The following is a 109,691-nucleotide window of genomic DNA, read 5'->3' as shown; positions in this document are numbered from 1 at the left end:
GCGGTCGCGTGCTCCAGGAAGTACGACTCCAGGCGCTTTTTGAACGACAAGGCCACGATCGACGCCTCGTGGGCGGGGTCGTGCAGCTCCACCGCGGTGTTCACGAACGGGCAGCCGTGGAAGGGGCCGGTGCCGGCCTGCTCCTCCAGCCGGGCGAACACGTGCAGGATGCGCTCGCGCGGGGGCATGTCCGCCGCCGGGTCGGGGAAGTAGGACGCGACCGTCGCCGGGCCGTAGGTGCGCAGGCTCTCGGCGATCACTTCGTCCTTGGTGGTGAACAGCTGGTACATCGACCGCTTCGACACGCCCGCGGCCTTGCACAGGCGCTCGACGCCGACCGCGGCCGAGCCCTCGGCGTAGAACAGCTCGGCCGCGGCCCTGAGCAGCCGTTCGCGGGGCGGGGCGATGGAGGTCACACGAACCAGTCTACCCAATTGGAAACCGATCGGTCTACCGTAGGGGCACACGCGGAAACCGATCGGTTTCCGGGAGCGAGCGAAGGGTGCATGCGATGAACGAGGTCGTGCTGGTCACCGGCGGCAACCGGGGCCTGGGCAAGGCGTTTGTCGAGGAGGCGCTGGCGCGGGGCGCGCGCAAGGTCTACGCGGCGGCGCGCGACCCCAGGTCGGTGAGCACGCCCGGCGCCGTGCCGCTGGCCCTCGACGTGACGGATCCGGAGTCGGTACGCCGGGCCGCCGCCGAGGCGCCTGACGTCACCGTGCTCATCAACAACGCCGGCATCACCACCGACAGCAGCCTGCTGCACGGCGACCTCGACGACATCCGCCGCGAGTTCGAGACGAACTTCTTCGGCACGATAAACGTCACCCGCGCGTTCGCCCCGGTGCTCGCGGCCAACGGCGGCGGCCACGTGCTCGACGTGCACTCGGTGCTGAGCTGGATCTCGCAGGGCACCTCGTACAGCTCCACCAAGGCGGCCGTGTGGCAGGCCACAAACGCGTTCCGGATCGAGCTGGCGGCGCAGGGCACCAAGGTGACGGGGCTGCACGTCGGGTACATCGACACCGACATGACCCGGGGCATCGACGCGCCCAAGACCAGCCCGCAGGACGTGGCCCGGCAGGCGCTGGACGGCATCGAGGCGGGCGCGTTCGAGGTGCTCGCCGACGAGCTCACCCGCACCGTGAAGCGCGGGCTGTCCGCCGACCCGGCCGCGCTGTACCCGCAACTGGTCTAATGGGGCGATGAGCACCTACCGGGCCGACGGCGAGTTCAAGCGGGACGCGCGGTACATCTCCGACCGCATCACCGCCGACGGGCGGGACGGCTGGCCGGTCGAGCCGGGGCGGTACCGGCTGATCGTGAGCCGTGCCTGCCCGTGGGCCAGCCGGGCGATCATCGTGCGCCGGCTGCTGGGGCTCGAGGACGTGCTGTCCATGGGCGTGTGCGGGCCGACGCACGACGCGCGCAGCTGGACGTTCGACCTCGACCCCGGCGGCCGGGACCCGGTGCTGGGCATCGAGCGCATCCAGGACGCGTACCTCAAGCGCTTCCCCGGCTACGAGCGCGGCATCACCGTGCCCGCGATCGTCGACGTCCCCTCCGGCGAGGTCGTCACCAACGACTACGCGCCGCTGACGCTGGACCTGTCGACGCAGTGGCGGGCCCACCACCGCGAGGGCGCGCCCGAGCTCTACCCCGAGGCGCTGCGCGGCGAGATCGACGAGGTCATGCAGCTCGTCTTCAAGGACGTCAACAACGGGGTGTACCGGGCGGGCTTCGCCGGTTCCCAGGAGGCCTACGAGGCCGCCTACGCGCGCCTCTTCGCCCGCCTCGACTGGCTCTCGGCGCGGCTGGAGCGGCAGCGGTACCTCGTCGGCGACACCATCACCGAGGCCGACGTGCGGCTGTTCACCACGCTGGTCCGCTTCGACCCCGTGTACCACGGCCACTTCAAGTGCAACCGGCAGAAGCTCACCGAGCTGCCGGTCCTGTGGGCCTACGCGCGGGACCTGTTCCAGACCCCGGGCTTCGGCGACACGGTGAACTTCGAGCACATCAAGCGCCACTACTACGTGGTCCACCGCGACATCAACCCGTCCGGCGTCGTCCCGCTCGGCCCGGACCTGTCCGGCTGGTCCCAGCCGCACGGCCGCGAGGCGCTCGGCGGGCGCCCGTTCGGGGCCGGAACGCCGCCCACGGCCCCCGCCGACCGGTAGCTTCGGCGGATGGAACACGTCACGGTCGTGACCGGCGGCAGCCGGGGCATCGGCGCGGCGACCTGCCTGCGCCTGGCCCGCGACGGGCACCGCATCGCCGTCGGGTACCGCAGCAACGCCCGCGCGGCCGAGCAGGTCGTCGCGGGCGTGCGGGCCGCGGGCGCCGACGCGGTCGCGGTGCGCGGCGACACCTCGGCCGAGGACGACGTGCTGGCCCTGTTCGACGCGGCCGCGCAGCATCTCGGCCCGGTCACCGGCCTGGTGAACAACGCCGGCATCGCCTCGACCCTGGGCCCCGTGGCCGACCTCGACACCGGCGAGCTGCGCCGCGTCATGGACGTCAACGTCATCGGCGCGTTCCTGTGCGCCCGCCAGGCCGCCCGCGTGATGACCGCGGGCGGCGCGATCGTGAACGTCTCCTCGACCGCGGCGACGCTCGGCAGCCCCGGCAACTACGTGCACTACGCGGCGAGCAAGGCCGCCGTCGACGCGCTGACCCTGGGCCTGGCCAAGGAGCTGGCGGCGGCCGGCGTCCGGGTCAACGGCGTCGCGCCCGGCTTCGTGCACACCGAGATCCACGAGCAGACCGGCGACCCGAACCGGGCCGCGAACGTCGTCGCGCGCATCCCGGCCGGGCGGCTCGGCACCCCGGAGGAGATCGCCGAGGCGATCGCCTGGCTGCTGAGCCCGGCCGCCTCCTACGCCACCGGCACCACGCTGCGCGTCGCCGGCGGCCTGTAGGCGCGCAGGTCCGGGCCGGTCAGCCGGCCGTCGCGCCTCACCCGCCGGCCAGCGCCCGGCGGCCCAGGTCCACCGCCTGGGCCCGCAGCTTCGGCAGGTCCGGGCCGGTCAGCTGGCCGTCGCGCCTCACCCGCCGGCCAGCGCCCGGCGGCCCAGGTCCACCGCCTGGGCCTGCAGCTTCGGCAGGTCCAGGGCGGTCAGCCGGCCGTCGCGCTTCACCACGCGGCCGTCCACTAGCACCGTGTGCACGTCGGCCGGGCCGATGGCCGTGACCACCGCGCCCGCGACGGCCTCGCCCGGCAGGTGCGACAGGCCAGACAGCAGCACGATGTCCGCGCGCCGGCCCGGGGTCAGGGCGCCGGTGACGGAGCCCAGGCCGATCGCGGCGGCGCTGTCCTCGGTCGCGGCGGCCAGGACCGTGCCCGCGGGGGCCATGGTGGCGGACTCGGCCCGGTGCCGGCGCAGCGTCTCCCGCATCGGCTCGAACAGGTCCGGCGGCGCGTTCACGGCCACGTCGGTGCCGAGGCCGCAGCGCCCGCCCGCGGCGGCGAAGCGGGTGTACGGCGAGGCGCCGTGCCCCATCGTCGCCTCCACCACGGGCGTGACCGTGACGCCCGTGCCGGTTGCGGCCAGCCGCGCGGCGTCGTCCGCGGTCATGGCGTTGACGTGCACGAACTGCAGGTGCGGGCCGAGCCGTCCGGCAGCGTCCAGCCGGGCGATCGGGCCGTCCGGCCCGCCGGCGAGGTGCATGGACGCGAGCAGGCCGAGCTCGCGGGCGAGGCCCAGCTCGGCGACGGCGTCGTCCCAGCGGCCGTACTGCGGGCCGAGCAGCGCGAGCGCGCCGGTGACCAGGCCGGTCAGCCCGGCCATGCGCGCGGCGTAGGCGGTGTCGGCGGCCGCGACCACGGCCCGGATGCCCGCGGTCGCGTAGGCGTCGAGGACGCCGTCCACATGCGACGGTGACCGGGTCACGTTGCACCAGTCGAGCACGGTGGTGATCCCGGCGTCGAGCGCCTCGGCCGCGCCGAGCAGCGTGGCCAGGTGGGCGTCCTCGGGCGAGTACGCGCCCAGGGCCCGGTCCAGGATCGCGCCGAAGTACTCCGGCAGGGTCAGGTCGGCCCCGGCGCCCCGCAGCGGCGCCTGCCACAGGTGCCGGTGCCCGTCGACGAAGCCGGGTGCCACCACCAGCCCCTCGGCGTCGATGACCTCGGCCGCGGCCGAGCCGGCGGCCCCGACGGCGGCGATGACCCCGCCGGCGACGAGCACGTCGGCGGGCGCCCCGGACAGCAGCCGCCCGCCGCGAATGAGCAGATCCACGTGTACCCCCTAAAAGCTTTTTCGAAAGCTAACTCAAAAGCTTTTGGAGACGCAAGTCGGCCCGGCGACCGTCACATGTACAGGTCGACGCCCTTGCCGTCGGTGACGTTCGCGGCCACCCGGACGTTGTGCTTGGTGCCCATGAGCTGGCTCAAGGTGTCGGCCTGGGCGTTGACCCGGGCCTTGCGGGCCGCCGGGTCGATCGGGCTGCCCGCGGCGGGCAGGCTGAACGTGATCGAGTCGCCGATGCGCATGCGCTGTCCTCCGTGACGTGAACGACGGCTGGTCCCCCTGCCATCGGCACGGGGACCAGCGCTCGTGAGACTTTCAGCGGGCGAGTCGCAGCTGGGCGCCGAGCGCGACAAGCGCGGCCACGATGATCGCGCCGCCGTACCACAGCACCGTCGTGAGCAGGCCCAGCGGCGCCACGAGCTGGCCGGCGACGATCGCCGGGACGCCGAAGCTGAGGTACGCCACGAGGAACACGGCCGCGAAGAGCGCGGCGCGCTGGTGCGCCTCGGCGAGCGGGCCGACCGCGCGCAGCGCCCCCGAGAACGTGGCGCCGAAGCCCGCCCCGCCGATCAGGCCGCCCACCCACAGCAGGGGCAGCGTGCTGGTCGCGATGCCGAGCAGCACGATCGCGGTGCCGGCCAGCACGGCGACGGTGCCGTTGCGCACGACCGCGCGGGCCGGGTGGCGGCTGAGCAGGAACGCGGCCGTCGCGGCGGTGGCCGGCGGGATGAACGCGGTGACGCCGTTGAGCAGGCCGCTGCTGTGGTGGAAGACGTCGCGCAGGATGCTCGGGGACAGGCCCATGAACAGGCCCGCGAGCATCCAGGAGGCCAGGTGGGCGGGGGCGGCGGCCAGGAAGTCCGGGCGAGCGGCCCGCGGCACCGAAACCTGGGGCTTCAGGGCGGCCAGGGCACCCGGGCGGCGGCCGACGGTCTCGGCCGACAGCACCGCGGTCAGGGTGCCCACCGCCATGATGACGGTGAGGCTGGTGAAGACGATGAGGTTCGCCTGGTGGGTGAACTGGACGGCGGCGCCGGTGAGCAGCGCGCCGAGGCCCAGGCCGCCGGCCGGGGCGACGGCGCCGAGGATGCCGCCGAGGCGCTTGTGCCGCTCGGGGGCGAGCTCGACCAGGGCCGCGGTGAACGCGCTGCTGGCCGCGCCGGTCGCGACGCCCTGCACGACGCGGGCGGCGATCACCCAGCCGATGTTCGGGGCGAACACGAACATGATCATCGCGCCGAGCTCGACGGCGAGGGCGCCGATGAGCACCGGGCGGCGGCCGATGTGGTCGGACAGCGAGCCGACCACGACGAGCGAGGCGAGCAGGCCGAACGCGTAGGCGGCGAAGGCCACGGTCAGCACCCACGGGGCGAAGCCCCACTCGCGCTCGAACAGCACGAGCAGCGGGGTGGGGGCGCCGGCGGCGAGGTACAGGGACGCGAAGGCCAGGGCCGCGCCGGCGAAGGCCACGCCCGGCGGCAGCGTGCGGCGCCGGACGGGAGCGACCGGGCGGTCGAGTGTTGCGGTAGACATCACGCGACTCCTAAAGCAAAGGTCTTTGCGTTACGCTGAACGTACGCGCTTCCGGCGCGTTAAAGCCAAGAATTTTGCTTTAGTAAGGAGGGTCACACCATGTCCGCGCCTGTACGCCGTACCGGTGGACGCAGCGCCGCCGTGCTCTCCGCGATCCGCTACGCCGTGGAGGACCTCGTCCGCGAGCGCGGCGCCGAGAAGGTGACGATCCCGCTGGTCGCCGAGCGCGCCGGGGTCAACCCGACAAGCGTGTACCGCCGCTGGGGCGACGCCGCCGCGCTGCTCAACGACATCGCGACCCACCGGCTCGACCCGCAGCGCGAACTGCCCCGCACCGGCGACCTGCGGGCCGACCTCGTCGCCTGGGCGCGCGAGATCGTCGAGCACTACCGCAAGCCGCTCAACGCCGCCCTGCTGCGCGGGGGCAGCGCGTCGGCCGGCGAGCAGGAGACCGACTGCCTGCGCAACCGGCGCGCCGAGGCCCTCGTCATCGTCGGCGCGCCCGCGACCCCGACCGCCGACGAGATCGTCGACGGGATCATCGGCCCCATCGTGTACCGCGCGATCTTCCTCCCCTGGACGCTGGACGACGATCTGCCGGTCCGCCTGGTCGACAAACTCCTGCCGGCATAGCGTTGGGCGCATGAGTCGCCCACAGCTGATCCCCGGCCCCGACCACCCCATCACCGTGACCCCGTCGGACGTGCGGGTCGTGGTCCGCTCCGGCGAGCACGTCGTCGCGGACACCACCAACGCGCTGGCCCTGCAGGAGTCCACGTACCCGGTCGCGTACTACGTGCCGCTGGAGGACGTCGACCAGAAGCTGCTGCAGCGCACCGACCACAGCACGTACTGCCCGTTCAAGGGCGACGCCTCCTACTACTCGGTCGTCACGCCCGAGGGCACCGTGGAGAACGCGGTCTGGAGCTACGAGACGCCGTACGAGGCCGTGGCCCCGATCGCGAAGCGTGTCGCCTTCTACACCGACCGTCTCGAGGTGACTGTGGTGTCGGTTACCTGACATGAACGCCGCGGCCCTCCGCGCACGTCTAACCTCCGGGCACAGCGCTTCGGACATTGCGGGCAATACCTTTCGAGGGTTTTGCAGTCCGGCTCCCGATCGGTACCGTTCGCGAACGGGGAGGGCACAGACATGTTGAGTCGTCGCAAGATGCTGGCCGCGGGCGCGGGAGTGGCCGCGGCCGCCGCGCTGGCCGCGTGCAATGACGGGAACACCGGCAAGGCCGCCTGGACCGGCAACGGCTCGCCCGGCGCCGACGGGGGCGGCGGTGGCGGCGGGGGCACGCCCGCGACGGTCACCATCACGCCGGCGGCCGACACCAAGGACGTGTCGCCGACGAGCCAGGTGACCGTGGCCATCGACAACGGCACGCTCAACACGGTCACCGTGGCGGCCGGCGGCAAGAACCTCGACGGCAAGCTGTCCGAGGACAAGAAGAGCTGGACGTCGAGCGGGACCCTGACGTACGGGCAGACGTACACGGTCACGGTCGCCGGCGCCGGCGCGGACGGCAAGGACGTCAGCCGGAGCAGCTCGTTCACGACGCTGCAGCCGAAGTCGGTCGCGAGCGTCACGTTCCAGGCCAACCCGATGCTCGCGCTGAAGAACGGCGGCACCTACGGCGTCGGGCAGCCGGTCATCGTGTTCTTCAACAAGGCCGTCAAGAACCAGGACGCGGCCGAGCAGGCGATGAAGGTGACCACCTCGCCGTCGGTCGAGGGCAAATGGCACTGGGTCACCAACCAGAGCGCGCACTGGCGCCCGGAGAAGTACTGGGCCAAGGGCACCACGGTCAAGGTGAGCGTGAACGTCCTCGGGGTCGACCTGGGCAACGGCGTGTACGGCGGCGGCAACGCCACCGCGAACTTCTCCATCGGCCCGTCGCGCATCGCGATCGCGGACTCCAACACGAAGCAGATGGAGTGCTACATCGACGGCCAGATGGTCAAGAAGATCCCGGTCAGCATGGGCAAGGGCGGCACGACCACCGGCTCCAAGGGCGAGACCATCGACTTCTTCACCCGCTCCGGCGTGCACGTGCTGATGACCAAGGAGCCGGTCGTCACGATGAGCTCCGCCAGCTACGGCATCACGGACAAGAACAACCCGAACTACTACGAGGAGAAGATCAAGCTGGCCTGCCGGATCTCGCTCTCCGGCGAGTACGTGCACCTGGCCGACTGGAACATCCCCTCGCAGGGCAAGGCGAACACGTCGCACGGCTGCATCAACGTGGCGCCGGCCAACGCGCAGTGGTTCTACGACACGTTCGACACCGGCGACGTGGTCGAGGTACGCAACACGCCCAAGAACCTGCCGGTCACCGACGGCCTCGGCGACTGGACCATCCCCTGGGCTCAGTGGTGATCTAGCACCTCGGTCAGCGTCCGCGCGAAGGCCTTCGGCCGGAACACGTGGGCGCTGTGCCCGCCCTCGAACTCGACCGGCTCCGTGCCGAGGAGCCGGGCCAGGGCCTCCACCGGGGCCGCGTGCAGACGGCCGCGGCTGCTGCGGCCCATCGCCGGGACGACCGTGTCCCGGGTGAGCGGCTCGAGGTACAACCGGAACCGCCTTGCCGCGGGCGCGTCGTAGGTCAGGAAGAACTCGAGGTTCCGGGCCCGGTCCGGGCCCGGGCGCGGGAGGACGGCGTCGCGCTCGCGGTCGGCGGGGTCGAAGCCGGTGAACGCGAGGAACCGCTGCAGGCCGCCCGCCTCGATCTGGCGTTGCTCCGCCACGAACGGCTCCGGGTCGTCGAGCAGCTGCGGCAACGGCGGCTCGTACGCGACGAGCGTGCGCACCAGCGCCGGGTACCGGGCCGCGAGGTCGAGCCCGATCAGCGCGCCGATGCTGATCCCGAGGACATCCACCTGGGCGTGTCTGGCCGAGCGCGCCTTGTGCGCGAGCATCAGGGCCAGATCGTCGGTGTGCGACTCGATCGTCACCGGGCCGTCCCCGGCCGGGCTCCGGGAAAGGCCCCGGCGGTCGTACGTCAGGATCGTTCGGTCCTTCGCCAGTTCGCGCACGAGCGCCTCCGTGCCGTCCGCGTCCCCGTCGCCGGGCTGGACGATCACGAGCAGGCGCTCCCCGCTGCCGTGCAGTCGCGTGTACATGCCGCCGACGGTAAAGCATCATTTCTGATGCATCAAGTCTGTTGTATTCTGGCGGCCGTGAACGGACTCGAGTTACTGGTCCTGGGCCGCACGCTGATGAGGCTCGCGGGCAGCGCCATGCCGGCCCTGGGCGACGAGTCGCTGCCGGCGAGCGTGCGCTCGGTGCTGGTCGACGTGACGCAGCACCCGGACAGCTCGGTCGGCGAGATCGCGGCGCGGACGGGCTTCCCGCAGAGCCACGTGTCGGCGTCGGTCGCGCGCCTGCAGGAGCACGGCTCGGTGGTCACGTCCCCGGACCCGCGCGACCGCCGGCGCACGCTGGTGCGCCCCAACCCGGCCGCGCGGCCGCCGCTGCTGATCGTGAGCGCCGCGCCCGCCGACGACGTGCTGCTCGCGGCCCTCGACGATCCGCGGGCGCTGCCGGAGGTGCAGGCGGCACTGCGGACGTTGCATCGCCATCTCGTGCCGCCGGGTCGCGCGGTGAACGATCCGCATTTGCCGCAGTAACGGGTATTTTGCGGGCTAAATCATGATATGCCGGGAACGGTGAACGGGCCGCGTTGGTTCGTGTCCGGAAATATCCGCATTTAGCGCCTTTTTAGGTTTTTGGTTTTCAGGTTTTTCGGTGGAACAACCGGGGTTTGACGTGAGGCCGTACGCCGCGGCGGGTTTGCTGGCGGTTCCGGCGGCGGTCCTGACCGCCAGCGTGGCCGCCCACCCGGAGCCCCCGATCCCCCCGTCGTTCGAGACGTCGACCACGAGCCTGGGCGCCCACCCGGGCGACCTCGTGCGCGGCGCGACGTTCGAGACGGCGGCGCGGGACCTGGTCGGCTACGACCCGACGGCGGACATCATCGTGACCCAGGCGGAGGCGGGCACCGAGCTGACCGGCATCGACGCCCACACCGGCACGGTCCGCTGGCGCCGCCGGCTGGACTCCTCGGGCGACCTGGGCACGGTCCTGTGGTCGCAGAGCGATCTGGGCTCGGGCTCGGTGCTGGTGAACACGTACCACCGCGGCGCGAAGACGGCCGAGCTGACCGCCTTGTCGACGCGCACGGGCACGGTGCGCTGGCGGATGCCCCTGACCGCCCGGACGGAGGCCATGGCCGCGGGCCCGGCCCTGCTGGTGGGCGAGCCGGCGGAGAGCTCGTCCCCCATGCAGTGGGCCGATCCGCGCAATGCCCCCAAGTCGGATAAATCCGGAAAAAGCCGGACGCGTGCGCCCGCAACCCCGGAGGCATCCCCCACGGGCACATGGGGCCCGCACGCAACTCCCCAGAAGCCGAACAAGACGAGCGGCGCGGCGCACAAACTGCGCCCCGGCGCGAACGCCACCGCTGAGCCCCACGCCACCGGTCAGCCCATTGCCACCGCTCAGCCCATTGCCACCGCCCAGCCCCACGCCGCCGCTCAGCCCATTGCCGCCGCTCAGTCCATTGCCACCGCCCAGCCCCACGCCGCCGCTCGGCCCAACACCACCGCTCGGCCCAACACCACCGCTCGGCCGAATGCCACTCAGAATCCGGGGTCCGACAACCGCAACTCCGACCGCGACCCCGCCCGCGACCCGGACGCCCGCGACCGCAACTCCAACGCGCGCGGCTCGAACGGGGACGGCGCCGACCCGGGCCAGGATCCGTCCGGCGATCACGGCACCTGCCGCCCCCGCATCGGCCACACCGACGAGGACGCCGCGACGGTCGCCACCCGCGACGCCCCCGGGGCGGGCACGATCAACGCCGTCGCGGCCGGCGACGGCGGCCGCCTGTGGAGCGCCGACCTGCCCGAGGACTGCGACCTGCGCGCCTCGGCCGGCGACGGCCGCACGACGGCGCTGCGGCTGATCTGCACCGACGACGACCGGCTCGAGGACCGCCTCGAGATCCGCGACGCCCGCTCGGGCGCGCTGCGCTCGCGCACCACGCTCGACCCGAACGCCGACGACGGCGGCCTGGGCCTGCTGGTCCGCGACGGCGCCACGCTGGTGCGCGGGGCGCGGACGTTCCAGCTGTTCGGCCCGGACGGCAAGCGCCTCGTCCAGCGCGACGGGGACGGCTGCGCCGAGTTCTGCGACCTGGCCGTCGAGGGCGACGTGGCGATCGTCGCGCAGTCCGGCGGGAGCACCGACCGGGCCGACGGCGCGCTCGAGGCGTTCGCGCTCGCCGACGGGCGCGAGCGCTGGCGCACGGAGCGCACCGTGCGGGCACTGGTGCGCGAGGGCGGCCGCCTGTACGCGGTCGGCCCCGCCCCGCAGCCGGTGCCGTTCACGGCGGTGTCGGGCGTGGGCGAGCACGGGGTCTCCGAGCCGTACGCGACCACGCTGCCCGCCGCGGCCGTACCCCAGCGCGGGTCGGCCGTGCTGGTCGCCGACGGGGAGCGCCTGGCGTGGTACCGAATCCGGCCCGTCAAGCAGCCGACCGGCTACCTCGGCGGCGCCGTCGACCGGCCCGACCCGTGCGGTGTCCTGCCCGCCGCGGAGGTCGTCAGGCGCCTGGGCAGGCAGCGCACGACCGCCCACCGCGACGACGACGCCACGTGCACGTACACCACCGTGAAGGACCGCGACACCCTGCGCGTGCAGGTGCTGTGGGCGGGCACGGACGAGGCCTCGGCGATCCGCCGGTACGACGTGGTCAAGCACGACGACGTCGAGCGCTTCGGCACCGTGATCGTCTCGACCCAGGAGATCCAGGCGGCCACGTGACCATGTCGGCCCACAAGCCCACGCGACCCGTCGGGACGCGCAACCATGTCGGCCTGCAAGCCCACGCGACCCGCCGGGCGCGCGACCGTGCAGGCCCACAAGCCCATGCGAACCGCCGGGACGCGCGACCGTGCAAGCCCCCAAGCCCATGCGAACCGCCGGGACGCGCAACCATGGCGACCCGCAGCCCTGGGACCGTCACAACCCTGGGGACCGTCACAACCCCCGGGACGCGTAACCACAGGCCGGCGCAGGCAAAGCAGATGAAGGAGTCAAGGAACACGGAGGCGGAGAAAGAGCTCGGATCGCGCGTGGCACTTCGGCGGTGGGCCGGCCCTTCTCTAAACCTAATTCTACCCAAGCCGTCCAAATTGGATCTTGAGCAAATCACTCGCCGTCAACCGGCGCCACCCACCGTAGCCGAGGCTCAGAAGTCGTCGTCGATCAGGCCGTATGGGGGTTGGTCGGCGCGGCGGGAGTAGCGCACGATCACGTCCGCCGCCGCCGTTGGTGGTGGGGCGTTGTCCGCCACCACGATCTGGGCGCCCACGCCCCGGCCCGCCAGCCAGTCCTCGATGTGGCGGTAGATGCGCTCGATGGTCTGGCCGTCCTCCAGGTCGCCCAGCGCGCCCAGGTTCTTCTGCGGACTGTCCAGCAGGAGGAACCCGGGGTGGGACGAGCGGGACTCCCACGCGGTCTCGAACATCGCCAGCTGCCAGGCCAGCGCGATCAGCACGCGGCCGCCCGAGGACGCCGCGGGGTAGGGCTCGCCGCGCACGTACGGCGTCAGGTCCTCGGCAAGGTACGCGTCCGCCAGTTTCGGGTAGCGGAACTCGGCCAGGATCGCACGGTAGCGCTCGCTCACGCGCCGGACCACGGCCGAGCGGTCCGCGCGCCTCGACAGGGTGCCGCCGGCGCCGAGCTCGCCGCGGTCCGCCTCGAGCTGGTCCATCATCTGCAGGATGCCCGTGGCGCGGCGCTCCAGGCTCTGTACCAGCCGCAGGCCGTCCGCCGCGCGCTGTAAGACGTACGCGGCCTCCTCGCGGCGGCGGGCGATCGCGTCGCGCTCGGCGAGGAACGGGGTTACGGCGTGCGAGGTGGCCGCGTCGACCTCGGCGGCGGCTCGGGACTCGGCGTCCTGGGCCCGGGACGCGGCCGCGCGCAGCTGCGGGATCTCGCGTTCGAGGTCTTCGATGTGCCGGGTGAGCTCGGCGAGGCGGGTCTTGGCCGAGCGCAGTTCGCCGGAGACGTCGACCGGGCCGACCGGGAAGCGGCACGCGGGGCAGCGCTCGTCCGCGGTACCGATCGGGAAGCCGCAGGAGGCGCAGACGCCGGCGCCGGTCTCGAAGAGGCGGTCGGCCTCGGCGAGCATCGTCCACTTCGACACGTCGTCGGCGTAGGTGCCGCGCAGCGGGATCATGCGCTGCAGCTGGGTCTCGCGGTCGCGCAGCTCGTTGTGCGCGGCCAGCGCGGACCGGGCCGCGTCGCGGTGCCGTTCGCGCAGGTCGGCGGCGAAGGCCGTACCGGCGCGGGCTCTCGCGTCCAACGCGGCGAGGCTCTGGGCGCAGGTGGCGAGCTCGTCCTTGGCCTGCTGTTCGAGGGCTTCGAGGTCGAGGCGGCTGCCGATGTGCTGGTCCTCGACGAGCTGTTCGGCGGCCCGGTACGCGGTGCGGGCGGCGGCGAGCTCGGCCTCGACGGCCCGGATGCGCCGGCCGATCTCGACGGTGTGGTCGTCGTGGACGTCGAAGACCACGTCGACGACCTGGCGCAGCTTGAGGTGCTTCATCGGGACGCTCTCGAAGAGCAGGTCCTTGCCGTCGAGGCGCTCGTTGGGCAGGAAGCACAGCCACATGAGGTCGCGGAAGCTCAGCGAGTCGTCGATGTCGTGGGCCAGCCGGACGCCCTGGAGCTTGCAGTGCGACAGCAGCAGGCTGGAGAGGCTCTCGGGGTGCCCGGCCGGGCGGAGGGTGCGGCGCACGCGCGGGGCGGCGCCGGGCTCGTCGAGGCGGCCGGCGCGCACGTACGCGTACATGGACGGCTCGCCGACGGCGCGCTCGATGAGGTACGGCGAACCGGAGAGCTCGACCTCGAGGGTCGCGGACTTGACCTTCGGCGTGATCTCCGGGTGGCGCGGGTGGTCGTTGGCGCCGAGGCAGTAGTCGACGAACTCCAGGATCGTGGTCTTGCCGGTGCTGAACGCGCCGGCGAGCACCGACAGCGGCCGCGGGGCGTCGTCGGGGGCGCGGAAGTCGACGTCGTAGTCGCGGTCGTCGCCGTGCAGGCGCAGGCGCCTGATCCGGATGCCCTGGGTACGCAGACCGATCATGGCACGTCCTTGACTGGGACGGGTTGGAGCCAAAGTCGCAGGTTCTCTCGGAGCTTACGACCGCTCAGGCGCCGCAGGCGACGGATGACGATGCGTACCGCTGTGATGTATGACTGAGCATACATCGCCGTGAATCGCCGGGCCATGTTCGCTCCCTCTTCCGTGAGGCGGTACGTCACCCGTCCCGACGCCGCCACGTCCACGAGCCCCTGCGCGACGAGGGCGGCGAGGTCCCGGCCGAGGCTGAGCTGCGCGGTGACGTACCGCTGGGCCGGACTGGCGTAGGCGACGGTCCGGTCGTCGAACCCGGCCAGCCGCAGCGTGGTGCGGTCGGGGTCGTCGTCGCCGCGGGCGAGCAGCAGCGGCTGCCCGGCCAGGAACTCGTAGGCGCCGAGCCGCTCCGCGTCGAGCCCCTCCCCCGCGGCCTCGAGCACGAACAGCAGCCGCACGCGGCGGAAGGTGCTGAGCTCCTCGGGCGTCATACGAGCTCCCGCCAGCGTGTGACCCAGCCGGCCCGGCGCTGCTCGACGACCCGGTGCATGAGCCCGCACCGGTGCACGACGCCGGCCCGCAGCAGCTCGGGGAACCCGCCGGACGAGCGGATCTCGCGCATCACCGCGGCGTGCAGGCCGGGGAGCAGCGCGTTGCCCGGGTGTTCGGCGAGGCAGGCGTTGAAGCCGGCCTCCCAGATGCCGTGCACGAGCCCGTCGGCCTCGTCGAGCGCGTCGAGCTCCCCGGGGACGCGCTTGTCGAGGACCTCGCGGGCGAGCAGGTCGGCGTTGAAGAACTCGCGCTTGGCCGCGCCGACCTCGGTGTGCCCGGCGGCGCGGAGCTGGCGCACGAAGAGCGCCGCCTCCAGCGCCGCGTCGTCCTCGGGCCGAAGATCATGCAGCGGTACCCGTGGAGCCGGCGACGCCCCCGCCGGCGCCGCGTAGGGATCGTAGAAGTGCCGGCGCACGTGGGCACAGTCGGGCTTGATGAGCAGGTTGCGCAGCACGTTCTCGTGCCACAGCTCGATCTGGACCCCGGTCTCGCGCTGCCGGCGGGCGCGCCAGTTGTCCCACCACTGGGCGGTGGGCGCGTCCATGCTCGCGGGCACGCACAGCACCCACTGGGCGAGCCGGTACCCGTTGCGCGCCGCCGCCGCGACCGCGGAGTCGAACGACTCGCGGATCTGGCCCTGGTGCGAGCGGGTGACGATCGGCCAGAAGTACTTCGACTGCCAGATCACCACGAGCCCGGACAGCTCGCCGAGCAGGATGTCGATGCCCCAGTCGCCCGGGTTGGCGCTGATCGCCCGCGCGCCGGGGTAGATCGCCGCGAGCAGCATGGCGAGCATCTGCTCGAAGTCGTCCCGGGCGCCGGCGAGGTTGCCGGCGCGCAGCTGGTGCGCGGCAAAGTTGATCGGCGGCTCGCCGGAGGCAAGGCTGGGGGAAGCCGCGGTCGCAGTCATCCTCCCTCGCCCTCTGACCCCCGACAGGCTTGATCTTCTATGACCCAGATTGTCACGCGCGGCGATGCAACCGCTACCGTGGGCGTAGATTTCACCGAATGTGTGATCACAGTTTGTTCAGGTCGACATCGGCGTAGATGGCGGCGTGGTCGGAGCCGGCGTGGACCGCCTTCGTCATGGTCTCGTAGATCGGCCACAGCACGCCGTTGCGGCCGCCCCACACGCCCTTGCGCTGGATGCCGCCGCCGGTGGTGGCCGCCCACAGCGCCGGGGACAGCAGCACGTAGTCGAGCTTGTTGCGGGCGGTGCAGGAGCCGTAGGTGCCGGGCCGGCCGTTGTCCTCGAACGCGGGGTGCGCGGAGATGTCACGCAGGTCGGTGCCGTGCAGCAGCGGTTCGAGCGGTTCGCTGCCGGGGGTGTCGTTGAGGTCGCCGACGACCGCGACGTACGGGGTGGCCTGCTCGCGGTAGATCTCGGCGACCCGGGCGGCCTGGCGGCGGCGGGTGGCGTCGGAGGCGAGCTTCCCGCCGTAGCCCTTGCTCTTGAGGTGGTTGACCAGGACCACGAGGCGCTCGGCGCGGCCGGGCAGGGCGAAGTGGTACTCGGGGCAGTCCCGGCTGAACACCCGGCCCCGCTCGTCGGCGTCGTCGACGTGGGTGCGCTGCCCGGCGAGCGGGAAGTCCTGCGTGGACATGATCCCGACGTCGATGCCGCGCTCGTCGTTGCCGTCCATGACCTGGATGTGACGGTACAGACCGCGCAGCCCGCCCTCGGTGAACCGCTTGAGCGCGTGGCGGCTCTCGGCCTCGATCACGCCGAGGACGTCGGCGCGCACGTCGAGGATGACCCGTGCGGTGTTGAGCAGCGCCTGCTCGTCGCAGCGGTCGGTGGTCAGCTCGACCCAGCCGATCCAGTCGGCGCGCCCGCCGGCGACGACCTCGACCCGGCCGTCGCGGGCCCGGCGCAGCAGCCGCCCGCGGTTCTGCCGCAGCCGCGCGAACTTCGCGAGGTCGCCGTTGCGCAGCCCGAGCCGCGCGAGCTCGCGCAGGATCTCGTGCTTGACCTCGCCGGTGTAGACGGGCTCCTCGAGCAGCTCCGCGGCCCGCGCGTAGGCCTCCAGCACCGGCCGCCCGTCGGCCCAGGTGCGCTGGTCCAGCGCCTTGGCCCGGTTGAACAGGTTCTCGACGTTGTAGCTCGCGATGCGCATCGTCCACGAGAGTATGGGTAGATCGTCATCTGCGGATGACAGCGTCCCCCGGATGGCCGCCGAGTTCATCCTGGTGTTCGTCGTGCTTCCCGTGCTGTTCGCCTTCGTCAAGGTTCCCGGCGGCCCGATCCCGATCCTGCTGGTGCTCACGGTCGTGGTGGCGTTCTACTTCCGCCGCGCCCGCGACTTCGACCGGCGCGACCTGTGGCGCCCGGAGGCGCTGCGGCCGGAGCTGCCGCGCATCCTGCGGCTGTGGGCGCTCGCCGCGGTGCTGGCGGTCGCGGCCGTCTGGGCCTTCGACCGGGAGCACCTGTTCGACCTGCCGCGGCACAATCCGGGCTTGTGGGCGCTGATCGTGCTCGCCTACCCGGTGGTGTCGGTCTACCCGCAGGAGCTGGTCTTCCGGGCCTTCCTGCTGCATCGGTACCGGAGGCTGCTGCGCGGCGAGCACACGGCCGCGGCCGCGAGCGCGGTCTCGTTCGCCCTGGCCCACCTGCTCTTCGGCAACCCGGTGGCGGTCGTGCTGACCCTGTTCGGCGGCTGGCTCTTCGCGCGGCGCTACCAGCGCACCCGCTCCCTGCTCACCGTCTGCGTCGAGCACGCCGCCTACGGCCTGCTCATCTTCACAGTGGGCCTGGGCCGCTACTTCTACCACGGCACTGCTTATTAGCGAGCCGGCGCTCGCGGTGGGGGAGCTGCGCTCCACCCACGCCCCATCAAGACCTGCGCCGGCACGCTCTGGCATCGAACGTGTGCGCGAGGACGAGGTCGGCCGCAGGCCGGAACGCGGCACTACGTCGCGGCCGTGCAACGATCGTGGCGAACGGACGCGCGATGGACGTCATCATCGTGGGAGCGGGGATCGGCGGGCTCGTGCTCGCGGACTGGCACTCGGTGCGGGTCCTGGAGGCGCTCTCGACTGTGCGGCAGGACAAAAGTCCCGGCCCATCGGGGACGCATCGATCGCGACAACCGGGGGCCCGGGGGGCGATGATCGACGCATGGGCATGATGAAGAACCTGATGATCGGGATCCACAAGCGGACCGGCGACCGGTTCGCGGGGATGGACCTGCTCTACCTCACGACAGTCGGGGCCAAGAGCGGCAAGGAGCGCACCTCCCCCGTGGCCCGCTTCGCCGACGGGGACGACGCGTGGCTCGTGGTGGCCTCGAACAACGGCGCGGAGCGGCACCCGGCGTGGTACCACAATCTCAAGGCCCACCCGGACCGCGTGTGGATCGAGCACGGCGGCCGCAAGCGCGCCGCGCAGGTCGAGGAGCTGACCGGGGAGCGCCGGGAGGAGGCCCTGGGGCGGATCGTCGCCGCGCAGCCCCGTTTCGCCGGGTACCTGAAGAAGACGTCCCGCGCGCTGCCCGTGATCCGGCTCAGCTGAGCGGCCGGGCCGGGAGGCGGATCGGGAGGGCCGAGGCCATCGCCACCGGGTAGCCCGCGGCGCCGGCCAGCAGGGCGACCCGCACGCCGGCGCCGGCCAGCAGGGCGACCCGCACGCCGGCGCCGGCCAGCAGGGCGCCCAGGGCGGCGATGCCCAGGGCGCTGCCCACCTGGCGGGCCGCGTTGAACTGGCCCGTCGCCTACCCATAGGGCGCGATGCGATGCCTACGCGAGCAGGGCCCGCCGCAGGCGCGGGAGGGCGATGGCCAGGGCCAGGGCGCCGAACGCGAGCAGGTACGCCACCGACGGCAGCAGCGCCGGCCCGACGTGGCCGAGGGCGGGCTCGCGCAGGAGCTGGATCGCGTGGTACAGCGGCAGGGCCTCCACCAGCCACTGCAGCGGCCGCGGGTAGACGGTCACCGGGAAGAACGTGGTCGCGAACAGGAACATCGGCAGCATCACGAGCTGGATCAGCTGGAAGTCGCCCGGGTCGCGCAGGAACGTGGCCACGGCCAGCCCGGCGGCGGCGAAGGCGAAGCCGACCAGGGCCGCGCCGGGGACGGCCAGGAGGATCCAGGGCGAGCGGGCGTACCCGAGCACGGCCACGACGGCGAGGAACCCGCCGCTGGCCACGGCGCCGCGCAGCAGGGCCCAGGCGGTCTCGCCGAGGGCGATGTCGCGCACGGTCAGCGGGGTCGTGACCATGGTGTCGTAGGTGCGTTCGTGGCGGAGCTTGAAGTACAGGCCGAAGGAGGTCTCGTTCATCGCGCCGTTCATGGCCGCGGTGGCCAGCAGGGCGGGCGCGACGAACTGGGCGTAGCCGATGTCCGGGTCGACGCCGGGGACCGAGCCGACGAGGGCGCCGACGCCGACGCCGATCGACAGCAGGTACAGCAGCGGCTCGAGCACCTCGGCGGCGAGGACGGCCCAGGTGTGCCGGTAGATCATGAGGTTGCGCTCGACGAGCAGCAGGGCCCGGCTCATGCGAACAACCGCCTTCGGTAGGTGCGGCGGGCCACGAGGACCCCGGCGACGGTGAGCGCGCCGAGGTAGGCGGCGTGCAGGAGGGGCCGCTGGCCGCGGCACAGCTCGGTGCCGTGCCACAGCGGGGTGCAGTACACGACGTAGCGCAGCGCGGCCGGGATCTGCTCGGCCGGGAAGAAGACCCCGGAGAACATGTACATCGGCATGATCACGAAGCGGAACACGGTGGAGATGGGCTGCCCGGACTCGAGCGTGGCGACCCAGGCGGCCAGCGGCGCGGCGAAGGCCATCCCGGTGAGCAGCGCGGCCGGGGTCAGCCACAGCAGGGCGGTGCTGCGCAGCGCCGGGAAGCACAGCAGCACCAGCACGAAGCACAGCGCCGAGGTGGCGATCCGGAACGCCATGTAGAGCAGGTGCCCGGCGAGCACGTCGCCGGTGCCGAGGGGCCCGGCGGTGGCGTTGCGGTAGCTGCCGCCGGGGCGCACGGCCAGGAACACCGGGCGGCTCGCCTCGATGACCGCGGTCTGCATGGTGGCCGCGGCGAGCAGGCCGGGGGCGAAGAAGGCCAGGAACGCGACGCCGTGCAGGGTGTCCGGGGCGGTGTTGCGGTCCACGAGCCGGCCGAGGCCGGCGCCCATGGCCAGCAGGAACAGCAGCGGGTTGAGCACGGAGACGACGACGGTGGCCCGCCAGTTGCGGCGGTAGCGCAGCATCCAGTACGCGAACTCGCGCAGCGCCAGGACTCTCATTCGACGAGCGACCTTCCGGTGAGGCGCAGGAACACGTCCTCGAGGGTGGCCCGGCGCACGAGCGCGGCGATCGGCTCGGCGGCGAGCTTGGCCAGGACCGCCTCGCCGTCCTCGGTGTAGAGCAGCACCCGGTCGGGCAGCTCCTCGACCCGTTCGACGCGGTCGTCGGCCGGGATCGGCGTGCCGGGCGGCAGGCGCAGCTCGAGGACCTCGCGGGTGACGTACCGCTCGATGAGCGCCCGGGGCGAGCCCTCGGCGGCGATCGTGCCCTTGTCCATGACGACGAGCCGGTCGCAGAGCTGCTCGGCCTCGTCCATGTAGTGCGTGGTGAGGATGAGCGTGACGCCGTCCTGCTTGAGCCGGAACAGCCGGTCCCACAGCACGTGCCGGGCCTGCGGGTCGAGCCCGGTGGTGGGCTCGTCGAGCAGCAGGATCTCGGGGTCGTTCACCAGCGACCGGGCGATGGTCAGGCGCCGGCGCATGCCGCCGGACAGCGCGGCCACCTTGGCGCCCGCCTTGTCGGTCAACTGCGCGAAATCCAGCAGCTGTACCGCCTTGTCGCGGGCCTGGCGCCGGGAGAGCCCGAAGTACCGACCGTAGATGAGCAGGTTCTCCTCGACGGTGAGCTCCCCGTCGAGGGCGTCGTCCTGGGGCACGACCCCGATGCGGGCGCGGATCGCGGAGCCGTCGCGGACGGGGTCCTGCCCGAGGACGGTGAGCCGCCCCCCGGACGGCGGCGAGACGCACGCGATCATGCGCATGGTGCTGGACTTCCCGGCGCCGTTGGGCCCGAGGAACCCGAACGCCTCGCCGCGGCGGATCCGGAACGAGACCCCGTCCACCGCCCGCACCTGTCCGGTCCTGTGTACCTTCGCCAGCCCGTCGGCCTCGACGAGCACATCGGACACCATCCCCGGCCTCCCCCGTCATCCGCTTACGTGAGGCCGGAAAACTAACATGATTTCGTGCAAGAACGCGACAGGATATATCTATGACGTGACGATCTTCGCCGACGCCGACGTGGAGCGCTTCGTGCTCGACTCCCGGGTGCCCGGGCCGCCGCTCACCGTCGCCGAGCTGCGGGAAGGCTCGGCCGCGCGGGCGCGGGCGCGGCCCGCCGGGCCCGCGATGCCGGTCGCGGACCGGCTCGTGGCCGGGGTGCCGGTGCGGGTCTACGAGCAGGAGAGCCGGGCCCGCGTCGTGTACCTGCACGGCGGCGGCTTCGTGCTCGGCGACCTCGACACCCACGACCTGGTGTGCCGGCGCCTGGCCGCCGCCACCGCGACCACGGTCGTGGCGGTGGACTACCGGCGCGCGCCCGAGCACCCGTTCCCGGCCGCGCTCGACGACGCGCTCGCCGTGCTCGGCTGGGCCGCCGAGGCCGGGCCGGTCGCGGTGGCCGGCGACTCGGCCGGGGCGTTCGTCGCCGTGCTCGCCGCGCGGCGGGCCGCGGTGCCGCTCGTCGCGCAGCTGCTGGTCTGCCCGCTGCTGGACCTGGGGCTGGGCGGGGCGAGCGCGGAGGAGTTCGGGCGGGGCTTCACCTTGGACGTCGCGGACCTGCGCGAGTGGGTCTCGTGGTGGGCGCCGGAGGCTCATGCGGTACCGAACCCGCTGCATTTCGCTCTTGAGGGGATGCCGCCGGCGCTCATCGTGGCCGCCGGGCTCGACCCGTTGCGCGACGGGGCGGTGCGCTACGCGCAGCGGCTCCGGGCGGCCGGGGTCGGCGCCGAACTGCGGGTCGAGCCCGGGCTCGTGCACAACCATCCGATGTATGCGCAGTTGGCCCGATCGGCCGAGCGGGCGTATGCCGGTTTCCTGACTGACGCGGCGGCGATCCTGCGCTGAAATATGGGTGGGCAGTTTCCCGACAGCAACCGTCTGGTTACCAGGAACAGTTGCTAGGGTCTGCGTCGCTCGATGATCCGGACGCAAGGGGGACCGACGTGGGACTGTGGGACAAGGTCAAGGGCGAGTTCATCGATATCATCGAGTGGCTCGACGACAGCCGGGACACGATCGTCTGGCGGTTCCCGCGCTACCAGAACGAGATCAAGATGGGCGCCAAGCTCGTCGTGCGCGAGTCGCAGGTCGCGGTCTTCGTGAACGAGGGTCAGGTCGCCGACGTCTTCGTCCCCGGCACCTACACCCTGCAGACGCAGAACATGCCGATCCTGTCCACCCTGAAGGGCTGGAAGTACGGGTTCGACTCGCCGTGGAAGGCCGAGGTCTACTACGTCAACACCCGGCAGTTCACGGACTTCAAGTGGGGCACCCAGAACCCGATCATGATGCGGGACGCCGAGTTCGGCATGGTCCGCCTCCGGGCGTTCGGCGCCTACTCGCTGCGCGTGGTGCACCCGGAGAACCTGCTCAAGCAGCTCGTCGGCACCGACCCCCAGTTCCGCACCGAAGAGGTGTCGGAGTTCCTGCGCCAGCTCATCGTCGGCCACCTCGGCCCGGCCCTGGCCGCCGCGCAGGTGCCGGTGCTCGACCTGGTCTCCCAGCAGCTGCTCATCGGCCAGAAGCTCGCCGGGGTGCTGACCCAGGAGCTGGCCGAGTACGGCATCCAGATCCCCAAGTTCATCATCGAGAACATCTCCCTGCCGCCGGAGGTCGAGGAGGCGCTGGACAAGCGCACCTCGATGGGCGTGCTGGGCAACCTCGACCAGTATTCGAAGTTCCAGGCCGCCAACGCCATGGAGGACGCCGCGAACAACCAGGGCGGCGCCGGTGAGGGCTTCGGCCTGGGCCTGGGGATGGCGGCCGCCCAGCAGGTCGCGAGCTCCCTGAACCGCCCCACGCAGCCGCAGCAGCCCCCGGCCGCGGCGCCGCCGGCCGGCCCCCCGCCGCTGCCGCCGCAGGCCCAGTGGTTCGCCGCCGTCAACGGCGCCCAGGCCGGCCCGTTCGACGCGGGCACCCTCGCCCAGCAGGTGCAGGCCGGCGCGGTGAGCCGGGCCACCCTGGTGTGGAAGAACGGCATGGCCGCCTGGACCCCCGCCGAGCAGGTTCCGGAGCTCGCGGGCATCTTCGCCTCCGTCCCCCCGCCGCTCCCCCCGATGGGCTGACCCATGTCGCAGAGCCAGTACCCGTGCGCCGGCTGCGGCGCCAATGTCGAGTTCGCGCCCGGCACCAACGTGCTCAAGTGCCCGTACTGCGGCCACGAGACCGTGCTGCAGCAGACCGGCGCGCGCGTCCGCGAGCACGACTACCTCTCCTTCACGAGCCTGCCCCGCAAGCCGATCGCGCTGCTGGCCAAGCATGTGTTCGTGTGCCGCAACTGCGGCGCGCAGACCGAGAGCGACTCGATCTCGGACCGCTGCCGGTTCTGCAACGCCCCGGTCGTGGCCGAGGTGAGCCCGCAGGACCAGGTCGTGCCCGAGGCGGTGCTGCCGTTCGTGCTCGACAAGCGGGCGCTGCGCGAGTCGCTGGGCAAGTGGGCGTCGTCGCGCTGGTTCGCCCCGTCGGGCCTGAAGAAGGTCTCCGAGGCCGAGACGGCCAAGAGCATGTACCTGCCGCACTGGACGTACGACTCGCGCACGATCACCGACTACGAGGGCCAGCGGGGCGAGCACTACTACGTCACCGAGACCTACACCGAGAACGGTGAGACGAAGACCCGCCAGGTGCAGAAGACGCGCTGGTACCACGCCAGCGGCCGGGTGTTCCGGGAGTTCGACGACGTGCTGGTGACCGGCACGACGAAGGTGACCCAGAAGCACCTGGACGAGCTGGAGCCGTGGCCGCTGCCGAACTCGCAGGCGTACCGGCCCGAGTACCTCGCCGGGCACGAGACGCTGCGCTACGACGTCGAGCCGGAGACCGGCCTCGAGTCCGCCAAGGGCAAGATGCGCCCGATCATCGAGCGGGACTGCCGCGAGGACATCGGCGGCGACGAGCAGCGCGTCGAGCAGATGCACACGCAGTACAACGACGTCACCTTCAAGCTCATGCTGCTGCCGGTGTGGATCGCCTGCTACCTGTACGCCGGCAAGACGTACAACATCCAGGTCAACGGCGTGACCGGCGAGGTCGCGGGCGAGCGGCCGTACAGCGCCATGAAGATCGCCCTGGCGATCCTCGGCGCGGTCGCGGTCATCGCGATCATCATCGTGCTCGTGGTCGTCAGCAAGCACCGCTAGCGCAACCACCCGGGGCGCGGTCCGTGAACACGGGCCGCGCCTTGTTCATGCGTGGCAGACTGCGACCATGCTCGATCATCGCGCCGCGCGCTTCGACCGGGTCGCGCCCGTGCTCGCCGCGCTCGGCGACGAGGACCTCGCCGGGCTCGTCGCGGACGCCGCGCCGCACGGGGCCGGGATCGGCGGGCGCACCGCCGGGATCGAGGTCGACGGCGTCGCGGTCTTCGTGAAGCAGGTGCCGCTCACCGCCACCGAGCTGGCCGCCCCGCACGACACCGGGAACCTCTTCGGCCTGCCCGGCTTCTACCAGTACGGCGTCGGCTCGGCCGGCTTCGGGGCCTGGCGGGAACTCACCGCGCACCGGCTCACCACGGCGTGGGTGCGCTCGGGACGGCAGCCGAACTTCCCGCTGCTGTACCACTGGCGGGTCCTGCCGCGGCTGGACGCCGGGGCCGTCGACGTCGAGGAGCGCACCGCCTACTGGGACGGCAGCCCGGCCGTGCGCCGGCGGCTGGAGGAGCTCAACGCGGCCACCGCGGCGGTCACGCTGTTCCTGGAGCACATCCCGCACGAGCTCGGGCCGTGGCTGCGGGAGCGCCTCGACGGCGGCGACGAGCACGCCGGGGTCGAGGTGGCGGCCCGGCTCGCGGCCGCCATCTGCGCGATGAACGCGGGCGGGCTGCTGCACTTCGACGCGCACATGGGCAACCTGCTCACCGACGGGCGGCTGGTGTACCTCGCCGACTTCGGCCTGGCCCTGCACGCCTCGTTCGCGCGCACGCCGCAGGAGTCGGCGTTCTTCCGCGCGCACGCGGGCTACGACCGGCGGTACAACACCGGGCACTTCGCCGCCTGGCTCGCGTGCGTGCACGGCTGCCCCGGCGACTGGCCGCGGGCGCAGGAGCTGGTCGCCCGGGCCGCCACCGGCACGCTCCCGGCGGAGCTGCACGACGCGCCGCCGGGCAGCCGGGCGGTCATCCTGCGTCACGCCGGCACCTCCGCCGCCATGCGCCACTTCTTCGACCGGCTGGTCACGGGCTCGAAGCACACGCCGTACCCGTACGCGGAGCGGATCACCGCAAACGGGGTGCGATAACGTTTACGACGTGCCGGACACCGACTCCCCCTCCCCTGCCGTGCGGGTTCTCGAGATCGGTGGCAGTCACGTGACCGCCGGTAGCGTCGAGGTAGCCGGGCACCGCATCCTCGACCGCCAGCGCCACCCGCTGGACCCGGCGCAGGACGCCCACACGATCGTCGGCGTGCTGGCGGACGCGGCGAAGCGGCTGCTGCCCGGCCCCGGGGACCGCTGGGCGGTGGCGATGCCGGGCCCGTTCGACTACGTGGCCGGGGTGTCGCGGCACGAGGGCGTCGGCAAGTTCGACCAGCTGCACGGCGTCGACCTGCGCGACGCGCTGGCCAAGGCGATCCCGGCCGCGCCCGGCTCGTTCACGTTCGTCAACGACGCCGACGCGTTCCTGCTCGGCGAGTGGGTCGACGGCGCCGCGACCGGCACCCGCCGCAGCGTGGCGATCACCCTCGGCACCGGCATCGGCTCGTCCTGGCTGGCCGACGGGGCAGTGGTCAGCGACGGCCCCGACGTGCCCCCGGACGGCGAGATCCACTTCTGTGACGTCGACGGCGTGAACATCGAGGACCTCGTCTCCGACCGGGCGCTCGTGCGCAAGTACCTGGCCCGCACCGGCGTCGCCGTCGACGGCATGCGGGGCCTGGCCGCGCTGGCCCGCGGCGGCGACCGGGACGCCTGCGAGGTCGTCGAGGTCGCCTTCGGCATCCTGGGCCGGCTGCTCACCGAGTGGCTGGACCGCTTCGGCGCCGAGGTGGTGGTCATCGGCGGCTCGATGACCGGCGCCTGGGACCTCATCGAGCCCGCCCTGCACCTGCCGGTCCCGGCCCGCCCGGTCGCCGACACGGAGCGCTCGGCGCTGCTGGGCGCCGCCTACGCCGGGTCCTGACAATTCGGCGGTCAGGTGCTACGAACGGTGCATGTCGTTACCGCCCCCGGTGTCCGAACCCGCCCCCGGCGTCTGGGTGCTGCGCACCCCGCACAGCGCCTACGTGCTCTGCCTGACCGGTGAGGACGTCCCGCTCGCCGCGCACTGGGGCGCCCCCGTCGACGACGACGCCGCGGCCGCCCTGGCCGCGGTGGTGTCCGGCCGGTCGCGGGGCAGCTGGGAGAGCCCCCTCGACGGGCGGGAGGAGTACCCGTCCGACACCGGCCTGCGCTTCACCGAGCCGGCCCTCGCGCTGCGCTTCGCCGACGACAGCCGGGCCGTGCGCTGGGTCCTCGCGCGGGCCGAGCACGACGGCGGGCACCTGCGGCTGCGGTACACCGAGCTGACCCGCCCGCTGCGGCTCACCCTGCACTACCGGGTCACCGGCCGCCACGACGTCGTCGAGCGCTGGGCCGAGCTGCACACCGACGTGCCGGTCGAGGTGCTGCGGGCCGACAGCGCCGCCTGGTGCCTCCCGGCCCGGGAGGGCGCGCGCCTGTCGACGCTGCACGGCCGATGGGGCGCCGACAGCCGGCTCGAGCGCACCCCGCTGCCCCCGGGCGCCGTCCGGCTCGGCAGCCGCCGCACCACCACCAGCCCCATGCACAACCCCTGGGTGGCCGTCGACGACGGCGCCGCCACCGAGACCCACGGCGAGGTGTGGACCGCGGCCCTCGCGTGGTCGGGCACCTGGCGCATCGACGTCCAGCGGCTGCCCGACGGGCGGGTCGTGGCCAACGCCGGGGCCGGGCACGAGGCCCCCGTCGCCCGCCTCGGCGCCGGCGGGCACTACGAGACCCCGAAGAGCTGCGGGCTGTGGTCCGGCGCGGGCTTCGGCGCGGCCAGCCGGGCCTGGCACGACTACGTGCGCGGCGAGGTCCTGCCGCACGGCGACGAGCTGCGCCCGGTCCTGTACAACTCGTGGGAGGCGACCGGCTTCGAGCTCGACGAGGCCAACCAGATCGCGCTCGCCGAGCGGGCCGCGGCGCTGGGCTGCGAGCTGTTCGTCATGGACGACGGCTGGTTCGGCACCCGGGTCGCCGACAACGCCGGCCTCGGCGACTGGATCCCCAGCTCGAGCCGCTTCCCGAACGGCCTCGGCCCGCTCGTCAAGCGCGTCCGCGAGCTCGGCCTGCAGTTCGGGATCTGGGTCGAACCGGAGGCGGTCAACCCCGACAGCGACCTGTACCGGGCCCACCCGGACTGGGTCTACGCCTCCCCCGGGTACCCCCGCCACGAGCTGCGCCACCAGCTCGTCCTCGACCTCGGCAAACCCGAGGTGGCGGCCTGGCTGCACGACTGGCTCGACCGGCTGCTCACCGAGCACGACATCGCGTTCGTGAAGTGGGACATGAACCGGCCGGTGACCGACCCCGGCCCGTACGGCGACCTGCAGTGGTCGACGCGGCACGCGCGCAACCTCTACGCGGTCCTGGACCGGCTGCGCCACGACCACCCCGGGGTGCGCTTCGAGTCGTGCGCGTCCGGCGGCGGCCGCGTCGACCTCGGCATCCTGGCCCGCACCGACCAGGTCTGGCCCAGCGACAACACCGACGCCAGCGACCGGCTGGGCATCCAGGAGGGGTTCGGGCAGCTGTACCCGGCGCGGGCCATGACGGCCTGGGTGACCGACGCCCCGAACTTCCTCACCGGCAACCGCCTGCCGCTGCGGTTCCGCTTCCACGTGGCGATGGCCGGGGTGCTCGGCATCGGCGGGGACCTGCCCGGGTGGACCCCGGCCGAGCTGGAGCTGGCGACGGCGCTCATCGCGCAGTACAAGCGCATCCGGCCGATCGTGCAGCAGGGGCGGCTGCACCGGATCCGTTCGCCCCGCGACTGCGACGCGCCGGCCCTGGCCTACCTGTCGGCGGCGGGCGACGAGGCGGCGGTGTTCCAGTTCCTCGACGGGCACCGCTACGGCGAGCCCGGCCCGCCGGCCCGGCTGCCGTTCCTGCCCGCCGGCACGTGGGAGGACGCCGACACCGGGGCCCGCTACCCGGCCGCGTTCCTGGCCGCGCACGGGCTCGACGCCGGGCTGGCGCACAACCACGACAGCGCGGTGACGCATCTGCGCAAAGTCGCCTGACCCGGCGGTAAACCGGATGCCCCTCCGCTGTTGACCTAATGGGCAGGGAGGTGTTCATGCCGGACGAAGCTGTGCCGCCACCGGACTTCAACGACTACTTCGCGGCGCGCCGCGATGCCGTGCGCCGCACCGCGTACCTGCTGTGCGGCGACTGGCACTGGGCCGACGACCTGACCCAGGCCGCGTTCATGCGTCTCGCGGTGAGCTGGGGCCGCGTCCACGACCACGGGGCGCTGGACGCGTTCGTGCGCACGTGCCTCCTGCGGGCGTACCTGTCCGAGACCCGCCGGGCCTGGCGGCGCCGCGAGCAGTCGCACGCCGAGGTCCCCGACACCCGGGCCGGGCCGGACGCGGCGGAGCAGTCGGCGGCCCGGGCGGCGTTCACGGCCGCGCTGGGCCGGCTGCCGCCGCGGCAGCGGGCGGTGCTGGTGTGCCGCTACTACCAGGATCTGTCGGTGGCCGCGACGGCCGAGGCGCTGCGGTGCTCGGAGGGAACGGTGAAGAGCCACGCGGCCCGCGGGCTGGCCCGGCTCAAGGACCTGCTCGGCGACGACGAAGGGGTGCGCCATGACGTCTCTGCGTGAACTGTTCGACGACGCGGCGGCCGTCGCCCCGCCGAGCCGGCTGTCGGGCCGCGAGGTGTACGCCGCGGCGTGGCGGCGCCGGCGGACCCGGCAGCGGTGGGCGGCCGCGGCCGCCGGCGGCCTGACCGCGCTGGTCGTGGCGGCGGTCGTGGCCGTGGCCGCGAACCGGGCGCCGCAGTCCGGGCCGGCCACCACGACCAGCCCCCGGCCGTCGGCCCCGGCCACGACCGCCGCCGCGGCCGTCCCCGCCGTGGGGATGGAGTGGCCCGTGGCGGCCGAGGGCCGGCACGTCTACGTGCAGTGGGCGCCGTTCGACTGCGAGAACATGTCGAAGTACGGCTGCCCGGGCCGGCTGCTGGGCTCCGACGACGGCGGCGTCACCTGGACCGAGCGGTACCGCGGGATCGTCGACGCCATCGAGGCGCCCGCCCCCGGCGCGGTCGCGGCCCACTTCGACGGCGACCCGTCCAGCGAGACCAAGCACGTCAGCATCGACGGCGGCCGGACCTGGAAGCTCGTGCGGCCGGTGGGCGGCACCGTCGCCGCGGTCCCGATGGGCGGCTGGACGATCTGCACCGACGAGCGGGACCCGGCCGGCAACAACCCCGGTCCGTACGAGTGCGTGCTGCGCGGCGTCGACCCGGGCACCGGCGAGGCCCGGAGGCTGGTGAACCCGCCCGGCCTGCGGCCCGCAATGGTGCTCCCGGCGCCGCTCGGCACCGGGCTGTGGGTCAGCGGGACGGGCCCGGACGGCCACCTCGGCCTCGCGGTCAGCCACGACGGCGGCCGGACCTGGCGCACACACCTGTTCGCCGAGTCCGACCCGGCCGACCCGGGCGTCGTCTCGGTCGCGACCGTCGACGGCGCCACCGCCTACGCCGTCGTTCTCAGCGGCAACCCGGGTCGCCTGCTGGTGTACCGCACCTCCGACGCCGGCCAGACCTGGCCGGCGGTCGACCCGCGGCACACGGTCCCGTACCAGGACCACGGCGAGGACACCTACCTCGCCGCCGACGGCACCCACGTCATCCGCACGGTGCACGGCAAGCTCGCCGAGTGGTACGCCGGCAAGGGCGACAGCTACGAGGCGCCGGCGCCGGTGAGCGGACTCGCCGACCACGACGGGTTCTGGCCGGTCCTGACCCTCGGCGCCGGCCGCTACCTGACCAACGACGTGACGGCGCTGTACACGTCGCCGGACGGGCTGCGCTGGACCCGGGTCCCGATCAGAGCAGGGACCTGATGTAGGCGAGGTTGTCCCGGGTGCGCTCGGGCAGGGGTACGGCGCGGGCTGCGCTGGACCCGGGTCCCGATCAGAGCAGGGACCTGATGTAGGCGAGGTTGTCCCGGGTGCGCTCGGGCAGGGGTACGGCGGTGGAGAAGTCCTCGAGGGTGACCCAGCCGTCGTACCCGTGCTCGCGCAGCGCCCGCAGGTACGCCCCGACGTCGGCCTGGCCCTCGCGGAGGGTGGCCCAGTCGGCCTTCCAGGCGACGGTACCGTCGGATGCGGTAGCCACCGGCCGCCAGGCGACGTTCTTCACGTGCACGTGCTGCAGGTACGGCCCGAGCAGCTGGAACGCGGCCCGATGGTCCTCGTGGCCCTCGATGACGAGGTTGCCGAGGTCGTGGATGACCCCGACGGTGGCCGGGTCGAGCCCGTCGACGAGCCGCAGCGCCGCCGAGGCCGACGCGGCGATCGTCTCGTGGTGCAGTTCGACGAGCACGCTGACGCCGAGCCCGGCCGCCTCGGCGGTCGCCCACTCGAGGTCCTTGCGGGCGCCGGCGAACAGGTCCGGGTAGTCGCCGGTCTTCAGCAGCGGCATGGTGACCCGCACGCGGCCGGCGCCGAGGGTGGCGGTGGCCGCGAGGAGCCGGGCCACGTCGGCACGCTCGAAGCAGCGGGCGTAGCCGCCGAGGCCCGAGTAGGCCAGGCCGGCGCCGCGGGTGACGGCGTCGATGTCGGCGAGGCGCTCCTCGAGGCCGGTCAGCGGCCAGGTGGCCCGGTTGCCGGCCCAGAAGCCGGGCTCGGCGGTCTCCTCCTGGTCGGTGACGCGCCACTCGACGCCGTCCCAGCCCTGCGCGGCCAGCTCGGTCGCGGCCTGCTGCGGGGTCCAGTCGGGCGTCGAGGCGGTGAAGACCGAGAACTTCATCGGTGTGCTCCCTTGGTGTGCGGTTCGACGTCGTCGAGGGCGCCGTCGAGGACCTCGGCGAAGGAGACGGCCCGGCCCAGCGTCGCGGAGACGTAGACGGCCCGCACCAGGCCGAGGGCGAGCAGCCCGTCCCTGATCCTCACGCCGGGTTCGCGGCCGGTCTCGATCGCCTCGACGATGTCCTCGTACTGGCGCAGGTGCCCGGTCACGAAGCCGTCGGCGGCCTTGGGCGCGCCGTACAGGTCCTCGGGCGGCACCAGGCCGGCGGCGCCGAGGTCCGGCTCGGACGCGGTCTGGAAGTACTCGAGCTGGTCGTCGTGCAGCACCGCGGAGCCCTCGGTGCCGTGCAGGGCCAGGCGCACCGGCAGCCCGGGCCACGCCCCGGTGGTCGCGTGCAGCACCGCGAGCGCGCCGGACTCGAAGCGGACGGTGGCCGCCGCGAGGTCCTCGACCTCGATGCCCTCGTGGCAGACGAGGGCCGTCTGCGCGTAGACCTCGGCGGGCCGGCCGAGCAGGGCCAGCATCTGGTCGACGAGGTGGATGCCCTGGTTGGCGAGGGCCCCGCCGCCGTCGAACGCCCACGTGCCGCGCCAGTCGGCGGAGTCGTAGTACGCCTGCTCCCGCCACCAGGGCATGGACACCACGGCGGAGGTGACCCGGCCGAGCCGGCCGTCCCGCACCGCCCGCAGCAGCGCGGCGGTCGCGGGGTCGAAGCGGTGCTGGCTGACCACGGAGCTCACCAGGCCGCGGCCGGCCGCCTCCTCGGCGACCTTCGCGAACGCGCGGGCCTTGGCCAGGTCGGTGTCCAGGGGCTTCTCGACCACCAGGTGCGCGCCGGCCGCCAGCGTCTCCTCGGCGGCGGCGATGTGCAGGCCGCTGGGGGTACAGATGGAGACCAGGTCGATGGCCTGTTCGGCGAGGGCCTCGGCGAGCGTCAGGTGCACCGACGGGCGCGGGTCGAGCTTGCCGGCGAGGGCCTCGGCGGCCTCGATGCGCGCGTCGACCAGGGCCTTGACGGTGAGCCGCGGATGGCGGGCGATCGCCTCGGCGTGGTTGGCGCCGATGATGCCGCTGCCGACGATCGCCACATTCAGCTGTGTCATTTCACTCCCCCGGCCGTGAGGCCGCCTACCAGGAACCGTTGGAACGCCAGGTACAACACGACCACGGGCAGCGCGCAGACGAGCGCGGAGGCCATCAGCTGCCCGTACAGCGGGATCGCCCCGCCCTCCTGGGTCGCCCCGAACACCTGCAGCGCGACCGCGGCGGTGCGGGTGTCGGCGTCGGTGATGACGGAGGCGAAGAGCACGTCGTTCCAGCCGAGCAGGAACGCGAAGATGGCCGAGACGACGAGCCCGGGCCAGCTGAGCGGGATCACGATCGAGCGCAGGATCCGCCACGACGAGGCGCCGTCGATCCGGGCCGCCTCGTCGAGCTCGTGCGGCAGGCCGCGCAGGTACGTCACCATCACCCAGGTCGAGAAGGGCAGCGCGAACGTGAGGTAGGTGACGAACAGCGCCCAGCGGGTGCCGATGACGTCGATGCTGAGGATGCGGGCCAGGTTCGCGAAGAGCACGAAGACCGGCAGCAGCATCAGGGTGCCCGGGATGCTCTGCAGGGCCAGCAGGGCGCGCAGGATCAGGCCCCGCCCGAAGAACGTGAACCGCACGAGCACGTAGGCGGTCGCGACCGACACCAGTGCCGAGACGACCGCGACGGAGCCGGCCACGAGGACGCTGTTGACGAGGCCGTCGCCGAGCTCGACGGTGTCCCAGATCTGGACGTAGTTGCCGGGGTGGAAGGCGCTGGGCCAGAAGTCGCCGCGGGCGACCGCGAGGTCGTCGTTGACGCTGGCGAAGAGCATGTAGAGCACCGGTGTGAGCGCGAACACCGCGATCGCGATGATGGTCAATGCCTGCAGCCAGCGCGGGAGCAGGCGCTGCACGTCAGTCTTCATTGCGGTTCAGCCTCACCGCTCGCAGGTACACCGACAGCGGGATGGCCACGAGCACCAGCGACAGCACCGCCATCGCCGCGCTGAGGCCGAACTTGAAGTTCTGGAAGCTCTCCACGTACGTCAGCACCGGCAGCACCTCGACGTCGTGCGGGGCGGGGACGCCGAAGAGCACGTACGGCAGGGTGAAGCTGTTGAGCGTGTGCAGGAACTCGATGATCATGCCGAGGCCGAGCACGCCGCGCAGGTGCGGCAGGATGACGCTCCTGATCTTCGTGAAGTAGCCGGCGCCGTCCAGCGCCGCGGCCTCGTGCACGTCGTCGGGGATGCCCTGCAGGCCGGACAGCGCCAGCAGGTACAGCAGCGGCCACGACGTCCACAGCTGCACCAGCACGAGCGCCCAGTAGCTGCGCGGGCCGTTGAGCCACAGGTAGTCCGTGCCGAGCAGGTTCCCCGCCGGGCCGTTGGGCTGCAGGATCGTCCGCCAGACGGTGCCGACGACGAAGGCCGGCAGCACGTACGGGATCAGGAACGCGGAGCGGACCAGCGCGCGGCCCGGGAAGCGCTGCTGGGTGGCGAGGGCGGCGGCCAGCCCCAGCGGTACCGCGGCCAGGGTCACGATGACCGCGTAGCCGACGGTGACCCAGATCGCGTGCGGCAGGGCCGTCTCCTGCCACGCCTCCCGGTAGTTGTCCAGCCCGACGTTCGGCGCGTCCGTCCACTGCCGCAGCGTGTACTGGTTGAGGTCCAGTGTGGACACCAGCAGGGCCACCGCCAGCGGCACCAGGATGACCACGACCATGAGCACGCCGCCCGGCGCCAGCATCCACAGTGGACGCTGGCGCCGGCTGACGGTACGGCTCACTTGGCCTCGTCCACGGCGCTCTGCGCATCCTTCTGCGCCGCGCCGACCAGGGACTTGAGCTTGCCGTCGTCCACCTTGCCGGCCTTGAGGTCGGGGATGGACTGCACGACGACGTTGAGCAGGGCCAGCTGCACCTTGCTCCAGCCGCCGTTGAACGGCGTGCCGGCCGACTTCGAGGACGAGTCCACGATCGCCGCGAGGGCCGGGTCGGCCTGCAGCTCCTTGGCCGCGGCCGCGTTCGTGGGCAGCTCGCCGAAGGTCTTGTAGTACGCCTTCTGCTGCTCGGCGCCGGTCAGCAGCTTCACCAGCGCGAGGGCGAGGTCCTTGTTCTTGCTGTACTTGGCCACGACCAGGTTGTCGCCGGAGAGGATGCTCGTCGCGGCCACCCCGTTGCTCGGCCGGGCCGTGACGCCGGGCGGGATCGTGGGCATGACGGCGTACGCGTACTTGCCCGCGACCTGCGACTTGTCCAGCGTGACCTTCGAGGTGGCCGAGACCATCGGCAGGAACGCCGCCTTGCCCGCGCCGAACTCGGCGATCGCCTGGGCGTTCTTCCAGCCCACGGCGGCCGGGTCGACGACCTTGTCGGTGGCGAGCCAGCCGAGGTACGTCTGGTAGGCCTTCAGCGTCGCCGGGTCGTCCAGCGACGCCTTCTTGCCGGCCACGAGCGGGTTGCCGGCCTGCACGGACATCGCCCAGATGAACTTCCACGGGTCGAAGCCGTCGGCGTAGGCGACCGCCATGCCGTACTTGCCGCCGGTGGTGAGCTTCCTGGCCTGCTCGCGCAGCCCGTCCCAGCTGTCGGCGGGCTTGTCGATGCCGGCCGCCTTGAGCAGGTCGGTGTTGTACGCCATGACGAACGGCCGGCTCGTGAACGGGATGCCGACCTGGTGCTGGGCGTCGGGGCCGGAGATGCCCAGCGCGGCCTGGACGAAGTTCTCCTTGCCGCCGGCCTTCTGCCAGTCGGCGTCGGTGAGCTCGAGGAACGCCCCGGTCGCGTAGGCGGTCGGGGTGAACGTGGTGCCGAGGGAGTACACGTCCGGGCCCTGCCCCGACACGACCGAGGTCTGGATCTTGGTCAGCTCGTCGTTGGCGGAGGCGAACGTCTCGAACTTGACCTCGGCGCCGGTCTGGGCCTTGAACGCGGCGCTGGTGTCGGTGAACCACTGCTTCTGCTGCTGCGGGTAGATGGTGTTGGCCTGCACCAGTACGTTGAGGGTCTTGCCGGCGCCGTTGAGGGCGCCCTGGTCGCTGTTGCCGTCGTTCTTGTCGTCGCTGCAGGCCGCCAGGGCGAGCGCCGCGGCGACGCCGACGGCGATGAACTTCATGCGATTCATAAGGGTGTCCGCTCCTCGTCGCTGAGGTCAGGGGGTGTGCGACGGATCGATGGTTGCGGACGCTATCAACGCTGCTGAGGGGGTGGCAATCGTTTGCCATCTTTTGCCAAATCTGCTTCGCTGTCGGGCATGCCCCGACCCGCCGGCCGCCAGCGCCCCGTGACGATCAACGACATCGCCGCGGCCACGGGCGTCGCCGCGTCAACGGTCTCGCGGGCCCTGAACAACCCGGGCCGGGTCAACGCCGTCACCCGGGAGCGCATCGAGGCGGCCGCGCGGGAGCTGCGCTACGTGCCCAGCTCGCCGGCGCGCGCCCTGTCCTCGGGCCGCACCCGGGCCATCGCCGTGCTCGTCTCCGACGTGACGAACCCGTTCTACTTCGGCGTCATCCGCGGCACCCAGCAGCAGCTGAAGGCGGCCGGCTACGCCCAGCTGCTCATCGACACCGAGGACTCCGGCGAGCTCGAGGCCGAGATGCTGCACAAGATGCGCCGCTCCCTCGACGGCGCGATCCTGGCCGCGTCCCGCCTGCCCGACCGCGAGCTGGCCCGCCTGGCCGGCGAGATCCCGCTGGTCACGATCAACCGCAACATCCGCGGCGTGCCCAGCGCCATCATCGACACGCCCGCGGGCATCGGTCAGGCGGCCGAGCACCTGCTGTCGCTGGGCCACCGCGACATCGCCTACGTCTCGGGCCCGCAGCGCTCGTGGCCCAACGAGGCCCGCTGGCACGCGATGCGGGAGGTGGCGGCCCGCCACCACCTGACGTTCACGCGCGTGGGCCCGTTCCCGTCGGGCCGCGGCTCGGGCCCGGCCGCGGCCGACGCGGTGCTCAACACCGGCGCGACCGCGTGCATCGTCTTCAACGACCTGCTCGCGATCGGCATCCTGCAGCGCCTGCGCGAGCGGCACGTGCGGGTGCCCGAGGACATCAGCGTGGTCGGCTGCGACGACATCTTCGGCGCGGACTTCTGCCACCCGCCGCTGACGACCCTGACCGCCCCGATCGAGCAGGCCGGGCGGGTCGCGGTGTCGATGCTCCTGTCACGCCTGGACCGCACCACGGCGCCGGCGCCGACGACCCGCCAGCAGGTGATGCTGCCGGTCCACCTGACCGTGCGCGGCTCGACGGGCCCCGCCGCCGTGCGCGCCTAGGCCACGCTCTACCGTCTGATCATGGCAGCGGAGTTCGCGTTCGACAACCAGATCATGGTGCTCGACGGCCGGGTACTGGAGATCTTCCACCGGGACACGGAGGACAGCCTGCGCTACCACGTGGCCTTCCTGCGCATCGACGGGCAGGCGCACGGCGACGGCTTCAAGGTCCGGCTGGGCCGGGCGTACGGCGAGAACGACATCGTGGGCGGGCGCCGGTGGAAGATGACGGCCGCGCAGTTCGCCGAGTTCCGGGCGTTCATCGCCCTGGCCATCGCCGCCCGCGACGCGGGGCCGACCCCGTAGCCCCCTGCCTACGGCTTGCGGGCGACCACGCCGTACATCGCCGTGTCGGCCAGTGGCGGCCGGTCCTCCTCGGGGATCGGGTTGCGCCACGCGGTCACCGGGACGATGCCCGGCTCCACGATCTCCAGGCCCGTGAAGAACTGCGCGATCTCCTCCCGGCTGCGCGGCATGGCGTCGACCTTCAGGCGGCCCGCCTTGATCTCGCGCAGCGCGTAGTCGCGCGCCGCCGCGTCGTTGAGGTCGGCGGTGCCGTGGGTCATCACCACGTAGCTGCCGGCCGGGAGCACGTCGACGAGGCCGCGCACGAGCTCGTACGGCTTGTCGGCCTCGAACAGGAAGTGCACGATCGCGATGAGCATGAGGGCGACGGGCTGGTTGAGGTCCAGCGTGTCGCGCAGGATCTCGTCGTCGAGGATGGTGCGCGGGTCGCGCAGGTCGGCGTCGATGTAGGCCGTCCGGCCCTCGGGGGTGCTGGTCAGCAGCGCCCGGGCGTGGGTGAGCACGATCGGGTCGTTGTCGACGTAGACGATCCGCGAGTCGGGGGCGACGCTCTGCGCGACCTCGTGGGTGTTGTTCGCGGTCGGGATGCCGGTGCCGATGTCGAGGAACTGGCGGATGCCCGTCTCGCCGGCCAGGAACCGCACCGCCCGTTGCAGAAAGTAGCGGTTCTCCAGGGCCGTGGTGCGGATCGCCGGGTACACCCGGGCGATCGCCTCACCGGAGTCGCGGTCGGCGGCGAAGTTGTCCTTGCCGCCCAGCCAGTAGTTGTACCGCCGGGCGGGGTGTGCCGTGGTCGTGTCGATCCGGCCCGACCAGCCGGCCTGCTCGTCACCCACGCCGTCTGCCATGAGTACGCATCGTAGGCCATCGTCGCCGGCCGCTGACACCACACGGAGATCACCGGTTCATGACATCGCGTCAACGCGTGAGACGGCCGAGGATCGCCGACGCGGTGAACACGGCGACCGCGACCGCGCCGGCCAGCACCCCGAAGTCGAGCAGGAGGTGCGCCGGCGTGCCGATGAGCAGGCCCCGCAGGGCGTCGACCTCGTAGCTGAGCGGGTTGACGTGGCTGAGCACCTTGAGCCAGCCCGGCATCACCGCGACCGGGTACAGCGCGTTGGACGCGAAGAACAGCGGCATCATGATCGCCTGGCCGATGCCCATCATCCGGTCCCGCTTCAGGACCAGGCCGGCCAGGGTGATCGACAGGCAGCAGAAGAACGCCGAGCCCAGGATGAGCGCGGCCGCGGTGCCGAGGTACTTCAGCGGGTTGCCGGGCAGCGCCACGCCGAGGATCGCGGCCAGCACGAGCACCACCACGGCCTGGACCAGCGCGCGGATCCCGGCCGCAAACGCCTTGCCGGTGACCAGGGCGGCCCGCGGCGTCGGGGTCACCATGAGCTTGGCCAGCACGCCCGCGTCGCGCTCCCAGATGATGTGGATGCCGTAGAAGATCGACACGAACAGCGCCGACTGCGCCAGGATACCCGGGGCGAGGAAGTCGAGGTACGGGATGCCGCCCGTGGGGATGGCCCGCAGGTGGGTGAACGTCTGCCCGAAGATGACCAGCCACAGGGCGGGCTGGATGGCCCGGGTGACCACCTCGGTGCGGTCGCGGCGCAGCTTCTGCAGCTCCACGAGGCACATCGCGGCGATCCGGGTCGCCAGGACCCGCACCGGGTTGGCCGCCGCGGCCTCAGCCGAGGCGGCGTGCGGTACGGCGAGCTGCGCGGACATCGCTGAACCTTTCCGATTCCAAGTTGTCGCCGGTGTACTCGCGGAAGACGTCGTCGAGGGACTCCCCGGCCGACGACGCGATCAGCTCCGCGGGCGTGCCGAGGGCCCGGATGCGGCCGCGGTGCATGAGCGCGACCCGGTCGCAGAACTCCTCGGCCTCCTCCATGTAGTGCGTGGTGACGAGCACGGTCATCCCGGTCTCGGCCCGCACCTGGGTGATGCGCTCCCACACGCCGGCCCGGGCGACGGGGTCGAGGCCGATCGTGGGCTCGTCGAGCACGAGCAGCCGCGGCGCGCTGACGAGGGCCTGGGCCAGTTCGAGCCGGCGGATCATGCCGCCGGAGTAGGTGCCGGCCACCCGGTCCGCGGCCTCGGCCAGGCCCATCGCCGCGATCGCGGCGTCGGCGCGGGCCCGCCGCTCGGCGCGGGGCACGTCGAAGAGCCGCGCGAACAGGGCCACGTTCTCGCGGCCGCTGAGCCCGGCGTCGGCGGAGAGCGCCTGCGGGACGTACCCGATGAGCCGGCGCACCGCCATCCGGTTGCGCCGCACGTCGAGCCCGAACACGGCGACGCGGCCGGCCTGCGGGGGCAGCAGCGTGGTGAGCACCTTGATCGTGGTCGTCTTGCCGGCGCCGTTGGGGCCCAGCAGCCCGAAGATCTCGGCCGGCTGGACGCTCAGCGACAGGTCGTCGACCGCGAGGGTTTCATCGCCCGAGCGCATGCGGGAAATTCCGAACCGGTGCCGGAGCCCCTCGATCTCAACCGCGGTGTTCATCGGCGCCTCCCTGCACAGATAGCACGTCGGCCAGGCGGGCCAGGGCCGGCACCGCCGCGGCCAGGGCCTGGCGCTCGTCCTCGTCGAGCTCGTCCAGCGCGCCGGCCAGCAGCGACACGCGGGCCCGGCGCCACGCGGCGAGCCGGGCGGCCGCCGCGTCGGTGAGGAACAGCCGCGCCGAGCGCCCGTCGGCCGGGTCGCGCTCGCGGCGCAGCAGCCCGGCCTCGGTGAGCTGGTTGACCAGCGTGCTGACCGAGTTGCCGGCGAGGTGGAGCTGCGCGGCGGCGGCCGAGACGCCGGTGCCGGGCACGGCCTCGACCAGCCGCAGCAGCTCGACCTGGCCGCCGGTCAGCGCGGGGACGGCGAGGGCGGCCCGCGTACGCCGGCGCAGCACCCGGCGCACGCCGTTGAGCTCCCCGGCCAGCGCGTCGGCCAGCCCCTCGTGATCCACGCCGCCAATATACCTCGTTAGCAGAGCTAATGAGAATTGGTGAGGTCCAGCTCATAGCGGCCGCCGGTGGGGCGGAAGCCGAGGCGGGAGTAGTACGGGGCGACCATCCCCGGCGGGGTGAGCACGCGGCGGAAGCCGTGCGCGGTGAGCTGGCCGCTGCGCCGGAAGACGAACTCGCCCGGGCTCAGGTCGCGGTACCGCTGCGTCACGTAGTCCAGCTCGACCTGGGCGGTCTGCGGGTCGTCCGGGTCCGGGCGGAGCATGAGCACGCCGACGACCTCGTCGCCGTTGAGGGTGAGGAAGGCCAGGCGGCGCTCGTCGTCGAAGCGGAACTCGGGGTTGAACCGGGCGATGTCGGCCCAGTGCACGCGCAGCACGTGGGCGAGGAAGTTGTCGTCGGTGGCCACCTCGACCACCTGGTAGGTGCGCTCGTCGTGGCGGGTGCGCAGCAGGGACGACAGCTGCACGATGTTGATGACGGCGAGCGTGAGGTTGAGGCCGACCATGGGCCAGACCCGGGCCCCGGCGTTGTACCCGATCAGGATCAGCGAGCCGATCAGGTTGAACAGCCGCAGCCGCAGCAGGCGCCGCTGCAGCAGCGACCACACGAGCAGCGCCGAGCCGGCCCAGCCGACGATCTCCAGCCAGCTCATCGCTCGTCCCGCCAGCCCCGGGTGTAGATGACATTCACTTTCTCGGCGATGGCCCGCTCGAGGTCGATGCCCATCGTGTGCGCGGTCACGAACGCGGTGATGGCCACGTCCGCGAGCTCGGCCTCGATGTCCTCGCGGGGGCCGGTGCGGCGGGCCATCCCGTAGTGGCGCCGGACCGCGCCGACGAACTCGCCGGCCTCCTCGGCGAGGGCGAGGGCCTGGCGCAGGTGGGGCGTCTCGGTGAACCCGGCGTCGGTGAGCCGGTCGGCGATGTCGGCGGCGACGGCGGGCATCTCGGCGAGCGTGAAGGGGCGGGTGTTGTCCACAATGCACAGCATGACGGAGTTTCTGCGCCCGCTGGCCGACCGGCTCGCCGACGTGCCCGGCGTGGCCGCGGTGGCGCTGGGCGGCAGCCGGGCCCGCGGCACCCACCGGCCCGACTCCGACTACGACCTCGGCCTGTACTACCGCGGCGAGCTCGACCTCGGCGCGCTGCGCGCCCTGGCCGCGGAGCTCGCGGACGAGCCGGCCGAGGTGACCGCGCCCGGCGGGTGGGGGCCGTGGGTCGACGGCGGCGCCTGGCTCACCGTCGGCGGCCGCCGGGTCGACTGGATCTACCGCGACCTGGACCGGGTCGAGCGCGTCTGGGCCGAGTGCCGGGCGGGGCGGTACGAGATCGGCTTCCAGCCTGGGCACCCGCTGGGCTTCTACTCGCACGCGTACGCCGGCGAGGTGGCGCTCGGCCGGGTGCTGGCCGACCCGGCGGGCGGCCTGACCCGCCTGCACGAGGAGACCCGGGACTACCCCGCTGCGCTGGGGGCCGCGCTGGTCGCCGGGCTGTGGGAGGCCGGCTTCGCGGTCCGCATCGCCCGGTACGGCGCGGCCGGCGACGATCCCGTCTACGCCGCCGGCTGCCTGTTCCGCGCGGCCGGGGTGCTGTGCCAGGCCCTGCACGGGCACGCCGGCCGGTGGCTGGTCAACGAGAAGGCGATGGTCGCGGCGGCGGGCCGCCTCCCGGGCGCGCCGCCGCACTTCGCCGAGCGCCTGGGGGCGGTCCTGGGCGCGGTGGGCACCGGCCGCGCGTCGATCACGGCCGCGATCGACGCGCTGGTGCCGCTGGTCGCCGAGGTCGGCTCGGTGGTCAGCTCCGGCGGCGGCCCGGGTTGATCAGCTTCGGCGGCGGCCCGCGATGATCAGCTTCGGCGGCGGCCCGCGTTGATCAGCTGAAGAAGTCCCGCAGGACCTCGGCGACCACCGCCGGGCGGCCGTCGTCCTCCGGGCCCTCGTGCGTGAGGCCGTCGAGGGTGCGCCGGCGGGCGTCGGGCAGCGTTTCGGCCAGGGCCGCGAGGGCCGTCGTGAAGAAGGCCGGGCTTCTGGTACCGCCGAGCAGCAGCACCCGCGCCGCCAGTGCGGCGTAGTCCGGCAGGGTGTCGGCCAGCTCCTGGACCAGGCGCATGTCGTACCGCTGCGTCGCAACGAGGTCGGCGATCGTCGTCTCGTCGGGGCGGGCCGGCTGGGCGCGCAGGCCCAGGGCGAGCATCGGCGTCAGGGCGAGGCGCGGCACACGGGTGAAGAGCGGCTCCACGGGGAGGGCCCTCATCGCGGTCACCAGCGCGGCGGCCCGCCGGCCCGAGTCCAGCTCGCGCTCGTACCGCGGCAGCCAGGCGGTCGGGACGGAGCCGGCGATCGACAGCGGCGGCTCGTAGAGGGCGATGCGCTCGACCGCCGGGGTGGCGAGCGCCGTGCGCAGGGTGATGAGGCCGCCCGCGCTCAGGCCGAAGACGAACCGGGCGCCGGCCGCGGCGAGCAGGGCCTGCAGGTCCTCGACCTCGCGGGCGACGCCGTGGCCGGGGCCGTGGGGGCCGCTCAACCCGCGGCCGCGGCGGTCGGGCACGTACACGCGGAAGTCCCCGGCGAGCGCAGTGGCGAGCGCGTGGAAGTGCTGGGCCGCCTTCATGCCGCCGTGGACCAGGACCAGGCCGGGCCCGCCGGCGCCGTACTGCCGGTAGCCGATCACGGTTCCGTCGAGCGAGCGGACCGTGGCTTTCGAATAGTCGAACACGGCATCAGCTTAGGTATACCGGGTTTACTTTTCAACCCGGTATACAGTACCGACTCATGACGGGACTCCGGGAGCGCCAGCGCGTGCGCATCCAGCAGGCGATCCAGGACGCGGCCACCCGGCTGTTCCTGGCGTCCGGCTTCGACGCGGTGAGCGTCAACGAGATCGCCGCCGCGGCCGAGGTCTCCAAGCGGACCCTGTTCAAGTACTTCCCGAGCAAGGAGGACCTGGTGATCGGCGCGTTCAGCGACCACCGGGACGAGCTCGCCCGGGTCGTGCTCGAGCGCGGGGACGCGGCCCCGCTCGACGCGCTCGAGCGGCACTTCCGGGCCGGGCTGGCCGGCCGCGACCCGGTCACCGGGCTCGACGACCGCCCGCCCACGCTCACGTTCGTGGCGATGGTGCTGTCGACGCCGTCGCTGCAGGCCCGGCTGCTGCTGTACCAGACGCGGGCCGAGCAGGCGCTCACCGCGGCCCTGGGCGGGGGCGCGTCGGCCCGGCTCGCCGCGTACCAGATCTTCGCCGCGCACCGGGCCCTGGCCGACGAGAACCGGCACCACCTGACCGCCGGGTTGAGCGCCGACGAGCGGTACCCGGGCGCCGCCGAGGCGGCCGGACACGCCTTCCACCTGCTCCGCCACGGACTCGGCCACCTAGGATGGCCTGCGTGACCGCCAACGCCCTGCGCGACGGTGACCTCGAGACCCGCGAGGCCCACCTGTACCAGCTCCTGGACCGCGCGCACGACTACGGCGACCCGGCGGCCGTCGCGGCGCTGCAGGCGCTCGTGCGCGACTACCCCGACTACCACCGCTCGCTGTACACCCGCGCGATGAACCAGGCCGACGTGATCGCCGCGCACACCCCGCCGGGTGAGCTGCGGGAGCCGCTGCTGGCGGCGCTGGACGACACGCGGTACAACTGCCAGGCCTGGGCGGCCATGGGCTGCGCCGCGATGGGGGTGCGCGAGGCGGTGCCGCGGCTGGTCGAGCTGCTCGACGACCGGCAGTGGAAGGTCGTGGAGGAGGCGCTGCGCGCGCTGGGCCGCCTCGGCGACGCCTCCACCGTGCCGGCGCTGCGCCCGCTGCTCGCCGACGAGGTCGACTGGGTGCGGCTGCGCTCCGCGGAGGCCCTGGCGGACATCGGCGGGCCGGAGGCGCTCGAGGCGCTGTGGTACGAGTTCGAGCACCGCCGCTTCCCGCGCATCGGCCCCATCGCGAGCGCGCTGGCCGCCTTCGCCCCGGAGGTCATCCCGCGGCTGATCGCGGCGGCCGACGACCCCGACCCGAACCGCCGCTACTGGGCCGCGGTCGCCCTGGGCTCGACCGGCGACGAGCGCGTCGCGGCGACGCTGGAGCGCCTGCAGGCCGAGGACCGCGGCGCGACCGTCTTCGACGGCGAGGTCCGCGCGGCGGCGAAGAAGGCCCTGCGCACGCTGCGCCGCATCCAGGCCGCCATCGCCGCCCGCGCGGCCGGGTAGCCGATGGCGCAGACCCGGGAGATCCGGGCGGTGTACTCCGCGACGACCGTCACCGTCTACCAGGCCTACCGCGCCGAGATCGCGTCGGCCGCCGTCGCCGCCGGGCGGTTCACGGAGCCGTTCCAGCGCGACCGCATGACGTGGATCAAGCCGTCGTTCCTCTGGATGATGTACCGCTGCGGCTGGGCCCTCAAGGAGGGCCAGGAACACGTCCTCGCGGTCGAGATCCGCCGCGACGGGCTCGCGTGGGCCCTCGACCACGCGGTCCTGAGCCACTACGACCCGGACGTCCACCAAAGCGCGGAGGCCTGGAAACGGCAGCTCAAGGCCAGCCCCGTACGGGTGCAGTGGGACCCGGAGCGGGACCTGCACCTGCGGCCGGTCCCGGGCGTCCGGTCGCTGCAGCTCGGGTTGAGCGGCGAGGCCGTTCGCCGGTACGTCGACGAGTGGACGGTCTCGATCACCGACGTCACCGGCCTGGCGCACCGGGTGCACGAGCTCGTGCGGGCCGGCGACCTGGAGGCGGCCCGGGCCCTGCTGCCCGTCGAGCAGCTATTGACACCTATCTGTCAATAAGGTTTCCTATCCGCAACCTTCGGCTCACACACGTCCGCAAACGTGCCGTTGGGAGACCCGTCAGTCTTCCTAGGAGCCTGCTCGTGAAGCGGTACCGCCTGCCCCTCATCGCCCTCGCCGCCGTCGTGCTCTCGTTCACCGCGACGACCGCGTACGCCCTCGCCCAGACCAGCAAGGCCGCGCTCGCCGCCGGACCCAGCGCGAGCCAGCTGCTGGCCCGCACGCAGACCTGCAACCAGGTGTCCAACGGCAAGTACGCCACCGACGACGGCGGCGCCGCCACCGTCGCGATCTGCAAGAGCGGCTCGGCGTACTTCTGGAGCGCCGACATGGACATCGACTGCGACGGCATCGGCACGTCGCACTGCAACGCCTCGACCGACCCCTGGTACCAGGCGCAGACGTCGTTCAGCACCTCGAACGGCTCGTACTTCACCTCGGACGTCACGCGCTACTACGTGGTGCCGCTGCCCAGCTCGCGCTTCGACTACGGCGCGAGCGGCATCCGGCCCGGGGCCGTGGCCGCGGTCGTGTACAACAACCAGGTCGCCTACGCGGTCTTCGCCGACGAGGGGCCGGACAACATCATCGGCGAGGGCTCCTACGCCCTGGCCACCGCGCTCGGCATCGACCCGAACCCGGCCACCGGCGGCACCGCCGGACCGGTGACCTTCATCGTCTTCCCGTCCTCGGTGCCCAGCCCGGTGGAGAGCAACTCCGCGATCGACAGCACCGGCGCCTCGGCCGCCAACGCGTGGCTCGGCACCTCCCCGACCGGCGGGCCGACGACGCCGACCACGGGCCCGACCGGCACCGCGGGGCGCATCGCCGGCTACGGCGGCAAGTGCGTGGACGTGGCCGGCGCGAGCTCCGCCAACGGTACCGCCGTGCAGCTCTACGACTGCAACGGCTCGAGCGCCCAGCAGTGGACCCGCGCCTCGGACGGCAGCCTGCGGGCGCTGGGCAAGTGCATGGACGTGGCCGCCGCGGGCACCGCGAACGGGACCAAGGTCCAGCTGTACGACTGCAACGGCACCAACGCGCAGAAGTGGACGCGCACGGGCCAGACGCTGGTCAACGCGGGCTCGGGCAAGTGCCTGGACGCGACCGGGCCGAGCTCGGCCAACGGCACCCGGCTGCAGATCTGGTCGTGCTCCGGGGGCGCGAACCAGAACTGGATCCTCTGAACCTGATGTCGAGCTCCTCCCGGCCGCTCCGACCTTGGTAGGAAGGACCGGACGAGAGGAGCTCGACATGGGTCAGCCCGTGGTGCACTTCGAGATCAGCGGCATCGAGCCCGGCAGGCTGCGCGACTACTACGCGGGCCTGTTCAACTGGCGGTTCAACCCGCCCGGCAGCGCGGCGACGACCAGCGTCTCCGCGGACGGCGACTACCACTTCGTCGAGGCGGACTCGGCCGGGATCAACGGCGGCGTCGGCGGTGGCGCGGGGTACCCGCAGCGGGTCCTGTTCTACGTCGGCGTCCCCGACGTCGAGCAGGCGCTGGCCCGGGCCGAGAGCCTCGGCGGGCAGCGGCTCATGGGCCCCGAGCCGGCCACCGGCGCGTTCACCGTCGGGCACTTTCAGGACCCCGAGGGCAACGTGCTCGGCGTCGCCGGCCCGACCGCGTAGCGCAGGCGGCGGACCAGGTCCGGCGAGACGGGGGCGGCCCACCGGCCGCCGGGGCGCACCGCGCGGCCCGAGTGGAACGCGCGGACGCCCGCGGTCGTCAGCGGGTGCAGGTACGACTCCCGCAGGCCGCCCCCGGCGAGCATCAACGGCCCGTGCGCCGGCGCCTCGGCCAGCAGCACGGGCAGCCCCTCCCCCATCCCGGCCGGCCCGCCGGCGGTCAGCACCGAGGTCAGCCCCGGCCGCCCGGCCAGGGCCCGCCACGCCGCAGCGCGGTCGGCCGCGTGGTCGACGGCCCGGTGGAACGTCCACGGGAAGCCGTCCAGCAGCGCGTCGAGGGCGGCCCCGTCGACGTTCCGGCCGGCGTCGAGGAAGCCGAGCACGAACTCGGCCGCCCCGGCCGCGCGCAGCTCGCGCAGGGTGGTGCGCAGCGACGGCACGTCGGCCGCGAACCCCGGCGCCGTGCGCAGCATCACCCGGACCGGGATCGACACCGCGGCCAGCACCGCGGCGACCGTCGCCGGGTCCGGGCTGAGGCCGTCGGCGGCCATGTCCGCGACCAGCTCGACGCGGTCCGCCCCGCCCGCCGCGGCCGCCCGCGCGTCGGCCGCGTCCAGCACAATGATCTCCAGGAGCACCTGGTCATGGTGGCACCCAAGTCTTCGTTGGGAGGTCACTCGGGCGTTTCCTTGACCGGGCTAGCGTGCGAACATGGTCCGCCGTCAGTCCGCGCTGGGGATCGCGCTGGTGGGTGCCGCGTTCGCCACCCTGCTGCTGCAACTCGTCGTGCTACCCCTCGTACTCCTGCCGCTCGACCTGCGCTGGGCGTGGCTGCTCGCGCCGATCGCGCTCACCACCGTGCCGCTGTGGTCGCTCATCCACGAGGGCATCCACGGGACCCTGCTGCGGGACCGGGCCTGGAACGACCGCCTGGGCCGCCTGCTCGCCGTCGGCTACGGCGGCGCGTTCACGCTCCTGAAGTCCGGGCACCTGCTGCACCACCGGTACAGCCGCACCCAGCGCGAGCGCACCGAGGTCTACGACCCGGGGCGCGGCTCGTGGCTGGCGGCGGCGCGCAGCTACTACCCGCGGCTGCTCGGCGGGCTGTACGTCGCGGAGCTGCTGGCCGTGCTGCTCGTCCTGCTGCCCCGGCCCGGCTGGCGCCTGCTGGTGCGCAAGACGGACTCGCTGGACTCGGTGACGGGCCTGCTGTTCGAGCGCGTCGCGCGCCGCGACAACCTGCGCAAGTTCCGCATCGAGGCGATCGCGGTCATCGTGACGTACACGGGCTCGTCCCTCGCCTACGGCGGCCACCTGTGGATGCTGTGGAGCGCGGTCGGCGCGCGGGCGCTCATCGTGTCGCTGGCCGACAACGCGTACCACTACCGGACCCGCCTGGAGCGCCCCCTGGACGCGATGAACCTGGCCCTGCCGCGGCCGCTGGAGTTCTTCGTGCTCGCGTTCAACCTGCACAACGTGCACCACCGCCACCCGGGCCTGCGCTGGCACGAGCTGCGCGCGGCGTTCGTCGCCGACCGCGACGAGATCCACCTCGGCTGGTTCACGGCGGTGGCCCGGCAGTTCAACGGCCCGATCCCGCTGACCGCGGACGAGGTGCGGCCGCTGCCCGGCCCCGGTACCGTGCCCGAGTGGACAGCGGAGATGTCCGGCGCGCCCTCGACGAGTCCCTGACCCTGCTCCACGGCGCGGCCGCTCAGGGTTCGTGGTCCGCCCCGGCGGGCGGCCTCGAGTGGACGTGCCTCGCTACGGCCGAGCACATCGCCCACGACCTCACCGCGTACGCGACGCAGCTGGCCGCCCGCGCGACCGACGCCTACCTGCCCCTGGACCTCGTGGTGCGCCCCGGCACCCCGCCGCGCACGGTCCTGTCGATCGTGGCCGCGTGCGGCCGCCTGCTGGCCCTGGAGCTGGACGCGGCCGGCCCCGCGGCGACGGCCTGGCACTGGGGCCCGACGGACCGCACGGGCTTCGCGGCGCTGGGCGTGAACGAGATCCTGGTGCACACCTGGGACATCGCGCAGGGCCTGGCTCTGCCCTGGACGCCGCCCCCGGACCTGGCGGCGGCCGTGCTGTCCCGCCTCTTCCCCGACGTGCCCCCGGGCACGGACCCGGACGCCGGGCGGGCGCTGCTGTGGGCCACGGGACGCATCGCCCTGGCCGCCCGCCCGCGCCGCGAGTCCTGGGTCGTGAAGGCCGCCCGCCGCTGACTACCACTTCGCGGACGGCCCGGAGGTGGTGCCGCGCCGGCTGGCCCGCCCGGGCGACTTCACTGACGGCCACTCGGCGCAGCGGCAGATTGGCAACGACCGCGGCACAACGGCAGCGGCGACCACGGCACGGCACGGCGATCACGCCACAACAGCGGCGACGACCACGGCACGGCACGGTGCAATGGCAACCACGACGCAACGACGGCAGCGACGGCCACGGCACGGTGCAACGACAACCACGACACAACGACGGCAGCGACGGCCACGGCACGGTGCAACGACAACCACGACACAACGACGGCAGCGACGGCCACGGCACGGTGCAACGACAACCACGACACAACGACGGCAGCGACGGCCACGGCACGGCACAACGGCGGCCAGGCGCAACGGCGGCGGCCACCGCGCCGTCACGGCAGCGCAACGGCGGCGGACCGCAGCGCAGTGGCGGCGGCGACCGCAGCGCAGTGGCGGCGGCAGAGGCCCGATAACGCAGAGCCGACTGCGCCACCGACAACGTGCCGCCGAACGCCTGGGCCACGCCGCGGTGCGACCGCGGCTCCAACCCGACGCTGCAGAACGCCGAACGCGACAGGCCCGCGACGGCGCTGCCCCCCGTCTACGGCAGCGGCGCCGGGGTGACCGCGTCCATCCCCAGCAGCGGCGCCATCGTCGGGCAGCTCAGCGACGCACACTCGCGCGCATGAGCGTCATACTCCGCCCGCCCGATCGCCACCACCGTCACCGCGAGCGGCCGCACCGGCCCCGTGGCCCAGTACCGCTGCGTGCCCACCGCCCGGCGTAACGCCCGCCGCAGGCTCGGCGTGAACTGCGTGAAGTCATGCCGCACACCGCCACGCCGAGCCACCGGCCAGTCCAGGCGCACCGCCCACCCCTGGGAAATGTCCGAAGCCATCGCCACCACCCCTCACCTTGTTGAGGGCAACGACCGAACCTCCCCCCACGATACTCGTACACACGTTCGAACACACCCCTCGTACGGACCCGTACCACTCCTTGATCGGTGACCCCAGCCGTGCGACCGTGGCGGCGTGACCGAGGACGAGTACTGCGACCTGCCCACCGGACTGCGGGTGTGTTACCGCGCCGAGGGTGATCCGCAGGGTGTACCGCTGCTGCTCATCGCCGGCCTGGGGCTCGACCTGACCTCGTGGCCCCGCCCGCTGCTCGACGGGCTGGCCGGGCGCGGCTTCCGGGTGGTGCGCTTCGACAACCGCGACGCCGGGCGCTCGACCCGTGTCGACGCCCGCCCGCCGGGCAAGCTGCGTCAGCTCGTCGCCCGGCCGCTGCCGGGCGCGTACCGTCTCGAGGACATGGCGGCCGACGCCGCCGGGCTGCTCGAGCACCTCGGCATCGAGCGCGCGCACGTGGTCGGCATGTCGATGGGCGGGATGATCGGCCAGGCCCTGGCCGCGACCCACCCGGATCGCGTCGCCAGCCTCACGTCGATCTTCTCGACCACCGGCGCGCGCGGCATCGGCCAGCCGGCGCGCTCGACCCTGCTGCGCATGGCCCGGCGCGCCGCGCGGACCCGGGACGAGTGGGTGGCCCAGCACCTGGCGATGCTCGACCACATCGCGTCCCGCTCGCACCCGTACGACGAGGCGGCCGAGCGCGCCTGGGCGGCCGAGGTGTGGGAGCGCGGCGGCGGCCCGGCCCGCGCGGCCGGGGTCGCGCGGCAGATCGGGGCCATCCAGGCCTCGGGCGACCGCACCGCCGCCCTGCGTACGATCACGGCCCCGACGCTCGTCATCCACGGCGACGTGGACCGCATGGTGCACCCGAGCGGCGGCCGCGCCACGGCCACGGCCATCCCGGGCGCCCGGCACGTGGAGATCGCGGGCATGTCGCACCACCTGGCCCCGGGCGTCGTCGACCGCCTGGCCGACCTGATCGCGGAGACGTCCCTCGGCGTGCCGGACCGTCCACATCGGACATGACCGGCGGCCGGGCTACAGCGAGATGTCCCGGTCCGGATCGGCCGTGTCGTCGTCCGCCTCCGGGTTGAAGTCCGAGCCGAAGTCCGAGCCCTCCGCGTCGATGGCGCCGAAGTCCGAGCCGTCCCCCTCGATGTTGCCGAAGTCCTCGCCGCCGGCGGGGATTTCGGCCGGGGCCGCGCGCTCGTCGGTGTTCATCGTTCGAGCATGCCCAGGTACCCCGCGCGAGCACAAGCCAACAGCCGGTGAACCGACACCCGTGACTCAATTCGCGGCCACGTCCGGGGCATAGACATCGGTACATGACGACGGCGTGACGGCTACCAGCACTTCGGCGAGGTCCAGATCGACCCGGGCAGCCGGGCGCTGACGGTACGGCGGCGCGACCTGGAGGGCGCGGTGCTGTGCTCCACCACGCTGCATACTGCTGGGCGTGGCTCACTTCAGTAGGCTCTACGCGATCTGCCTCGACGTGCCCGCGCCGGACCACGCCGCCACCGTGGCGTTCTGGTCCGGCGCGGCCGGCGCCGAGATGCCGGTCGTCGGCCGGTACCCGGAGTTCAGCGGCGCCCGCCTGCCCAACCACGACATGCTCCTGCTCGCCCAGCGCCTCGGCGACGGCGAGGCCCGCGTGCACCTCGACTTCCACACCGACGACCTCGACGCCGAGGTGGCCCGGCTCGAGGCGCTGGGCGCGACGCGGGTCAACCGCGCCGAGAACTGGCAGGTGATGCGCGACCCCGCGGGGCTGCCGTTCTGCGTGGTTCTGGACCGTCCGGGCACCTTGTCCGAGGCCAACGCCACCCGCTGGGACTGATCCGGTCCCGGAAACGTGCCAGGACGCACCGCGGGTGCGTGCCGTGGGGCAACGATCGCGCACCTTTGGTCGTACCACCGACCAATGAGGAGCGCACCGTGTCCCGTCGCATCATCGTTCTGGCCGCGGCCGCCCTCGGGGCGCTGGGCCTCGCCGGCTGCTCGCAGGAGTCCGGCACCACCACCGCCCAGCCGTCCACCCCGCCCGCCGCCGCCTCGCCGGCCGCGTCCGCCGCGTCCGCCCCGGCCTCGTCCGCCGCCAGGAGCGGCTCGGCGAAGCCGTCGTCGAGCACGAAGCAGGCCAACTCCGTACCCGACATCTGCAAGCTCATGTCCAAGGCCGAGGTCCAGACCCTCACCGGCGAGTCGGTGACGCTCATGAGCGACGACGGCGGCTCGACCAGCGGCACCCGGTACTGCCAGTGGCAGCTCTCGCAGGGCCAGCTCACGGTGACGGTGAGCCTGGAGACCCGCGAGAACTTCGACGTGCGCAACAAGCAGGCCCAGCCGGTGATGGGCGTCGGCACCACGGCGTACTCCCTCGCCGGCCACCTCTACGTGTGGCAGAACGGCCGCGACGTGGACGTGTACGTCTCCTCGGAGTCGAGCGACCAGGCCAACCTGTCGGTCGCGCGCCGCACCGCCGCGCAGCTCCTCCCCCGCCTCGAGGCCGCCTCGAAGTAACGCGGGCGCGGTTCGACGCTGGCGCTGTCTGGCCATATAGCCATTTACCGGATGACGGCACGCGAAGCCGCCCCGGGCGGCGCGCGCGTGGGCGCCGCCCGGGGCGGTTGACGAGCAGGGTCAGGCGACGGTGTTGCGCCAGGCGCGGCCGCTGCGCTCGATCAGGCGGTTCGCGTCCGTCGGGCCCCAGGACGCGGCCTCGTAGGTCGGGATCGGGCTGGTGTCCTGGGCCCAGCGCTCGATGATCGGGTCGACGATGCGCCAGCACTGCTCGACCTCGTCGGAGCGGATGAACAGCGTCGTGTCGCCGATCAGGGCGTCGAGCAGCAGACGCTCGTACGCCTCCGGGGACTCCTCGCGGAAGGTCTTGTCGTAGGAGAAGTCCATGCTCGCCGAGCGGACCCGGAACGAGTGGCCCGGGACCTTGGCGCCGAAGCGCAGGGCGATGCCCTCGTCGGGCTGGATGCGCAGGATCAGGGCGTCGGGCTGCAGCTCGGTCAGCTGGGAGTCCGGGATCGGCAGGTGCGGCGGGCGCTGGAACTGCAGGGCGACCTCGGTCACACGGCTGGGCAAGCGCTTTCCCGTACGCACGTAAAAGGGTACGCCCTTCCAGCGCCAGTTGTCGACGTCGAGCCGCAGGGCCGCGTAGGTCTCGGTGCGCGAGAGCGGGTCGACGCCGGGCTCCTCGCGGTAGCCGGGCATGAGCTCCTCGCGGGTGCCGCCGCGGGTGTACTGGCCGCGGACCGCGATGTCGTCGATGTCGCGGCCGCTGGGCAGGCGGATCGCCTGCAGCAGCTTCACCTTCTCGTTGCGCACCGCCTCGGCCGCGAACGACGCCGGCGGCTCCATGAGGGCGAGGGCGAGCACCTGCAGCACGTGGTTCTGCACGATGTCGCGCATCGCGCCGGCGTGCTCGTAGAAGGAGCCGCGGGTGCCGACGCCGAGAGTCTCGGCCACGGTGATCTGCACGTGGTCGACCCAGGTGCGGTCCCAGATGGGCTGGAAGATGGAGTTGGCGAAGCGCAGCGCGAGCACGTTCTGGACGGTGTCCTTGCCCAGGTAGTGGTCGATGCGGAAGACCTGCGACTCGTCGAAGGAGGCGTGCACGGTCTGGTCGAGCGACTTGGCGCTGCGCTCGTCGTGGCCGTACGGCTTCTCGATGACCAGGCGGGCGAAGGAGCCCTCGCGGGCCTGGTTGAGCCCGGCGCCGGCCAGGCCGGTGATGACCAGCGGGAACGCCTCGGCCGGGGTGGAGAGGTAGAAGATCCGGTTGCCGCTCGTGCCGCGCTGCTCGTCGAGCTCGTCGAGCAGGGCCGCGAGGTTCTTGTACGTCTCCGGATCGTCGTAGCCACCGGCGATGTACCGCACCGCGCCCGCCAGCTGGGGCATGCCCGCCACTCCGCGGTCGCCGAGCACGTTGTGGATGAACTGGTCGTCGTCCATCGGGGTGCGGGCCACGCCCACGACCGCGAACTGCTCGGTCAGCCGATTGTGCCGGGCCAGGCTCTCGATCGCCGGGATCAGCTTGCGGCGGGTGAGGTCGCCGGAGGCGCCGAAGATCACGACCGTCGCCGGTGGGGCGTGCCGGTTGTCGGGTTCCTGCAGGACCGTCTCGCTGGACATGGGGAGTGCCTCTCCGTCGGACTGCCGCCGTGACATTACGAGTCAACCCGAGCGGGCAGCAACGATTCCGGAACGTGACCGGCGTCTCTGCACGGCCTGCGCCAAGCCTAGTCAGTAGGTTGGTGCGCATGGGACGTCCCGCACGGCACGACGCCGACAGCCTCCTGGACGCGGCCGTGCGGCTGGTCGGCGCCGGCGGGCCGAAGGCGCTGACGGTCGCGGCCGTGGCGCGGGAGGCGGGCGGGCCGAGCGGGTCGGTGTACCACCGCTTCACGGGGCGGCCGGCGCTCGCCGCCGCGCTCTGGCTGCGCACCGTCGAGCGGTTCCAGGCCGGGTTCCTCGCGGCCCTGGCCGAGGGCCGCCCGGCCGGCGCGGCCCGGCACGTGGTGGCCTGGTGCCGGGCGCATCCCGGGGAGGCGCGCGTGCTGCTGTACCGCGCCGACGACTTCGACCGCGAGCACTGGGGCGACGCGGAGCGCGCCGCCCTCGACGCGATGAACGGGCGGGCCTTCGCCGCGCTGCGCGCCCTCGGCGGCGACTTCGACAAGGTCGTGCTCGCGCTCACCGACCTGCCGACCGCCCTGGTCCGGCGGCATCTGCGGGCCGGCCACGAAATCCCGGCGCGGGCCGAGGACCTCGCGGAGGAAACGGCGGTGCTAATTTTAGAGACATGTCTCTAAAAGTGTGGGGTACCCGTCCGGGAGAGACCGATCTGCACTACGCCGGCGACGCGCTCGTCCCCGGCCGCGAGGCCTGGTTCCGCGCGGTCGACGTGCCCGCGCCCGCCCCGGTGGCGTTCCGCTGGCTGTGCCAGCTGCGCGTCGCGCCGTACAGCTACGACTGGATCGACAACGGCGGCCGGCGCAGCCCCCGCGAGCTCGTGCCCGGCGTGGACGAGCTCGCCGCGGGCCAGCGCTGGATGACCATCTTCGACCTGGTCGCGTTCGTCCCCGGCGAGCAGCTCACGTTCCGCATGGCGACCCGCCGGGGCCGGGCGCTGTTCGGCGACATCGTGGTCACCTACCTGGTCCGCGCGGCCGGGCCGGACCGGTCCCGGCTCATCGCCAAGCTGTACGTCCCGGACCCCCGCGGCCCGCTGGAGCGCGCCGGCCGCCCGCTGCTGTGCGCGGGCGACCTGGTGATGATGCGCCGCCAGCTGCTCAACCTCGCCGGGCGGGCCGGGGCCGGTCAGCTCAGGTAGCCGGCGCCGACGGTGCCGGCGCCGATGCCGCGTGAGCCGCCGGCGACCAGGGCGACGCGCCCTTCGAGGGTGCTCATGTGACTAACCGCCCTCCGCCCGGAACGGTTTGCCGTCACCACTACGTGGCAACTTTCAGTAGTCGGGATCACACAAGGAGTAGTGAGGTAGCGATGTCGATCACACCGGTTGCGCCGGCCACAGCGACCACACTGACCTCGGCGACCGCCACGAGCGCCGCCACGGCCAACGCCGCCGGCACGGCAACCTCCCGGGACATGCAGCAGAACCTGCAACAGGACCGGCTCGACCAGCAGCGCCTGGAAGACCAGCGGCTGCAGCAGCAGCGCCTCGACGACGTGCGGGCCGCCGACCGCCAGCAGCAGACCCGCCAGGACGACCTGCGCGCGCGGGACGCCCAGCAGGCCGGCGACCAGCAGTACCAGCTGCAGCAGCAGCGCCGGGCCGACCAGCGCGTCGCCGACCAGCGCGTCGCGGACCGCACCCGACGTCGCGACCGTTTCGGCATCGGCGGGGGGCGCGGCTCCGCACGGTACAACCGCGGGGTCCGGCTCTGAAAACGCCCGCCGGGAACAGCTCGTCGACCGGGAGCGCGAGGTGGCCGAGCTGCGGGCGGCCGCCGCCGAGGCGTTCGCCGGGCTCGCCCGGGTCGTGGTCATCGAGGGGCCGGCCGGGATCGGCAACAGCCGCCTGCTCACCGAGGCGCGCCGCATCGCCGGCGAGCACGGGGCCCGCACGCTCACCGCGCGCGGCAGCCAGCTCGAGAAGGAGTTCGGCTTCGGCGCTGCGCGGCAGCTGTTCGAGGCGCTGCTCACCGACCCGGCCGAGCGGGAGCGGCTGCTGGCCGGGGCCGCGGCCTCGGCCGGCGCGGTGTTCGACCTGACCAACGAGGCGCCCGCGCGCGGCGACCACACGTTCGCGGCCCTGCACGGGCTGTTCTGGCTCACCGCCAACGCCGCCGCCGTGCGCCCGCTCGCGATCGTCGTCGACGACCTGCAGTGGTGCGACACGGGGTCGCTGCGCTACCTCGCGTACCTCGCGCGCCGACTCGAGGGCCTGCCCGTGCTCGTCGTCGCGACGCTGCGCACGGGCGAGCAGTACGACGACGACGCGCTGCTGGCCGAGCTCCAGCTCGACCCGGCCACCACCGCGGTGCGGCCCGGCCCGCTCAGCCGCGCCGGGGTCGCCGACCTCGTCCGCGAGGGCCTGGGCGCCGGCGCCGAGGACGTGTTCATCGCCGCCTGCCACCGCACCACCTCGGGCAACCCCCTGCTGCTCCGGCAGCTGCTGCGGGCGCTGGAGGCCAGCGGGGTGCCGCCGACCGCCGCACACGCCGGGACCGTCACCGCGATCGGATCCCGCGCGGTGTCGAGCATGGTGCTGTTCCGGCTGCGGCGCATGCCCCCGGCCAGCACCGCTGTCGCGCGGGCGATCGCGGTGCTCGGCGACGGCGCGGGGCTGGCCACCGTCGCCGCGCTCGCCGGCGTCGAGGACACCGAGGCCGCGCTCGCGGTCGCGGCGCTCGCGCGGGCCGAGGTGGTCCGCCACGAGTACCCGATCGGCTTCGTGCACCCGCTGGTGCGCGACGCGGTGTACCAGGACCTGCCGCCCGGCGAGCGCCAGCTGCAGCACGAGCGGGCGGCCCGCGCGCTGGCCGGCGCCGCGCCCGAGCAGATCGCCGCGCACCTGCTGCAGATGCCGGAGCGCGGGGACCCCTGGGTGGTCGGGGTGCTGCGGGCGGCGGCCGGCACCGCGCTGCACCGGGGCGCGCCCGACGGCGCCGCGGCGTACCTGCGCCGGGCCCTGGCCGAGCCGCCGGAGCCCGCGCTGCGCCCGGCCGTGCTGCTCCAGCTCGGCCAGGTCGAGACGCTCGGCGACGGGCCGGCCGCGATCGCCCACCTGCGGGCCGCGTACGACGACCCGGCCATCGACCCGGTGACCTTCGCCGCGGCCGCCCGGATGCTCATCCACACGCTGATCTTCGCCGGGCCGGAGGGCAACGCCCCCGCGTTCGCGCGGCAGGCGCTGGCCCGGCTCGGGCCCGGGTTCGGCGACGAGCGCCAGGCGATGCCGGCGCTGGAACGGATCGCGGCGTACATGTACAGCGGCGACGCCCACGTGGCCGGCGACTTCGACGCCCGGATCGAGGGCGACGGGCTCGGCGACCGGATGCTCGCCGGCGGCCGGGCGTGGGAGCTGCTCTCGCGGGGCGAGAACCTCCAGGAGGCGGTACGGCTGGCGCGGTTCGCCCTCGCCGAGGGGGTGCTCCTGGACGGCGACCCCGGCCTGTTCTGGGTCGTCGCCGCCGTCGTGCTCGAGGACACCGACGCCGGCGCGGGCATTCTCTGGGACGACGCGCTCACCCAGGGCCACACCCGCGGCTCGCTCTTCACGGTGCTCGCCGCCCAGCTGTGGAGCGGCTGGCGGGACTGGCGCCGCGGCGACCTGCCGGAGGCGGTGCACCGGCTGCGGGCGGCCAACGACCAGAGCCTGGCCTGGGGCGGCGTGCCGGCGCTGGGCATCTCCTACGGCGAGGCGTACCTCATCCGCGCCCTCGTCGACCAGCGCCGCCTGGCCGAGGCGCGCGCGTTCCTCGACGAGCACCTCGACCGGCCGCGGGTCGGCGACGGGGTGCGGCTGGTGAACCAGGCGCACGCGTACCTGCTCATGGCCGAGGGCTCGTTCGCCCGCGCGCTCGCCCTGCTGCCCGCGGAGTTCCCGCCCGGCAACCCGCAGTGGTTCGAGGAGCGCGGCCTGCGGGCCATGGCCCTGGCCGGGCTGGGCCGCACCGCCGAGGCCCGCGCGCTCGCCGAGGAGGACCTGGCGGGCCTGCGCCGCTGGGGCAGCCGGCGCGGGGTCGGGCGGGGGCTGCGCCTGGCCGGGGAGCTGACCGGCGACGCCGAGCGGCTGGGCGAGGCGGTCGAGCTGCTCGCCGGGACCGGGGCGCGGCTCGAGCACGCCCGCGCGCTGCTGGCCCTGAGCCGGGTCGCGGACGAGCCCGCCGACCTGCTGCGAGAGGCGCTCAAGGCGGTCGAGGAGTGCGGCGCCCTCGGGCTGCGGGCCGAGATCGCGGCCGCGCTGACCGCGCGGGGCGAGGACGTCCCGGCCGAGCCGCCGGTGCAGCTCACCACCGGCGAGCGGCGCATCCTGGCGCTGGCCCGGGGCGGGCGCCGACGAGCGCGAGATCGCCCAGGCGGTGTTCCTGACCCCGCAGGCGGTACGCGACACCCTCGCCGCCATCGAGCGCAAACTGACGCCCGGCTGACACATCGGCTCAGGTCCGCCGCAAGTTCCGCCCAACCGCGGCGGTGCACCGTACCGGCATGACCACGATCGAGAACTCGTTGCGCCGCCTCTGCGGCGGCGCTGTACACCTTCCCGGCGACCCCGGCTACGACACCGCCCGCATGCCCTGGAACGTCGCCGTCGACCAGCGGCCCGCCGCCGTGGCCTACCCGGCCGACGCCATCGAGGTCGCCGAGCTCGTCCGGGCCGCCTCGGCCGCCGGGCTGCGCATCGCCCCGCAGGGCACCGGGCACAACGCGGGGCCGCTCGGCCCGCTCGACGACGTGGTGCTGCTGCGCACCTCGGCGATGACCCAGGTGCGGGTCGACCCGCGCCGCCGGACCGCCCGCGCGGAGGCCGGCGCCCTGTGGATCGACGTCGTCGAGCGCGCCGCCCCGCACGGGCTGGCCGCGCTGCACGGCTCCTCCCCCGACGTCGGCGTGGCCGGGTACTCCCTCGGCGGCGGCATCGGCTGGTACTCCCGCCGGCACGGGCTGCAGGCCAACGCCGTGACCGCGTTCGAGCTGGTCACCGCGGCCGGCGAGCGGGTCCGCGCCGACGCCGAGCACGAGAGCGACCTGTTCTGGGCGCTGCGCGGCGGCGGCGGCAACTTCGGCGTCGTAACCGCCATGGAGTTCGACCTGTTCCCGATCGCCACCGCGTACGCGGGCTGGCTCGTCTGGGACTGGCGCGAGGCCGCCCGCGTGCTGCCCGTCTGGGCCGACTGGGCCCGCACCGCGCCCGACCACGTGACGACGGCGCTGCGGCTGCTGCAGGTACCGCCGAGCCCGCAGATCCCCGAGGTCTTGCGCAACCGGCAGCTGCTCGTCATCGACGGCGCCGTCCTGGGCGACCCGGACGTGCTCGCCCCGCTGCGCGCGCTGCGGCCGGAGCTGGACACGTTCGCCGGCATGCCGGCCCCGGCGCTGTGCCGCCTGCACATGGACCCCGAGGGCCCGACCCCCGCGGTCGGGCGCGCGGCCCTGCTCGGTGAGCTCGACGCCGGCGCGTTCGACGCGCTGCTCGGCGCGGCCGGCCCCGACTCCGGCACCTCGCTGCTCGTCGCCGCGGAGCTGCGCCAGCTCGGCGGGGCCCTGGGCCGCCCGGCCCCGCGCCACGGCGCCCTGCCGCGGCTCGACGCCGACTACGCGCTGTTCACCTGCGGCATCGCCGCGACGCCGGAGATGGGCGAGCTCTCGGCGGCGCACACGGGCCGCGTGGTGGAGGCGATGGCGCCGTGGTCGAACGGGCGGGAGTACCTCAACTTCGCCGAGACGAAGGTCGAGACGGCCCGGGCGTACGACGCGGAGGCCTGGCCGCGGCTGCGCCGTATTCGCGACGCGGTCGACCCGAGCGGGCTCTTCGTGGCCAATCACGTGTTGTGATGTGACAAGCGGTTTCCCGGGGCCTACGTCACCGTCGTGAGGGGTGGTGGGCCCTCGGAGGACCGTCGCTCAGACCGGCTCGCCGAGGTCATGGGTGAGCCAGCCGGGCGTATCGAAGCGCACGGGCTGTGCACCCACCACCGCCGCCAGCTGCGTCTCGAGGTTCTCGAGTTCGGCGATGCCGATCTGCCGGGCCCACCGATCGCGCAGCTCGTCGAATATCGACTCGCCCTGTCGCAGCATGTCGAGGCCGCGCGCAGTGACTTGCAGGCGTTTGCGGCGGGCATCGAGCGGGTCCGTGTCGCGGGCCACGTAGCCGCGCTCCTGCAGCACCGCGATGGTCTTCGCCGCCGACTGCTTGGTGATCGACAGGCGACGGCCCAGTTCCGAAGCGGTGTCGGCGCCCGCGGCGATTGCCCGGATGGCGAAGTCATGGACGGGGCGCACGTCCTCGTGGCCGCGCCGGGCCAGTTCGGCGGTCGCGGCGTCCACGAGTGTGCGGAAGCCCCCGAGCAGCAGCAGCGCGAGATCGGCGCCAGAGCGAGACATGCGAGAAGGCTATGACACCGCCCTGGACGAACGACAGCCAGGATGTCTATTATTAGACAGCCAGGGTGTCGAACTGAGGAGCAAAACATGACCGTCACACCGGCCGGCCGCACGCTTGCGGGGATCACCCACCACCGCGCTGAGGTCAACGGCACGACCCTGCACTACGTCGCCGCGGGGACCACCGGGTCGCCGATTCTTCTGGTCCACGGGTTCCCGGAGACCTGGTGGGCCTTCCACAAGCTCATCCCGCTGCTCGCGGCCGGCCACCGCGTCTTCGCCGTCGACCTGCGCGGCTTCGGCGACTCGGACAACCAGCCGGGCGAGTACGGCAGCACGGCCTCGGCCGAGGACCTGCACCAGCTGATCGCGCACCTCGATGTCGGCCCCGTGCACCTGACCGGGCAGGACATCAGCGGGGGGACCGTTTTCCGCCTGGCCGCGACCCAGCCGCAGGACGTGCTCAGCTTCATCGCCATCGAGACGGGTCTGGCCGGGTTCGGGCTGGAAGGACTGGCCGACGTCACCCACGGCGGAGCCTGGCACATCGGCGTCCTCGCCGCGCCCGGCATCCCCGAGATGCTGCTCGCCGGCCGCGAACGCGAATTCCTCGGGCAGTACGCCTTCCCGGCCATGACCGCGGTCCGGGGAGCGGTCACCGCGACCGACGTCGAGGAGTTCGCCCGCACCTACGCACGCCCCGATGGCTGGCGCGGAGCGATAGGCCTGTACCAGTCGATGCTGCGGGAAGGCGCCGAGATCAAGACACTCGCGGAGACTCGGGGGCTGCGGATGCCTGTCCTCGCGGTCGGCGCCGGCGGAGGCGCCTTCACGTCCGGCACCATGTCCCGGGTCACGTCGGCGGACATCAGCGCCGTGTCCCTCGACGGCGTGGGCCACTACGCCGCGATGGAGGCCCCCGAAGCACTGGCGAAGGCCATTCTCGGCTTCACGGGACGCGTCGACGCCGCCTGATGGGAGCACGTGTCCGCGAGTCCGCCCATCACGTCATCTGACCGTCGCGGGCTGGCATCCTTCCCGCGGGATGCCAGCCATGACGGGCTTCTATGGTCCGGCCATGACCACGGCGGTGAAGCCCCTGATCGGCCGCAAGCGCCCCATACCGGCGCACGTCGCGGTCTACGCGTTCGTCATCATTCCGTTCCTCGCGCTGCTCGCGGCCGTGCCGATCGCCTGGGGCTGGGGGCTGGCCTGGCTCGACGTCATCCTGGCCGCCGCCTTCTTCGTCGTGACGTGCCTCGGGGCGACGGTGGGCTTCCATCGGTACTTCACGCACGGCGCCTTCAAGGCCAAGCGCGCGCTGCGCATCGGCCTCGCGGTCGTCGGCAGCATGGCGGTGCAGGGCCCGATCCTGCACTGGGTCGCCGACCACCGCCGCCACCACGCCTTCTCCGACCAGGCCGGGGACCCGCACTCCCCCTGGCTGTTCGGCACCTCGCCGGCCGCCCTGGTGCGCGGCTTCTGGCACGCCCACCTCGGCTGGGTCCTCGAGCGCGACCTCACCAACCAGGAGCGCTTCGCCCCCGACCTGCTGGCCGACCGCGACATCCGCCTCGTGCACTGGCTCTTCGGCCCGCTGACGATCGTCACGCTCGCGCTCCCGGCGGTGCTCGGCGGCCTCATCTCGTGGTCGTGGCAGGGCGCGGTGACCGCGTTCTTCTGGGCCGGCCTCGTGCGCGTCACCGCCCTGCACCACGTGACCTGGTCGGTGAACTCGGTCTGCCACATGATCGGCGAGCGCCCGTTCGCGGCCCGCGACCGCTCGGCCAACTTCTGGCCGCTGGCGATCCTGAGCATGGGCGAGTCGTGGCACAACCTGCACCACGCCGACCCGACGTGCGCCCGCCACGGCGTGCTGCGGGGGCAGATCGACATCTCGGCCCGCACGATCTGGATCTTCGAGAAGCTGGGCTGGGCCTGGGACGTGCGCTGGCCCACCCCGCAGCGCCTGGCCCGCATCACCGCCGCCGCTTAGCGCGTACCGTGTCCGCGTGATCTTCCGCGCGGCGACCCGCGACGACCTGCCGGCCATCCTCGCGCTGCTGGCCGACGACGTGCTCGGCCGCAACCGCGACGGCGGCGTGGTCGACGCCTCCTACGAGCGCGCGTTCGCGGCCATCGAGGCCGACCCGCGCAACTTCGAGATCGTCGGCGACGACGGCGGGGTCATCGTGGCGTGCCTGCAGGTGACGTACATCCCGGGCCTGGGCCGGCACGGCGCGGAGCGCGCCCTCGTCGAGTCGGTGCGCGTGCGCGCGGACCGGCGCGGGCAGGGCGTGGGCGCGGCGCTCATGACGTGGGTCATCGAACACGCCCGGGCGCGCGGGTGCGGCCTGGTCCAGCTGACCACGGACAAGAGACGCGCGGACGCGCACCGCTTCTACGCGCGCCTCGGCTTCGTGGCCAGCCACGAGGGCATGAAGCTGGTTCTGTAGGCGGTACCGTCGGGCGATGACCAACACCTATGCGAGCCCGGCCGGGCTCGAGGGCAAGGCGTGCATCGTGACCGGGGCCGCGCAGGGCATCGGGCGGGGCATCACGCAGGCGCTGACCGAGCGGGGCGCCGCCGTGCTCCTCGTCGACCACAACGCCGAGACGCTGGAGGGGACCGTCAAGGCGCTGGAGGGACGGCGGGTCGTCGCGCTGCGATCCGACATCCGCGAGCGGGGCGAGGCCGAGCGGATCGTCGCCGCGGCCGTCGAGGCGTTCGGGCGGCTCGACGTGCTCGTGAACAACGCCATCGCCACGCGCGCGGCCGGGCCGTTCACGGAGCACAGCGACGAGGACTACGACCTGGTGTTCGAGACCGGGCCGCGGGCGACGTTCCGGCTCATGAAGGCGGCGTTCCCGCACCTCGCCGCGGGCGGGGCCGGGTCGGTGGTCAACCTCGGGTCGAGCGCGGGGACCGAGGGGCAGGCGGGCTGGGCCACGTACGCGGCGGCCAAGGAGGCCGTCCGCGGCCTGTCCAAGGTGGCGGCGACCGAGTGGGGCGCGGCGAACGTGCGCGTCAACGTGGTGTGCCCGTTCGCGAACTCCGAGGGGGCGCAACTGTGGGAGCGGTTCGATCCGGAGGGGTACCACGCCGCGCTCGCCAAGGTGCCGATGGGGCGCATCGGCGACACGCGCACCGACATCGGGGCACTCGTCGCGTTTCTGGCGAGCGACGACGCGGCGTACATCACCGGCCAGACCATCATGATCGACGGCGGCTGGGGCATGCACCGGATCTGAGCCGTCACACCGAGGTGTAGAACTCCCGCGGGCCGGCGGCCAGGGACGCCTTGACGTGGGCGCTCCACGCGTCGGCCGGCACCTCGACCCGGCCGGCCTCGAGACCGTCGAGGCCGGCGCGGACGACCGCCGCGGGGTCGGTCCAGGTCGAGATGCCCGCGTTGTTGACGAGCAGCGTGACGTCGGGCGCGACCGCGGCGACGGCGGCGACCTGCCCGGGGTCGGTGATGCCCCGGCGCAGCCGCTCGACGCCGGGCACGTCGATGCGCTCGGGGTCGCGCGCCGTGGCGTATACCTTCGCGGCGCAGCGCTCGAGCAGCTGCCGCGCGAAGAGGCGGCCGAGGCCGCCGACCAGCGCGATGGAACCGTTGATCCGCATGCGGGCTACGCTAAATCTGACGCTGACGTGAGGGGCAAGGGTGCGGATCGGTGACTTGGCGGACAAGACCGGCGTTTCGGTCCGGGCCCTGCGGTACTACGAGGAGCAGGAACTGCTGGCCGCCGAGCGGAGCCCGCGCGGGCAGCGCCACTATGCGGACGGCGCCGTGGAACGGGTACAACTGATTCAGACGCTTTATGCCGCCGGGCTGTCCAGCCGGTCGATCCTCGACCTCCTGCCGTGTGTCGACGCGAAGGCGAACACGCCGGAGTCCCGGGCCCTGCTGCGCTCCGAACGCGGCCGCATCTCGGCGCAGATCGAGCGGCTCGAGCGCGCCCGGGACCGGCTCGACGCGGTCATCGCGCACAGCGAGAGCCCCGCGAGCGGGTGCGCCGTTTTTGGGGAGCCCGTGGCTGGGTAGAGATCCCTCAACCGCTGTATCGCCGGTCAGAGGAGATGTGATGAGTGTTGCCGCGGATCCAGCCACCGTCGACAAGTGCCTCCGCGTGGGCGCCGGGTTCTCCCAGGGTGACCGCAACTGGATCGCCGAGCAGTTCGCGACGCTCGACGCCCGGCTCGCGGCGTTCCAGGCGGACGCGACCGAGCTCGAGGTGTCGGTGAAGGACCGCGAGGCGCCCGGGCAGAAGGTCACGCTGGAGTGCTGGATCGCCGGCCGGCCGAAGATCGTCACGACCTCCGCCGAGGAGGAGCTGCACGCGGCCCTCCACGACGTGCGCGACGATCTGCGCCGGCGCCTCAACGACGCGAAGACCCGCCAGGAGCCCCGCAGCAACCGGCACCTGCGCGAGCGGCCCGAGCCGGAGGACGCGACCGAGCTGCTGTGAGCCCCGGCCCGGCCACCTCGCACCCCGGGGTGTGCCGGGCCCTTCTCAGGCGTTCTGCCGCTCGGCCCGCTGCCGTATCAGCTCCTCGACCGCGGTGGGCAGCGTGTTCTCGAAGTCGATGAGCTTCGCCCAGGTCGGCGTGACGACGATCCGGACCATGCCGTCGTAGAGCGAGCGCACCTCGGCCTCCCACTCGACGCGCTGCTCGGGCGTCATCGTATAGCTGCCGTTCATCTGCAGGTACTCGTCCGGGATGCCCTCGACGGTGTCCAGCTCGGCCCGCCCGCGGATGAGCAGGATCTTCGGCGGGTGCACCTCGGTGTCGATGGTCAGGGCGACCGCCGGGTTCGCGCGCAGGGCGGGCAGCTTCGGGGCGTTCTTCGAGGTACACAGGACGATCTCCGAGCCGTTCCAGGTGAAGGCGATCGGGATGGTGCGCGGGGTGCCGTCCTTGGCCACGTAGGCCAGGCGGGTCAGGTCGCGGGCCAGCAGCTCCTGGCTGAGCGGGCGGTTCAGGACCTCGGTGATCTCGCTCGGTTCCATGCCCTGGGGACGGAGCCGGCCGCGCGTTCTCGACAACGGGGGGCACACGACTTTCTGCGTCCGTCAGGCCACGCCGCACGCTCGCGGCGCGGCGCGACCGTGAACCCGCGGGCGCAGCCGGCGCGGCGTGGCGCTGAACCCGCGGCGCGGCCGGCACGACGCGGCACGGCACGACGCGGCACGGCACGGCACGGCACGGCACACACGCGGCGCGGCGCTGAACCCGCGGGCGCCGGCACCGCGCGGCGTGGTGCGGCCTTGAACCCGCGGCGCGTCAGGCGTGCGCGCTCGGGGCGGCCGTGGACTCGCGGACCACGAGGTGGGTGGCCAGCTGGACGTGCATCGAGTCCGGTGAGCCGCCCCGGGCGATGGTGTGCAGCGTCCGCACCGCGACCCGCCCCATGTCGGCGATCGGCTGGTGCACGGTCGTCAGCGGCGGCGAGGAGAGCTTCGCCGGCTCGATGTCGTCGAAGCCCACGACGGACAGGTCCTGCGGCACGCGGCGCCCGAGGCGGCGCGCCGCCTCGAACACGCCGAGCGCGGCCCCGTCGCAGGCGGCGAAGATGGCGGTCGGCGGGTCGGGCCGGGCGAGCAGCTCGAGGGCCATGCGGCAGCCGTCCTCGGCCGTGAAGCCGCCGTGCACGACGAGCGCCGGGTCCGACTCGATGCCGGCCAGTTCCAGGGCGTTGCGGTACCCGTGCAGCCGCTCCCGCGACGCCGCGATCTCGGCGGGCAGGCCCGCGAAGCCGATGCGCCGGTGCCCGAGCGCCACGAGGTGCTCGGTGGCCTGGGTGCCGCCGGCGAAGTTGGTCGCGGCGACGCTGGCCAGGGCGGTCCCGAACGCGCCGGTCAGGTCGACGGACACCAGCGGCAGGCCCAGCTCGTCGACGGTGCGGACCTGGTCCGCGGTCAGCGCCAGGGACACGACGATGACGCCGAGGCGGCGGCGGGCCGCGGCGCGCACCAGCCACCCGTCGCTGAGCGGGAGGCCGGGGCCGCCCGCGCGGTCCAGCACGTCGACGCAGATCTCGATGCCGAGGTCGCGGGCGCCGGTCAGGATGCCGGCGAGGACCTGCAGGGAGTACATGCTGACCATCGAGTCGAACACCACGTCGACGACGGTCTCGGCCTGCGGCTCGCGCGGCCCGGTGCTGGGCACGTAGCCGAGCGCGGAGATGGCCTCCTCGACCTTCGCGCGTGTGCGCGGATCGACGTTCGGCCGCTTGTTCAGCACCTTCGACGCGGTCGCCTTGGACACGCCCGCCGCCTGGGCGACGGCCTCGAGGGTGACGCGAACCGGCGGCTCGCCCATGCACCCTCCCGAAACTGTTTCACGCGTTGACAGCAGAGTAGGTTACCCATACCGTCGATACAACACGAAACTCCAGGAAAAAGTTTCCGACCTAGAGGACGACGGATCGTGACGACTGTGACCGAGAGACTCCCGTACCAGGACGCCACGCTGCCCGTCGCGCAGCGCGTCGAGGATCTCGTCGGGCGCATGACCCTCGCCGAGAAGGTCGGGCAGATGCTCCAGCTCGACGCCCGGCTCGACCTCGCCGAGGCGGTGCTGACGAAGACGACCGGCTCGCTGCTGCACTCCTCGCCCGCGCGCATCCGCGAGGCGATGGCCCTGGCCGCGACGACCCGGCTGCGCATCCCGCTGCTGATGGCCGACGACTGCATCCACGGCCACGCGTTCTGGCCCGGCGCGACGGTGTTCCCGACGCAGCTGGGCATGGCGTGCAGCTGGGACCCGGCGCTCGTCGAGCGGGCCGCGCGGGTTACCGCGACCGAGATCTCCACGACCGGCCTGCACTGGACCTTCTCGCCGGTGCTGTGCATCGCCCGCGACCTGCGCTGGGGCCGCGTGGACGAGACGTTCGGCGAGGACCCGTTCCTCATCGGGGAGCTCGGGGCGGCCATGATCAGCGGGTACCAGGGCGGCGGCCTGCACGACACGACCGCGGTACTGGCCACGGCCAAGCACTTCGCGGGCTACTCCGAGACCCAGGGCGGCCGCGACGCCAGCGAGGCCGACCTCACCCCGCGCAAGCTGCGCTCCTGGTTCCTGCCGCCGTTCCAGCGGGCGGTGGAGGCGGGCTGCGCCGTGTTCATGCTCGGGTACCAGTCGATCGACGGCGTGCCCGTGACCGCCAACCGCTGGCTGCTCGACGGAGTGCTCAAGCGCGAGTGGGGCTTCCCCGGCACCCTGGTCACCGACTGGGACAACGTCGGGCGGATGGTGTGGGAGCAGAAGGTCTGCGCCGACGACGTGGAGGCCGCGGCCATCGCGGTGGAGTCCGGCAACGACCTCATCATGACCACGCCCGCCTTCTTCGAGGCGGCGCAGGCGGCGGTCGGGCAGGGCCGCCTGGCCGAGGCGAAGATCGACGATGCGGTACGCCGGATCCTCCGCCTGAAGTTCGAGCTGGGCCTGTTCGAGAACCCCCGCGCCGCCGACGCCGAGCGGCAGGCCGCCGTCATCGGCTCGGCCCCGCACACCGAGCTCAACCTCGAGGTCGCCCGCCGCTCCCTCGTCCTGCTGCGCAACGACGGCACCCTGCCGCTGGCCGGCGGCGTGCGCCGCATCGCGCTCGTCGGCCCCAACGCCGACGACCCGCACGCCCAGCTCGGCGACTGGGCCGGCGCCTCGGGCCAGGTCGACTGGATGCCGGACGGGCACCCGCGCGAGACCGTCATCACCGTGCTGGACGGCCTCAAAGCGGCGCTGCCCGACGGCTGGGAGGTGACGTACCGCGAGGGCGCCCAGATCGGCAGCCTCCAGCCCGACCCGGCCGGCTCGCACTTCCCCGACGGCCAGCCGCGCCCGCCGCTGTTCCAGGCCGCGCCGGCCGACCCGGCGGCGATCGCCGGGGCGGTCGCCCTGGCCGAGGCGAGCGACGTCGTCGTGGCCGTCCTCGGCGACAACGTGGCCCTGACCGGCGAGGGCAAGTCGACCGCGACGCTGGACCTGCAGGGCGGCCAGGCCGCGCTGCTCGACGCGCTCGTGGTCACCGGCAAGCCGGTCGTGGTGGTACTCATCCAGGGCAAGCCGTCGACACTGCCGGCCTCGGCCGAGCGCGCGGCCGCCGTGATCGAGGCGTTCAACCCCGGCATGCAGGGCGGGCGGGCCGTCGCCGAGCTGCTCCTGGGCGAGATCGAGCCGAGCGGCCGCCTCCCGATCTCCTTCGCGCGCCACGCCGGGCAGCTGCCGGTGTACTACAACCAGATCCGCGGCCAGCACGGCAACCGCTACGCCGACCTGACCCAGGAGCCGCTCTTCGCGTTCGGCGAGGGCCTGTCCTACTCGACGGTCGAGTACTCCGACCTGCGCATCGCCGACGCGACGGTACCCGCGGACGGCATCATCCGCGCGAGCCTCACGATCGCCAACACCGGCGGGCGCCCGTCGCCCGAGACGGTCCAGGTGTACGTGAGCGACCTCGTCACGAGCGTCACGTGGGCCGAGCGCGAGCTCAAGGCCTTCACCCAGGTGACCGTGGCGCCCGGCACGTCGCAGACCGTCGAGGTCGAGCTGCCGGCGTCGGCGTGCACCCTGGTGACCGCCGACGCCCGCCGCGTGGTCGAGCCGGGCCGCTTCGAGCTGCTCGTCGGGCGCAGCTCCCGCCCCGCGGACCTCCTGCGTGCGCCCTTCGAGATCCGGCCCGCCGCAGCGGCGCAGTAGGGCCAGCCTCACCCCCGATCCGGGGGCGCGCGGGGCTGATTCGCCACGCCGCGGGCGGGATTGTCGACGCATGTCGAACTCTCCCGCCACCGCCGCCCGCTGGCACCGCCCGCTGGTGTGGCTCGCCGCCGTCATGGGCGTGCTCACCGTCGTCGCCTGGGCTTTCTCATGACGACGCCGACCGCGGCCCAGCAGGCCGAGCTGGACCGGGGCGGCGCACCGGCGATGATCGGCGCGCACAGCGTGGGCGTCACCGACGGCGGCCCCGCGATGCCGGTCACCGGCTGGTCGACCACGGGCGGCGACCTGCGCATCGCCCACTTCGCCGGCATCCACGCGCTGCAGATGCTGCCGCTGCTGGCCCTGCTGCTGACCCTGCTGGCCGCGCGCTACCCGGGCCGCCTCGCCGCGGTCCGCACCCGGCTGCGGCTGGTACGGGTGGCCGCGGCCGGGTACGCCGGGCTCGTAGCCCTCCTCACCTGGCAGGAGCTGCGGGCCAGCCGCTGCTGAAGCCGGACGCGACGACCCTCACGGCGGCGGCCGGGCTCGCGCTCGTCGTCCTCGCGGCAGCGGCCCTGGCCGTGCGCGGGCGCGCGGAGACGATCACGAACGCGCCGGTACTGCAGAACGCCTGAACGCCCGCGTCAGCTCGCCTCGCCGAGCCAGGAGCGCACCGCCGCGGCCTCGTCGTCGGTGAAGGGGATCTGGGCCGCCTCCGCCCGCGACAGGACGTTGTTCACGAAGGCCGAGCCGATCTCGGCGGGCGTGGGCGGGGGCTGGCGGTGCAGCGGGTACCCGCCGAAGGACGTCCCCCGCACCACGAACGCCACCGCGCCCCGGCTCACCGGCACGCCGTTGTCGCGCAGGCGGTCCCGGGACCAGCTCGTGCACTGGGTCAGGTTGAAGCGGTGCTCGCGCGCGTAGGCGGACAGGGTCTCGTAGATGGACGGCCACCAGGGCTGGGGCAGGCGGGGCAGGCTCAGCTGGTCGGCCAGGCGCTCGACCGGCTCGGGCAGGACGGTGCGGGGCGCGCCGGGGGCAGCCGGCTCCGGGGCCTCGTGGCGGCGCTCGTCCCACAGCAGGTGCTGGGACATGTGCAGGCCCGGCAGCTCCAGCGTCTCCAGGGCCCGGGCGAAGGAGCCGAAGCCGAACCAGTTGCTGGTGCCGACGACCGGGCCGAGCTCGCTGCGCAGGCGGTACGCGAGCGCGGCCATGTTCAGCGGGGTCTCGGCGGCCTCGTACTCGGCGCCGACGATGGTGCGGAACTGCTCGTAGGCCTCGTCGGGCACGAAGTCGGGGCCGCCCTCGTCGGCGTCGTCGAAGTCGTCGAGGTCGACCGGCTCGCCCTGGATGAGGGCGAGCAGCTGCTGGCTGTCCAGGAGCTGGTCGGCGATGGCGGTGAAGGCCTCGGCGGCGTCGGCCGGGGAGACGATCATCGTGCGGCGGTCGGCGCGGCGCAGGCGCTGCAGGAGCGGGGTCATGTCCGAGTCGCCGGACGCGATGACGAACTCCTCGTAGCGGGTGTCGTCGGCCAGCGCGTCGACGGCGTCCACGACGATGCGGATGTCGGCCGCGTTCTTCGTGGCGTTGTACCGCGGGCAGTCGATGACCTCGAAGCCGGCGCGCACGAAGGATGGGCGGAAGCGGGAGAAGTACAGCCGGCTCGGCTCCCCCGCCGCGTCGCGCGAGTTCACCCAGCCCGCCGGGTTCAGGTAGCAGCGCAGGATCAGCCAGCGCCGGGGTGTCTCGGCGGTCAGGGTGGTGGACAGGCGATGGAGCCACACGCCGGGCTCGGACGCGAACTGCACGGCGACCTCGGGGTCGAGCTTGAACAGCCCGCTGAACACGTTGTCGAAGTCGAGGAAGAACGCGGTTCGCACCATCCGCGCCACCCTACTTCGCCGGCAGCGTGGCCACGAAGGCGGAGGCGTCGGCCACCCACCGATCGAGGTCGGCGTCGTCGAGCTGCTCCCCGGCCACGACGATCCAGCCGCGCATCGGCCGGCCGGTCAGGTCGAACGGCCGCACGCCCGGGCGGGCCAGCGCGGCGTCGGCGTCCTCCGGGCGCAGGCGCACGAGCAGGTCGTCGCCGTGCACGCCCACGGTCATGTTGCCGGCGGTCAGGAACGCCAGGCCGCCGAACATCCGCTTCGGCGTCGCGGCCGGGAGCCGGTCGCGCAGCCGCTCGGCGAGCACCTCGTCGTACGCCATCAGGTCATGCTAGGCCGGGTATGACTTCGGCAACTCCGGAAACCCTTGACCCGGGCCGCGAGCAGGCCCGGCCGGGGCCTGGGCTGAGTGAACGGTCATGAATGGTTCGTTCGTGTGTTGCTATCGTTCTGCCGGATGATGCTCTTTGACATGGAGCAACTTCACTGAGCGTCATTCAACGGCTACGCTGAATGCCCGGCGTCCTGGATGGGGAGGAAACGGCGACCATGGTCAAGAAGATCCTCAGATGGGGTGGCCTGGCGTTCCTGGTGTTCTTCATCGCGTACCGCCCGCAGTCCGCGGCCAACGTGGTGACCTCACTCGGCGGCGGGCTGCTCGACATCGCGAACGGGTTCGGCGACTTCTTCGCCAGCCTGGGCAGCTGAGGCCGCCGCTTTTCGCACTTGGTGCACATGCATTTTTGGCACATGACGCAGCTCAGGCCGCGTCGTGCACCAGCAGGGCGATCTGCACCCGGTTGTTGAGGGCCAGCTTGGCCAGCAGGCGCGACACGTGCGCCTTCACGGTCGGCACGCCCATCCGCAGCTCGGCCGCGATCTCGGCGTTCGAACGGCCCCGGCCTACCGCCGCGGCCACCTCGCGCTCGCGGTCGGTCAGGCGGGCGAGCCGGGCCCGGGCATCGGCGCGGCGGGCCGCGGCGGCCGGGTCGGCGACGTGGTCGATGAGCCGGCGCGTCACCGCCGGCGAGAGCACGGCCTCGCCGTTCGCGACCGTACGGATCGCGCGCAGCACCTCGCGCGGCGGCGTGTCCTTGAGCAGGAAGCCGCCGGCCCCGGCGCGCAGGGCCCGCAGCACGTAGTCGTCCGCGTCGAACGTGGTGAGCACGATGATCTGCGGCGCCCGCGCGCGGGCCCGCAGCCGCTCGGTCGCCACGAGCCCGTCCACGCGCGGCATCCGGATGTCCATGAGAATCACGTCGGGTGCGTGCGCGTCGGTCAGCGCGACCGCCTCGGCCCCGTCCGCGCCCTCGGCGACCACCTCGATGTCGCCGGCGCCGCGCAGGAGCATCGCCAGGCCGGCGCGCACGAACGGGTCGTCGTCGACGATCGCGACCCGGATCGCGCGGCCCTCACCCACCGCCGCTCACCCAGGGCAGCCAGGCGGTGAGCCGGAACTCGAAGCCCGCGACACCGTGGGCGAGGCGGCCGCCCGCGAGCTCGACGCGCTCGGCGAGGCCGATCAGCCCGGTGCCGGAGCCGGGCACCGAGGACGCCGGGGCCGACAGCGGGTTGGTGACCTCGACCCGGACCCCGTCCGCGGGTGTGCCCCAGACGTGCACCTTCGCGGCGGTACCGGCGGCGTGCTTGCGGGCGTTCGTGAGGCCCTCCTGCACGATGCGGTACACCGTGCGCCCGACGGTCACGTCCGGCCGCTCGCCCTCGGGCAGGGCGCTCTCGTAGCCGGCACCGGCCGCCGCGACGAGGCCGGGGATGTCGGCGAGCGTCGGCTGCGGCCGTTCCCCGTCGCGAAACGCCGACGTGTCGCGCAACACGCCGATGACCGCGCGCAGCTCACCCAGCGCCTCGTGCGCGTTCGTGCGGATCACGCCGGCCGCCGACGACACCTCCTCCGGCGACGCGTCGGTGCGCAGCTCCAGCGCGCCCGCGTGCAGGCTCACGAGCGACAGGCGGTGCGCGAGCACGTCGTGCATCTCGCGCGCGATGCGCGTCCGCTCAGTCAGCCGCGCCTGCTCCACCCGCAGCCGCTGCTCCGACTCCAGGCGCGCGGCCCGCTCGCGCAGGGAGGCCACCAGGCGGCCCTGGGCCCCGGCGAACAGGCCCCACCCCAGGGCGCCCGCGACGATCCCGCCCCGCACGACCAGGTCGACGGCGAGGGGGTGGCGCGGGTCGGGCTGCAGCGCGAAGTACACCAGCACGCTGCCGATGTCGGCCGCCGCCACCGGGACCGCCGGGCCGGCCCCGCGCCGCACGGCGAGCGCGAACACGGAGACGGCGAGCGCCGGGGTCACCGAGCCGGCGACCGCGCCCGCCGGGATGAGCAGGAGGGCCACGAGCAGGGGGTGGCGGCGGCGGTACCACAGCAGAAGGCTCCCCACCGTCCCCACCGCGGCATCGACCGGCCAGCTCAGGGCCGGCTCCGAGCCCGGGCGCGCCCATCCGGCGTCGCCGGTGCGCAGCAGCAGGGCGCCGATCGCGAGGCACCCGGCCACGCCGGCCGCGTCGGCCAGGAGTCGGCGGCGGGAGCGCGGCATGTGCGAAGGGTACGACGGCCCGGCCCCGCGCGGGACCGACCAAAGTCGGGGGTGCCCCGCTACCGGGGACGGATGCCGGCCCGCGGTCCGGGGCCGCACGCTGGCCCGCATGATCGAGGTTGCGGGACTTTCGCGGCGGTACGCCGGCCGCCCGGTCGTCGACGGGGTCACCTTCCGCTGCGAGCCGGGCACGGTGACCGGGTTCCTCGGCCCCAACGGCGCCGGCAAGTCCACGACGCTGCGCATGATCTGCGGGCTGACGGCCCCGTCGGGCGGGCGGGCGACGGTCGATGGGGTGCCGTACCGCGAACTGCCCGACCCCGGCCGGCGGTGCGGGGTGCTGCTCGACGCGGCCGCCCAGCACGCCGGCCGCACCGGGCGCGAGACCCTGGCCCTGTCCGCGCGCCTCCTGCGCCTGCCGCCGGCCCGCGTCGAGGCCGTGCTGGAGTGCGTCGGCCTGGCCGGGGCGCCCGCCCGCCGGCGCGTCGGCACGTACTCCCTCGGCCAGCGCCAGCGCCTCGGCGTCGCCCACGCCCTGCTCGGCGCGCCCGGCGTGCTCATCCTCGACGAGCCCGCCAACGGCCTCGACCCCGAGGGCATCCGCTGGATGCGCCGCCTCCTGCGCGAGCACGCCGACGCCGGCGGGACGGTCCTGCTCTCCTCGCACCTGCTGGCCGAGGTCGAGCGCGTCGCCGACCGGCTCGTCGTCATCGCGGGCGGCCGGATCGTGGCCGAGGGCACGCCCGCGCAGCTCGCCGGGGGCGGCGACCTCGAGGACTCGTTCCTGCGCCTGACCGGAGGTACCTCCCGATGAACCTGATGCTGGTGGAGCTGCGCAAGACGGTCGACACGCGGGCCGCGCGGTGGCTGCTCGCGGCCGTCGCGGTCCTGGCCGTCGCGGCGCCCGCGGTGCCGGCCGGCCCGCGCACGTTCCCGGCCCTCGCCGCCGCCGCGCAGCTGCCGGTGTCGATCCTGCTGCCCGTGCTCGCGGTGCTGTCGGTGACGAGCGAGTGGTCGCAGCGCACGGCGCTAGTCACCTTCGCGCTGGTACCCGGCCGGTGGCGCGTGGTGCTCGCCAAGCTGGCCGCGGTCGTGGTGCTGGGCGCGGCCGGGGCCGGGTTCGCGCTCGCCGCCGCGCTCGTGCTGTGCGCGGGCCGCGGCGCGTCCGCGGCCGTCGCCGGGCAGCTCGTGCTCGTCGACCTCGCGACGATGCTGTGCGCGTTCGGCTTCGGCCTGCTGCTGCTCGCCTCCCCGGCGGCGATCGCCGCGTACTACGTGGTGCCGATCGGCTGGGCGGCCGCGGGCCGGCTGATGCCCGCCCTCGAACCGGCGGCGCGCTGGCTGGACCTGAGCCGCACCCGGATGCCGCTGGCCGAGGCGGGGGTGGGCGCGGCGGAGTGGGCCCGGTTCGCCGCGTCCGCCGCGCTGTGGGTCGCGGCCCCGATCCTGCTCGGCCTGGTCCGCACGGCCCGCGCCGAGATCCGGTGACGCCGCCGGGCGGAACCACCGCCGCGAGCGGGACCGGCACGAGTCCGCGGCGGGTGCGACTTCGGGCCGGACGCCGCGGAAAGGGCACGCCGGCCCCCTTCGCGGCGGCCGGCGGCGACGACGAGCGGTGCGAGCGGCAGATCCTGCGCCGCGACGGGTCCCGGGTGTGGATCACGACGCGGGTGCTGCACGTGCACACCGGCGGGTACGTCGTGCTCGAGTCGGTGGAGAGCACCGAGCGGCACGCCCTGGCCGACCCCGCGGCCCGCTCCCAGGACGAGGCGCGGCGGCTGGCCCGGGCCGAGCGGGACGCGGCGAAGGTGCGCGGGACCGGGCTGGGCCTCTACATCGTGCGGAACCTGGCTCAGGCCAACGGCGCGGACGTACACCATGAGCCGAACCCGGGCGGCGGCGCGCAGTTCGTGCTCGACCTGGAGGCGGCTCAGGCGTAAGCGGGCAGCCGCACGGCCTCGGCGGTGCGGCGGGCCGCGTTGGCGATCATCTGCTTGCCGGGCAGGTACGGCACCAGCCGCATGTACTGGTTCAGCAGCGCGGTCGCCACCCGGCCCTGCGGCACCATCATCCTCGCGTTGCCCTCGGCGCCGCGCTGGGCGCCCTCGGCGTACGGGCGCATGAGGCGCTCGTAGGCGGCGAACCCGGCCGCGTGGTCGCCGCCGGACCGCAGCAGCTCGCCGGCGAGCACGTAGGCGCCGACGACGGCGAGCCCCGAGCCCATCCCGGACAGCAGGCACGGCGAGTAGCCGGCGTCGCCGAGCAGCGCGACGCGGCCGGTGTGCCAGGCGGGCATGCGCACCTGGGCGACGGAGTCGACGTAGAGGTCGCTGCCGTCGAGGGCCTGCAGCAGCCGCGGAGTGACCCAGCCGACGCCCCGGAACGCCTCGCGGATCATCCGTTGCGGGTCGCCGCCCTCCGCCGCGTCCGGGGTCGGGAAGAACAGCTGGGCCCACGCCGGTCCGCTGCGGTCCGAGCGGCCGACGATGACGACCTTGCTGGCGGTGCGGTACGCCAGCGCCGAGTTCGGCGGCCCGAGCTCGCCGGGCACGGGGAAGATCGCGCAGTGCAGGCCGAGGTGGCGCACGTACTGCTCCTCGGGTCCGAACGCGAGCGCCCGGACCCGCGAATGCAGCCCGTCGGCCCCGATCACCAGGTCGAAGCGCTCCGCCGGGGCGTGCTCGAAGGCCACGGTCACGCCGTCGGGGTCCTCGTGCAGCGCGGTGACGGTGTCGCCGAAGCGGTACGCCACCCCGAGCGGCACGGTGGCGTCGTGCAGGATGCGGCCCAGGTCGCTGCGCAGGATCTCGATGTCGCCGGCGAAGAGGTCGGCGGGCAGGGTGCTGATGCGCCGGCCGCGCTCGTTGACGTAGTGCATGGCGCCCATGCCGGTGCGGTGGCGCTCGACCTCCTCCAGCACGCCCATGCGGCGCAGCACCGACAGGTGGACGTCGCCGCGGAAGTCGACCGCGTGGCCGCCGGTGCGCAGGCCGGGCGCGCGCTCGACGACGGTGACGGCCGCGCCGCCCCGCCGCAGCCAGTAGGCCAGGGCCGGCCCGGCGACGCCGGCACCCGAGATCAGGACGTGCATGAGAACCTCCGCGTGTTTATGGGTTAAGCAGTTCTGTTTAAGCATTAAACACCACTGCTGATGGTATAAACAAGCGGTGGGAGAGATCGCGGATTTCGGGGTGCCGGCCAGCATCGCGGCGGCCTGGGGCGTGCAGGACCGCCCCGGCTACGGGCCGCGGCCCGGGCTGAGCCTGGAGCGCATCGTCGACACGGCGGTGCGGGTGGCGGCGGCGGAGGGCCTGGCCGCGGTGTCGATGGTCCGGCTGGGCAAGGAGCTCGGCACGTCGGCGATGGCGCTGTACCGGTACGTGGCCGCGAAGGACGAGCTGCTCGACCTGATGCTGGACCGGGGCCTGGGGCCGCCCCCGGACGGCGCCGGCGCGACCGGCTGGCGGGCCGGGCTGCAGGAGTGGGCGCAGGCGCTGCTCGCGGCGATGCTCGCCAACCCGTGGACGCTGCAGGTGCCGGCCGGCGCGCCCCCGATCACCCCGAACCAGATCCGGTGGCTGGAGCGCTGCCTGGCCGCACTGGCGGGCACCGGGCTGGCCGAGCCCGAGAAGCTCTCGATCGTGCTGCTGCTTTCGGGGTACGTCCGCAGCTTCGCCAGCACCGCCGCCGCCGCGATGCACCCCGGCGACCGCAAGCCCGTCGACTACGGCCGCGCGCTGGCGCGCCTCACCGATCCCGAGCGCTTCCCGGCCATCACGGCGGCGATCGCGGCGGGCGCGATCGACGACGACGCCGACTACGACGCCGCCGCCGAGTTCGCGTTCGGCCTCGACCGCGTCCTGGACGGCATCGCGGCCCTGCTCGATCGCTAGAAGCGCGGCCGCAGCTCGGCCAGGAGGCGGTCCGGCTCCAGGATCGGGCCGAGGTGGCCCAGGCCGTCGAGGGGCACGAACTCCTTCGACGGGGCCTCGATCGCGTCGAGGTACTCGCGGGCCCGGCTCCGTCCACGCGTAGTGGTCGTCGGTGCCGTGCAGGAAGACGACCGGCACCTCGAAGCGGGTGCCGAGGGTCTGCGGCGTCACGGCCGGCGCCCGGTACTTCCTGTCTGTGCACGAGTGGGCGATCTGGGCCCTTGAACACCTTGACCGCGGACATCGACAAGAGTGAGATTGACCCATGTTGCGACGTTCGGTGGTGGTCGGCTCCGTTCTGGCGCTCGCGCTCGCGGGCCTGCCCGCCGCGGCCTCGGCCGCCCCCGACAACCAGGTGGAGAAGCTCCTCTCGGGGATGACGCTGCCCGAGAAGGTCGGGCAGATGTTCGTCGGGTACGTGTACGGCGACAACGCCACCGCGCCCGCCGCGGCCGACGTCGCCGCGAACACGACCCGCTACGGGGTCGGCACCGGCGCCGAGGTGCTCCAGCGCTACCACCTGGGCGGGGTCATCTACTTCAGCTGGAGCCACAACCTCGCCGCGCCGCCCCAGGTGGCCGCGCTGTCCAACCAGCTGCAGGCCGCCGCCCGCGCCGACTCCGGCATCCCGCTGCAGATCAGCACCGACCAGGAGGGCGGGATCGTCACCCGGATCGGCGCGCCGCTGGCCGTGTCGCCGGGCAACATGGCGATCGGCGCGACCCAGGACCCGGTCAACGCGCTGCGGGCGGCCCGGGTGAGCGGCCAGGAGCTGCTCGCGCTCGGCATCAACGTGGTCGACGCGCCCGTCGTGGACGTCAACACCAACCCGCACAACGCCGCCGACGGGCCGCGCTCGTTCGGCGACCGCACCGCCCAGGTCTCGCTCTTCGGCGCCGCGGCCGTCGCCGGCTACCGGCTCGCCGGGATCGGGGCCCAGGCCAAGCACTTCCCCGGCCTCGGCGACACGACGGTCAACACCGACAACGGCGTCGCGGTGACAAACGAGAGCCGGGCCCAGATCATGGCGACCCACGTGCCGCCGTTCCGCGCCGCGATCGCCGCGGGCGTGCCGAGCATCATGGCCGCCCACATCGTGGCGCCCGCGCTCGACCCGTCCGGCGCCCCGGCGAGCCTGTCCCGCCCGATCGTCACCGGCCTGCTGCGCGAGCAGCTGCACTACGACGGCGTGGTCATCACCGACGCGCTCGACGCCGCCGCCCTCGCCGGCATACCTCAGGGCCAGATCGTGCTCGACGCCATCGGCGCGGGCGTCGACCAGCTCCTCATGCCGGCCGACCCGCCCGCGGCCATCCAGGCGGTGCTCGACGCCGTCGCCGCCGGCACGCTGCCGGAGGCCCGGATCAACCAGTCGGTCCGGCGCATCCTGCGCATGAAGCGCGAGCTCGGGCTGTTCGGCCGCGCCGACGTGCCCACGCCGGTCGTCGGCATCCCCGAGCACCTGCAGACCATGTCGTCCATCGCCGCCCGCTCCGTCACCGAGCTGCGCGGGGCCGGCCTGCCGCTCGCGCCCGGCGCCCGCGTGCTGGTCACCGGCTGGGGCGTGAGCACCACGCAGAACCTCACCAACGACCTCAACGCCCGCGGCGTGACCGCGACCCGGCTGTGGACGGGCTCGCCGTCCCCGGCGGTCATCGCGCAGGCGGTGGCGGCCGCCCAGACCGCGGACGCGACGGTGGTGACGACGAACAACGTGTGGTCGGACCCGACCCAGGTGGCGCTGGTCCAGGCACTGCTCGCCACCGGGCGGCCGGTCGTCGTGACGTCGGTCGGCGGCCCCTACGACATCGCGTACTTCCCGCAGGCCCCCGCCTACCTGGCCGCCTACGACTACCAGCCGGTGTCGGTGACCGCCCTGGCCGACACCCTGACCGGCCGCGCGGGCGCCCCGGGCCGCCTGCCGGTGACGATCCGCACCCCGGACGGCTCGGCGGTGCTGTACCCCGTCGGCAGCGGCGCCTAGATCACCGCGACGGGCTTGCCGCCGTGGCGGGGTGACTCGGCCTCGTCGAGCATCGCGGCCGCGACGGTCGCTCGGCTCACGCGGGCCGGGAAGAGGCGGCGCGGCACGTCGGGCAGGGCCACCGTGCGCCGCGCCGGGGACAGCGGGCCGTCGGTCAGCGGGCCGGCGTGGAACACCGTGCCGCCCGCGGCCAGGACGGTCCCGGTCGCCGCGACCCGGTCCGGCAGCTCCTTGCCCATGAACGCCCGCAGCAGGGCCCGGGTCACCGCGCCCGCCGCCGGGGCCGAGGGGCCGGTGCCCAGGGCCGCCAGCCAGACGATCCGCGCCTTCGCGGCCGCCGCCGCCGCGGCCCCGGCGGCCAGGACGCCCGGCGCCTCGCCCGAGGCGATGCCCAGGCCGGAGAGCACGACCGGCGCACCGTCCAGGGCCCGCGCGATCGCCGCCGGATCGAGGACGTCGGCCGCCACCCGGACCACGCGGGGGTCGTCGGGCAGGCGGGACGGGTCGCGGGCGACCGCGCGGACGGTGTGGCCGCGCTCCAGGGCCTGTCGTACCAGCTCGCGCCCGGTGCCGCCGGTCGCGCCGAGGACGGTCAGCTCCATCACAGGTCCCCGAAGGCCTTGAGCGCCTCGGCGTGCAGGGCCGGCGGCGTGACGAGCAGGTCCGGCGCGCCCGGGCGCCACGGGGCGCCGGCCAGGTCGGTCGCGACCGCGCCCGCCTCGGTCGCCAGCAGGGTCGCGGCGGCCACGCCGGTCACGGCCGGGGCGTACTGCCAGAACGCGTCCGAGCGGCCCTGCGCCACCGCCAGGAGCGGGAACGTGGTCGGGATGGTGGTGCGCACCAGCAGCGCGCGGCCCATCAGGGCGCCCAGCGCCGCGCCGATACGGGCCTGCAGCTCGGGCGGCTCGTCGCCGACCTGGCTGGTCTCCACGATGGCGTCGGCGAACGCGGTCTTCGGCGAAACCCGCAGCCGGAGCCCGTTCTCGAAGGCGCCGCCGCCCGGGGTCGCGGTGTACAGGCGGTCGCCGACCGGCTGGTGGACGACGGCGAGCTCGGTCACGCCGTCGCGGACGAGGGCGATGCTCACGCACCACTCGGGGCGGCCGTGCAGCAGGTTGACGGCGCCCTCGACGTCGTCGACGGCCCACCACTCCCCCGCGCCCAGGCCCGCGCGCTCCTCGTCGTCGGTGACCCAGCGGGCCTGCGGGCGCAGGCGCCCGAGCGCCTCCCGCAGCGGGTCGTGCACGGTCGCCTCGAGCCGGGCGGCGGCGGCCGACATGGCGTCGCGGCCGGCGAGGCGGGACTCGGGCGAGTACAGCTTCAGCAGGCGCCCGCCGAAGTCGCGGGCGGTCTCGATGACCGGTTGCAGCAGCTCCATGCCGCAAGTCTTCGGCCGGCCCGGCACTGCGGCAAGTGCATCCTTGCTACCTCTAGAGTTACTCTCGTGCACTCTCTCGACCTCAACCTGCTGACCGCGCTCGACGCGCTGCTGGAGGAGGGCAGCGTCCTCGGCGCGGCCCAGCGGCTGCACCTGTCGCCGCCCGCGATGAGCCGGACGCTGGGCCGGATCCGGCGCGCCACCGGCGACGCGATCCTGGTGCGCACCGGCCGGACGATGACCGCCACGCCCTATGCGGTACGCGTCCGGGCCGACGTGCACCGGCTCGTGCAGGAGGCGCGGGCGCTGCTGGCCCCCGACGCCGACGCGGACCCCGCGACCATCGCGCGCACGTTCACGCTGCGCTTCCACGACGCCATCACCGCCGCCGTCGGCCCCGGGCTGCTCGCGGCGGTACGCGCGCGGGCGCCCGGGGTACGGCTGCGGTTCCTGGCCGAGGCCGGCGCCGACACGAGCGACCTGCGGCACGGGCGGGTGGACGCGGAGATCGGCTCGACCGAGCCGGAGCGGCCGGAGATCCGCGGCGAGCTCCTCGGCCGGGCCGAGCGGGTGGTGGCGGTCCCGGCCCGGTGGCGCGGGAAATCGCTGACGCTGCGGCGGTACACCACGGTCCCGCACGTCATCGTATCGCGCCGCGGGAGGCTCCGGGACCCGCTCGACGACGCCCTGGAGGCGCTCGGGCTCGCCCGCGCCACCGTCGCCGCGGCCCCGACCGTGGACGCCGCGCTCGCCCTCGCGGCCGCGATCGGCGCCGCGGTCACCGTGCCCGACCGGATGACCGCGGACGCGTTGGCCCGGCACGGGATGCGGCGGCTGCCGCTGCCCCTCGACGCGCCGCCGGTGCCCGTGGTCCTGTCCTGGCACCAGCGCAACGACACCGACCGTGCCCACGCCTGGCTGCGCACGGTCCTGCGCGAACAGGTCGCGGCCGCCCTGGGCTAGACCCAGCGGTTGCCCAGCCAGAGCCGGTCGAGCCAGTCGGTGTACGGGATCGGGACGCCCGCGTAGATGGGGTAGAAGTACGCGAAGCACGCGGCGACCAGCAGCACGTACACCCCGGCGATCACGGCCCCGGTGCGTCTTCGCGCGCCGCCGGGCGGGCCGATGACGGCGCCGAGGACGTAGACCACGGCCAGGATCAGGAACGGCTCGGCCGGCAGGGCGTAGAAGTAGAACATGGTGCGGTGCGCGGGCATCGACTCGAACCAGGGCACGATCCCGGCCAGCGCGGCCGCCATGACGAGCCAGGCCCGCCCGTCGCGCCGGGCGACCGCCAGCCAGCCGAGGGCGGCCAGCGCGGGCGTGAACGACCACCACAGCAGGGGCGTGCCCAGCAGCAGGATCTCCGCGGTGCACTCGTTGGCGGAGCAGGTGGCGTTGGGGTCCACGTAGAAGGCGACCGGGCGGCCGAGCAGCAGCCACTGCCAGGGCCACGACTGGTACCGGTGCGGCTTGTCCAGCGTCGTGTGGAACGCGTACGCGGTCTCGTGGTAGTGGACCAGGTTGACGATCGGGTCGATGAAGCGGTCGCGGGTGAGGTTGTGCGTCGCGGCGTACCAGTGCCGGAAGTAACCGTCGTCGGAGAGGAACCAGCCCCACCAGACGTTGACGTAGGCCAGCAGCGCGAGGCCGAGGAACGCGACGAACCACCCGACCGCGGCCGGGATGCTCTCGGCGATCCAGTGCCGCACGCCGGCGCTGCGGCGGGCGCCCGCGTCGAAGACCACGGCGGCGACGGCGAACAGCAGCAGGTACCACAGCCCGCTCCACTTGACGCCGCAGGCGAGCCCCAGGGCGACGGCGCAGGCGATGCGGTACCACGGAGTCCCGAGCTTGGGCCGAAGAGTGCTGCCGCCGGCCTCCAGCACCGCGAGCCACCGCGCGCGCCGCTGCTCCCGGTCCAGGACCAGCAGCAGGAACGCCACGACGATCCAGAACATCAGGAAGATGTCGAGCAGCGCGACCCGCGAGAGCACGAAGTGCATGCCGTCCAGCGCCATCAGCAGCCCGGCCGCGGCCGCGAGGACCGGGGAGCGGAAGAGCCGCCAGGCCGCCATCATCAACAGCACGATCGCGGCGACGCCGACGACGACCGCGCAGATGCGCCAACCGAAGGAGTTGTACCCGAAGAGCTGCTCCCCGGCCGCGATCATCCACTTGCCCAGCGGCGGATGCACCACGTACTCGGGCTGGCCGGTCTCCGGGTTCCACTCCACGCCACGCTGGAGGAGGTCCTGCGCCTCGTTGGCGTAGTACACCTCGTCGAACATGACCTCCCTCGGGTGCGCGAGGTTGACCAGGCGCAGCACCAGCGCGACCCCGGCGACGAGGGCGGCGGCGAGCCAGAACCGGGCCGGGTACGGTCCCGGCCGGTCCAGCCGCCGCCGTGCGATGCCGATGCGCTCCCCGTTGCTCACCGAATCAGTGAACCGTGTCCGTCGCGGTGATCGTCACCTGGGTCGGCAGCACGCCGGAGCCGATCGACGCCGCGATCGCGGACGCCTCCGCCTTGTCGAAGGAGCCCGAGATCTGGGCGTCGCCGGGGATGACGGCCTGGATCGTCGGGGCCGACACGACCGCGTCGTCGACCACGATGGCGACCTGCTTGCCGATCGCGTCCCGGGTCAGGTCCGTCCAGCGGCTCTGCCCGGACGGGGTGAAGCTGATGGTCACCGCCCACCCGGCCTGGGACTGCTCCGCCCTGGCCCCGGCGAGGTCGGCGATGCTCGCCCGGGCGACGTCGAGCCGGTACTTCACGGACTCGTCGCACGCGGTCAGCTGGGCGTCGTCGGCCAGGTCGGCCGGCGCGCGCCGGCCGAGCATCGCGCAGGTGACCCCGGGCACGGCGTACTGCACGGCCGCCGGCAGCGCCGAGACCTCGCCGCAGGTGAGCTTGTCGAAGCCCGTGAGCTTCGCGGCGCCGGGCGCGTCGGGGGCGGCGAGCGCGGTCGCGGCCTGGTAGGTGGCGTCGCCGAGCTTCGCCTTGGCCGAGGCCAGCCGGCCCGCCGGATCGGCCACGGCGGGCCCGTCGGCCTTGCAATCGGCGCCCGGCGAGTCGTGGAACTGGTCAAGCACGATGCGGAACGTGAGGTGCCCCGGGGCCAGCACCGACTTGGCCAGCTCGGCGTCGTCGGCGGCGACGGTCACCCGCAGCGTGTCGGCGCCGGTGGTGGTGACGTTCGGCCGGCCGGCGCCGCTCTTGCGCAGCCGGTCGTGCAGGATCTGCTTCGTCCGGTCCACCGCACCGGCGTCGGGGGCGGCGCCGCCGGGCCCGGCGAGGTGCAGGGTGAAGGCGGCGTCGCCCTTGACCGGCCCGCCGCCGAAGCGCTTGGTGAGGTAGACGGCGCCGGTGATGCCGGCCGCGAGGAGCATGAGCACGACGAGGCCGATCACCAGCCACAACCACGTCGGGTTGCGCCGGGTTTGCGGCTGGACCGCGGGCGGGTAGGACATGCCGCCAGAGTACGGCGGCATGTCTCGTCCGATCAGCCCGCGGCGCGGTAGGCCTCGCCGGCCGGAGTGGGGGTGGAGCCGTCGCGGTACAGGCCGTACGCCACCGAGTCGCCGACCGCCGGCAGCGAGAACCACGCGTAGCGCTCGATGTAGGAGGTGGCCTGCATCTGGGTCGTCGTGCGGGTGATGAACGACGTGATCTGGGCCGTGTTCGGGTACTTCGGCGTGCCGGTGAAGTTCATCAGCCCGTACTCGGTGATCCAGATCGGCAGGTTGTACCGGTCGTGCACCCGCTGGACGTAGCCGAGGAACTGGCCCACGGCGGCGTCGGAGAAGTCGGAGCCGTACCAGTGCAGCGGGATGAAGTCGACCCGCCGGTTCTGCTGCCGCGCGGCGGTCATGAAGCGGTCGAGCCAGCCGCCGGGCGTGTCGCCGCCGTAGGCGACCGCCGGGCTGCCGAGGCGCATCCCGGTCGCCTCGAGCCGCGGCCACAGGGCGAGCGCCTGCTCGACCGTCAGGTTCGACTGCTCCTTGAGGTCGGGCTCGTTGAAGCCCAGCAGCACCGTGCCCTCGCTCTTGACCTTGGCCAGGTCGCCGTCGGTGACCGCGCCGGAGCCCCAGATCATCGGGACGAACTCGGCGCTCGCGGGCATCGAGTCGTTGTTCGTGGACCAGTTGTAGTACCAGCCGGCGCCGACGTTGTGCACCGCGTCGGAGAGGCCGGTGAACTGCCAGGTGCTGACGCCCTTCTTCTTCCCGGCCGGCGTGGCGGTGCGCGTGGCGGACGGCGTCGCCGTCGGCGTGGCCGTGCGCGGGGCGGACGGCGTGGTGGTGCGCGTGGCGGATGGCGCCGCCGTCGGCGTGGCGGTGCGCGGGGCGGACGGCGTCGCCGTCGCTCCCGGCAGCTTCCACTGCTGGTTCGCGCCGCCGGTGCAGGTCCAGATCTGCAGTCGCGTGCCGTCGGCCGAGCTGTTGCCGCTGGCGTCGAGGCACTTGCCCGAGCCGGTGTTCACCAGCCGGCTGCCCGTTGCGGCCGTCCACTTCTGCGCGCCGGTGCCGTTGCAGTCATAAAGCTGCACCTTCGCACCGTCCGCGCTGGACGCCGCGGACACATCGAGACACTTGCCGAGCGCGCGGATGCTCGCGTCGGTGCTCACCGTCCAGCTCTGGGCCGCGGTGCCGTTGCAGGTGTACAGCTGGACGGCGGCCCCGTTCGCCGCGCTCGCGCCGGCCACGTCGACGCACTTGCCCGCGATGCCGGTGATGGGCGCGCCGGTGGCGGCCGACGCGTTGGTGAGGCCCACCAGCCCGGCGCCCGCGACGGCCGCGGCGAGCAGGGCGAACAGGGGTTTTCGGCCGAGCCGCATGGCATTCCCTTTCCTTGGCTGCGCCGCTCAAACTCGTCTATGCGGCGCGGCGCGTCAAGGCGGGCGACCCGACTTAAGCCGGTTGTAAGCCAAACTTGAGAGAGCGCTCTCTCAGGCTTGGGGCATCACCCGGGCCACGCGGATCGAGGTGCTGTTCGCGCCCGCGGCCGGGTAGGCGGCGCTGCCGTCCGGATAGGCCTTGAACGCCTGGTAGTTGTGGTCCTTCGCGCCGATGGTGAACTGGGCGCCGACGGCCGCGCCGCTGCCGGAGTCGTACACCTGCGCCGCCATCGACGAGCCGGACTCCCACGCCATGAGCATGCGGCCCGAGCCGTACGTCACCAGGTGCGGATGGGCCGTCCTGGCCGGCGTCTGCTTGGTCGTGTCCGCGGCGCCGGTGCTGAAGTGCGACAGCCGGGCCTGGCCGCCCTGGCTCCAGGCGGTCCAGTAGCCGGAGGTCTGGGCCAGCACCAGGTCGCCGCCGAAGAGCGTGTTGTCGCAGGTGCCGGCGGCGACGGTGCGGTACGGGTGCGGCTGGGCGATGCGGCAGCTGTTGTCGGTCGCGCAGACCATCGCGAAGTGGCTCGAGCGCGGGTCCCACACGATCCGGGTCCCCCAGCTGTGGCTGCAGCCGACCTCGAAGGCGTCCTTGTGGCTGACGATGCCGCCGCCGGAGTTCACGACCTGCATGCGGTCGCCCTCGTGAATGTCCACACAGGACCCGTTCTGCACGGTGATGGCGACGCCGAAGTACGCCGCGTAGTTGCTGCCGTCGTAGGCGAGGCGGCCGTGGTGCTGGTACCACCACACGAAGCGGGCGCCGTTGTCGTAGCCGCCGAGGCTCGAGCTGAGGTTCGTGACCTGGCGCTCCCACACCTGCCTGCCGTTGTTGTCGAACCGGATCATGTGCATCGTGTTGCACGGGCTCGACGAGCCCCCGCACAGCGGGCCGTCGTGGCACTCCCCCTTGCGCGTCAGGAGCAGCACGCCGCCGTTCGCGTCGGCCGAGACGTCCTGCAGGTCGATGCCGTCGAAGCTGGTCGGGGTGCCGGCGAGCTTGTCGTCGCAGCCGAGCCTGCCCAGGTACACCTTCCCGTTCGTGCCGAGCCAGGCCAGCCACGAGCCGCCGTCGGGGGTCGCGGCGATCGCCATGGGCAGCGGGTCGGTGTCGCCCTCCCGGCCGTAGCCGGTGACCGCGGTGCCGACGCTGACGTCGGTCACCTTCACCACGGGCGTCGCGCTCGCGGCGCGGCCGCACGGGCCGGTCTCCTTCGGCGGGGCGGCACTGCTCGCCGCGGCGCTCGGGTTCGCGCTGCCCGACGCGTCCGCGGCCGCGGCCAGCCTCGCCGCGTCGCCGCCGGACCGGCCCGCGGCGCCCGGACCGGTGCCCGAGGCGGGGCCGCTCGAGGAAAAGGCGGCGACGGCGCCGATGGTGGCGGCGACCGCGAGGCCGGCGACGGCGGCGATGACGACCCGCCGCCGGGAGAGTTCGAAGGGGAGCTTCACGGGGCCGAATATAGGGGGGTTCAGGGGTCGAAATGGGGCGCCCGGCGGCGGAAAGGCAAACTTAAGCGAGGCATAAATCCCGCCGCCGGGCTGGGCTTTTGTTGTTACTTGTCACATGAAATCCGGGCCCCGGCCCGATTCTGGCTTACAGGTTCCAGATCTGGAACTCGCTGATCTGGGCGGCCGGCCAGCCGGTGTTGGCGGTGACCGTCACGCGCCAGTACCGCTGCGTCGTCGCCGGGAACGTGAGCGTCGCGGACGGTCCGAACGTGTACGAATTTGTCGCAACGACCGTCGTGAACGACGAACCGTCGCTCGAAGCGCTCAGTGTCAGTGTCTGGTTGCGCGCGCCCCACGTCGCCGGCAGTTGCAGCACCACCTTCGTGGCCGACTTCGCGGCGCCGAGGTCGACCTGCACCCACTGCGGGAACGCGTTGTTCGCGCTCTCCCAGTACGTGGCCTGGTTGCCGTCGGTGACGTTGCCCGAGCCGTACGCCTGGTTGTGCGACGACTCGGAGGTGGGCCGGCCGGCGGCGAGGTTGACCGGGGTCGGGGTACCGCCGCCCTGGGTGAACTGCAGGCTGTTGAGGTTCCAGCCGCCGTTGTCCTGCGCGAGCGTCAGCACCTGCTGACCGGCCGGGAGCGTCAGGGTCGCGGTGGCCGTGCCCCACGTCTGCCAGCCGCCGGTGGCCGGGATGTTCACCGCGCCGGTGAGGTTGGCCCCGGACGCGTTCGCGAGATGCAGGGCGCCGGTGACCGCGCTCGGGGCCGCGACCCGGGCCGTGAGCGTGTACTGCCCGGCGGTGGCGACGTTCACCGTGTACCGGAACCACTGCCCGCCGCTCGTCCAGCCGAGGTTGTACCCGCCGCCGGTGTCCGAAGTGGACTCGAGGTCGACGCCGTCGGCGCGGTAGCCGTTGGCGTTGCCGTTCACCGAGGTCACGTTGTACGCCAGGCCCTGGCCGCCGGTGTCGTAGTTCTCGGCCTGCACGGTGCCGGGGACCGCGGCCGGGGCGCCGCCGAACGGGGCCTCGACGGGGCCGCTGCCGCCCTGCCAGCTGTTGCCGCTCAGGGTGGCCGTGAAGCCGCCGGAGTTGTTGACGTACGCGCTCGCCCCGCTCTTGAGCCCGGTGACCGAGTTGCCGGTGATGCCGGCCGAGCCGCTCGGCGCCGGGTAGAACGGCGGCGCGACGACGATGCCGTTGCGGCCGGGGTTGGTGACGGTGTTGTTCTGCAGCACCGTGTTCGTCGACTGGCTGAAACCGACACCGTCGTACAGCGAGCCCACCACGGTGTTGTTCGAAACGCTCACCCGGTCGACGACGCCGACGTTCTGCCCGTCACCGCCGTTGCCGACATGCAGCGCCGGCTGGCCCTGGCTGTAGCCGTTGCCACCCGAACGGGAGACGACGTTATTCGCGACGGTCGCGCCGAGCAGGTCGCTGCCGTTGACGCCGAACCGGCCGGCCCCGAGGCCGATGTACCGGGCGGTGTCGCTTACCGCGTTGTACTCCACGTCGTGCCCGCTGCCGCCGTAGATCCCGATGCCCTTGCCGCCCCACGGGGCGACGATCGTGTTGCGGGTGAACGAGATGTTCGACATCGCGGTGTAGTACGTCCGGTTACCGTTGCTGTCGGTGTTGTAGTTGACCGAGTTGATGGCCATGCCGTCGTCGCCGGTACCGCGCACGAAGTTGTTCGTTGCGCTCAGGTTGTTGCCGACCGAACTGTTCAGCGAGACGTTGTTCAGGTTGATGCCGTCGGCCCAGATCGTGGTGAGCCGGCTGTTGCGGACCTGGCCGCCAGTGCCGGAGGCCCAGAAGCCCGAGAGCGTGTGCTGGGTCCAGATGTCGTCGGCGACCCAGTTGGTGCCGGTGGTGTCCATCGCGCCGCCGGCGCCGTCCACGGTGGCCCGGCTGGTGGCGTTGGAGTCGATGTGGAAGTCCTTGACCGTGCACGACGTGAGGTCGAAGACGGCGCCGAGGGGCTGGGGGTTCGGCAGCGGTACCGCGCGGTAGACGGTGCTGTACCACGACCCCGCGCCCGCGATGGTGATGCCGGTCGCGTGCAGGCCGCTCGTACCCTTGAGGTAGAACGTCCCGGCCGGAATCCAGAGCGTCTGGTTCTGGGCCTGCGCCTGGTTGATGCAGTTCTGGATCGGCCCGGTGCTGTCCACGTCGGGGTTGTCGGCGGCCGCGCCGCACGAGACGATCGAGATCGAGTTCGCCGGCTGCGCGATCGGCGCCGGGTTCTCCACGTCGACGACGTCGATGTCGTAGAACGCGGCCGAGTTCGCCGCGTCGCGTTGGAGTGCGAACGTGGCCCCGGGCGCGATGGGCGTGCCGGTGACGAACGTGCGCGCCTCGTCGAAGAACACGCGCGGATTGCCGTCGGCCGGGTTCTGGTCGGAGCTGTCGTTGTAGTGGTTGTTCCCCTCGTACACCCAGGACTGCTTGGACGTGAGCGAGAGCGCCTGCCGGTAGGCCCCGTCGACGTACAGGTTGAGCGAGGCCGTGATGCCCCCGCCGCCGGGCGAGTCGGGAATGCTCGCGCGCACCACGATCGCGCTGATCGGCCGGCCGGTCGTGTTCGTCCACTGCACCTTCTGCCCGGTGGCGGCGAGGCGCACGAAGGCGTGGCCGGAGGCTTCGAGCTCGGGGCTGGAGTACTGCGTGGTGGGGGCGGCGGTGAGCGCCCGGGTGGCGGCTCCCCCGGCGACGACCCCGGCCTCGGCCTCAAAGCTGGTGAACGGCGTGGCGGCCCCGGCCGCGGCCCGGGCCGGCGCCGACGAGGCGGCGACGACGGCGGCCCCGACGAGCACGGCCAAGGCCAACGGCCCCACCGCGCGACGCACAACACGCATCGATGATCGTGCCATGGAGTGTCCCTTCAAGATCTTGCACACGTAGCGGCGTACGCAAGTATTTGCAGACAACACTCTCTAAGCTGACACGTCAAGAGCTCAATTTTTCATTCCCCCCTCCAAACCCCAACGCAACCGCGGACCCCGACCACGCCGCAACGACCACGCGCACGAAGGCACACCGCCGACCAGCACCGCCCGCACGGACACTCATAGGTCACCGACCCGCACACAACCGAGCAGCCGCTTGCACAACGCGCACAACGTCGACAACCCTCACGCGACGCACGAAAGCACGGATGCACGAAAGCACGAAAGCACGGATGCACGGATGCACGGATGCACGGATGCACGGATGAGCGAACCTGCAGATGAGCGAACGCGCGATGCGCGAACGCGCGATGAGCGAACGCGCGATGCGCGAACGCGCGACGCGCAGATGAGCGGAGGAGCAGACGCGCGGACGCACGATGCACGAACGAGCGGACGAGCAGACGCGCGGACGGATGGATGGCGTCGGGCGGAATTGAGGTAGCTGTAAACGCGCATCGTGAACGTGGGGCAGCGAACGACGGCGAGGCCGACCTGAACCTCGTCTACACGCGGATGAGCGACGCGCCCGGGTCCAAGGGCATCGGCGCGATCGTCGTGCCGCGCGACGCCCCCGGCGTGTCGTTCGGCGCGCAGGAGAAGTTGATGGGCTGCCGCGGCATCCCGTCGGCCGACATCGTCTTCGCCCGGTAATACCGTGGACCCGTGGACGGGGTGCGGATCGGCGACGGGGCACTGGGCGGCCGCGGGGTCTACGCGGCCCGCGACTTCGCCGCCGGGGAGGTCGTCGTGGCCTACCGGCTGCGCGAGCTCGACGCGGCCGGCTACGCGGCGCTGCCGCCCGGCGAGGATCTGTTCGTGCACAGCTACTGGGGCCGCCGCTACCTGTACCCGGCGCCGGCCCGGTTCGTGAACCACGCCGGCGATCCCTCGTGCTACCAAGACTTCGAGCGCGGCTGCGACGTGGCACGGCGGCCGATCGCCGCGGGCGAGGCGGTCACCATCGACGCGACCGAGGAGACGGGCCGCGAGCTGGCCACGTTCCTGGAGGCGTACGCCCTTGAGCCGGACCGGCACGGCGAGCTCGTCGACGCCGACGCCGTGCTGTGGCGGGACGGCACCGTGTTCCGGGGCCGGGGCGCGGTCCTCGCCGCCCTCCCCGGGGCGCCGCTGACCGACGTCGAGTGGCTGGTCGGGACCGGGCGCTGGGAGGCGCTGTGCTCGGCCCGGTCCGGCGGCCGGCACCTCACGATGCTGCTGCGGGTCGTCGCGGGCAACTGGCAGGTCGTGTACCAGCACCTCGGCTGACGGCTGTCAAAACCGGATGCCAAAGGCTGCACGGGTCGCGAACTCGGATCCTGTGGACAGCCCGGGACGTTTGATCAATGTAGAGTAACCGCGTGGTCACTGCGGCGATAACGTCCGGCAACGCGCAGGCATCCGACTACTGCCACATGCGCGAAGCGGGCGAGGTCCGCTGCTACTACGTCATCAACCCGCGGTCGCGGCACGGCGACTGGACGTTACAGGAAGTCGTCCGGCCGGCCTTCCGCGCGCTGCGGTCCGAGCACGGGCTCTTCGTCGAGCCGCTCGCGTTCGGGCAGCTCCCGGCGCCCCGGCCCGGCATGATCACCTACGCCGTCTACGGCCCGACCGACCCGCTGCTGATGAGCCGGGACGAGAAGGTGTACCTGTCCGCGCTCGCCGCCGCCGGGGTGCGCACGAACGTCGTCTCGGCCTACGATCTCGCACCCGACGGGAGCGACCGGCCCGGCTATGAACGGGCCCGCACGGCCGTGCCCGACCTGTGCGACGAGCTCGACATCAACGTGCTCTACCCGGACGAGCTCGACCGGCGGCGCGGCATCCGGACCAACACCTGGCAGGACGTGTACGTCAACGTCATCGGCGAGACGATCCGGGTGAAGTACAGCCCGACGCGCAGCCTCCACCAGGCCGACACCGCGGTGTGGCGGCGGCTGGGCGCCGAGCACGCCGGCGAGATCGCGGAGCTGGCCCGGCTGCACCGCGAGCACCGGCTCTGGCAGCGCAAGCCGTGGACCGACGGCTCGATCCTGTTCGCCCACGACGGCTACTGGTTCGTGTCGCAGACCGTCACCGACAAGACGCTCATGACGGCGGCCGACTTCGACCTCGTCACGTCCTACGACGAGGGGCGGCGGGCGGTGACGTACACCGGGCCGCGGTTACCCAGCTCCGACGCGCCCGAGTATCTGCTGCTGAGCACGCTGCTGAGCATGCACGGGCGGCGGCCCCGGCTCATCGTGCACTTCCACCACCGCGAGCTGACGCGCGGGCCGCACCACCGGGAGCTGGTCACCGCCGGCACCGTCGAGTGTGGACAGTTCGCGGCCGGCCGGCGGTTCTTCGCCGAGCTGCGCGCCAAGTCGACCGACTGGTTCATTATCCGCGAGCACGGGATGGTGTGGATCGGCGACTCGGTCGCGGAGTTCGAGCAGTTCGCCCGGCGGGTGCTCGGGTAGCGTCGCCGTCCGAAGAACGTGAACCCGAGCGCGAGCTGGCCCGAGACCGCCGCCCAGATCGCGAACCCGGCGTGCAGGCGCCAGGCGAGCCGGTACAGCAGCGTCGTGACGGTGAGCGTGACCTCGCCGAGCAGGTAGGAGGCGCGCCGGCCCCGGGTGTCGGCGATCGTGCCGGTCGGCACCTCGAACAGCGCGAAGCCGAGGATGAAGCAGGCGTTCGCGGCGAGGGCCTCGGTGTTGGACCGGCCGGCCTGGAACAGCAGCAGCGAGTTGACGCCTCGGATGGACGACACGGCGAGGGCGTTGAGCAGCACCAGGAGGAGATACGTACGCCGGACCCGGCTCACGCCACGGGCCGGCCGGCCACCAGCCGGACCGTGAAGCGGCCGTGCTCGCGCCGCAGGTCGACGTGGGCGCAGACCTGATGGGCGATCCACAGGCCGAGGCCGCCGGTCGCGGAGGGGACCGGGCGCAGCCCGGCGACCGGGTCGCGCGGCCCCGGCCCGGCGTCAGCGACCTCGACCAGGATGCGGTGCTCGGCGGTCCAGACGCGCACCTCGACCGGCGGGGCCCCGTGCACGATGGCGTTGGTGACGACCTCGGTCGCGGCGAGCACCAGCCCGCGCAGGTCGGTCGGCTCGATGTTGGTGTGCGCGCTCAGGGCGACCACGGCGGCGCGGACCTCGGCCGGCATCGGGTCGGTGAGGTGCAGCCGCGGCCGGGTGCGCTCCAGCGGGTCGTGCCAGGTCGCGGCGCGGTCGCGCAGGAAGTCCTCGGGGTCGCTGAAGTCCGGGTTCGGGTGGTGCCCGGCGGTCGTGGCGATGAACGGATGCGTGCGCCGCACCTGCTCGAGCACGGCCGGCGGGGTGATGCGCACGTCGTACGGGCACAGCCCCCACAGCGGGAAGTCGTCGTAGACGTGGTTGATCACCGCCTCGTACCGGGCCCACCAGTCCCACGGCACGCCGACGCCGGGGTGCGGCACCTCTCCGGCGATGCGGATCTGCGCGGCCCCGGCGGCGACGTGCCCGGCGAGCAGCTCGCGGTACCGGTGGATGGCGGTCGCCGGGCTCGAGTAGTGCTCGTCCCCGGCCATGTAGGCCACGTCCCCGCCCGCCCCGGCGACCGCGGCGCGGATCAGGCCCTGGCTGCGCGGCCCGAACGCCGAGACCACGGGCTCCCCCGCGGCCAGCCCCTCCTCGATGAAGGGCGTGACGATCGCCAGGAACTCCTCGTCGGAACGGTAGAACGCGGCCTCGTGGAAGAAGCCGCGGTGGCCCGTCGGCGCGCCGACCCTCACGCGTCCGCCTGGCGGACGAGGTCGAGCAGCCCGGTCAGCCGGCGGCTCGCGCCGGCGAGCCGCACCCCCGGTTCGCGGCGCGCGGTGCGGATCAGCGCGGCGGCGGCCGCCACGTCGGCGAAGGCTAGGCCGGACAGGTCGATGGTGAGCGGGTCGTCGCCGGGCAGGTCGGCGCGCAGCCCGTCGAGGACGGCGAGGAGGGCGGCCCGGTTGGCGATGTCGGCCTCGCCGGTCAGCGCCAGGCCGCGGGGGTCGTCGGTGTGCCGCATCCGCAGCTGGGGCGGGTGGGGATCGCCCGGCTCGACGGTGCCGGGATGGGTGGCGATGTACCGTCGCAGCCGCGCCGGCGAGAACCGGCGCCGGTCGTACAGGCAGGCGCCGCGCGCGAACCCGGCCGCGTAGACGCGGTTGACCTCGGCCTCGTACCAGGGCAGCCGCTCGGCGCCCGGGATACCTCCGCTGGCCCAGCCCATGTCCGCGATGATCCGCAGCCCCGGGTGCCCCTCGCGGCGCGCCCTGGCCACGACGCCGCGCCAGTCGGCCGCGGTCCGCTCGGCGTCGAACCGCCCGGCGGCGAGGTAGCTCTGCGCCGCGCTGTAGATCTCCAGCCGACCGCCGGTGAGCGCCTCGGCGATGCCGGAGTCGTTCGCGGCGAGCCCGGCGGCGAAGGCCCCGGGGTCTTCCCCGACGGTGCAGCAGATGACCTTGTCACCGTCGTGGAGGGCCGAGCGGATGAAGCCCTCCATGATCCCGGTGCGCAGCTCGGCGCCGCTGTACGGCACGCAGACGTGGTCGCCGGCCTGCAGCCCGGCCAGGATTGCGGTCCCCACCACGTCGTCACCTCACTCGCCGTGCTCGAATCATCACACCCTACCGCCGACCCTGATCGGCACCGATGCCCGCGCCGCGGTTCCATCCCCGCGGGCTCGGCCGCCCGGCCGATCGTCGTGGCCGATCATCCATCCGCCGGCCGTTAATCGTTCGCCGCGGCGGTCCGATCGCGATAGAACCGGGGCATGACCGAACAACGGCTGCCCGGCGGGCGCAGCTTCGGGGCCGTGCGCGTCGGCGACGAGGTCCGGCGCCCGGCACAGCCGTGGACGGCAACCGTGCACGGCGTGCTGCGCCACCTGGAGGCCGTCGGCTTCGACGGCGCTCCGCGCGCCCGCGGCCGCGACGACCAGGGCCGCGAACGCCTGACGTTCCTGGCCGGCCAGACCCTGGGCGAGGACCGGCCGTGGCCGGAGTGGTTGCGCTCCGACCACGCCCTCCGGCAGGTCGGGGCGTGGCTGCGCCGGCTGCACGACGCGACCGCGGCCTTCCGGCCCGGCGGCGACGCCGTCTGGTTCACCGGCCGGCCCTGGCAGCCGGGGCTGCTCATCGCCCATCTGGACGCGTCGCCGTGGAACGCGGTATGGGACGGCGACGGCCTGGTCGGGTTCGTCGACTGGGACACCGCCAGCCCGGCCCGGCCCGAGGACGACCTGGCGTTCTCGGCGCTGACCTGGGTGCCGCTGCTGACGACCGAGCTCGCGGAGACGATCGGCTTCACCGACCCGGCCGACCGGGGCCGGCGGCTCCATCTACTCCTGGACGCGTACGGCTACACCGGCGACCGGGCCGCGATCCGCGACGCGATAACCGGGCGGGTCGAGCGCAACGTCGGGATGATCCGGCGGCTCGCCGAAGGCGGGGAGCCGGTCTTCCGGCGCATGCTGCCCTGGGCCGCCGACCTGGAGAGGTCCGGCACCGAGGTCGCCGCCCTGCCGGAGGCGTTCTGGGACGGACGCGCAGCCGGCCCGGCGTAGTCGGTCGCGCCGGGCCGGGCCGCGCGTGCTCACCGCGGGCGGGTCAGCCCTTCACCGCGCCGCTCGTCATGCCCGCCACGATCTGCCGGTTGAAGAACACGTACATGATCAACGGCGGAATCGTGATCAGCAGGATGTTCATGAACAGCAGGTTGTACTGGCTCGTGTACTGGCTCGAGAAGTTGTACAGCGTCAGCTGCACGGTCGCGTTCTGGTCGCCCGGCAGGAAGTACAAGGGGTTCGTGAAGTCGTTGAACACCGCGACCGACTGCACCACGACCGTCGTCACCGCCACCGGGCGCAGCAGGGGCAGTACGACCCGGAAGAACAGGCGCAGCGGGCCCGCCCCGTCGATGATCGCGGCCTCGTCCAGCTCGCGCGGGATGGTCGAGATGAACGCGCGGAAGAGCAGGATGCTGAAGGACAGGCCGAAGGCGATCTCCACCAGGATCAGCCCGGCCATGGTCTTGAACAGGCCCAGGCCCTGCAGCACCCAGATCGTCGGGACCACCGCCGGGGGGATGATCAGGCCCGACAGCACCAGCACGTCGATGAGGCGGTTCCAGCGGCTGCGGCGGCGCTGCAGGACGAAGGCGACCATCGCCGCCAGCACGACCATGCACGACACGCTCACGACCGTCAGGACGGTGCTGTTGATGAACGCGATCACCAGCATGTAGTCGCGCGCCTCGACGACGTCGACCAGGTTGCGCCACGGCTGCGCGTGCTTGGGCCAGCTGAACGCCGGCAGCGCGGCGTCCCGGCGGTCCTTGAACGCGTTGAGCACGATGAACAGGAACGGGACCACGAAGACCACGCCGGAGGCGAGGATCGCGGTGCCGCCGAGCAGGTGCTTCCTCACGCCGGCACCTCCGCAAGCTCCGGCACCGGCGCGAGACCCACGCCGAGCCCCCGGTGAACGGCCCCTCCGCTCCGCTCCGGACCCTTCACTGCTCCACCTCCCGCCGGTTGAGGAACCAGTACAGCGGCACCACCAGCGCGGTCACGACCAGGAACAGCACGACGTTGCCGGCGGTCGACAGGCCGTAGAAGCCCGCCTGGTACTGCTTGTAGATGACCGACGCGATGACGTCCGACGTGAAGCCGGGGCCGCCGCGGGTCATCGCCCAGATGAGGTCGAACGAGCGCAGGCCGCCGATCAGCGACAGGATGACCACGGTGACCGTGGCCGGCCGGGCCAGCGGCAGCACGAGGTGCCGGAAGTTCTGCCAGGCGCCCGCGCCGTCGACGCGGGCGGCCTCGAAGTACTCCTGCGGGATCGACACGATGCCCGCGATGTAGATGAGCGTGGCCAGGCCTATCCCTTTCCACACGTCGACGAGCGCCACGGACAGCAGCGCGTAGTGGGGGTCGGTGAGCCACCCGGGGCCGTCGATGCCGACGACCCCCAGCGCGTTGTTGATGAGCCCGTGCTGCGGGTCCATGAGCACGGTGAACGTGAGGCCGACGCCGATGGTGCTGACGAGGACCGGGAAGAACACGACCGAGCGCAGGTAGCCGCGGGCGGACAGCTGCGAGGTGAGCAGCACCGCCAGGAGCAGGCCCAGCACCACCTTCAGGCCGGAGGTGACGACCGCGTAGATGATGGTGTTGGTGAAGCCCTTCACCAGCGCGGGCTCGTCGAAGAACTGCCGGAAGTTGTCCAGGCCGATGAACTGCGCGTCGAACAGGCTCCAGCGGGTGAGGCTGAAGTAGAACGAGGCGAAGGTCGGGGCCAGGAACAGGGTTCCGTAGACGAGCGCGGCCGGCAGGTAGAACCAGTACGAGTAGGCCCGTCTCACCATCCGGGCAGTCCCAGTTGCTGGGCCTGCTTCTTCACGTCCTGGTCGTAGAGCGCGGCACCGTCGGCGGCCTTGCGGATGCCGGAGCCGACCTCGACGGTGATCTGCTCGAGCGACGGGCCCTTGACCGGGGAGAGGAACTCGAGCGCGGGGCTGTTGGCGCCGCTGTCGAAGTACGGCTGCATGTCCTTGATCGGGGCAGCCACGTCGGACGGCAGGGTGCACCCCTTCACCAGGAAGGGCCCGAACGGGGTCGTCGCCTTGGCCATCGCGTCACAACCGTCCTTGCTCGCGACGAAGGCGAGGAACTTCCGGGCCGCGTCGAGCTTCTTGGCGGTCGTCGTCTTCGGGATGTACACCCCGGCCGGCTCCCACACCGTGAGACCGTTCTTGGCCGCGTCGTCGCCGGGCAGGGCGAAGAAGCCGATGTCGTTCATCTTCTCGGGCGACTGCGACGCGATGGTGCCGACGGAGAAGGTGAGCATCGGGTACTGCGCGCCCGTGCCGTCGGTGAGGTGCTTGATGCCGGCCTCGAGCTTGGTGGAGGCGAAGTCGCTGGTGAGGTACCCCTGGTCGTGCACGTCCTGCAGGCGCTGGAAGCTCCTCAGCGCGGCCGGGGTGGTCGCGTACTTGGCCTTGCCCGCGGTGTACTGCCCGGCGAAGTCCGGCTGGGTCGCGGCCACGTTGTGGAAGTCGGCGAGCACGATGAGCTGCGAGGTCCATGTGTCCTGGTAGGTCTGCACGACCGGCGCGATCCCGGCCGCCTTGATCTTCGCGTTGTTGGCCATGAAGTCGGCCCAGGTCTTCGGCACCTGCAGGCCCAGCTTGGCGAACACGGCCTTGTTGTAGAGGACGCCGCCGCCGGTCGCGCCGCCGAACGGCACGCCGTAGAGCTTGTTCCCGGCCGACACGGTCGACTTGAACGTCGCGTCGAGGTCGCCGGCGTACGACTGGTCGTCGACGGGCACGAGGTTCTGCTCGGGCTTGAGCGCGGCGAACAACGAGCCGGAGTTGTACATGAACACGTCGGTCATGTCGCCGGTGGACAGCCGCGTCTTGACGATGTTGTCGCCCTCGGTGCCCTGCGGGCGCGTCTCCACCTTGACGGTGACGCCGGTCTTCTTGGCGTTGAAGGCGTCGGCCAGGCCCTGCGCGGTCTTGAGGCTCGCGTCGGAGTTGTCGGACAGGAAGGACAGGGTCGTGCCGTCGCCGCTGTCGCTGGAGCCGAGGTCACCGGCGCTGCAGCCGCTGAGCACCAGGGCGCCCACGGTCGCGGTCAGCGCGACGACCAGGCGGTGTCGTCGTTGCATCATGGTTACTCCTTCTCGGGGGTGTTGAAGGGGTGTGCGTCCCGGACCGGCGGCGGGTCGTCGGTCGGGGCGCGGAAATCGCAGGTGTACTCGTGGATGCCCGGCCCGGCCTCGACCGGCGCCCAGCCCGGGGCGGGCAGCTCGACCCGGGCGGTGACCCCGGGCGGAACGGATACGTGCACGTTCAGCCGTCCGTTCGCGCGCTGCCAGCCGACCCGGATCCGGCCGTACGGGCTGTCGTGCACCGCCTCGGCGTGCTCGAGGCCGCCGCCGGGGCGGGGCCGGACGAGGATCCGGCGGTACGCGGGCGCGGCCGGGGCGAGCCCGGCGACGGTGCGGTGCAGCCAGTCGGCGACCGCGCCGAACGCGTAGTGGTTGAACGAGGTCATCTCGCCCGGGTTGACGGTGCCGTCGGGCAGCAGGCTGTCCCAGCGCTCCCACATGGTGGTGGCGCCCATCGTCACCGGGTAGAGCCAGGACGGGCACTCGCGCTGCAGCAGCAGGTGGTAGGCGGCGTCGGCGGCCCCGACGCCGGTCAGCGCGTCGCAGATGAGCGGCGTCCCGGCGAACCCGGTGCCGACGCGGTAGTCCTCGGCCCGCACCAGCTCGACGAGCCGCCGCCCGGCCCGCTCCCGCTGCTCCTCCTTCGCGAGCAGCCCGGTGGTCAGGGCCATGGCGTACGCGGTCTGGGCATCGCTGGCCAGGCGGCCGCTCGGCGTCACGAACTCGTCGTTGAACGCCTCGGCCACGGCGTTGGCGTGCGCGAGGTACCGCTCCCGGTCGCCGTCCTCGCCCAGCACGGCGGCGATGTGGGCCAGCCGGCGCGCGCTGTCGGCGTGGGCGGCCGTGGCCACCAGGTGTGGGTCGGTGCGCGCGGCGGCCGGCTGCTCGGGCGGGGCGGCCGGGTCGAGCCAGTCGCCGAACTGGAACCCGGAGTCCCACCGGCGGTGCTCGCCGGACAGCGCCGCGACCTGGTCGACCCAGGCGCGCATGCTCGGGTACTGCTGCCGCAGTATCCCGGCGTCGCCGAAGCGCTCGTGCAGCACCGACGGGGTGACGACCGCGGCGTCGCCCCAGACCGCGGCCGGCAGCGACGGGCCGAGCAGCTCCACCCACGGCACGTAGAACGGCACGGTGCCCAGCTCCGCCTGCTCGGCCGCGAGGTCGGCCAGCCACGAGGTGAGCAGGCCGGCGCAGTCGTAGAGGAACGCGGCGGTCGGCGCGAACACGGCGAGGTCGCCGGTCCAGCCGAGCCGCTCGTCGCGCTGCGGGCAGTCGGTGGGCACGTCGAGGAAGTTGCCGCGCATGCTCCACACCACGTTGTCGTGCAGGCGGTTGAGCAGCGGGTCGGAGGAGTCGAACCAGCCGGTGCGGGTCATGTCGGTGTGGCAGACCACGGCCTCGGCGTCCACTTCGGACACTCCCCCAGCGACTTCGGCGTACCGGAAGCCGTGCACGGTGAAGCGGGGCTCCCACGTCTCCGGCCCGCCCCCGCGCAGGATGTACTCGTCCCGCGCCTCGGCCTCGCGCAGCGGGCGGGTGTACAGCTCGCCGTCCTGCAGGACCTCGGCGTGGCGCAGCACGACGGTCGCGCCGCGCTCGCCCTCGACCCGGATGCGCAGGCGGCCCGTGAGGTTCTGGCCGAAGTCGAGGATCGTCCGGCCGTCGCCGGTCCGCCGGGCCGACACAGGGCGCAGGACCTCCGTGCGGCGCACCGGCGGTCCGTCCGGCGCGACCAGCCGGGAGGCGTCCAGCGGCCGCTCGGTCACCGGCCCCCACTCGTGTGCGCCGATCTCCTCCCGGCGGGCGTCGTACCGTTCCCCGTCGTACAGCCCCGTCGCGGTGATCGGGCTCGGCGCGGCCCGCCACTCCCCGTCGGTGGCGATGACGTGGGTGGAGCCGTCGGCGCAGGCCACCTCGAGCTGCAGCGCGACCGCGGGACGGTCGCCGTAGACGCCGCGGCGGCCGCCGCGGAAGCCCAGGCGGCCGGCGTACCAGCCCTCGGCGAGCCAGGCGCCGATCGTGTTGCGCCCGGCGCGCAGCTGCCCGGTGACGTCGTGGGTCTGGTACCGCAGGCGGTGGTGGTAGCTGGTCCAGCCCGGGGCGAGGACGTGGTCGCCGACGGTGGCGCCGTTGAGCTCCGGCTCGTACACGCCGTGCGCGGTCGCGTAGAGCCGCGCCCGGACCGGCTCGGCGGGCAGCTCGAACTCGCGGCGGAGCAGGATCGCCGGGCCGTCCGTGTCGCCGGGCGCGGCCTCGCCGCCGATGAGCGCGGCCCGCCAGTCGCGCGGGTCGAGAAGGCCCGCCTCGACCCGGAGCGGGTCGCTCGTCGCGGAGTCCTCGGGGCCGGTCCAGACGCGGACGGTCACCGCGCGGGACTCGCGGGAGGCCAGGGGCGGCGCCGGCCAGGCCACGAGCACCTGGTCCGGGGACTCGACGCGGCCGGTGGAGTACTCGCCCACCGTGAGCTCGTAGGCGACCTGGGTGGCGCCGGGGACGTCGGTCTCCAGCCGCCAGGACAGGCGGGGGCGGGCCGAGCCCAGTCCGAGGGGTTCCCGGACGTGCTCGGCCCGGAGTTCGACTACGCGCATGGGGCGGCCTCACTTCTGAAACGATTCAACGCTCCGGCCAAGAGCCGGGAGGGTGTGCAGCGTCGGGGGTATTTCGTAGAGCGTTCTCCACATGTTGAGCCCGAGCCAGTGGGCTGTCAAGCGCGTGCATGTGCCGGATTTCGTAGACCAATGTCCACTCGCCGGGCGCTCCGTGGGCCTGGCTAGACTTCTCGCAGGTGTAGTTCGTTCTACACACCCGGCCCGAAGGAGAACAGCGGATGGCAGCGGACCCCTCGGCGGAACCGGCGGCCAGGCGGGCGACCATCGCCGACGTCGCCGGCCGGGCCAACGTGTCCACGGCGGCGGTGTCGAAGGTGCTGCGCAACGCCTACGGGGTCAGCCCGGCGATGCAGGAGCGGGTCCGGGCGGCGATCGCGGAGCTCGGCTACCGCCCGCACGCCGCCGCGCGGGGCATGCGCGGCCAGACGTACACCATCGGCGTGCTGATCCCAGACCTGCGCAACCCGTTCTTCCCCGAGCTCATCGAGGGCATCGGCGAGCACTTCGCCGGCACTGACTACCAGGCGCTGCTCGGCCCGGGCGGGAGCACGCCCGAGTCGCAGGCCCGCATCACCGACGCCATGATCGACCGGCGGATGGACGGCCTCATCATGATCGCGCCGGTACTCCCGCGGAGCCAGCTGGAGGCCACCGCGCGCACGATCCCGACCGTCGTCATCGGCCGCCACGGCCGCTCGGCGGAGTTCGACGCGGTGGTCGACGACGACATCACCGGGGCCGGCCTCATCGTGGACCACCTGTGCGGCCTGGGCCACCGGCGCATCGCGCACATCGAGCACCGCGACGCGACCCGGGGCATCCCGACCACCATGCCGCAGACCGTGCGGGCGGAGGGGTACCGCCAGGCGATGGACCGCAACGGCCTCGGCGACGAGGTGGACGTCGTGCCGTCGACGTACAGCGAGGAGGGCGGCTACGCCGCGGCCCGCGAGCTGCTGGCCCGCCCGTCGCGCCCCACGGCGATCTTCGCGGGCGCGGACGTCGCGGCGATCGGCGTGCTCAACGCGGTGTACGAGGCCGGGCTGCGCATCCCCGAGGACATCTCGGTCGCGGGCTACGACAACACGACGGTCGCGGCGATGGGCCCGATCTCGCTGACGAGCGTCGACCAGGACGGCCGCCTGATGGGCGCGAACGCGGCGCGGCTGCTGCTGGAGCGGGTCGAGGGCAAGCGCCGCCGGTCGGTGCTCATGTCGCTGTCCCCGACGCTGATCCCGCGCCGCAGCACCGCTCCCCCGCCGGCCTGAGACCGCCCCGGGACGTCAGCCGGTCACCGGGGCCGTCGGGTCGGTCACCGGCGGCAGGCTCGACCACGGGAAGTTGATCCAGCGATCGGTCCGCCGCCACACGTAGTCGCAGGTGACGGTCGAACCGGGCTTCTCGTACAGCACCGCGCAGCGCACCTCGGCCACCCGCCCGGCGCAGAAGTCGCGTACGACCTCCAGCGTGGCGCCCGTGTCGGCGACGTCGTCGGCGATCAGGATCCGGGCCGCGGCCAGGTCGGCGAGGTCGGGCCGGGGGTCCAGGATGACCGGGGCGTCGAGGCGTTCGTCGACGCCGGTGTAGTACAGGACGTTGAGCATGTGGATGCTCTTGACGTCGAGGGCGTAGCTCAGCGCGCCGGCCACGAGCAGGCCGCCGCGGGCCACGCTCAGTACGAGGTCGGGGCGGAAGGCGTCGTCGGCGATGGCCTGGGCCAGTTCGCGGGCCGCCCGGCCGAAGGTCGGCCAGTCGAGCACCTCGCGTTCGTGCTGCTGCATGGGGCAGCATAGCCCGGCCGCGTGAACTCAGGGCTTCGCGCGACGGGTGGGTGCGTCGGGGCGGGGCGGCGTCGAGGTGCGCTGGGCGATCCCCTCGGTGTGCGGGGCCGGCAGGAGCGCCGTCTCCAGGTGGCCGAACTCCGCGGCCTGGGCCGTCGGCTCGCTCGCGCCCGGGCGCAGGGCGACCGACGCGGTGGCCAGGGTGATCAGCAGCGCGCCCCACGCGAGGGCCGGAGCCCGGCGGCTGGTACGCCGCCGGGACGACCGCTGCGGTGGGTTGGACGGAACGGACCGCGTCACCACGTCGTGGCGCGGGCGGTACACGGGCGGTACGGGGCGCGGCGCAACCGTGGAGCGACGCGGTGGGGCCGGCGGGATGTGGGCGATGGGGATCACCCGCACGTAGGGGCGAACGAGTTCGGGAGGCATGCATCGACGGTAAGCCCCGTCGGAGCGGGCCGGACCCGGCGCCGACGGGTGAGCAGACGAATCACCCGGCCACTCACCCCAGGGTGCGAAATTCATAGATGCGTGTCGCTGCATCTGTCGTCTGGGCCGGGGTGGCGACGGTCAGGCGGACGTACCGGCCGGACACGGCGACCGGGTGGGCCGTGTTCGCCGCCGTGTTGTTCGTGACGGTGACGGCCCTGGTCCACGTGGTGCCGTCGGCCGACACGTCGATGGTGAAGGCCTTCGTGTTCCAGTCCGCCGACTCGCCGCCGGCCTGGGCGTGGGCGACCTCGAAGCGGCCGATCGACCGCGTCGCGCCCAGGTCCACCTGCAGCGTCGCGTTCGCCGCCAGGGAGCAGAACTTGTCGGCGTTGCCGCCCGTCACGCTGCCGTTCACCGCCTTGTCCGGGCCCTCCGTGGCCGCGCACGCGGCGGAGCCTGTCGCGGGGCGGTTCAGCGCGAAGTTGGTGAGCGACGGCCCGTACGCCTCCAGCTCGTAGATGCGCGTCGCCGTGTCCGACGTCTGGGTCGGGGTGGTCACGTTGAGCCGGAGGTAGCGCGCGGTTGTGGCCGGGGCGCAGCCGGCCGGACATGATGTCGTGGCGATCTGGTGTGTCGTCACGGGGTCCGCGTTGTTCGTGACCGTCACCGGGGTCGCCCACGTGCTGCCGTCGGTCGACGTCTGGATGGTGAAGGCCCGGGTGTTGTACGCGGCCGGCTCCCCGCCGGCGCCCGCGTGCTTGACCACGAGCCGGTTCAGCGTCTGCGCGGAGCCGAGGTCGACCTGCACCCAGGCCCCGGCCGCCCCGGAGCAGAACTTGTCCGGGTTGCCGCCGGTCACGCTGCCGTTCACGGCCTTGTCCGGGCCCTCCGTCGCCGCGCACGGCGCCGAGCCGGTCGCGGCCTTGCCCTGGGCCAGGTTCGGCTGGGCGGCCGGCGGGGTCGTGTGGTTCGCCGAGGGAGGCGTGTCACCCGCGCCGGTGCCCCAGGCGCCCGGGGTACCGGTGACGCCGTAGTTGAGGGATGCGCCGTGGGCGAGGTCGGCCTGCGAGAGCCAGGTGCGGGTGAAGGGGGTGCCGCCGAGCGTGGCGGTGCCGATGTAGCGGCTCGCGTCGCTCACGCCGGGGGCCGCGATGGTGATCGTGCCGCCCTGCTGGGACCCGAACGCGCCCACGGTCACCTTCGCCGACGGGAACTGCGGGGTGCTGACGCCGTAGAAATTTGCGCCGTTCATCAGCGGGTACAGGCCGAGGGAGGCGAAGACGTACCAGGCGGACATGGTGCCGAGGTCGTCGTTGCCGGTGACGCCGTTGGGGCCGTTGGCGAAGAGGGTGTACGCGGCCCGCAGCACCGTCGCCGTCTTGTAGGGCTGGCCGGTCCACAGGTAGGTGTAGGGCGCCAGCAGGTCCGGCTCGTTGTTCGGGTTGTACGTGGTGAAGCTGTAGTAGTCGTAGGCGCCGTTGACCCACTTGGTGTGCGCGGTGCCGGACGGGTCGCTCAGCAGGTCGCTGTACGCGAAGAACTGGTCCAGCCGCGTGTTCGCGGCCGCCTTGCCGCCGAGCAGCCCGACGAGGCCGTCGGGGTCCTGCGGCACGAGCCACTGGTACTGGTACGCGCCGGCCTCGTGGAACGTGTGCGCGCCGTCGGTCGGCGAGTACGTGGGCGCGAAGACCCCGTTGGCGTTGCGCGGCCGGAAGAACCCGATCGACGGGTCGAACAGGTTCCGGTAGTTCTGGCCCCGCGCGGCGAGCGCGTCCGCGTCGGCGGTGTGGCCGAGGGCCCGGGCCATGATGGACAGCGCCGAGTCGGCCGCGGCGTACTCCAGGGTGGCCGAGCTCGGGTACTGGCAGTCGTGGTCGAACTGGTTGGTCGGGGTGCACGTGACGCCGGTCGGCACGTAGCCCAGCGCGGTGAAGTACGGGTTGCCGTTGCGGCCGTTGAGCCCGGTCGCGGCGGGCGGGGTGCCGAGCGCGTTCTTGCGCAGCGCGGTGTAGAACTGCCCCTCGTAGCCGGACAGCAGCCCGCGCGACCACAGGTCGACGAGGAACGGGGTCACCGGGTCGCCGGTCATCGTGTTCGTCTCGGTGTTGTCCAGCGCCCACCGCGGCAGCCAGCCGAGCTCGCGGTCCACGGCGAGCAGCGACAGCGCCGAGTCGCGCGCCACCTGCGGCTCCAGCAGGGCCACGAGCTGGTTCTGGGCGCGGTAGGTGTCCCAGAGCGAGAACGTCTGGTAGGGCGTGTAGCCCGACGCGGTGTGCACGGCGTTGTCGAAGCCGCGGTAGCTGCCGTCGACGTCGCCGGCCAGGTTCGGGTGCAGCAGGGAGTGGTACAGCGACGTGTAGAACGCGACCTGCCGGTCCGTGGTGCCGCCGTCGACCTCGGCCTTGTGCAGCTCGGCGTTCCAGGTGTCGTGGGCGGCCTGGCGTACCGTGTCGAAGCTGAAGCCGGCCGCCGACGTCTCCGCGCTCAGGTTGGCCCGCGCCCCGGCCAGGCCGGTGTAGGACAGCCCGACCTTCACTGTGACGCCGCGGTCGGCGGTGGTGTCGAAGCGCACCCAGCCGCCCTTGGCCCCGCTGCCCGACGAGGACCGGGAGCCGCCGGTGAACGTCGAGCCGGACCAGGTACCGAACGACGCGAACGGCCGGGCGAACTGGGCGGTGAAGTAGACCGTGTGCGCCGGCGAAGAACCGCAGAAGCCGCTCACGGTCACCGAGCCCTCGACGGTGTCACTGCCCACAATGGACACGCTCGAGGTGCTCGCGCCCGTCGCCTGGCCGCGCGCCTGGGCCGTGTTGAACAGCACGTTGGACTCGGTGCCGGCCGGGAAGGTGTACCGCTGCCAGCCGCTGCGCAGCGTCGCGGTCAGCTCGGCGGTGACGCCGCTGGGCAGGCCGAGCCGGTAGTAGCCCGGGGTGGCCTGCTCCTGGCCGTGGTTGAGCGCCTGCCCGTAGGTGTTCGGGTCGCTGCTGTTCACGGCGCCGACGGTCGGCATGAGCGGCACCTCACCGGCGACGGGGCAGCCAACGCCGGACAGGTGCGTCTGGGAGAAGCCCCAGACCTTCGTGTGGTCGTAGTTGTACCCGGTCCCCCAGCCGGTGTCGGGGCTGGCCTGCACCATCCCGAACGGCAGCGCCGCACCGGGAAACGTGTTGCCCTCCTTCTGCGTCCCGATCAGCGGGTTCACGAGACCGGTGAGGTCGGCGGGTACGGCGGCCCGGGCGGGCGCGCCGAGGGCGGTCACGGTGACGGCGGCGGCGCATGCCGCGGCCAGGACGTTGCAGAGCAGCCTTCTCACGTCGCTCCGATCGATCAACCAGGTGAGTGGCCGCCGACCGCCGAAATCGACGCTCGTGAAGGTTCTCCCATCCCAGGGAGATCTGTCAATACTTGACAATTGGCGGGCGGACGACGCCCTCCACGAGCCGGACGAGCTCCGCCGGCGTGTCGATGCGGGCGTCGACCCTGACTCCCGGTCGTGGGACAGACAGCGGCCCCCCCGACTGCGCATAATGTGAACCGCTCACACATACGGGGGACGAACGCCATGAAGACGACGATCCGGGCCGCCATCTCGGTCGCACTGCTCGCCGGGTTCTACCTGCTCGCCGTCGGGCTCATCGCCGGGCTCGGCTGGCTCACGGTCTGGCTGTGGAGCGAGCACCCGGGCGCGGCCGCCGGCAAGCTCGCCTTCCTCACCATCGCGATCGCGGTGGGCATCGTCGTCGCGTTCTGGAAGATCCTGACGGCCAAGCCCGGCGAGCCCGAGGGGCTGCCGCTCGCCCCGCACGAGGCGCGCGGGCTCTGGGACACCGCGCACGAGCTCGCGCACCAGGTCGGCACCCGGGCCCCCGACGAGATCCGGCTCATCCCGGACGTCAACGCCGCGGTCGCCGAGCAGACGCGCCTGCTCGGCCTGGCCGGGGGCCGGCGGATCATGTACGTCGGCCTGCCGCTGCTGCAGGCGTTCACCGTCGCCCAGCTGCGCTCGGTGCTCGCCCACGAGCTGGGCCACTACTCCGGCAGCCACACCAAGCTCGGCGCCCTGGCCCACCGGGGCCGGATGGCGATCGTGCAGACCATCGTGCAGGTCGGGCCGTCCAGCATCGCCGGGTTCGTGTTCCGCACCTACGCGCGGCTCTACATCCTCGTCGAGCAGGCGGTGAGCCGGCGCATGGAGTACGAGGCCGACGAGTTCTCGGTGCGGGTCGCGGGCCGGGCGGCCGCGGTGAGCTCGATGCGCGACCTCGCGGTCGTGGACACGGCGTGGAACTTCTTCGTCGGGCGGTACGTCACCATCGGCTGGGACGCCAAGCTCGCCCCGCGCGACGTCTTCGGCGGCTTCGCCCTGCTGCTGCGCGGGCGCTCCGGCGAGCTCGCCGAGCTGCGCGACAACGCCCCGGAGGAGAAGAAGTCGCGCTGGGACTCGCACCCGCCGATCGCCGACCGCATCCGGGCCATGCAGGCCATGCCCGACCCGGGCGTCCCGGCCGACGAGCGCCCCGCCGCGGTGCTGCTCGGCGACCCGGCGATGCTCGCCCAGCGGCTCCAGCGGGCCGCGATGAACATCGAGGACAAGACGCTGCTGCCGTGGGACGAGCTCACCGACGCCGGCATCGCGGCCGGGGCCCAGCGCGACGTCGACGCGCTCTTCCGGGCCGCGGCCCGGCTGGCCGGCACCCCGCAGGGCGACCTCGGGCTGGTGTTGCACATCCTCGAGCAGGGCGGGGCGGCGGACCTCGGCCGCGCCGTCGCGCCGCACAGCGACCCGCCGGAGCAGCGGGAGCTCCTGGTCGACCGGGTCGACTCCGCGATCGGGCTGGCCGCCCGCAGCGGCGGGGCCGGGCGCTGGAAGCACTCGTGGACCGGCGGCGCCACGTTCGCCCGGCCCGACGGCACCGCGCTGCCGACGATGGAGATCGCCCGGCTCGCGGTCGCCCCGGAGACGGTGGCCGAGGCGCGGCGGCGGCTCGCGGAGTTCGGCGTCGACGTGGCCGCCGTCCGGCAGCAGTCGGCCGTCGCGACCGCCGACGGGGCCGAGGTCATCGGCGGCATCGCGAACATGAACGCGCCCGGCAAGCAGCACTTCGACGTGCTCCTGCTCAACACCGGGCTGCTGCTGGTGCCGGGGCCGAAGTCCACCGACCACGGCAAGCAGCGCCTGGTCCAGATCCTGCGCTCGGCGCCCGTCGCGCAGCTGGCGCGGCAGCACCGGTTCGTGGCCTACGAGGACGTGCGCGCCGCGGCCGTGCTGAAGAACGTGCCGATCAAGGTGAGCCTGACCCTGCACAGCGGCGAGACGATCGAGCTGGCCGAGACGTGGACCGGCGAGTCCCTGGACAAGAACGACCGCGAGCTGCTTGCGGCCGCCCTCAACCCCTACCTCGCCGAGACTCACGCCCAGAGCTGACCGCCGAGGGCGGCCGCGGCCTCGTCCAGGGTGCCCTCGTAGGCGCCCGTGGACAGGTACTTCCAGCCGCCGTCGGCGACGAGGAACGCGATGTCGGCCGTCGTGCACCGCTCGGCGACCGACAGCGCGGCGTGCAGTACCGCACCCGTGGAGAGACCGGCGAAGACCCCTTCGGCCTCGAGCAGCTCGCGGGTGCGGCGCAGGGCGTCGGCCGTGCCGACCGAGAAGCGCCGGGTGAGCACCTCCGGGTCGTACAGCTCAGGCACGTAGCCCTCGTCGATGTTGCGCAGGCCGTAGACCAGCTCGCCGTAGCGCGGCTCGGCCGCGACGACCTGGACGCCGGGCGCCTTCTCGCGCAGGTACCGCCCGACGCCCATCAGCGTGCCCGTGGTGCCCAGCCCCGCCACGAAGTGCGTGATGGTGGGCAGGTCCCGCAGCAGCTCGGGGCCGGTGGACTCGAAGTGGGCGCGGGCGTTGGCGGCGTTGCTGTACTGGTGCAGCAGCACCCAGTCCGGGTGGTCGCCGGCGATCTCGCGGGCCATCGCCACGGCCCGGTTCGACCCGCCCGCCGCCGGGGAGCGGATCACCTCGGCGCCGTACATCCGCAGCAGCGCCGCCCGCTCGGCCGACACGTTCTCCGGCATGACGCACACCAGCCGGTAGCCGCGCACCTTCGCCACCATCGCCAGCGCGATGCCGGTGTTGCCGCTCGTCGGCTCCAGCAGCGTGTCGCCGGGCCGCAGCCGCCCGGCCGCCTCGGCCTCGCGCACCATCCACAGCGCGGCCCGGTCCTTGACGCTGCCGGTCGGGTTGCGGTCCTCGAGCTTCGCCCACAGCCGGACGCCCGGCCGCGGGGAGAGCCGCGGCAGGCCGATCAGCGGCGTTTCCCCGCACGCGTCCAGCAGCGAGTCGTAGCGGGTCATCCGCCGATCCCCGTCGAGGCCAGGTCGATGCCGTGCATCGCCGCCACGGCGGCGAAGGCGCAGGCGCCCCCGGCGACCGCCGGCAGGATGGTGACGTGGTCGCCGTCGCGCACCGGCGCGTCCAGTGCGCCGAGGAAGCGCACGTCCTCGTCGTTGACGTACACGTTGACGAACCGGTGCAGCGCGCCCTCGCCGGTCACGAGCCGGTCGCGCAGGCCCCGGTGCCGGGTCTCCAGGTCGGTGAAGAGCTCGGCGACGGTGGCGCCGCGGCCCTCGACCACCTTCGCGTCGGCCGTGAACGAGCGCAGGATCGTGGGGATGCGAACCTCGACAGCCATGGTCCCTCCAAGTCAGGCCAGAAAGGCGTCGACCGCCGCCGCCGTCTGCCGGTACTGCTCGACCTGCGGCACGTGCCCGCACTCGTCGATGACGGTGGCCGAGCTCGACGCGATGCCGGCCGTGAACTCCTTGGCGTAGGCGGCGTCGACGATGCGGTCGTCGCGGCCCCACACCACCAGCGTCGGCGCGGCGACGCGGTGCAGGCGGCCGCGCAGCCCGTGGTCGGGGAACGGCCACGCGAACCGGCCCGTGCACGCCATCGACCACACCCGCGCCAGCAGCACGGCCCGCATCTGATCCGGGTCGGT

114 protein-coding genes (2 of these 114 cut by a window edge) are annotated in these 109,691 nt (G+C 73.2%); 57 read left to right on the top strand and 57 right to left on the bottom strand.

What is annotated here, in order from left to right:
• On the bottom strand, positions 1–416 hold the 5' portion of the coding sequence (locus tag ACPPVO_RS15750; RefSeq protein ID WP_426511947.1) for a TetR/AcrR family transcriptional regulator. 139 nt of this gene lie to the left of the window's left edge; only the first 416 of its 555 coding nucleotides appear in the window; the start codon lies at positions 414–416; its stop codon lies beyond the left edge, outside the window.
• A gap of 95 nt (positions 417–511) precedes the next feature.
• Between ACPPVO_RS15750 and ACPPVO_RS15745 the strand changes: the two genes are divergently transcribed.
• From ACPPVO_RS15745 to ACPPVO_RS15735, 3 genes are read left to right on the top strand one after another with little or no spacing between them, the layout of a single operon-like run.
• Positions 512–1,198, top strand: a complete 687-nt coding sequence (locus ACPPVO_RS15745; RefSeq protein ID WP_426511946.1) for an SDR family oxidoreductase — start codon at positions 512–514, stop codon at positions 1,196–1,198.
• 7 nt (positions 1,199–1,205) lie between these two features.
• Positions 1,206–2,180 carry a glutathione S-transferase family protein gene (locus tag ACPPVO_RS15740; RefSeq protein WP_426511945.1) on the top strand — a complete coding sequence of 325 codons (975 nt, stop codon included), beginning with the start codon at positions 1,206–1,208 and terminating at the stop codon, positions 2,178–2,180.
• Positions 2,181–2,189: 9 nt separating this feature from the next.
• On the top strand, positions 2,190–2,921 hold the full coding sequence (locus ACPPVO_RS15735) for a glucose 1-dehydrogenase (RefSeq protein WP_426511944.1): 732 nt from the start codon (positions 2,190–2,192) through the stop codon (positions 2,919–2,921).
• A gap of 126 nt (positions 2,922–3,047) precedes the next feature.
• On the opposite strand, the gene ACPPVO_RS15730 is transcribed toward ACPPVO_RS15735, so the two are convergent.
• The 3 genes from ACPPVO_RS15730 to ACPPVO_RS15720 all read right to left on the bottom strand — a co-directional run bounded on the left by ACPPVO_RS15730 (position 3,048) and on the right by ACPPVO_RS15720 (position 5,783).
• On the bottom strand, positions 3,048–4,238 hold the full coding sequence (locus tag ACPPVO_RS15730) for an amidohydrolase family protein (protein ID WP_426511943.1): 1,191 nt from the start codon (positions 4,236–4,238) through the stop codon (positions 3,048–3,050).
• Positions 4,239–4,309: 71 nt separating this feature from the next.
• Positions 4,310–4,492 carry a hypothetical protein gene (locus tag ACPPVO_RS15725; protein ID WP_426511942.1) on the bottom strand — a complete coding sequence of 61 codons (183 nt, stop codon included), beginning with the start codon at positions 4,490–4,492 and terminating at the stop codon, positions 4,310–4,312.
• Positions 4,493–4,565: 73 nt separating this feature from the next.
• A complete protein-coding gene (locus ACPPVO_RS15720; RefSeq protein WP_426511941.1) occupies positions 4,566–5,783 on the bottom strand; it encodes an MFS transporter in 1,218 nt (405 codons plus the stop codon).
• 99 nt (positions 5,784–5,882) lie between these two features.
• Between ACPPVO_RS15720 and ACPPVO_RS15715 the strand changes: the two genes are divergently transcribed.
• The 3 genes from ACPPVO_RS15715 (at position 5,883) to ACPPVO_RS15705 (ending at position 8,172) form a co-directional block, all read left to right on the top strand.
• On the top strand, positions 5,883–6,416 hold the full coding sequence (locus tag ACPPVO_RS15715) for a TetR/AcrR family transcriptional regulator (RefSeq protein ID WP_426511940.1): 534 nt from the start codon (positions 5,883–5,885) through the stop codon (positions 6,414–6,416).
• 10 nt (positions 6,417–6,426) lie between these two features.
• Positions 6,427–6,804 (top strand): DUF427 domain-containing protein, encoded by a 378-nt coding sequence (locus ACPPVO_RS15710; protein ID WP_426511939.1) that lies wholly within the window; start codon positions 6,427–6,429, stop codon positions 6,802–6,804.
• Positions 6,805–6,936: 132 nt separating this feature from the next.
• Positions 6,937–8,172 carry a L,D-transpeptidase gene (locus tag ACPPVO_RS15705; RefSeq protein WP_426511938.1) on the top strand — a complete coding sequence of 412 codons (1,236 nt, stop codon included), beginning with the start codon at positions 6,937–6,939 and terminating at the stop codon, positions 8,170–8,172.
• Here the strand turns inward: ACPPVO_RS15705 and ACPPVO_RS15700 are convergent.
• Positions 8,163–8,915: an alpha/beta fold hydrolase gene (locus ACPPVO_RS15700; RefSeq protein WP_426511937.1), complete on the bottom strand. Its 753-nt coding sequence runs from the start codon at positions 8,913–8,915 to the stop codon at positions 8,163–8,165. The genes ACPPVO_RS15705 and ACPPVO_RS15700 overlap by 10 nt on opposite strands.
• A gap of 57 nt (positions 8,916–8,972) precedes the next feature.
• Here ACPPVO_RS15700 and ACPPVO_RS15695 point away from each other — a divergent pair, with 57 nt between their 5' ends.
• Together ACPPVO_RS15695 and ACPPVO_RS15690 are read left to right on the top strand one after the other, a co-directional pair.
• Entirely contained in the window at positions 8,973–9,422 is a 450-nt protein-coding gene (locus ACPPVO_RS15695; RefSeq protein WP_426511936.1) for a MarR family winged helix-turn-helix transcriptional regulator, read from the top strand.
• A gap of 139 nt (positions 9,423–9,561) precedes the next feature.
• Positions 9,562–11,622, top strand: coding sequence for a PQQ-binding-like beta-propeller repeat protein (locus tag ACPPVO_RS15690; RefSeq protein ID WP_426511935.1), 2,061 nt, complete (start codon positions 9,562–9,564; stop codon positions 11,620–11,622).
• Between the two features lie 427 nt (positions 11,623–12,049).
• Here the strand turns inward: ACPPVO_RS15690 and ACPPVO_RS15685 are convergent, their stop codons facing one another.
• From ACPPVO_RS15685 to ACPPVO_RS15670, 4 genes are all read right to left on the bottom strand, one after another.
• A complete protein-coding gene (locus tag ACPPVO_RS15685) occupies positions 12,050–13,948 on the bottom strand; it encodes a DNA recombination protein RecN (RefSeq protein WP_426511934.1) in 1,899 nt (632 codons plus the stop codon).
• Positions 13,945–14,430, bottom strand: a complete 486-nt coding sequence (locus ACPPVO_RS15680; protein ID WP_360381583.1) for a hypothetical protein — start codon at positions 14,428–14,430, stop codon at positions 13,945–13,947. The genes ACPPVO_RS15685 and ACPPVO_RS15680 overlap by 4 nt, the downstream gene beginning before the upstream one ends.
• Positions 14,427–15,401, bottom strand: a complete 975-nt coding sequence (locus tag ACPPVO_RS15675) for a hypothetical protein (RefSeq protein ID WP_426511933.1) — start codon at positions 15,399–15,401, stop codon at positions 14,427–14,429. The genes ACPPVO_RS15680 and ACPPVO_RS15675 overlap by 4 nt, the downstream gene beginning before the upstream one ends.
• A gap of 106 nt (positions 15,402–15,507) precedes the next feature.
• A complete protein-coding gene (locus ACPPVO_RS15670) occupies positions 15,508–16,608 on the bottom strand; it encodes an endonuclease/exonuclease/phosphatase family protein (RefSeq protein WP_426511932.1) in 1,101 nt (366 codons plus the stop codon).
• A gap of 52 nt (positions 16,609–16,660) precedes the next feature.
• On the opposite strand from ACPPVO_RS15670, the gene ACPPVO_RS15665 reads away from it, so the two are divergent.
• Both ACPPVO_RS15665 and ACPPVO_RS15660 read left to right on the top strand, forming a co-directional pair.
• A complete protein-coding gene (locus tag ACPPVO_RS15665) occupies positions 16,661–17,278 on the top strand; it encodes a CPBP family glutamic-type intramembrane protease (RefSeq protein ID WP_426511931.1) in 618 nt (205 codons plus the stop codon).
• Positions 17,279–17,609: 331 nt separating this feature from the next.
• Positions 17,610–18,002: a nitroreductase/quinone reductase family protein gene (locus ACPPVO_RS15660; RefSeq protein ID WP_426511930.1), complete on the top strand. Its 393-nt coding sequence runs from the start codon at positions 17,610–17,612 to the stop codon at positions 18,000–18,002.
• Here ACPPVO_RS15660 and ACPPVO_RS15655 read toward each other — a convergent pair.
• The 4 genes from ACPPVO_RS15655 to ACPPVO_RS15640 are packed head-to-tail and all read right to left on the bottom strand — an operon-like array spanning position 17,995 to position 20,645.
• Positions 17,995–18,171 (bottom strand): hypothetical protein, encoded by a 177-nt coding sequence (locus tag ACPPVO_RS15655; RefSeq protein WP_426511929.1) that lies wholly within the window; start codon positions 18,169–18,171, stop codon positions 17,995–17,997. The two genes, ACPPVO_RS15660 and ACPPVO_RS15655, sit on opposite strands and share 8 nt — an antisense overlap.
• 55 nt (positions 18,172–18,226) lie before the next feature.
• A complete protein-coding gene (locus ACPPVO_RS15650) occupies positions 18,227–18,985 on the bottom strand; it encodes an ABC transporter permease (RefSeq protein ID WP_426511928.1) in 759 nt (252 codons plus the stop codon).
• The gene (locus tag ACPPVO_RS15645) at positions 18,982–19,734 is read right to left on the bottom strand and encodes an ABC transporter permease (RefSeq protein ID WP_426511927.1); all 753 of its coding nucleotides are present in this window, start codon (positions 19,732–19,734) and stop codon (positions 18,982–18,984) included. The genes ACPPVO_RS15650 and ACPPVO_RS15645 overlap by 4 nt, the downstream gene beginning before the upstream one ends.
• Complete coding sequence (locus tag ACPPVO_RS15640; RefSeq protein WP_426511926.1) at positions 19,731–20,645, bottom strand: ABC transporter ATP-binding protein; 915 nt, start codon at positions 20,643–20,645, stop codon at positions 19,731–19,733. The genes ACPPVO_RS15645 and ACPPVO_RS15640 overlap by 4 nt, the downstream gene beginning before the upstream one ends.
• An 85-nt stretch (positions 20,646–20,730) precedes the next feature.
• Here ACPPVO_RS15640 and ACPPVO_RS15635 point away from each other — a divergent pair, with 85 nt between their 5' ends.
• The 8 genes from ACPPVO_RS15635 to ACPPVO_RS15600 all read left to right on the top strand — a co-directional run bounded on the left by ACPPVO_RS15635 (position 20,731) and on the right by ACPPVO_RS15600 (position 29,801).
• A complete protein-coding gene (locus ACPPVO_RS15635; protein WP_426511925.1) occupies positions 20,731–21,579 on the top strand; it encodes an alpha/beta hydrolase in 849 nt (282 codons plus the stop codon).
• Positions 21,580–21,677: 98 nt separating this feature from the next.
• Complete coding sequence (locus tag ACPPVO_RS15630; RefSeq protein WP_360381600.1) at positions 21,678–22,799, top strand: SPFH domain-containing protein; 1,122 nt, start codon at positions 21,678–21,680, stop codon at positions 22,797–22,799.
• Positions 22,800–22,802: 3 nt separating this feature from the next.
• A complete protein-coding gene (locus ACPPVO_RS15625; protein ID WP_426511924.1) occupies positions 22,803–23,873 on the top strand; it encodes a hypothetical protein in 1,071 nt (356 codons plus the stop codon).
• A gap of 67 nt (positions 23,874–23,940) precedes the next feature.
• Positions 23,941–24,969 carry a serine/threonine protein phosphatase gene (locus ACPPVO_RS15620; RefSeq protein ID WP_426511923.1) on the top strand — a complete coding sequence of 343 codons (1,029 nt, stop codon included), beginning with the start codon at positions 23,941–23,943 and terminating at the stop codon, positions 24,967–24,969.
• Positions 24,970–24,979: 10 nt separating this feature from the next.
• Positions 24,980–25,849 (top strand): ROK family protein, encoded by an 870-nt coding sequence (locus tag ACPPVO_RS15615; protein WP_426511922.1) that lies wholly within the window; start codon positions 24,980–24,982, stop codon positions 25,847–25,849.
• A gap of 31 nt (positions 25,850–25,880) precedes the next feature.
• Positions 25,881–27,974, top strand: a complete 2,094-nt coding sequence (locus ACPPVO_RS15610) for an alpha-galactosidase (RefSeq protein WP_426511921.1) — start codon at positions 25,881–25,883, stop codon at positions 27,972–27,974.
• Between the two features lie 56 nt (positions 27,975–28,030).
• Positions 28,031–28,558 carry a SigE family RNA polymerase sigma factor gene (locus ACPPVO_RS15605; RefSeq protein WP_426511920.1) on the top strand — a complete coding sequence of 176 codons (528 nt, stop codon included), beginning with the start codon at positions 28,031–28,033 and terminating at the stop codon, positions 28,556–28,558.
• Complete coding sequence (locus tag ACPPVO_RS15600; protein ID WP_426511919.1) at positions 28,542–29,801, top strand: hypothetical protein; 1,260 nt, start codon at positions 28,542–28,544, stop codon at positions 29,799–29,801. Before ACPPVO_RS15605 ends, ACPPVO_RS15600 begins: the two co-directional genes overlap by 17 nt.
• A gap of 70 nt (positions 29,802–29,871) precedes the next feature.
• Here the strand turns inward: ACPPVO_RS15600 and ACPPVO_RS15595 are convergent, their stop codons facing one another.
• From ACPPVO_RS15595 to ACPPVO_RS15575, 5 genes are read right to left on the bottom strand one after another with little or no spacing between them, the layout of a single operon-like run.
• Positions 29,872–30,708: a sugar phosphate isomerase/epimerase family protein gene (locus ACPPVO_RS15595; protein ID WP_426511918.1), complete on the bottom strand. Its 837-nt coding sequence runs from the start codon at positions 30,706–30,708 to the stop codon at positions 29,872–29,874.
• Entirely contained in the window at positions 30,705–31,811 is a 1,107-nt protein-coding gene (locus ACPPVO_RS15590; RefSeq protein WP_426511917.1) for a Gfo/Idh/MocA family protein, read from the bottom strand. The genes ACPPVO_RS15595 and ACPPVO_RS15590 overlap by 4 nt, the downstream gene beginning before the upstream one ends.
• Positions 31,808–32,665, bottom strand: coding sequence for a carbohydrate ABC transporter permease (locus tag ACPPVO_RS15585; protein WP_426511916.1), 858 nt, complete (start codon positions 32,663–32,665; stop codon positions 31,808–31,810). Before ACPPVO_RS15585 ends, ACPPVO_RS15590 begins: the two co-directional genes overlap by 4 nt.
• Positions 32,655–33,527 (bottom strand): carbohydrate ABC transporter permease, encoded by an 873-nt coding sequence (locus ACPPVO_RS15580; protein ID WP_360381613.1) that lies wholly within the window; start codon positions 33,525–33,527, stop codon positions 32,655–32,657. The genes ACPPVO_RS15585 and ACPPVO_RS15580 overlap by 11 nt, the downstream gene beginning before the upstream one ends.
• The gene (locus ACPPVO_RS15575) at positions 33,524–34,855 is read right to left on the bottom strand and encodes an ABC transporter substrate-binding protein (RefSeq protein ID WP_426511915.1); all 1,332 of its coding nucleotides are present in this window, start codon (positions 34,853–34,855) and stop codon (positions 33,524–33,526) included. Before ACPPVO_RS15575 ends, ACPPVO_RS15580 begins: the two co-directional genes overlap by 4 nt.
• Before the next feature lie 138 nt (positions 34,856–34,993).
• Here ACPPVO_RS15575 and ACPPVO_RS15570 point away from each other — a divergent pair, with 138 nt between their 5' ends.
• Together ACPPVO_RS15570 and ACPPVO_RS15565 are read left to right on the top strand one after the other, a co-directional pair.
• Entirely contained in the window at positions 34,994–36,019 is a 1,026-nt protein-coding gene (locus tag ACPPVO_RS15570) for a LacI family DNA-binding transcriptional regulator (protein ID WP_426511914.1), read from the top strand.
• Between the two features lie 21 nt (positions 36,020–36,040).
• On the top strand, positions 36,041–36,325 hold the full coding sequence (locus tag ACPPVO_RS15565; protein ID WP_426511913.1) for a hypothetical protein: 285 nt from the start codon (positions 36,041–36,043) through the stop codon (positions 36,323–36,325).
• Between the two features lie 8 nt (positions 36,326–36,333).
• On the opposite strand, the gene ACPPVO_RS15560 is transcribed toward ACPPVO_RS15565, so the two are convergent.
• The 6 genes from ACPPVO_RS15560 to ACPPVO_RS15535 all read right to left on the bottom strand — a co-directional run bounded on the left by ACPPVO_RS15560 (position 36,334) and on the right by ACPPVO_RS15535 (position 40,270).
• Positions 36,334–37,173: an SAM-dependent methyltransferase gene (locus ACPPVO_RS15560; protein WP_426511912.1), complete on the bottom strand. Its 840-nt coding sequence runs from the start codon at positions 37,171–37,173 to the stop codon at positions 36,334–36,336.
• Positions 37,174–37,243: 70 nt separating this feature from the next.
• Positions 37,244–38,065 carry an ABC transporter permease gene (locus ACPPVO_RS15555; protein WP_360381620.1) on the bottom strand — a complete coding sequence of 274 codons (822 nt, stop codon included), beginning with the start codon at positions 38,063–38,065 and terminating at the stop codon, positions 37,244–37,246.
• The gene (locus ACPPVO_RS15550) at positions 38,025–38,840 is read right to left on the bottom strand and encodes an ABC transporter ATP-binding protein (protein ID WP_426511911.1); all 816 of its coding nucleotides are present in this window, start codon (positions 38,838–38,840) and stop codon (positions 38,025–38,027) included. The genes ACPPVO_RS15555 and ACPPVO_RS15550 overlap by 41 nt, the downstream gene beginning before the upstream one ends.
• Positions 38,824–39,291 (bottom strand): MarR family winged helix-turn-helix transcriptional regulator, encoded by a 468-nt coding sequence (locus tag ACPPVO_RS15545; protein ID WP_360381623.1) that lies wholly within the window; start codon positions 39,289–39,291, stop codon positions 38,824–38,826. The genes ACPPVO_RS15550 and ACPPVO_RS15545 overlap by 17 nt, the downstream gene beginning before the upstream one ends.
• A gap of 26 nt (positions 39,292–39,317) precedes the next feature.
• Entirely contained in the window at positions 39,318–39,944 is a 627-nt protein-coding gene (locus tag ACPPVO_RS15540; RefSeq protein WP_360381625.1) for a hypothetical protein, read from the bottom strand.
• Complete coding sequence (locus ACPPVO_RS15535) at positions 39,941–40,270, bottom strand: MazG nucleotide pyrophosphohydrolase domain-containing protein (RefSeq protein WP_426511910.1); 330 nt, start codon at positions 40,268–40,270, stop codon at positions 39,941–39,943. The genes ACPPVO_RS15540 and ACPPVO_RS15535 overlap by 4 nt, the downstream gene beginning before the upstream one ends.
• A gap of 10 nt (positions 40,271–40,280) precedes the next feature.
• Between ACPPVO_RS15535 and ACPPVO_RS15530 the strand changes: the two genes are divergently transcribed.
• Complete coding sequence (locus tag ACPPVO_RS15530; protein WP_426511909.1) at positions 40,281–41,111, top strand: nucleotidyltransferase domain-containing protein; 831 nt, start codon at positions 40,281–40,283, stop codon at positions 41,109–41,111.
• Positions 41,112–41,163: 52 nt separating this feature from the next.
• Here the strand turns inward: ACPPVO_RS15530 and ACPPVO_RS15525 are convergent, their stop codons facing one another.
• Entirely contained in the window at positions 41,164–42,006 is an 843-nt protein-coding gene (locus tag ACPPVO_RS15525) for an alpha/beta fold hydrolase (RefSeq protein WP_426511908.1), read from the bottom strand.
• Positions 42,007–42,062: 56 nt separating this feature from the next.
• On the opposite strand from ACPPVO_RS15525, the gene ACPPVO_RS15520 reads away from it, so the two are divergent.
• The 5 genes from ACPPVO_RS15520 to ACPPVO_RS15500 all read left to right on the top strand — a co-directional run bounded on the left by ACPPVO_RS15520 (position 42,063) and on the right by ACPPVO_RS15500 (position 45,694).
• On the top strand, positions 42,063–42,677 hold the full coding sequence (locus ACPPVO_RS15520) for a TetR family transcriptional regulator (protein ID WP_426511907.1): 615 nt from the start codon (positions 42,063–42,065) through the stop codon (positions 42,675–42,677).
• Positions 42,674–43,486: a HEAT repeat domain-containing protein gene (locus ACPPVO_RS15515; protein WP_426511906.1), complete on the top strand. Its 813-nt coding sequence runs from the start codon at positions 42,674–42,676 to the stop codon at positions 43,484–43,486. Before ACPPVO_RS15520 ends, ACPPVO_RS15515 begins: the two co-directional genes overlap by 4 nt.
• Positions 43,487–43,489: 3 nt before the next feature.
• Entirely contained in the window at positions 43,490–44,062 is a 573-nt protein-coding gene (locus ACPPVO_RS15510; RefSeq protein ID WP_426511905.1) for a DUF4291 domain-containing protein, read from the top strand.
• An 83-nt stretch (positions 44,063–44,145) separates the two neighbouring features.
• Positions 44,146–45,249: a ricin-type beta-trefoil lectin domain protein gene (locus ACPPVO_RS15505; RefSeq protein ID WP_426511904.1), complete on the top strand. Its 1,104-nt coding sequence runs from the start codon at positions 44,146–44,148 to the stop codon at positions 45,247–45,249.
• 67 nt (positions 45,250–45,316) lie between these two features.
• Positions 45,317–45,694: a VOC family protein gene (locus ACPPVO_RS15500; RefSeq protein ID WP_426511903.1), complete on the top strand. Its 378-nt coding sequence runs from the start codon at positions 45,317–45,319 to the stop codon at positions 45,692–45,694.
• Here the strand turns inward: ACPPVO_RS15500 and ACPPVO_RS15495 are convergent.
• A complete protein-coding gene (locus tag ACPPVO_RS15495; protein WP_426511902.1) occupies positions 45,646–46,329 on the bottom strand; it encodes a copper homeostasis protein CutC in 684 nt (227 codons plus the stop codon). The genes ACPPVO_RS15500 and ACPPVO_RS15495 overlap by 49 nt on opposite strands.
• Positions 46,330–46,402: 73 nt before the next feature.
• On the opposite strand from ACPPVO_RS15495, the gene ACPPVO_RS15490 reads away from it, so the two are divergent.
• Both ACPPVO_RS15490 and ACPPVO_RS15485 read left to right on the top strand, forming a co-directional pair.
• On the top strand, positions 46,403–47,383 hold the full coding sequence (locus ACPPVO_RS15490) for a fatty acid desaturase (protein WP_426511901.1): 981 nt from the start codon (positions 46,403–46,405) through the stop codon (positions 47,381–47,383).
• Positions 47,341–47,919, top strand: coding sequence for a maleylpyruvate isomerase N-terminal domain-containing protein (locus tag ACPPVO_RS15485; RefSeq protein WP_426511900.1), 579 nt, complete (start codon positions 47,341–47,343; stop codon positions 47,917–47,919). Before ACPPVO_RS15490 ends, ACPPVO_RS15485 begins: the two co-directional genes overlap by 43 nt.
• 622 nt (positions 47,920–48,541) lie before the next feature.
• Here the strand turns inward: ACPPVO_RS15485 and ACPPVO_RS15480 are convergent.
• Positions 48,542–48,838: a hypothetical protein gene (locus tag ACPPVO_RS15480; RefSeq protein ID WP_426511899.1), complete on the bottom strand. Its 297-nt coding sequence runs from the start codon at positions 48,836–48,838 to the stop codon at positions 48,542–48,544.
• A 136-nt stretch (positions 48,839–48,974) separates the two neighbouring features.
• Between ACPPVO_RS15480 and ACPPVO_RS15475 the strand changes: the two genes are divergently transcribed.
• Positions 48,975–49,883: an alpha/beta fold hydrolase gene (locus ACPPVO_RS15475; RefSeq protein WP_426511898.1), complete on the top strand. Its 909-nt coding sequence runs from the start codon at positions 48,975–48,977 to the stop codon at positions 49,881–49,883.
• Between the two features lie 12 nt (positions 49,884–49,895).
• On the opposite strand, the gene ACPPVO_RS15470 is transcribed toward ACPPVO_RS15475, so the two are convergent.
• The gene (locus ACPPVO_RS15470; RefSeq protein WP_426511897.1) at positions 49,896–50,078 is read right to left on the bottom strand and encodes a hypothetical protein; all 183 of its coding nucleotides are present in this window, start codon (positions 50,076–50,078) and stop codon (positions 49,896–49,898) included.
• A gap of 235 nt (positions 50,079–50,313) precedes the next feature.
• On the opposite strand from ACPPVO_RS15470, the gene ACPPVO_RS15465 reads away from it, so the two are divergent.
• The gene (locus ACPPVO_RS15465) at positions 50,314–50,697 is read left to right on the top strand and encodes a VOC family protein (RefSeq protein WP_360381650.1); all 384 of its coding nucleotides are present in this window, start codon (positions 50,314–50,316) and stop codon (positions 50,695–50,697) included.
• Positions 50,698–50,795: 98 nt separating this feature from the next.
• Positions 50,796–51,380: a DUF3558 family protein gene (locus ACPPVO_RS15460; protein WP_426511896.1), complete on the top strand. Its 585-nt coding sequence runs from the start codon at positions 50,796–50,798 to the stop codon at positions 51,378–51,380.
• A gap of 120 nt (positions 51,381–51,500) precedes the next feature.
• Here ACPPVO_RS15460 and zwf read toward each other — a convergent pair whose 3' ends face one another.
• Complete coding sequence (gene zwf, locus ACPPVO_RS15455) at positions 51,501–53,003, bottom strand: glucose-6-phosphate dehydrogenase (protein WP_426511895.1); 1,503 nt, start codon at positions 53,001–53,003, stop codon at positions 51,501–51,503.
• Between the two features lie 128 nt (positions 53,004–53,131).
• Between zwf and ACPPVO_RS15450 the strand changes: the two genes are divergently transcribed.
• From ACPPVO_RS15450 to ACPPVO_RS15430, 5 genes are all read left to right on the top strand, one after another.
• Complete coding sequence (locus ACPPVO_RS15450) at positions 53,132–53,683, top strand: TetR/AcrR family transcriptional regulator (protein WP_426511894.1); 552 nt, start codon at positions 53,132–53,134, stop codon at positions 53,681–53,683.
• The gene (locus ACPPVO_RS15445) at positions 53,674–54,204 is read left to right on the top strand and encodes a hypothetical protein (RefSeq protein WP_426511893.1); all 531 of its coding nucleotides are present in this window, start codon (positions 53,674–53,676) and stop codon (positions 54,202–54,204) included. Before ACPPVO_RS15450 ends, ACPPVO_RS15445 begins: the two co-directional genes overlap by 10 nt.
• A 170-nt stretch (positions 54,205–54,374) precedes the next feature.
• Positions 54,375–54,779, top strand: coding sequence for a hypothetical protein (locus tag ACPPVO_RS15440; RefSeq protein WP_426511892.1), 405 nt, complete (start codon positions 54,375–54,377; stop codon positions 54,777–54,779).
• A gap of 40 nt (positions 54,780–54,819) precedes the next feature.
• Positions 54,820–57,549 (top strand): ATP-binding protein, encoded by a 2,730-nt coding sequence (locus ACPPVO_RS15435; RefSeq protein WP_426511891.1) that lies wholly within the window; start codon positions 54,820–54,822, stop codon positions 57,547–57,549.
• On the top strand, positions 57,546–58,892 hold the full coding sequence (locus ACPPVO_RS15430; protein WP_426511890.1) for an FAD-binding oxidoreductase: 1,347 nt from the start codon (positions 57,546–57,548) through the stop codon (positions 58,890–58,892). Before ACPPVO_RS15435 ends, ACPPVO_RS15430 begins: the two co-directional genes overlap by 4 nt.
• A gap of 69 nt (positions 58,893–58,961) precedes the next feature.
• On the opposite strand, the gene ACPPVO_RS15425 is transcribed toward ACPPVO_RS15430, so the two are convergent.
• Positions 58,962–59,441 (bottom strand): MarR family winged helix-turn-helix transcriptional regulator, encoded by a 480-nt coding sequence (locus ACPPVO_RS15425; protein ID WP_426511889.1) that lies wholly within the window; start codon positions 59,439–59,441, stop codon positions 58,962–58,964.
• An 87-nt stretch (positions 59,442–59,528) separates the two neighbouring features.
• Here ACPPVO_RS15425 and ACPPVO_RS15420 point away from each other — a divergent pair, with 87 nt between their 5' ends.
• The 4 genes from ACPPVO_RS15420 to ACPPVO_RS15405 all read left to right on the top strand — a co-directional run bounded on the left by ACPPVO_RS15420 (position 59,529) and on the right by ACPPVO_RS15405 (position 62,693).
• The gene (locus tag ACPPVO_RS15420; RefSeq protein ID WP_426511888.1) at positions 59,529–60,416 is read left to right on the top strand and encodes an alpha/beta fold hydrolase; all 888 of its coding nucleotides are present in this window, start codon (positions 59,529–59,531) and stop codon (positions 60,414–60,416) included.
• Positions 60,417–60,519: 103 nt separating this feature from the next.
• Positions 60,520–61,437 (top strand): acyl-CoA desaturase, encoded by a 918-nt coding sequence (locus tag ACPPVO_RS15415; protein ID WP_426511887.1) that lies wholly within the window; start codon positions 60,520–60,522, stop codon positions 61,435–61,437.
• A gap of 16 nt (positions 61,438–61,453) precedes the next feature.
• Complete coding sequence (locus tag ACPPVO_RS15410; protein ID WP_360389822.1) at positions 61,454–61,897, top strand: GNAT family N-acetyltransferase; 444 nt, start codon at positions 61,454–61,456, stop codon at positions 61,895–61,897.
• A 16-nt stretch (positions 61,898–61,913) separates the two neighbouring features.
• Complete coding sequence (locus tag ACPPVO_RS15405; protein WP_426511886.1) at positions 61,914–62,693, top strand: SDR family NAD(P)-dependent oxidoreductase; 780 nt, start codon at positions 61,914–61,916, stop codon at positions 62,691–62,693.
• 4 nt (positions 62,694–62,697) lie between these two features.
• Here ACPPVO_RS15405 and ACPPVO_RS15400 read toward each other — a convergent pair whose 3' ends face one another.
• Positions 62,698–63,072 carry a hypothetical protein gene (locus tag ACPPVO_RS15400; protein WP_426511885.1) on the bottom strand — a complete coding sequence of 125 codons (375 nt, stop codon included), beginning with the start codon at positions 63,070–63,072 and terminating at the stop codon, positions 62,698–62,700.
• A 40-nt stretch (positions 63,073–63,112) separates the two neighbouring features.
• Here ACPPVO_RS15400 and ACPPVO_RS15395 point away from each other — a divergent pair, with 40 nt between their 5' ends.
• Positions 63,113–63,493 carry a MerR family transcriptional regulator gene (locus ACPPVO_RS15395; protein WP_426511884.1) on the top strand — a complete coding sequence of 127 codons (381 nt, stop codon included), beginning with the start codon at positions 63,113–63,115 and terminating at the stop codon, positions 63,491–63,493.
• A gap of 40 nt (positions 63,494–63,533) precedes the next feature.
• Positions 63,534–63,917, top strand: coding sequence for an HPF/RaiA family ribosome-associated protein (locus ACPPVO_RS15390; protein ID WP_426511883.1), 384 nt, complete (start codon positions 63,534–63,536; stop codon positions 63,915–63,917).
• A gap of 45 nt (positions 63,918–63,962) precedes the next feature.
• On the opposite strand, the gene ACPPVO_RS15385 is transcribed toward ACPPVO_RS15390, so the two are convergent.
• A complete protein-coding gene (locus ACPPVO_RS15385; protein ID WP_426511882.1) occupies positions 63,963–64,460 on the bottom strand; it encodes a pyridoxamine 5'-phosphate oxidase family protein in 498 nt (165 codons plus the stop codon).
• A gap of 274 nt (positions 64,461–64,734) precedes the next feature.
• On the bottom strand, positions 64,735–65,772 hold the full coding sequence (locus ACPPVO_RS15380; protein WP_426511881.1) for a LacI family DNA-binding transcriptional regulator: 1,038 nt from the start codon (positions 65,770–65,772) through the stop codon (positions 64,735–64,737).
• Positions 65,773–65,889: 117 nt separating this feature from the next.
• Here ACPPVO_RS15380 and ACPPVO_RS15375 point away from each other — a divergent pair, with 117 nt between their 5' ends.
• Positions 65,890–68,148, top strand: coding sequence for a glycoside hydrolase family 3 N-terminal domain-containing protein (locus ACPPVO_RS15375; protein WP_426511880.1), 2,259 nt, complete (start codon positions 65,890–65,892; stop codon positions 68,146–68,148).
• Between the two features lie 168 nt (positions 68,149–68,316).
• Positions 68,317–68,658, top strand: a complete 342-nt coding sequence (locus tag ACPPVO_RS15370) for a hypothetical protein (protein WP_426511879.1) — start codon at positions 68,317–68,319, stop codon at positions 68,656–68,658.
• Between the two features lie 134 nt (positions 68,659–68,792).
• Here ACPPVO_RS15370 and ACPPVO_RS15365 read toward each other — a convergent pair whose 3' ends face one another.
• Positions 68,793–70,031 (bottom strand): NYN domain-containing protein, encoded by a 1,239-nt coding sequence (locus ACPPVO_RS15365; protein WP_426511878.1) that lies wholly within the window; start codon positions 70,029–70,031, stop codon positions 68,793–68,795.
• Between the two features lie 10 nt (positions 70,032–70,041).
• The gene (locus ACPPVO_RS15360; RefSeq protein WP_360389794.1) at positions 70,042–70,359 is read right to left on the bottom strand and encodes a TfoX/Sxy family protein; all 318 of its coding nucleotides are present in this window, start codon (positions 70,357–70,359) and stop codon (positions 70,042–70,044) included.
• Between the two features lie 227 nt (positions 70,360–70,586).
• On the opposite strand from ACPPVO_RS15360, the gene ACPPVO_RS15355 reads away from it, so the two are divergent.
• Positions 70,587–70,745: a hypothetical protein gene (locus tag ACPPVO_RS15355; protein WP_360389791.1), complete on the top strand. Its 159-nt coding sequence runs from the start codon at positions 70,587–70,589 to the stop codon at positions 70,743–70,745.
• Between the two features lie 52 nt (positions 70,746–70,797).
• Here the strand turns inward: ACPPVO_RS15355 and ACPPVO_RS15350 are convergent, their stop codons facing one another.
• Positions 70,798–71,388 (bottom strand): response regulator, encoded by a 591-nt coding sequence (locus ACPPVO_RS15350; protein WP_426514633.1) that lies wholly within the window; start codon positions 71,386–71,388, stop codon positions 70,798–70,800.
• Positions 71,389–71,449: 61 nt separating this feature from the next.
• Positions 71,450–72,592: a sensor histidine kinase gene (locus ACPPVO_RS15345; RefSeq protein WP_426511877.1), complete on the bottom strand. Its 1,143-nt coding sequence runs from the start codon at positions 72,590–72,592 to the stop codon at positions 71,450–71,452.
• A 109-nt stretch (positions 72,593–72,701) separates the two neighbouring features.
• On the opposite strand from ACPPVO_RS15345, the gene ACPPVO_RS15340 reads away from it, so the two are divergent.
• The 3 genes from ACPPVO_RS15340 to ACPPVO_RS15330 are packed head-to-tail and all read left to right on the top strand — an operon-like array spanning position 72,702 to position 74,532.
• The gene (locus tag ACPPVO_RS15340; RefSeq protein WP_426511876.1) at positions 72,702–73,406 is read left to right on the top strand and encodes an ABC transporter ATP-binding protein; all 705 of its coding nucleotides are present in this window, start codon (positions 72,702–72,704) and stop codon (positions 73,404–73,406) included.
• A complete protein-coding gene (locus tag ACPPVO_RS15335; protein ID WP_426511875.1) occupies positions 73,403–74,080 on the top strand; it encodes an ABC transporter permease in 678 nt (225 codons plus the stop codon). The genes ACPPVO_RS15340 and ACPPVO_RS15335 overlap by 4 nt, the downstream gene beginning before the upstream one ends.
• A gap of 53 nt (positions 74,081–74,133) precedes the next feature.
• On the top strand, positions 74,134–74,532 hold the full coding sequence (locus ACPPVO_RS15330) for an ATP-binding protein (protein WP_426511874.1): 399 nt from the start codon (positions 74,134–74,136) through the stop codon (positions 74,530–74,532).
• On the opposite strand, the gene ACPPVO_RS15325 is transcribed toward ACPPVO_RS15330, so the two are convergent.
• On the bottom strand, positions 74,523–75,683 hold the full coding sequence (locus ACPPVO_RS15325) for an FAD-dependent monooxygenase (RefSeq protein ID WP_426511873.1): 1,161 nt from the start codon (positions 75,681–75,683) through the stop codon (positions 74,523–74,525). The genes ACPPVO_RS15330 and ACPPVO_RS15325 overlap by 10 nt on opposite strands.
• A 76-nt stretch (positions 75,684–75,759) precedes the next feature.
• On the opposite strand from ACPPVO_RS15325, the gene ACPPVO_RS15320 reads away from it, so the two are divergent.
• Positions 75,760–76,485 (top strand): TetR/AcrR family transcriptional regulator, encoded by a 726-nt coding sequence (locus ACPPVO_RS15320; RefSeq protein WP_426511872.1) that lies wholly within the window; start codon positions 75,760–75,762, stop codon positions 76,483–76,485.
• Between the two features lie 304 nt (positions 76,486–76,789).
• The gene (locus ACPPVO_RS15315; RefSeq protein WP_426511871.1) at positions 76,790–78,508 is read left to right on the top strand and encodes a glycoside hydrolase family 3 protein; all 1,719 of its coding nucleotides are present in this window, start codon (positions 76,790–76,792) and stop codon (positions 78,506–78,508) included.
• On the opposite strand, the gene ACPPVO_RS15310 is transcribed toward ACPPVO_RS15315, so the two are convergent.
• Both ACPPVO_RS15310 and ACPPVO_RS15305 read right to left on the bottom strand, forming a co-directional pair.
• On the bottom strand, positions 78,505–79,110 hold the full coding sequence (locus ACPPVO_RS15310) for an NAD(P)-dependent oxidoreductase (protein ID WP_426511870.1): 606 nt from the start codon (positions 79,108–79,110) through the stop codon (positions 78,505–78,507). The two genes, ACPPVO_RS15315 and ACPPVO_RS15310, sit on opposite strands and share 4 nt — an antisense overlap.
• The gene (locus tag ACPPVO_RS15305; RefSeq protein WP_426511869.1) at positions 79,110–79,886 is read right to left on the bottom strand and encodes an inositol monophosphatase family protein; all 777 of its coding nucleotides are present in this window, start codon (positions 79,884–79,886) and stop codon (positions 79,110–79,112) included. The genes ACPPVO_RS15310 and ACPPVO_RS15305 overlap by 1 nt, the downstream gene beginning before the upstream one ends.
• Before the next feature lie 66 nt (positions 79,887–79,952).
• Between ACPPVO_RS15305 and ACPPVO_RS15300 the strand changes: the two genes are divergently transcribed.
• Positions 79,953–80,849, top strand: a complete 897-nt coding sequence (locus ACPPVO_RS15300) for a LysR family transcriptional regulator (protein ID WP_426511868.1) — start codon at positions 79,953–79,955, stop codon at positions 80,847–80,849.
• Here the strand turns inward: ACPPVO_RS15300 and ACPPVO_RS15295 are convergent.
• The 5 genes from ACPPVO_RS15295 to ACPPVO_RS15275 all read right to left on the bottom strand — a co-directional run bounded on the left by ACPPVO_RS15295 (position 80,846) and on the right by ACPPVO_RS15275 (position 89,096).
• Entirely contained in the window at positions 80,846–82,324 is a 1,479-nt protein-coding gene (locus ACPPVO_RS15295) for a dolichyl-phosphate-mannose--protein mannosyltransferase (protein WP_426511867.1), read from the bottom strand. The genes ACPPVO_RS15300 and ACPPVO_RS15295 overlap by 4 nt on opposite strands.
• 4 nt (positions 82,325–82,328) lie before the next feature.
• Positions 82,329–83,360, bottom strand: coding sequence for a SecDF P1 head subdomain-containing protein (locus ACPPVO_RS15290; protein WP_426511866.1), 1,032 nt, complete (start codon positions 83,358–83,360; stop codon positions 82,329–82,331).
• 32 nt (positions 83,361–83,392) lie between these two features.
• Complete coding sequence (locus ACPPVO_RS15285) at positions 83,393–84,727, bottom strand: glycosyl hydrolase (protein WP_426511865.1); 1,335 nt, start codon at positions 84,725–84,727, stop codon at positions 83,393–83,395.
• 111 nt (positions 84,728–84,838) lie between these two features.
• Positions 84,839–86,233 (bottom strand): hypothetical protein, encoded by a 1,395-nt coding sequence (locus ACPPVO_RS15280; protein ID WP_426511864.1) that lies wholly within the window; start codon positions 86,231–86,233, stop codon positions 84,839–84,841.
• Positions 86,234–86,378: 145 nt separating this feature from the next.
• On the bottom strand, positions 86,379–89,096 hold the full coding sequence (locus ACPPVO_RS15275; RefSeq protein ID WP_426511863.1) for a carbohydrate-binding protein: 2,718 nt from the start codon (positions 89,094–89,096) through the stop codon (positions 86,379–86,381).
• A 510-nt stretch (positions 89,097–89,606) separates the two neighbouring features.
• On the opposite strand from ACPPVO_RS15275, the gene ACPPVO_RS15270 reads away from it, so the two are divergent.
• The 3 genes from ACPPVO_RS15270 (at position 89,607) to ACPPVO_RS15260 (ending at position 91,651) form a co-directional block, all read left to right on the top strand.
• A complete protein-coding gene (locus ACPPVO_RS15270; RefSeq protein WP_426511862.1) occupies positions 89,607–89,840 on the top strand; it encodes a hypothetical protein in 234 nt (77 codons plus the stop codon).
• Between the two features lie 12 nt (positions 89,841–89,852).
• Positions 89,853–90,455: an SET domain-containing protein-lysine N-methyltransferase gene (locus ACPPVO_RS15265; protein ID WP_426511861.1), complete on the top strand. Its 603-nt coding sequence runs from the start codon at positions 89,853–89,855 to the stop codon at positions 90,453–90,455.
• Positions 90,456–90,547: 92 nt separating this feature from the next.
• The gene (locus tag ACPPVO_RS15260) at positions 90,548–91,651 is read left to right on the top strand and encodes a hypothetical protein (RefSeq protein WP_426511860.1); all 1,104 of its coding nucleotides are present in this window, start codon (positions 90,548–90,550) and stop codon (positions 91,649–91,651) included.
• Between the two features lie 343 nt (positions 91,652–91,994).
• Here the strand turns inward: ACPPVO_RS15260 and ACPPVO_RS15255 are convergent, their stop codons facing one another.
• Together ACPPVO_RS15255 and ACPPVO_RS15250 are read right to left on the bottom strand one after the other, a co-directional pair.
• Complete coding sequence (locus tag ACPPVO_RS15255) at positions 91,995–92,951, bottom strand: anti-sigma factor RsbA family regulatory protein (protein ID WP_426511859.1); 957 nt, start codon at positions 92,949–92,951, stop codon at positions 91,995–91,997.
• Complete coding sequence (locus ACPPVO_RS15250) at positions 92,948–93,784, bottom strand: MEDS domain-containing protein (RefSeq protein WP_426511858.1); 837 nt, start codon at positions 93,782–93,784, stop codon at positions 92,948–92,950. The genes ACPPVO_RS15255 and ACPPVO_RS15250 overlap by 4 nt, the downstream gene beginning before the upstream one ends.
• A 183-nt stretch (positions 93,785–93,967) precedes the next feature.
• Here ACPPVO_RS15250 and ACPPVO_RS15245 point away from each other — a divergent pair, with 183 nt between their 5' ends.
• Complete coding sequence (locus ACPPVO_RS15245; protein ID WP_426511857.1) at positions 93,968–94,759, top strand: phosphotransferase; 792 nt, start codon at positions 93,968–93,970, stop codon at positions 94,757–94,759.
• Positions 94,760–94,802: 43 nt separating this feature from the next.
• Here ACPPVO_RS15245 and ACPPVO_RS15240 read toward each other — a convergent pair whose 3' ends face one another.
• The 4 genes from ACPPVO_RS15240 to ACPPVO_RS15225 all read right to left on the bottom strand — a co-directional run bounded on the left by ACPPVO_RS15240 (position 94,803) and on the right by ACPPVO_RS15225 (position 100,462).
• Positions 94,803–95,621, bottom strand: a complete 819-nt coding sequence (locus ACPPVO_RS15240) for a carbohydrate ABC transporter permease (protein WP_426511856.1) — start codon at positions 95,619–95,621, stop codon at positions 94,803–94,805.
• An 85-nt stretch (positions 95,622–95,706) separates the two neighbouring features.
• Entirely contained in the window at positions 95,707–96,564 is an 858-nt protein-coding gene (locus tag ACPPVO_RS15235) for a carbohydrate ABC transporter permease (protein ID WP_426511855.1), read from the bottom strand.
• Positions 96,558–97,874, bottom strand: coding sequence for an ABC transporter substrate-binding protein (locus ACPPVO_RS15230; RefSeq protein ID WP_426511854.1), 1,317 nt, complete (start codon positions 97,872–97,874; stop codon positions 96,558–96,560). The genes ACPPVO_RS15235 and ACPPVO_RS15230 overlap by 7 nt, the downstream gene beginning before the upstream one ends.
• A 2-nt stretch (positions 97,875–97,876) precedes the next feature.
• On the bottom strand, positions 97,877–100,462 hold the full coding sequence (locus tag ACPPVO_RS15225; protein WP_426511853.1) for a family 78 glycoside hydrolase catalytic domain: 2,586 nt from the start codon (positions 100,460–100,462) through the stop codon (positions 97,877–97,879).
• A 239-nt stretch (positions 100,463–100,701) separates the two neighbouring features.
• On the opposite strand from ACPPVO_RS15225, the gene ACPPVO_RS15220 reads away from it, so the two are divergent.
• Entirely contained in the window at positions 100,702–101,751 is a 1,050-nt protein-coding gene (locus ACPPVO_RS15220; protein ID WP_426511852.1) for a LacI family DNA-binding transcriptional regulator, read from the top strand.
• A gap of 15 nt (positions 101,752–101,766) precedes the next feature.
• On the opposite strand, the gene ACPPVO_RS15215 is transcribed toward ACPPVO_RS15220, so the two are convergent.
• The 3 genes from ACPPVO_RS15215 to ACPPVO_RS15205 form a co-directional block, all read right to left on the bottom strand.
• Positions 101,767–102,264, bottom strand: a complete 498-nt coding sequence (locus ACPPVO_RS15215) for a phosphoribosyltransferase (protein ID WP_426511851.1) — start codon at positions 102,262–102,264, stop codon at positions 101,767–101,769.
• A 27-nt stretch (positions 102,265–102,291) separates the two neighbouring features.
• A complete protein-coding gene (locus tag ACPPVO_RS15210; RefSeq protein ID WP_426511850.1) occupies positions 102,292–102,693 on the bottom strand; it encodes a hypothetical protein in 402 nt (133 codons plus the stop codon).
• 73 nt (positions 102,694–102,766) lie between these two features.
• Complete coding sequence (locus ACPPVO_RS15205) at positions 102,767–106,009, bottom strand: GH92 family glycosyl hydrolase (protein ID WP_426511849.1); 3,243 nt, start codon at positions 106,007–106,009, stop codon at positions 102,767–102,769.
• A 249-nt stretch (positions 106,010–106,258) separates the two neighbouring features.
• On the opposite strand from ACPPVO_RS15205, the gene ACPPVO_RS15200 reads away from it, so the two are divergent.
• Positions 106,259–108,121: a M48 family metallopeptidase gene (locus tag ACPPVO_RS15200; protein WP_426511848.1), complete on the top strand. Its 1,863-nt coding sequence runs from the start codon at positions 106,259–106,261 to the stop codon at positions 108,119–108,121.
• On the opposite strand, the gene ACPPVO_RS15195 is transcribed toward ACPPVO_RS15200, so the two are convergent.
• The 3 genes in view from ACPPVO_RS15195 to ACPPVO_RS15185 are tightly spaced (at most 12 nt apart) and all read right to left on the bottom strand, a layout consistent with a single transcriptional unit that may run on beyond the window.
• Positions 108,106–109,044, bottom strand: coding sequence for a PLP-dependent cysteine synthase family protein (locus ACPPVO_RS15195; protein ID WP_360389686.1), 939 nt, complete (start codon positions 109,042–109,044; stop codon positions 108,106–108,108). The two genes, ACPPVO_RS15200 and ACPPVO_RS15195, sit on opposite strands and share 16 nt — an antisense overlap.
• Entirely contained in the window at positions 109,041–109,382 is a 342-nt protein-coding gene (locus tag ACPPVO_RS15190) for a MoaD/ThiS family protein (RefSeq protein WP_426511847.1), read from the bottom strand. Before ACPPVO_RS15190 ends, ACPPVO_RS15195 begins: the two co-directional genes overlap by 4 nt.
• Before the next feature lie 12 nt (positions 109,383–109,394).
• Positions 109,395–109,691, bottom strand: the end of a protein-coding gene (locus tag ACPPVO_RS15185; protein ID WP_426511846.1) for an alpha/beta fold hydrolase. It continues 489 nt past the right edge of the window; the window shows 297 of its 786 coding nt (coding positions 490–786); the start codon falls outside the window, past its right edge; its stop codon occupies positions 109,395–109,397.

Source organism: Dactylosporangium sp. McL0621, assembly GCF_049995355.1.
GTDB lineage: Bacteria > Actinomycetota > Actinomycetes > Mycobacteriales > Micromonosporaceae > Dactylosporangium.
Note: the sequence above shows the minus strand (reverse complement) of the source record. Positions and strands in the feature narration are given on the sequence as shown.

Coding starts and splice junctions, on each gene's coding strand:
- ACPPVO_RS15745 (WP_426511946.1), top strand. CDS start 512: ATGAACGAGGTCGTGCTGGTCACCGGCGGCAACCGGGGCCTGGGCAAG.
- ACPPVO_RS15740 (WP_426511945.1), top strand. CDS start 1,206: ATGAGCACCTACCGGGCCGACGGCGAGTTCAAGCGGGACGCGCGGTAC.
- ACPPVO_RS15735 (WP_426511944.1), top strand. CDS start 2,190: ATGGAACACGTCACGGTCGTGACCGGCGGCAGCCGGGGCATCGGCGCG.
- ACPPVO_RS15725 (WP_426511942.1), bottom strand. CDS start 4,492: ATGCGCATCGGCGACTCGATCACGTTCAGCCTGCCCGCCGCGGGCAGC.
- ACPPVO_RS15720 (WP_426511941.1), bottom strand. CDS start 5,783: ATGTCTACCGCAACACTCGACCGCCCGGTCGCTCCCGTCCGGCGCCGC.
- ACPPVO_RS15715 (WP_426511940.1), top strand. CDS start 5,883: ATGTCCGCGCCTGTACGCCGTACCGGTGGACGCAGCGCCGCCGTGCTC.
- ACPPVO_RS15710 (WP_426511939.1), top strand. CDS start 6,427: ATGAGTCGCCCACAGCTGATCCCCGGCCCCGACCACCCCATCACCGTG.
- ACPPVO_RS15705 (WP_426511938.1), top strand. CDS start 6,937: ATGTTGAGTCGTCGCAAGATGCTGGCCGCGGGCGCGGGAGTGGCCGCG.
- ACPPVO_RS15700 (WP_426511937.1), bottom strand. CDS start 8,915: ATGTACACGCGACTGCACGGCAGCGGGGAGCGCCTGCTCGTGATCGTC.
- ACPPVO_RS15685 (WP_426511934.1), bottom strand. CDS start 13,948: ATGATCGGTCTGCGTACCCAGGGCATCCGGATCAGGCGCCTGCGCCTG.
- ACPPVO_RS15680 (WP_360381583.1), bottom strand. CDS start 14,430: ATGACGCCCGAGGAGCTCAGCACCTTCCGCCGCGTGCGGCTGCTGTTC.
- ACPPVO_RS15675 (WP_426511933.1), bottom strand. CDS start 15,401: ATGACTGCGACCGCGGCTTCCCCCAGCCTTGCCTCCGGCGAGCCGCCG.
- ACPPVO_RS15670 (WP_426511932.1), bottom strand. CDS start 16,608: ATGCGCATCGCGAGCTACAACGTCGAGAACCTGTTCAACCGGGCCAAG.
- ACPPVO_RS15665 (WP_426511931.1), top strand. CDS start 16,661: ATGGCCGCCGAGTTCATCCTGGTGTTCGTCGTGCTTCCCGTGCTGTTC.
- ACPPVO_RS15660 (WP_426511930.1), top strand. CDS start 17,610: ATGGGCATGATGAAGAACCTGATGATCGGGATCCACAAGCGGACCGGC.
- ACPPVO_RS15650 (WP_426511928.1), bottom strand. CDS start 18,985: ATGAGCCGGGCCCTGCTGCTCGTCGAGCGCAACCTCATGATCTACCGG.
- ACPPVO_RS15645 (WP_426511927.1), bottom strand. CDS start 19,734: ATGAGAGTCCTGGCGCTGCGCGAGTTCGCGTACTGGATGCTGCGCTAC.
- ACPPVO_RS15640 (WP_426511926.1), bottom strand. CDS start 20,645: ATGGTGTCCGATGTGCTCGTCGAGGCCGACGGGCTGGCGAAGGTACAC.
- ACPPVO_RS15625 (WP_426511924.1), top strand. CDS start 22,803: ATGTCGCAGAGCCAGTACCCGTGCGCCGGCTGCGGCGCCAATGTCGAG.
- ACPPVO_RS15620 (WP_426511923.1), top strand. CDS start 23,941: ATGCTCGATCATCGCGCCGCGCGCTTCGACCGGGTCGCGCCCGTGCTC.
- ACPPVO_RS15610 (WP_426511921.1), top strand. CDS start 25,881: ATGTCGTTACCGCCCCCGGTGTCCGAACCCGCCCCCGGCGTCTGGGTG.
- ACPPVO_RS15605 (WP_426511920.1), top strand. CDS start 28,031: ATGCCGGACGAAGCTGTGCCGCCACCGGACTTCAACGACTACTTCGCG.
- ACPPVO_RS15600 (WP_426511919.1), top strand. CDS start 28,542: ATGACGTCTCTGCGTGAACTGTTCGACGACGCGGCGGCCGTCGCCCCG.
- ACPPVO_RS15595 (WP_426511918.1), bottom strand. CDS start 30,708: ATGAAGTTCTCGGTCTTCACCGCCTCGACGCCCGACTGGACCCCGCAG.
- ACPPVO_RS15590 (WP_426511917.1), bottom strand. CDS start 31,811: ATGACACAGCTGAATGTGGCGATCGTCGGCAGCGGCATCATCGGCGCC.
- ACPPVO_RS15585 (WP_426511916.1), bottom strand. CDS start 32,665: ATGAAGACTGACGTGCAGCGCCTGCTCCCGCGCTGGCTGCAGGCATTG.
- ACPPVO_RS15575 (WP_426511915.1), bottom strand. CDS start 34,855: ATGAAGTTCATCGCCGTCGGCGTCGCCGCGGCGCTCGCCCTGGCGGCC.
- ACPPVO_RS15570 (WP_426511914.1), top strand. CDS start 34,994: ATGCCCCGACCCGCCGGCCGCCAGCGCCCCGTGACGATCAACGACATC.
- ACPPVO_RS15565 (WP_426511913.1), top strand. CDS start 36,041: ATGGCAGCGGAGTTCGCGTTCGACAACCAGATCATGGTGCTCGACGGC.
- ACPPVO_RS15560 (WP_426511912.1), bottom strand. CDS start 37,173: ATGGCAGACGGCGTGGGTGACGAGCAGGCCGGCTGGTCGGGCCGGATC.
- ACPPVO_RS15555 (WP_360381620.1), bottom strand. CDS start 38,065: ATGTCCGCGCAGCTCGCCGTACCGCACGCCGCCTCGGCTGAGGCCGCG.
- ACPPVO_RS15550 (WP_426511911.1), bottom strand. CDS start 38,840: ATGAACACCGCGGTTGAGATCGAGGGGCTCCGGCACCGGTTCGGAATT.
- ACPPVO_RS15540 (WP_360381625.1), bottom strand. CDS start 39,944: ATGAGCTGGCTGGAGATCGTCGGCTGGGCCGGCTCGGCGCTGCTCGTG.
- ACPPVO_RS15530 (WP_426511909.1), top strand. CDS start 40,281: ATGACGGAGTTTCTGCGCCCGCTGGCCGACCGGCTCGCCGACGTGCCC.
- ACPPVO_RS15520 (WP_426511907.1), top strand. CDS start 42,063: ATGACGGGACTCCGGGAGCGCCAGCGCGTGCGCATCCAGCAGGCGATC.
- ACPPVO_RS15510 (WP_426511905.1), top strand. CDS start 43,490: ATGGCGCAGACCCGGGAGATCCGGGCGGTGTACTCCGCGACGACCGTC.
- ACPPVO_RS15500 (WP_426511903.1), top strand. CDS start 45,317: ATGGGTCAGCCCGTGGTGCACTTCGAGATCAGCGGCATCGAGCCCGGC.
- ACPPVO_RS15490 (WP_426511901.1), top strand. CDS start 46,403: ATGGTCCGCCGTCAGTCCGCGCTGGGGATCGCGCTGGTGGGTGCCGCG.
- ACPPVO_RS15480 (WP_426511899.1), bottom strand. CDS start 48,838: ATGGCTTCGGACATTTCCCAGGGGTGGGCGGTGCGCCTGGACTGGCCG.
- ACPPVO_RS15470 (WP_426511897.1), bottom strand. CDS start 50,078: ATGAACACCGACGAGCGCGCGGCCCCGGCCGAAATCCCCGCCGGCGGC.
- zwf (WP_426511895.1), bottom strand. CDS start 53,003: ATGTCCAGCGAGACGGTCCTGCAGGAACCCGACAACCGGCACGCCCCA.
- ACPPVO_RS15450 (WP_426511894.1), top strand. CDS start 53,132: ATGGGACGTCCCGCACGGCACGACGCCGACAGCCTCCTGGACGCGGCC.
- ACPPVO_RS15445 (WP_426511893.1), top strand. CDS start 53,674: ATGTCTCTAAAAGTGTGGGGTACCCGTCCGGGAGAGACCGATCTGCAC.
- ACPPVO_RS15440 (WP_426511892.1), top strand. CDS start 54,375: ATGTCGATCACACCGGTTGCGCCGGCCACAGCGACCACACTGACCTCG.
- ACPPVO_RS15430 (WP_426511890.1), top strand. CDS start 57,546: ATGACCACGATCGAGAACTCGTTGCGCCGCCTCTGCGGCGGCGCTGTA.
- ACPPVO_RS15425 (WP_426511889.1), bottom strand. CDS start 59,441: ATGTCTCGCTCTGGCGCCGATCTCGCGCTGCTGCTGCTCGGGGGCTTC.
- ACPPVO_RS15420 (WP_426511888.1), top strand. CDS start 59,529: ATGACCGTCACACCGGCCGGCCGCACGCTTGCGGGGATCACCCACCAC.
- ACPPVO_RS15415 (WP_426511887.1), top strand. CDS start 60,520: ATGACCACGGCGGTGAAGCCCCTGATCGGCCGCAAGCGCCCCATACCG.
- ACPPVO_RS15405 (WP_426511886.1), top strand. CDS start 61,914: ATGACCAACACCTATGCGAGCCCGGCCGGGCTCGAGGGCAAGGCGTGC.
- ACPPVO_RS15400 (WP_426511885.1), bottom strand. CDS start 63,072: ATGCGGATCAACGGTTCCATCGCGCTGGTCGGCGGCCTCGGCCGCCTC.
- ACPPVO_RS15390 (WP_426511883.1), top strand. CDS start 63,534: ATGAGTGTTGCCGCGGATCCAGCCACCGTCGACAAGTGCCTCCGCGTG.
- ACPPVO_RS15385 (WP_426511882.1), bottom strand. CDS start 64,460: ATGGAACCGAGCGAGATCACCGAGGTCCTGAACCGCCCGCTCAGCCAG.
- ACPPVO_RS15380 (WP_426511881.1), bottom strand. CDS start 65,772: ATGGGCGAGCCGCCGGTTCGCGTCACCCTCGAGGCCGTCGCCCAGGCG.
- ACPPVO_RS15370 (WP_426511879.1), top strand. CDS start 68,317: ATGACGACGCCGACCGCGGCCCAGCAGGCCGAGCTGGACCGGGGCGGC.
- ACPPVO_RS15365 (WP_426511878.1), bottom strand. CDS start 70,031: ATGGTGCGAACCGCGTTCTTCCTCGACTTCGACAACGTGTTCAGCGGG.
- ACPPVO_RS15360 (WP_360389794.1), bottom strand. CDS start 70,359: ATGGCGTACGACGAGGTGCTCGCCGAGCGGCTGCGCGACCGGCTCCCG.
- ACPPVO_RS15355 (WP_360389791.1), top strand. CDS start 70,587: ATGGTCAAGAAGATCCTCAGATGGGGTGGCCTGGCGTTCCTGGTGTTC.
- ACPPVO_RS15350 (WP_426514633.1), bottom strand. CDS start 71,388: ATGCTCCTGCGCGGCGCCGGCGACATCGAGGTGGTCGCCGAGGGCGCG.
- ACPPVO_RS15345 (WP_426511877.1), bottom strand. CDS start 72,592: ATGCCGCGCTCCCGCCGCCGACTCCTGGCCGACGCGGCCGGCGTGGCC.
- ACPPVO_RS15340 (WP_426511876.1), top strand. CDS start 72,702: ATGATCGAGGTTGCGGGACTTTCGCGGCGGTACGCCGGCCGCCCGGTC.
- ACPPVO_RS15335 (WP_426511875.1), top strand. CDS start 73,403: ATGAACCTGATGCTGGTGGAGCTGCGCAAGACGGTCGACACGCGGGCC.
- ACPPVO_RS15325 (WP_426511873.1), bottom strand. CDS start 75,683: ATGCACGTCCTGATCTCGGGTGCCGGCGTCGCCGGGCCGGCCCTGGCC.
- ACPPVO_RS15315 (WP_426511871.1), top strand. CDS start 76,790: ATGTTGCGACGTTCGGTGGTGGTCGGCTCCGTTCTGGCGCTCGCGCTC.
- ACPPVO_RS15310 (WP_426511870.1), bottom strand. CDS start 79,110: ATGGAGCTGACCGTCCTCGGCGCGACCGGCGGCACCGGGCGCGAGCTG.
- ACPPVO_RS15305 (WP_426511869.1), bottom strand. CDS start 79,886: ATGGAGCTGCTGCAACCGGTCATCGAGACCGCCCGCGACTTCGGCGGG.
- ACPPVO_RS15290 (WP_426511866.1), bottom strand. CDS start 83,360: ATGTCCTACCCGCCCGCGGTCCAGCCGCAAACCCGGCGCAACCCGACG.
- ACPPVO_RS15285 (WP_426511865.1), bottom strand. CDS start 84,727: ATGCGGCTCGGCCGAAAACCCCTGTTCGCCCTGCTCGCCGCGGCCGTC.
- ACPPVO_RS15275 (WP_426511863.1), bottom strand. CDS start 89,096: ATGCGTGTTGTGCGTCGCGCGGTGGGGCCGTTGGCCTTGGCCGTGCTC.
- ACPPVO_RS15270 (WP_426511862.1), top strand. CDS start 89,607: ATGGCGTCGGGCGGAATTGAGGTAGCTGTAAACGCGCATCGTGAACGT.
- ACPPVO_RS15245 (WP_426511857.1), top strand. CDS start 93,968: ATGACCGAACAACGGCTGCCCGGCGGGCGCAGCTTCGGGGCCGTGCGC.
- ACPPVO_RS15235 (WP_426511855.1), bottom strand. CDS start 96,564: ATGGTGAGACGGGCCTACTCGTACTGGTTCTACCTGCCGGCCGCGCTC.
- ACPPVO_RS15230 (WP_426511854.1), bottom strand. CDS start 97,874: ATGATGCAACGACGACACCGCCTGGTCGTCGCGCTGACCGCGACCGTG.
- ACPPVO_RS15225 (WP_426511853.1), bottom strand. CDS start 100,462: ATGCGCGTAGTCGAACTCCGGGCCGAGCACGTCCGGGAACCCCTCGGA.
- ACPPVO_RS15220 (WP_426511852.1), top strand. CDS start 100,702: ATGGCAGCGGACCCCTCGGCGGAACCGGCGGCCAGGCGGGCGACCATC.
- ACPPVO_RS15215 (WP_426511851.1), bottom strand. CDS start 102,264: ATGCAGCAGCACGAACGCGAGGTGCTCGACTGGCCGACCTTCGGCCGG.
- ACPPVO_RS15210 (WP_426511850.1), bottom strand. CDS start 102,693: ATGCCTCCCGAACTCGTTCGCCCCTACGTGCGGGTGATCCCCATCGCC.
- ACPPVO_RS15200 (WP_426511848.1), top strand. CDS start 106,259: ATGAAGACGACGATCCGGGCCGCCATCTCGGTCGCACTGCTCGCCGGG.
- ACPPVO_RS15195 (WP_360389686.1), bottom strand. CDS start 109,044: ATGACCCGCTACGACTCGCTGCTGGACGCGTGCGGGGAAACGCCGCTG.
- ACPPVO_RS15190 (WP_426511847.1), bottom strand. CDS start 109,382: ATGGCTGTCGAGGTTCGCATCCCCACGATCCTGCGCTCGTTCACGGCC.